This window comes from Pseudomonas sp. 9.1(2019), from assembly GCF_009910445.1.
GTDB lineage: Bacteria > Pseudomonadota > Gammaproteobacteria > Pseudomonadales > Pseudomonadaceae > Aquipseudomonas > Aquipseudomonas paraversuta.
On record NZ_VBWF01000008.1, the window covers coordinates 1 to 115,343 of the forward strand.

The following is a 115,343-nucleotide window of genomic DNA, read 5'->3' on the forward strand; positions in this document are numbered from 1 at the left end:
CCGTCCCCCGGGTCTTTGCGGGTCTGACTGACCACCGGCATCCGCGCAAACGGCGCCCCCGGCGGCAACGCCAGACCGTTGGCCTCGCTGTAGGTCACTTCCTCGGTGCTGCCGGTGGGCTGGGTGCATTTGCTCAGCAGCAACAGGCCTGAATCACTGCGGGTGTATTCAAACTGCCAGCCACTGTCGGGAAGTTCGTCCACTGTCACCCGGCGCAACTGCCCGGAGACCCGGTGAAAAGACATCACCACCTGTGCGGGGGTATCCGGCTGTAAGGTCAGACGGGTTGTCACGCCCTCGTAGGCCAGAGCCAGCACCGTGCGGCCTTGGGCATCACTGACTTTTTGCAGGTACGCCGCGTTGCCGACCGAACGCCAGTCAAAGGTCAAGGCGCTACCGTCGGCACCCACCAGGGTGCTGACCACCCACAGGCTGGCATGCCCCGGCAAAGGAATCAGGCGCTCACAGCTGCCGTCGTTATGCCTGACCCACATTTCCTGACGCTGAACGGTCACGGCGACTACCGGCAAACGCACATCCGGGAAGCGCATGCTCTGGCCGACAATCTCACCGCGAAAACGCTCGCCGGAATTGAGTTGCAACTGCTGGCTGGCGCCATCCCAGGAGGTGGTACCGAGCATCCAGCCCAGACCGAAGCCCTGGTCGTCAGCCATCAACGGACTATGGCTCAGATGCAATTGGCCGATGGGCCCGCGCAAATCATTGGCGGCGCCGGTGGGCAGGCTGATCGAGGCCGAGAACGCACCGGTGCGCGGATCGACGCCGGCACTGATGCTGCTCATAAAGTTGTAGGCCCCGGAATATACGTCGCCACTGCTGAGCAGGCTGGCGGCGGATCGGGGCACGGAGGTGTGCTCAGTCATGTGTCTTACTCCTTGTTTCGCTAGAAAGGGGTAGCAAAATAGGGCCCCTCGCAGAGGGCTAACAATGAGCAACTGTTGTAGAAAGCAACGGGACAAAAGCAGGCCCAGGAGTGAATCAAGCAAGAGAGGCTTTATCGGCCAGTCGGCTCAGGTCCACACTTGACTGGTAACAGCTGAAGGCATCATTCACAGGGGGGGTTGCAGGAGTTGTTTGTTTTTTAATGAGTGATTTTAACGTGCGCGGATTTATCTTTCGTCTTTGGCTTTGTTTGAACTTGCATGGAATGATGAAGTAAACATAAGCAATATTCGTCAAAACGAAATGGGTAACTGCCATTCAAGTATCGGCAGTTACCGTTTCGAGGTTATGTATTAAATATTACCGGTATATGTATTGCCATATATGCCATAAGTCCATGATCCGTGTTGTCATTGAGCGCGGGTGCCGGGATAACCATTGGTAATCTGCTGCCATGTATGCGGCCGGTACATAGTGGGGTGTGGAGACACTGGGTATCCCCCCATTAAGGTGGTATGTTTCAAATACCCCCCGGTCGATGATCCTTAATTGACGTGTATTCTGAATCCCGGCTTCTCCTATTTGCCAAGGGTAATACTGGGGGTGGTTGCCAGTTATGATCCGCCTTACTTCAGAGACGTAGTCAGGGTTTCGGGCGTAGATCTCGGGATGACTCACCGGCAGACTATGTTCTGCTGGAAGCTGCAGGGGGGCGGCGGGGACATTGTTATAGACGGCGGCTCTATTGGCCGCGTTGGTCTGCCCCAGATTTTGCAGATCACCACGGGACAAGTACGGTAACAAACTGTCCCGGATCGGTGTTTGTTCCAGCATGTGGGCCAAATTTATATGTTGGGGGGCGGTCAATATTTCTCGGTGAGCCCCGCCAGGAAAACCTCGACCTCTACCCCCGGCATGTTGCAGTTTGTACTGCCAGCTGCCCACGAACTTGCCGGCCTTTTTGACCCCCTTGGCCGCGGCCCCGGCCATCGACGGGGCCGCCGAAGCCAGCCCCGTTGCCATGCCCACCCAGCCCAGAATCCGCCCGGCGTTTTCATTGCCGCTGGCCAGCAAGGCTATCGAGGCCACGTCCGCTGCCAGTGACACCACGCTCAAGGTCGCGGTGGTGACGGCCGTTACATAGCTGGCGGTCAGCGCCGCCGTAGGCGCCGCCAACGCACCCAGGGAGGCCACGGTGCCGATCACGGCCAGGGCGATGCCGGCCGCCGGCAACAGCCAGTCCAGCCACGAATGACCCGACGGGTCGATGCGGTTGACCGGGTCGCCGGCGCAATAGGCATAGCCATTGAGGCCGCCTTCGCCGAAGGGGCTGAGGCTGTCACGGCTGTGGAAGCGCATCAGCACCGGGTTATAGATGCGGTAATCGCCGAGGAAGTACCAGCCGCTGTCCTGTTCGCGCAAGGTGCCGGCGTAGCCCAGTCGGCTGGTACCGGGCTGGCTCTGGCCGTAGGCGCCGTAGACCGGGGTGTTCAGGCTGTCGTTGGCCTCAGTGGTTATCGAACCCTGGGCGTCGGTGCCCAGCAGCATCACTTCGCGCACCGCCGAAGCGATACGGCTTTCAGCCACCGGGACGTCACCGGCCCGTACCCAGCGGGTCTGGGTGTTTTCACCCACCTCGCAACTGAGTTGACCGCCGGTGTGGTAGCGCCAGCGCGGGCCATTAGTGTCCTCGGTCTTGATGATGTTGCCCGCCGGGCCGTAGTGCCAGCGGCGTTCGCCTGTAGGCAGGGTGACGCCAATGAGTCGGCCCAGGGCATCGTAGTGCAGCGGATTACCCCGTTCATCCTTCAGTAAATTGCCCAGCGCGTCGTACTCCAGGGTTACCGGTGCCGGGTAATCGCTTCGGCTGTGGTTGACGCTAAGCAGTTGGGTGAGGTCGGCGGGGTCATAGGTAAATGTACTGATATTGTTGGCGCCGGCGTCGGCAAAGACCGTTTCCAGTCGACGAATATTGTCGAGGGCGTCGTATTGAAAGTGCTGCTCGTGGTAGGTTTTGCCGTGGGCATCTTCGGGCAACGACGGGCCTGCAAGGCGATGGGTAATCATCCGTCCGCGCAGGTCGTAGTCGAAGCTTTCACTACGCACCAAAACCCCGTCACGGGTCAGTTCACGCTGCGCAAGCTTGCCGTCTTTACGCCATTGCTGGGTCTGGATTTCAAGGGACTGTCGGGTGGGCGTACGGGTAGCCGTTTCTCGGCGGGCCGGGCGGCCAAGACTGTCGTAGCCCAGGGTTACGGTCATATCCCGCGAGCCATCGTTTGATTGGGTTCGCTGCTGATGAATCCGCGACGCTGCATCGTAAGTAATGCTGATGCTCACATCGGGACCTTGCTGCACGCTCAAACGCCCGAATTCATCGTACTGGCAGCGCTGTTCGGCGCCGTCGGCATCGGTCAGACGCGTGACTTTGCCCGACGGGGTGGTGCTTTGCTGTTGCGAGCGCGGCTGGTCGCCGTGCCAGGCGTAGTCGGCTTTGCTCAGTTGGCCGGACGGGGACCAGTGATCTTTCTGTTGCCCAAGGTTGCCCCGGGACTCCAGCAAACGGCCATTTTTTGGATCGTAGGTGTTGAACACGCTGACCCCGGGAGCTTGCATCGACAGCAACGCACCACCCAGTTCCGGTTGGCGTTCGGTATGGACTTGAGTACCGTCAGGCAAGGTTTGGGTATGGGCGTGAATTTCGCCTTCGGCATATTCCCATTCAGAGACACTCTGCCCGACCTTTTCCCACACCAGTCGGCCCAGACCGTCATATTTGCGCTCGCCCAGCAGGACTTCATTAGTGCCCAACGACGGATGAGTGATCGAGACCGTGGCCGGTAAATCACTGTCATGGCCTTGGGCATAGGTGCGCTTGATGACACTGCCGTCAGGCAAGGTGGTGGACAGCAGCCGGTCCCGTACATCCCACTCCTGTCGGGTCTCCAGGCCCATGGCATCGGACTGGCTGATACAGCGGCCCAACCCGTCATAGCTCCAGCTCAATTCGTGCTGAAGTACGCCGTCTGCGCAATACAATCTCTCGGTCAACGGCTTGCCATCCAGGGTGTGGGTGGTCACTGTTCTGGCCCCGGCCACACCCTTGGCATCGGTCTGCCAACTGCTGCCGGTCAGGGCTACCGGGTCGGCCAGGGTATGTTGGGTGACACCGTCTGCGCCGGTTTCGGTCAGCACATTGCCCCAGTCATCAAAGGTGCGTTCGGTGGTCAGGCTCAGGGCCGGGACGTCTTCGTTACCGGGATCGTAAGTCGTTTCACGGAACACCCGGCCCAGCACGTCATATTCGGCGGTCCAGGCGGTATAGGTCTCACCGCTGTCGGTTTGTTTTTCACGGCGGATTTCCCGGGCCATGCCATCGAGCCAGACAGTTTCCTTACGCCCGGAAGCGCCGATTCGGGTCTGGCAGCGCTCGCTGGCCGACAACGAATAGGCCCAGTTGACCTCTGCCTCGAACGCCGAATCCGGGGCCGCGACTTCCTGAGTCACACGCCCCAGGGCATCGTGGGCAAAGGCCATGCGCAGCTGCTCGTCGGTCTGCTCGGTGACCATCAGGCCCGAGTACAGATCCTGTGAGGATTGGGAGCTGGATTTATGTCCGTCGTGGCTGGTGATCGTGACCTTTTCCTGCAATACGGCACGTTCCAGCGAACGGGCGTTGCGCGCCTGAGTGAGGCTGTAGCTGTAGGCCCGGGTGGTGCTTTTACCCTCTACCGTCTGGGTTTCACTGAGCATACGGCCGTGATGGGGTGAGGCCGGATCGTTAATGAAATTTTGCGTCGAGCGGCCCAGCTCACTAAATTTTTCACCTTCGACCAGCAGTAGCTGTTCCTCGCTGCTTTGAACAAAGGTAGGCAAGGCAAACGCCGGAGCATCCTGACGCACCGGTAGCGCCTGATAACGGTAGCGGGTCTGTTTGACCGGGCCTTCGGTGCCGGGTGGCGGGCTGACCGTACGACTTTTCAGACGGGTGATGCGGCCCAGTGGGTCGGCCGGGCAGTTGTCGGTCTCGCCACTCACCGGGTAGTACTCTGACTCTTCTATTCCACCCAGGGCATTGCGGTGCCACACCGGGTTGCCCAGCGCGTCGTAGCGGGTTTCTTCTTCGGTAACAAGTTCTCGCAGCACCCGTTGGCCATCCAGCTGCGCCTTGCGGGTAATGACCTTGTGCGGGAACTGGAAATACGGCAGTTGCCGGGCAATGGGCAGCCAGGGCTCGTCGTAATAGGTGGTCTCGGTTTCCTGCAGCGTCTGGCCCTGTTGCGTGCGTTCACGGGTCAGCAGGTGGAAGCGGTTAAAGGTGCGGGACACTGTTTGTAAAACAGTACCCCGGGCATCCATCAGGGTTTCGGTGGAGCCATAAAGAAAATCGCCGGCACCGGTCAGGTGGTAGAGGTTGTCTTCGCGATTACGCCACTGACGTACCGCCGGCCAGCCAAAATAGTTATTGCTGCCGTACAGCCCATAGTCATAGCGAACCAGTTGCACCGGCTGGCCGTCCCCCGGGTCCTTGCGGGTCTGACTGACCACCGGCATCCGTGGGAACGGAGCACCGGCCGGCAAGTTCAAACCATTGCTCTCGCTGTAGGTCACTTCCTCGGTGCTGCCGGTGGGCTGGGTACATTTGCTCAGCAGCAACAGACCTGAATCACTGCGGGTGTATTCAAACTGCCAGCCACTGTCGGGAAGTTCGTCCACTGTCACCCGGCGCAACTGCCCGGAGACCCGGTGAAAAGACATCACCACCTGTGAGGGGGTATCCGGCTGTAAGGTCAGATGGGTTGTCACGCCCTCGTAGGCCAGAGCCAGCACCGTGCGGCCCTGGGCATCGCTGATTTTTTGCAGGTACGCCGCGTTGCCAACCGAACGCCAGTCAAAATTCAAGGCGCTGCCATCGGCCCCCACCAGGGTGCTGACCACCCACAGGCTGGCATGCCCCGGCAACGGCGCAAGTCGTTCACAAGTGCCGTCGTTATGCCTGACCCACATTTCCTGACGCTGAACGGTCACGGCGACTACCGGCAAGCGCACATCCGGGAAGCGCATGCTCTGGCCGACAATTTCACCGCGAAAGCGCTCGCCGGAATTGAGTTGCAACTGCTGGCTGGCCCCGTCCCAGGAGGTGGTGCCGAGCATCCAGCCCAGACCAAAGCCCTGGTCGGCAGTCATCAACGGACCATGGCTCAGGCGCAACTGGCTGACGGGCCCGCGCAAATCATTGGCGGCGCCGGTGGGCAGGCTGATCGAGGCCGAGAACGCACCGGTGCGCGGATCGACGCCGGCACTGATGCTGCTCATAAAGTTGTAGGCCCCGGAATACATATCGCCGCTGCTGAGCAGGCTGGCGGCTGACTGGATGTCGGGGGTATTTCCAGAGGGGTCAAACATGGTTGCTACTCCTTGGTTCGCTGAAACGGAGTGGCAACATAGAAGCGCAGACTTAAGGGAAACAATGAGCAAGGGCTGTAGGTGTCTTCGCGACAAGAAGCTGCACGATTGCAGCCAAGGTGCACCTGCAAAGCTGTCTGGATTTCGTTGCACGGGATGGGCGGGTCACAGGTTCTCGCTGGTAACGATCTGCAGCGGCACATGGATGCGGTGACGCAACGGATCAAACTGCGGCGCTGTTTGCAGTTCTACCAGCAGGTCCATCAGCGCCGTGGCGATCAGCCCGGGCTGGGAGTCCACCACTATGCGAATCAACCCCTGCTTGAGCGCCTGCTGCGACAGCTGCGTGGACTCCGGCAAGATACTGCACAGGCCCGGGCGAGCGGGCAACTGGGCCAGGGCGCGGATGATGCCGTCACCACCGCCGCCGACCACGCACAGGCCGCGTAAATCGGCATGCCGGGCCAGCAGGTCGAGGGCCGCTTCTTCGGTCACGTCATCGTTGTCCATATTGATCAGCGGATCGAGCAGTTTGAGCCCCGGTGCATGCTCTGTGAGGTAACTGCGCAAGCCATCGACCCGCGCCTGATGCCCCTGGAAGCGGTGGCCGCCCAGCAATACGCCGATGCTGCCCTTGCGCGCATTGCAGGTATGGGCCAGCAACCAGCCCATGGTGCGGCCCACCTGGAGATTGTCCACGCCGACATAGGCCTCCTGCGCCTGTTCGTGGATGTCTGACAGCAGGGCAATCACCGGCACTCCGGCTTCACGAATCTGGGCAATGCAGGCATTGATCTGCGGATGGGTGAAGCTGACCACCGCCAGGCCATCGTACTGCACTGCCATGTGCTCGATTTGCGCCACGATGGCGCCGGGGCTGCGGTCGATCACGTACTCGAAATGGCAGCTCAGGTTGGCCTCGAGCTGACGGCGGGCCGCTTCGCCAATGGCGGCCGCCAGATTGCCGTAGAACGCCTGGGCAGTACCCAGCAGCAGAATGCCGAAGCGATAAGTGGGGCGGCGCTCGCGGATGCGCTGGCCAATCAGGCGCGCGGCGAAATAACCGACTGCTTCGGCGGCCTGGAACACCTGTTCGGCAGTGTCCGGGTTGACCGGGGCCCGGGCATTGAGCACCCGGTCTACGGTGGCCACACTCAGCCCTGCCTGAGCGGCAACGGTGGCGATGGTGGGGCGTTTATTGTTGTCCATGGTCAGCCTTGAAGAAGGCCTTGATAGAAAACTATCAAGCTGCACTGGGCCACGATGATAGCTTGATAGTGAATCTATTCAAGGCATTGAGGGCCATGGCATGGCTGCTTATATTTTCTCCAGAACAATAATCAAGCCAGCGGAGAAACTGCCATGTCCCACTCCAGTTCAACCGAACACCGCGACTATCGATTGACCGGCCCTGAAGCCGCGAGGGCTGCCGAAAAAGGCCTGGTCTCGGCCAGCTGGTATCAATGCCCGATCTCCCGCAAGCGCCTCAAGGAATTGATGCAGCGTCGCGATGGCCCGGCCCTGCGTGACACCGCGTTGTGGATTCTGGCGCTGCTGGCAACCGGGTTCGGTGGCTACTGGTTCTGGGGCTCCTGGGCCTGTGTGCCATTTTTTATTGCCTACGGGGTGTTGTATGGCACCGCCTCCAATGCGCGCTGGCATGAAATGGGCCACGGCACGGCGTTCAAAACCCGCTGGATGAACGATGCGGTGTATCAGGTCGCCAGCTTCATGTGCCTGTTCGAGCCTCATGTCAGGCGCTGGAGCCATACCCGTCATCACACCGACACTATCGTGGTGGGGCGCGATCCGGAAATCGTCGAGCCGCGTCCACCAAGTCTGGTGCGCATGGCGCTGAGCCTGTTCAATCTGCCCCATGGGTTCAATACCCTGCGCTCGGTATTGCGCCATGCAGCCGGGCGTATGGATGACGAAGAGCAGAGCTTTATTCCGCAGTCTGAATGGCCGGCAGTGGTGCGCACGGCGCGGATCTGGCTGGTGATTTACGCCCTGGTGATCGGACTGGCGCTGTATCAGCACAGCTGGTTGCCACTGATGTTTATCGGCCTGCCAAGCCTGTATGGCGCGTGGCTGTCCTACCTGTTCGGGCTGTCGCAGCATGTGGGGCTGGCCGAGGATGTACTGGATCACCGCAGTAACTGCCGGACGATTTACATGAACCCGCTGCTGCGCTTTATCTACATGAACATGAACTATCACCTTGAGCACCACATGTACCCGATGGTGCCTTACCACGCCCTGGCACAGTTGCATGAGGAAATCCGCCACGACTGTCCGCCGCCGTATCCAGACCTGCTTGCTGCCTTCAAGGAAATCATCCCGACCGTTATGCAACAGCGTAAAGACCCCGGTTATTTCATTGATCGTCCCACAGGGCCGAGCACTGCTGCGCCAGGGCAAAACCAGGCTGTCCCCGGCTGATCGCGACCACAACTACAAGAGAGAAGATCATGAGCGAGCAATGGATCGACGTCTGCTGCGTGGACGACATAGATGAAGAAGATGTAATGCGTTTTGACCACGGCCAGCACACTTATGCCGTGTACCGGTCGGCCGATAGCGAGTTTTTCGCCACTGCCGGGCTGTGTACCCATGAGTCCATCCACCTGGCAGACGGGCTGGTGATGGACCACGTCATCGAGTGCCCCAAACATAACGGGCGTTTTGATTACCGTTCGGGCAAGGCGCTTGGGGCTCCGGTGTGCGTCAACCTCAAGACCTATCCGGTACGGGTCGAGGCCGGTCGTTTGTATCTTGGCGTACCGACTTGAGAGCGGGGAGCCAGACCATGGATACAGTCAATGCTCCACTGGTGATTATCGGCGCCGGCCATGCCGGCGGGCGTGCGGCCCTGACCTTGCGCAGCGAGGGATACAGCGGGCGGTTGATCCTGATCGGTGACGAAGCCCATGCACCTTATGAACGGCCACCACTGTCCAAGGGGTTGCTGCAGGGCACCACCGACCTGGCGGGTTGCAGCCTGTGCGACAGCACCCGGCTGGGTGAGCTGGACATTGAACACTGGACGGCCGTTCCGGTGCTGTCGCTGGCACCGGCGCAGCATGGGTTGCAACTGGCCGATGGCAGCTGGCTAGCCTACGGGCGGTTGTTGCTGGCAACGGGTGGACGGGCACGGCGCTTGCCCAACGTGCCGGAGCATATGGCCAATGTGCTGTATTTGCGCACCCATGATGAAGCTCTGACCCTGCGCAACGGATTGCGCCCCGGCTCGCGGCTGGTGGTTGTAGGCGGCGGCTTTATCGGCCTGGAAGTGGCCGCGACGGCGCGGTCCCTGGGCTGCAGTGTGACCTTGCTTGAAGCCGGGCCGCGTCTGGCCGGGCGGGTGTTGCCCGAGCGCTTGTCCGGGGTGTTGCTGGATTTGCATCGGGCCCGGGGTGTTGATGTGCGCTTGAACGTGGCCATTGAAACGGTGCTGGGCGGCGAGCGGGCCGAGGCGGTACAACTGGTGGACGGCCAGTGCCTGCCCTGTGATCTGCTGGTAGTGGGGATCGGCATGCAACCCAATGTCGAGCTGGCCAGGACCGCCGGGCTCGATGTGGGGCAGGGCATTCGGGTCGATGGGCAATTGCAGAGCAGCGCGGCGGATATTTTTGCTGCGGGTGATGTATGTGAATTTCGCCTGCACCCCAGCGGTGAGTTCCAGCGTCAGGAAACCTGGCGTAATGCCGAGCACCAGGGCCATCACGCCGCCCTCAATCTGTTGGGCGCCGGGCTGCCCTTCAACAGCATTCCGGGGTTCTGGTCCGACCACTATGACTGGGGTTTACAAACCACGGGGCAGATCAGCAGCGCTGAGCCCTCCGCCAGCCGGGCCACGGCAGACGGTGGCTTTGTACTGTTCTACCTCGATGCCGGGCAGCGTTTGCTGGGTGCTTGCGGCTGGGGCATGGGCAACAGCATTGCCAGGGATATCAAGCTCTGCGAACGCCTGATCGCCTGCGGTACACCGTTGCAGGTGCCTGCACTGATGGATGCCGGTGTGTCGCTCAAACAACTGTTGAGGAACTGATATGCGTGAATTTCTGGTGTTTCAGTCACTCTGGGCCATGCAGGATCACAACGGCCAATGCGACCAGCCCCTGGAAGCCCAGCTGGATAAAATAGCGGCCGCCGGGTTTGACGGGGTCACCGATCACTTTTGGCTGCCCCAGCCTGCTGCACGCCTGCACCGCGCCGCCAGTGCCCGGGGGCTGCAGATCGAAGGTCAGGTGTTTCCACAATCGGTGGATGATCTGGCGGCCGCACTGGACGTGGCCACCCAATACGGCTGCCATCACCTGACGCTACAGGCCGATGTTCGGCCGCGCAGCCTGTCTCAGGCGGTGAAACTGGCCGAAGGCTGGCAGCGGCTGGCCGAACAGGTGGACTTTGCGGTGCTGCTGGAAACCCATCGCTATCGACTGACCAATGACCTGTTTTTTACCCTGGATCTGCTGGCCGAGATGCCCGACCTCAAGTTGCTGGCTGACTTGTCCCACTACGTGGTCGGCCGTGAGTTGCCGCTGCAGGCCAGCGCCGAGGACGACGCCATGATCCACACCATTTTGCGAAACAGTTGGGGCTTTCACGGCCGTGTCGCCTGTAGCGAACAGGTGCAGGTGCCCATCAGCTTTGCCCGGCATCAGCCCTGGTTGCAGCGCTTTGTGGGCTGGTGGCAATACGGGATAGAGGACTGGCTGGCCCGTCCGGACACGCCCCCAAGCCTGTCCTTCACCTGTGAACTGGGCCCGCCGCCCTATGCCATCACCGGTGCAGACGGGCGTGACATCAGTGATCGCTGGGCCGAAGCCCTGATGCTCAAGGCGTTGATGCGCGAGGTTTGGCAGGACTGCCACAAGCGTTCCGAGACAGGCGCCGCCACAGCAACCGGCCCAGGGTAATCGACCAGTTGCACAGGGCGATCAGCAGAATGATCGACAGCAGGGCAGGGATGCCGTAGTTGACGATCACGTGCCCGGCCAGCCATGGAAACCCGAACACTCCGACAAAATAAGCCAGGCTGAACAGCACCAGTGACTGCGCCGTGTGCCCGGGGGGCGCTTCATTGGCAGCCTGGCCATTGATCACCGAGTAGGTCAGGCCGTAACCCACACCCAGGGTCATCGCGGCCAACAAATAAGTGCTGGCCGAATTGACGCAGAACATGAACATCAACACCGAGGCTACGATCATGGCCGTGAGGATGCAGGCCATCACGTAGGGGTCGCGCCTGACGATAAAGCCTGCGATCAACAGCCGGCAGGAAATGGCCGCGCCCATGAATCCCAGGAAAAACAGCGAATAGTCCAGCTGCATGAGACTGGCGTAAGAGGTTTGAAAACTCGAGAGCCCGCCGAAGATCGCACCGCCCAGGCCGACCATGACAATCGCCCATACAGCCTTTGAACGCAGTACCAGACGCGCGGCCGGCAGGGTGATTTTGCACACACTGACGGGGCCGACAGTGGCGCTCTGGCGTTTTATTTTCGGGCCGAGCAACACAAATACCAGGCCGCCCAGAAGGCTGGCGACGGTAGCCACCACAAACGCCGATTCCACCGGATAGCCCATTGCCTCGCCAGCGCGTCCGACCAGTGGACCGCTACCGATCCCGCTCATCATGCTGCCTGACAGCAGGGCGAAGTATTTAACCCGGCGCGCGGGTTCAATCATCATGGCCACGATGATCGGGCCCAGGGTGTAAAACACCCCCCAGCCAAAGCCCAGCAGCAAACCGGATACCAGCACCGCAGCGCCAAATGTCGGGACCGTGGCGAAGCCCAGGCACGCTGCGGCCAGCAGTAGTGCGCCGGCGGCAATGGCTTTGGGCGCGCCGAACAAATCAGTCAGGTGCCCGGAAAAAATCACCGCAGCAAAGGTGCTGAGCATGGCCACCGAAATGATCGTGCCGGCGTCGGACTCGCTGCCCCCGTGCGCGCTGAGCACCATGGCCAGCAAGAAGGTGGTGCCGTAAGACACCGACAACAGGTAACTGCCCAGGCAGAAAAGACCGAACACCCCCCGGGTTGGCGTTGCAGTGGCAGATGCAGTGGATGGCATTCAGGGGGTTCCTCGGGGGTTCGGTTTTTGTTGTACGTGAGCGTCGAAGCTTAATAGCAGGCAACAGCACCAGGTCGTGATGCAAACCTTTGGATCCTGACATCGCGAAGCATTAAACAAAGCGTGTTTCTTCAACCCTGAGAGCGTCTTTTGCGGCTGCGATGGAACCCGTGATTGAGGTTTAGTGGATCCAATGGCTCGGGACCGATAGCCGAATACCTGGAAATATCGCCCTCGGCCCCGGGGCGCAAGGAGATTGGTCGATAATCGCACGCTAATAGTGAAGACTTTGTATTTATGCAAAGTATTGATAAACAAAGAAAAAATTGATTCATGTATCGCATTAAGGCCACTCCCCTGAAGGATATCCGGTCCTTGCACTGTCCCCTCATATTGCCTGTGGATCCATTAACGGGTTGACTAGCGCCAGGTGATTGCAGGGCCCCTCCTGAACGTCACCCATCAAAACTACAAAAAAAGGGTCTCGTCATGAATGGCTTATCCAGGGCGCAGAACTGCCTGAGTTCTGCTGACTTTACGTCTGTGTGCACTACCGTTTTTTGCGTGGTTCCGGTCTTTGGCGACACGGAGGCACAGCCATGTCCATGGAGCTGAAAACCGCCGTGGATAACGGCCCTATGACTCGCTTTCAGTTGCTCGCGATCGGTATTTGCATTGTGTTGAACATGATTGACGGGTTCGACGTGCTGGTGATGGCGTTCACAGCGGCTTCGGTATCGGCCGAGTGGGCACTCAACGGTGCGCAGATCGGCTTGCTGCTCAGTGCCGGTTTGTTCGGTATGGCCGCAGGTTCCTTGTTTATCGCGCCCTGGGCTGACCGCATCGGTCGTCGACCTTTGATCCTGTTGTGCCTGGTGATCTCGGGCAGCGGCATGCTGCTTTCAGCCATGAGTCAGAGTCCGCTGCAACTGGCTTTGTTGCGCGGTCTCACCGGGCTCGGGATTGGCGGGATTCTGGCGAGCAGCAACGTGATTGCCAGTGAATATGCGAGCAAGCGCTGGCGCGGCCTGGCGGTCAGCCTGCAGTCCACCGGGTATGCCCTTGGGGCAACGCTGGGTGGCTTGCTGGCAGTCTGGTTACTGACCCATTGGGGCTGGCGCTCGGTGTTTGTATTCGGCGGGCTGGTCACCTTTGCAGTGATTCCGCTGGTGCTGTTGTGGCTGCCCGAGTCGCTGGATTTTCTGCTGGCGCGTCGTCCGGCAACCGCCTTGCAACGGATCAACCGTCTGGCCCGGCGTCTGGGGCAGCCGCCCCTGAGTCAAATGCCACCGCTGGTCGCAAGCCCGTCCGGCAACCGCAATGCCCTGGGTGCACTGCTGGCACCTGCAATGCGTCGCACCACGCTGGTGATCTGGCTGTTGTTCTTCCTGGTGATGTTCGGTTTCTACTTTGTGATGAGCTGGACCCCCAAGTTGCTGGTGTCGGCCGGGCTTTCCGCGCAACAGGGGATTACCGGGGGCGTACTGCTGAGTGTTGGCGGCATCTTCGGTGCGGCATTGATTGGCGGCTTGTCATCGCGCTGGCCGCTGGCCCGTGTACTGTCGCTGTTCATGCTGATTACCGCCGGTTTGCTGGTGCTGTTTGTCGGCTCGGCGTCTTCGGTGATGGCTGCCCTGGGGTTGGGCTTGCTGATCGGGATGTTTTCCAACGGCTGTGTGGCTGGCCTGTATGCACTGTCGCCGGTGGTGTATGACGCCTCCGTACGGGCGACGGGGGTGGGCTGGGGCATCGGGATCGGTCGTATCGGCGCCATTGTGTCGCCAATCGCTGCCGGGTTTTTGCTGGATGCCGGCTGGCAGCCGCTGCACTTGTATGGAGTGTTTGCCATCGTATTTGTGGTCGCGGCGGGCTGTCTGTTGCTGCTCAAGCCATCGTCGGCGCAGGCACAGCCGGTGCTGGCGTCGGCCTGATCATGTTCCGCCTGTAGGAGCGGGCTTGTCTCGCGAGCCCTGTGCGATTGAAAAGATCGCGAGGCAAGCTCGCTCCTGCAGATTCAAATAACAATTAAAACGGGCGGGCTGTATCAGCTGCAGGGAGCGACTGCGCCCGATAATCGGAGAACAATAATAATGAAGATGATGACCGGCTTGCTCTCGTTGAGCTTTTGCGCCTCGGCACTGGCGCAGCAAGAGGGTTTCTTTGAAGGGTCGAGCACCGACTTGCTGCTGCGCAATTACTATTTCAACCGTGACTTCCGTGATCCGGGCGCCACTAAAAGCAAGGTGGATGAGTGGGCGCAGGGTTTTATTCTCAAGTTCAACTCGGGCTACACCCCGGGGCCGGTGGGCTTTGGTCTGGAGGGGATAGCCATGTTCGGGGTCAAGCTGGACAGCAGCCGGCTGGCCAGCGGTTCGGAATTGCTGCCGGTACACGATGACGGTCGCGCCGCTGACCATTTCGGCCGTGCCGGGGTTGCGGCGAAAGCGCGCTTTTCCGCTACGGAGTTGAAGCTCGGTGAGCTGCTGCCGGATGTTCCGCTGTTGCGCTACGACGATGGCCGCCTGCTGCCGCAGACTTTCCGCGGTGCCATGCTGGTCTCCAAAGAGATCGAAGGGCTGGGGTTGCAGGCGGGTCAGTACCGATCTGTCAGCTTGCGCAACTCTTCGGATATGCAGGATCTTTCGGCCTGGGCTGCGCCGGGGGTAACCTCCGACCGCTTCAATTACGCGGGTGCCGAGTACCGTTTCAATCAGCAGCGCACCCAGGTGGGGCTGTGGCATTCGCAGCTGGAAGATATCTACCAGCAAAGCTATTTCAATCTGCTGCACAAGCAACCGGTCGGCGACTGGGTGCTGGGGGCCAATCTTGGTTACTTCATTGACAAGGATGATGGCAGTGCCCGCATCGGCAAGGTCAGCAGCCACACGGCCTATGGCCTGTTTTCGGCAGCAACCGGCGGCCATACCTTGTATCTGGGCTTGCAGCGGGTGAGTGGCGACACCGGCTGGATGTCGGTGTACGGCAGCAGTGGCCGTACCCTGGGCAACGATATGTTCAACGGTAACTTCAGTAATGCCGACGAACGTTCCTGGCAGGCGCGCTATGACTACAACTTTGCCGCACTGGGAGTGCCGGGGTTGCTGGCCATGGTTCGTTATGGACATGGTGACAACGCCACCACCAAGCAAGGCACCAACGGCAAGGAGTGGGAACGTGATACCGAGGTCAGTTACACCTTTCAGAGCGGTACCCTGAAAAACCTCGGCCTGCGCATCAACAATGCCACCAACCGGCGCAGCTTCAACAGCGACTTTGACCAGACCCGGGTGATCGTGAGTTATCCATTGTCGATATAGCCTCGACAGGCCCGTAGGAGCGAGCTTGCTCGCGAGCTCTTGATCACGCAAAGCTCGCGAGCAAGCTCGCTCCTACGGGTTTTTGGATGTGCCTGTTACTATGGCCGCCCCTGTTTTCTGGAAGTTGTCTGGATGAGCAAGCCCGGTCAATTAGTGCTGATCGCACTGCGCAAAATGATTGCCTCAGGCGAGCTTGCCGCGGGCGAGCGCCTGATGGAAATCCCTACCGCTGAATTGTTCGGTGTGTCCCGGATGCCGGTGCGCATGGCGTTTCGCACCCTGGAGCAGGAAGGCTTGCTGGTGCGTTTTGGCGGTCGCGGCTTTCAGGTGCGCTCGGTGAGTGCCGATGATATTGCCGGCGCGGTAGAGGTGCGCGGTGTGCTGGAAGGGTTGGCGGCCCGTCAGACTGCCGAGCGCGGGTTGTCGGCCGAAGGGCGCAAAGTCCTCGAGCTGTGCCTGATGCAAGGCGATGAGCTGTTCGACAAGGGCTTTGTGACCGAGGACGATCTTGAGATCTATCACGATCTGAACATGCGTTTTCATCAGGTGATCATCGAGGGTAGCCATAACCCGGCGATTGCCGATGCGCTGGCGCGCAATGATCACTTGCCATTTGCTTCGGTGACCGCGCTGGCGGTCGATCGCAAGGACATGGTGCGCGAGTACCGGCGTTTCAACTACGCGCACATGCAGCACCACTCGGTGTTCGATGCCCTGGTCAGTGGCCAGGGTGCCCGCGCCGAAGCCATCATGCGCGAGCACGCCAACGCAACTTTGCGCTATGCCGAAATATTTGGCTCGGCGGTGGCCAGTGAGCGGATGAAAGTGATTCACCGCCCGGACTGAGTTCAGATATCCAGCACCAGCAGCGGCGATTTCGAGCGTGAGCAGCAGGGTGTGAACTGATCGTTGCAGGCTTGCTCCTGCTCGGTGAGGAACATGTCGCGGTGATCCGGTACACCTTCAAGTACACGGGTCAGGCAGGTTCCGCAGACGCCCTGTTCGCAAGACATGGGGATGTCGATGCCATGGCTTTCCAGAACCTGGACCACGGTTTTGTCGGCCGGAATCTCGAATACCTGGCCGCTGCTGCCCAGCTTGACGGAAAAACTGCCGTCGTTGCTGCTGTCCATCGGTGCTGCAGCGAAGTACTCGCGGTGCAGCGCCGCTTCCTCCCAGCCCTGGGCCCGGGCGCTGTCCAGAATGTGCTGCATGAAGCCTCCCGGGCCGCATACATAGAGGTGGGTGTCGAGCTGTGGGTCGGCCAGTACCCGGACGGCGTTCAGGGCGGTTTCGGGCTGTTCGTCGAAGTGCAGAAACACCCGGTCAGCGAAAGGCGAATTGCGCAGGCGCTCAACAAAGGCGGCGCGAGTACTGGAGCGTGCGCAGTAATGCAGTTCGAAATCTGCACCGCTATGGGCCAGGCGCTCGGCCATGCACAGAATCGGGGTAATCCCGATCCCGCCGGCGAACAGCAGGCTGCGGCGGGCATCGTGGGTCAGTGCGAACAAATTGCGCGGCTCGCTGATGCGCAGGCGGTCGCCGGGCTTGATCTGTTCGTGCAGGCTTTGCGAACCGCCCCGTGAAGCCGGGTCCTTGAGCACGCCGATCACATAGCGATGGCGCTCGTCGGGATGGTTGCACAGGGAGTACTGACGGATCAGCCCGCCGGGCAGATGCACATCAATATGTGCGCCGGCGCTGAACCCGGGCAGGGCGCAGTCATCGATACTGGCCAGCTCATAGCTGCAGATGTCCTGCGCTTCGTTTTTGCGTGAAATCACCACCACATCAATCATGCCGGTTCCTTGCTCTTATGGGGGAGGCTGGCACGGCAGCGGCTGCCGTGCGCGGGTTTTACTGTGCGCTGGCGATCAGTTGCGGTTCGGGGGAGTGTTCGCTGGCGATGATGCGCTCCAGTACCCGGCGTGACTGCACACCGCCCGAGTCGATATTGAGTTTGAGCAGGGCGCGGTGTGGATGGTCCAGCAGGTTTTGTTGCTGGCGCTCGAGCATCTCCAGGTCTTCGCTGAAGATCTGCCCCTGACCTTCGCGGATCGTATCGGTGAGGGCCTGGTCCTGGGGGTTGAAATTGCGCGCCATGCCCCAGAAGTACCAGATCGAGGTTTCGGTTTCGGGGGTGATGAAGTCGACCACGATGCTCGACGCCTTGAACTCGGGGGCTGCGTGATAGCCGCCTTTGCCCGCATGGGCCACGCCCACTTCAATCAAGACATGGCTGGGCGGTGAAAAGCGGCAGATCTGCCAGCGATCAACCAGCACGTCGTCGGCCAGGTTATTACCGCGCAATGCCATGCGCCAGAAGGGCGGGGGCATGATGTTTTCCATGTGCCGCGCAGTGACCACCTCGTGGCCTTCGACGGTGGTGGTCGGGGCAACTTCGTCGATTTCTTTCTGGCCGATGCTGGAAGCGTGGACGTAGGTCTCGTGAGTCAGGTCCATCAGATTGTCGATCATCAGGCGATAATCGCAATTGATATGAAACAGCCCGCCGCCGTAGGCCCATTCATCGCTAACCGCCCATTCCAGATGATGGATCAGTGCGGGGTCGGCCAGGTCCTGGTCGCCGGGCCAGACCCAGATAAAGCCATAGCGCTCAACCGCGGCGTAGGTTTTGTTGCACGGAAAACCGCGAACCCGCTGCCCTGGCATCTCCACGGTCTTGCCGTCGCAGCCCATGACCAGGCCGTGATAGCCACATACCAGATTGCCGTTATCGACATAGCCCAAAGACAGCGGAGCGCCGCGATGGGGGCAAAAGTCCTCGACCGCGGCGACCCGGTTTTCCTGGGCGCGATAGAAGACGATTTTTTCACCGCAAATCTGCCGACCCAGGGGTTTGTCGGCAATTTCATCTGGGGTGCACGCGACGTACCAAGTGTTTTTTGGGTACATGACCAATCTCCAAATCAGGTGTTATTGATTTTATGGATCCATTAGTAATCGGCTGTGCCTATGTGGTCAATGTTGTTTGGCATTAATAGCCGATTATCGAACGGTTAATTGGAGTGTTGGGCTTTAATGGATCCATTGGACGATATTCAGGCCTTGGATACATTCTGTAAGCATTGCCGTTTGCACTGCTGCGACCGGGTTGTCAGGCTCGCGTGCAAATCGGTCTCTCCTGCGCCAGAGTGCGCGAGTCAGACGTACAGGCTTATGGCAGGGGGAAACATGTTTCATCTCATCACCGCGATCATTGCTCTTTATGTGATCTGGCGCTTTGTCCGGCTGCTCTCCGTGGGCCGGGCGGGCAAGATCGGGCTGGGTGTTCTGCTGCTGTTGATCGCCGAGCACCACCTTGTCACCCGTACCTTCTTTGGCAGCATGGCGTCCCCCGAGGTGCCGGGTCAGGTGCTTGTGGTGTTGGGGTGGGCATTTGCCAGCCTGATACTGCTGGCGCTGCTGCTGTTGATCCGGGATCTGGTGGGCATTGTGGTCTGGGCCCTGCGGGGTAGAACCGGGCGGGTCTTGCTGGGCGGCAGTCGCCTGGGGATTGCCCTTGGCCTGATCAGCACGGGTCTGTCGGCTGTGGGTGTGTGGCAGGCGATTCGTGTGCCGGACGTCAAAACCATGGAGATCGTTTTGCCACGTCTGCCTGCAGAGCTCGACGGGTTGCGTATTGTGCAGCTCACCGACCTGCATGCCAGCCGATTGTTGCAGGCTCCCTGGCTCCAGGCCGTGGTGGACAAAACCAATGCACTGAAACCGGACCTGATCCTGATCACCGGCGACCTGGTGGACGGTTCGCCCCGGGCCAGGGTCGACGACGTACAGCCGCTCAAGGATCTGCGGGCACGTTATGGTGTGTTTGCCATCCCGGGTAACCACGAGTACTACGTCGACTACGTGCACTGGCTGCCGGCCTTTGAGCATCTTGGTTTGCATATGCTGCTCAACGAGCATGTGCTGATCACCCATAACGGGCGCGATCTGGTACTGGCCGGGGTCACCGACAAAGCGGCGCAACCGTTCAAGTTGCCGGAGCCGGACATCATCAAGGCCCTCAAAGGCGCTCCGGCGGGTGATCCGGTCATATTGCTCAGCCATCGCCCGGGCGGTGCACTGGTCAACGCGGGGCAGGGCGTTGACCTGCAACTGTCGGGGCACACCCATGGCGGGCAAATACTGGGTCCGCATCTGATTGCGAAGTGGGCTAACGAAGGCTTCGTCTCGGGGCTGTATGCAGTGGCCGGCATGCAGTTGTATGTGAGTAACGGCACGGGTTTGTGGAATGGTTTCCCGGTTCGACTGGGGCGGCCATCGGAAATCACCGAGATCGTATTGCGTGCACCGAAGGTGCAGCCGGAGTGAGGGGATCTGAGCGCAGGGAAACTCGTAGAGAGCCGTGATACATCAAACGGATATGTACGCGGTGGGATCTATAGATCTACCGGGTACATATCCATTACAGGCGTTTAACTGAAATATAGATTTCGCCCTTACGGCGAGTCCCTTTTGGCAAACGCCCCAAAAGGAACCAAAAGGTCTGCGCCCTACCATACGGCCGAGCTCGCCTAGGCTCGCCCGGTGCCCTCACTCCGGCGCTGTTGTGGGGGCACGCCGTGACGGGCCATCCATGGCCCGGCACGGCTGGCTCGGCGTCCTGCCTCGCCACCCCCACAACAGCACCTGCGTTCGGCCTTCTGTGATGGGCATGCGCGTCGTTCCGACTATCCAGTGGCGGCAGGGGCCTCGTTTTTAAAAAGCAAAAAGCAAAACAGCGACTACAAGGTCGTTTTTGATCTGCTTTTGATCTGCTTTTGATCTGCTTTTGATCTGCTTTTGATTTGTTTTTGATTTGTTTTTGATCTTGATCTACTGGCCCCTTCGGGAGGCCGAGAGGAGGTTCTGCGTAGTGGTCCTCCCGGCATGGATGCCGGGAGAGCCGTGTTGGGCCATGGATGGCCCGTCACGGCGTGGCCACGGAGCGGGACCGGAGCGAGGGAACCTGAGCGCAGCGAAGGCCGTACGCTGGGGCAAGGCCTTTTTGGTTCCTTTTGTGGCTGTTTGACAAAAGGGACTCGCCGTAAGGGCGAAACCCGTAAAAAGCCGTGATACATAGAACGGATATGTACGCTCAGTTTTAACTGCAGTACCGCGTACATATCCGTTACAGGGGTTTAACTGAAATATCGGTTTCGCTCTTACAGCGAGTCCCTTTTGGCAAACGCCCCAAAAGGAACCAAAAAGTCTGCGCCCTACCATACGGCCGAGCTCGCCCAGGCTCGCCCGGTGCCCTCACTCCGGCGCTGTTGTGGGGGCACGCCGTGACGGGCCATCCATGGCCCGGCACGGCTGGCTCGGCGTCCTGCCTCGCCACCCCCACAACAGCACCTGCGTTCGGCCTCCTGTGATGGGCGTCTGCGTTGCACCGACTATCGAGTGGCGGCAGAGGCATCTGCTTTAAAAGCAAAAAGCAAAAAGCAAAAACTGGCCCCAGCACCTAACCTTGATCTTGAACGTGGCCGCACCCCTAGGGGTGCGGCCAAATGTCCCGGGGGGGTATTTCAATGTGCTCCAACCGGCATCACAGAAGTCTATAGAATGCCGCCCCGTTGGTTCAGCCCCGACGCTTTCAGATGGCACCTGTTGTGCATACAACAAGGAGCATCAGCAAGACCGGATCCTGAACCTGTCATACCATCGCTAGCGAGTAGTTCACCCCTTAAATGAGCAACCCCACTTCTGCATCCCGCGCAAACTGGCAACCTGTCATCGCACTGGCTCTGGCCGCGTTCGTGTTCAATACCACCGAATTTGTCCCGGTCGGGCTGCTGAGCGCAATTGGCGCCAGCTTCGACATGACCACCGCCAGCGTCGGGCTGATGCTCACCATTTATGCCTGGGTGGTGTCCCTGGCTTCGCTGCCGATCATGCTGCTGACCCGCAACGTGGAACGCCGCAAGTTGCTGCTGGTGCTGTTCGGGCTGTTTATCCTCAGTCATGTGCTGTCGAGCCTGGCCACCAACTTCGGCATTTTATTACTCAGCCGAATAGGGGTAGCGTTGTCTCACGCCCTGTTCTGGTCAATTACCGCCTCCCTGGCCGTGCGTCTGGCACCCGAGGGCAAGCAGGTTCAGGCCCTGGGTTTGCTGGCCACCGGTACCTCGCTGGCAATGGTGCTGGGTGTGCCCCTCGGTCGTTTACTGGGTGAGGCCATGGGCTGGCGCACCACGTTTATCGTGATTGCCGGGCTGGCCGGGTTGTTGGTGTTGTGGTTGACCCGCACATTGCCCCTGCTGCCAAGCCAGAACTCGGGCTCGCTCAGAAGCCTGCCGATTCTGTTCAAGCGTCCGGCGCTGGTGGCGATCTATGTGCTGACGGCAGTGGTGGTGACTGCGCAGTTCACGGCCTATAGCTACATCGAACCCTTTGTTCAGGGCGTAGCGGGCATGAGTGGCAGCATGGTGACGTTGGTCCTGTTGCTGTTCGGTGGCGCAGGGATCATTGGCTCCCTGTGTTTCAGCTGGTTCCACAAGCACAACCCGCAGCGATTCTTGCTCGGTGCTGTGGCTTTGCTGACGCTTTGCCTGTTGCTGCTGCTGCCTGCCAGCGGCTGGATTGAGTCCCTGGGAGTGCTGAGCATTTTCTGGGGCATGGCGATCATGGGCTTCGGCCTGGCGTTGCAGTCCAAGGTGCTGACCCTGGCGCCAGATGCGACAGACGTGGCGATGGCGATGTTTTCGGGAATTTACAACATCGGTATCGGTGGCGGTGCGCTGCTGGGCAGTTATGTCGGTGGCCATCTGGGCTTTGCCTGGATCGGCCTGGTGGGCGGTGCGCTGGCAGGCCTGGCGCTGGCGTTGTACAGCTGGTCACTGTATCGGATCAGCCGCTCGGTCACGCCGGGCTGAGCAATGCCGGTATCTGACGCAGCCCCTGCGTCAGATACCGGTGAGGATTTAAACGGCGCTCAGGTGTTCATAGAGGATCGTTGCACCCACGATAATCAGCACCACGCCACCGACGATTTCCGCACGCTTGCCCACCAGACTGCCGAGTGCTCGCCCCAACATGGTGCCGATGATCACCATGGTCATGGTGGCCAGACCAATGGCCGCGGCGGCCATCCAGATATTCACGTCGACAAATGCCAGGCCAACCCCGACCGCCAGCGCGTCAATGCTGGTGGCGATGGCGGTGATCACCAGAATCCAGAATGAGTGCTGCGACGGTTTCTCTTCGGCTTCTTCATCATCGGGCTTGACCCCGTTGTAGATCATGTACAGACCCAGACCCAGCAACAGGGTGAAGGCGATCCAGTGATCCCATTGGGTGACATAGCTACTGGCGGCGTTGCCGATGGCCCAGCCGATTACGGGGGTGATGGCTTCAATCACGCCGAAGATAAGGCCGGTGCGCAGGGCTTCTGTGAAACGCGGTTTGTGCAGACTGGAGCCTTTGCCGATGGCTGCCGCGAAGGCATCTGTCGACATGGCGAAAGCGAGGAGAATCAGGGCAATCGGGTTCATGTTTATTATCCAGTCGGGCTCAAGACAACGGCATAACACTGTGCGCCCGACTTCAGCACAGGTATGTCGTTGGTCTCGCAAATCCAGACGGATGCCATGGCCACGGCAGGTTGCCGAGAATGTTGACCAGAGCGCCGCCACAAGCGTGACGGCCAGCTACTCCCCAAAGAGGCGCGCAGGATAGCAGCTGCATGTGAAAAAAAGGTGAAATCCTTGATTGCCCTTGCCTACTGCAGGAGCGAGGTTGGGGGTCGCAGGAGGCATTTCTGTAATTTGATGCAGACCTGTTTCAGGACCGTGCGGTGCAGGATTTTGTGTGGTCGCGCCAGGCTGATTACCTCTGTAGGAGCGAGCTTGCTCGCGAGCTTTTTCAAGATCAAAAGCTCGCGAGACAAGCTCGCTCCTACAGGTTGGGGGTCGCAGGAGGCATTTCTGTAATTTGATGCAGACCTGTTTCAGGGCCGTGCGGTGCAGGATTTTGTGTGGCCGCGCCAAGCTGAGCACCTCCCTCTGTAGGAGCGAGCTTGTCTCGCGAGCTTTTCAAGATCTAAAGCTCGCTCCTACAGGTTGGTGTTCGCTGGAGGCATTTCTGTGGCTTGATCCAGGCCTGTTTCAATGCCGCAGGGGGTTGAAGCGCGGGTCTTTGAGCCATTCCTGCAATTCAAGTTCGGCCTGTTCCAGGGCTGTGCGGTTCAGCAGTTTGCGCAACAGTGCCACGTTGACCGCCCTCGAACGCAGGTTAAAGGCCGGGCTGCTGTCACTGTCGGTGCCGGGCTGGCGCACGCCGAGCTTTTCATACAGTTGTTGCAGGCGGTTTTGCACGCTGCGCAACGACAGGTTGCGACGTTGGGCGATGATCCGGTCTGTCAGGCCCAGGGCGATATCCTGCAATACTTCGTATTCGGTATCGGTCAGACCAAGCAGGTGATTCTGGCTCTTTTGCTGCACTCCGCGCACTTCACGATCGATCACGCACTGCTGCTCGATAAACAGGCTGCGCAGTGCCAGCCGCAGGCGATCCTCGGAGGCTGTCTTGAGGATATAACCATACGCCGCACCCTCGGGAACGATGCGTGAGATACCCCGCACATAGGCTTCGTCGGCGTAGTTGGACCAGAACATGATTGAGGTGTGGGGACGCTCGCGCCAGATCGCCCGTGCAGCTTCGACCCCGGTGCGTTTTGGCATCTGCAGATCCATGACCACCGAGGTAATGGCAAATTCATGGGCCAGCCGCTCGCCCACCAGGCCATCCTCGGCTTCATGCAGGCGCTCGCATTCTGGCAGCGCCCCCTCGATCACCTCCCTGAAAAAGGCACGGTGCACCGGGTCGTCTTCGATCAACAGGATTTGCATGGTGTTCTCTCTACCTATTGGGCCCGGTCCGGCAATGGCAGGCTGACCTGGACGCAGGTGCCTTTGTTGTCGGGACCTTTCTCGATCTGCACCTGCGCGCCAAGCAGTTGAGCGCGTATGCGCATGTTTTTGATACCGCCGGTTTCCAGTCGATTGAGGCTGTCCAGCCCGGGGCCGTCGTCGACAATGGTCAGTTGCAAGTGGCTGCCATAGACGGTGATCTCGACAATTATCACATTGGGTGCCGCGTGCTTTATCGCATTATTGACCGCTTCCTGAATGATGCGGAACAGCGCGATCTGCTGGGGTTCGGCCAGGTCGTTGGCCCGCCCGCCGGTGTTGTCCCGCAGGCGGGTGACAATCTCCAGACCACTGTTGCGCACGCTGCGCAGCAGCAGGTCCTCCAGCCCCTCGACAAACCCGAACAGCTGCAACACGGTGGGTTTGACCGCATCAATGATCAGTCTCAATTCCTGCATGCTTTCTTGCAGGGCCTGGCCGACCGGGGCCAGTTCTGCTGCCGGGATCTGGTCCAGCAGTTGCAGGCGGGCGATACGCCGGTGCAGACGGGTCATATCGGCCAGGGTCTGGTCGTGCAGGTCCATGCCGATGCGCTGGCGCTCGTTTTCCAGCTCTTCGGTCAGGCGCAGTGCCCCCAGGCGCAGGCCTTCTTCGCGGGCACGGATCTGCGCCTCGGCGATTGCCATATGTTTGGCCTGTTCGGTCTGGCGCAGGGCATACAGATAGGACGCCAGCAGATCAGCCACATGCTGGGTGTGGCGTACATCATCCAGGGTATAGAAGTTGGCGGCGTGGGTGGAGCAACTCAGGGCGCCGATCACTTCACCCCGGGCGCGCAGCGGGACGTGCAGGCGGCTGCGTAAATTGGCATCGAAAATCGGGTGATTGAGGGCGCCGGGGAACTGGAAGCGCTGGTCGTTCATCGCATCGTCGCTGAGGATATAGGGCTCCATCCCCAGCAACAGCGCGCGAATCGGACTTCGGGTAATGGCCAGCGGATGAAAGGCAAAATCGCTCCAGGAGGTGTGCAGACCCGTTTCATATGCCGACAGGTGACTGTCGTCATCCAGCAGCAGGCTGACGTCAAGATGATCGTGGGGCAGGATAAAACGGATCTCTTCGGATACCGCATCGATCATCGACTGAAAGTCCAGGCGCCCGGCCAGTGCGCGGGAAATCCCGAGAAAATGATGCAACACGTTTTCTGCCGCGATGGGGACTCTTTGGGTCATGGCCTGCAATCCGTCAGAGGCGCACCCGCTGGCGGCCCGATATCCGAGTATGACCCAAAGCGCTCAGCGGCCAGGGGCAAAAACCCTGCATATTTGCGCGTTTCTTTTGCGGGATCCCGCAGGTTATTTGCGCGCAAAGGGTATCAAGTGTGCATCAACGCCCCAGACAGAGCCCCGTGGCCCGATCAGACTGAGGGTGTCAATTAGCCCACAAAAATAATAAGGGTCATGTCATGGAACGTCACACGCTGCGTTGCGCCTTGCTGTCCACTGCATTGCTGATTACCCCCTTCATGCACGCCCAGGCCGACACGGCCGACAAAACCATCGCGCTGTCCAATAACTATGCCGGCAACTCCTGGCGCCAGAGCATGCTCAACAGTTGGCAACAGACCACTGAGCAGGCGGTCAAGGACGGGGTCATTGCCGGGGCGGACTCGTTCACCACAGCGGAGAACCAGGCCACTGAACAGGCGGCGCAGATCCAGAACCTGATCCTGCAGGGCTACAACGCCATCGTGATCAATGCGGCTTCGCCCACCGCACTGAACGGCGCAGTCAAGCAGGCCTGCGATGCGGGAATTGTCGTGGTGTCTTTCGACGGCATCGTCACTGAACCCTGTGCCTACAGAATTTCCATGGACTTCAAGCAAAGCGGTCTGGATGGCATGGACTATCTGGCCAAGCGCTTCCCGGACGGGGCTAATGTGCTGGAAGTGCGCGGCCTGGCCGGGGTCTCGGTGGACGGGATGATCCACTCCGGGGTCGTCGCCGGCGCGAGCAAGCATCCGCAGTTGAAGGTCGTAGGCTCGGTCAACGGCAACTGGTCGCAGACCGCGGCGCAAAAAGCCGTGGCGGGGATCTTGCCCAGCTTGCCGAAAATCGATGCGGTGGTGACCCAGGGCGATGACGGCTTCGGGGTGGCCCAGGCCTTTACCGCAGCGGGTCGGCCATTGCCGGTGATCATTTTCGGTAACCGCGAAGAAGAACTGGCGTGGTGGAAAAAACAGAAAGACGCCAACGGCTACCAGTCGTTCTCGATCTCCAGCGCGCCGAGCATCTCCAGCCTGTCGTTCTGGGTTGCCCAGCAGTTGCTCGATGGCAAACAGTTGCCCCATGACCTGCTGTCGCCCGCGATCAGCGTCACCCAGGACACCCTCGAAAGCTCGCTCAAAGGCCTGGAGAAGGGCGGGATCGTGAGTCAGGTGTACAGCGTCGACGACGTTGCCCAACTGAAGAGCCCTGCACCTCAATAAGCCTGGCCGGGGAAGGAGAGCGCAATGACAGTTACTCAAGCAGCGCTGGTTGACCTCAAGGGGGTCGGCAAGCGTTTTGGCGCCGTGCGCGCACTTAATGACGTAGATCTGACGTTTCGTCCCGGTGAGTGTCTGGGGCTGATCGGTCACAACGGCGCGGGCAAGTCGACCCTGATGCATATTCTGGCGGGGACCCTGAGTGCCGACAGCGGCACGGTGCTGATGGGCGGTGCCGATGTGCGCAACGGCTACTCGGTACAGGTGGCCCGGCAACACGGGATTCGCTGCGTGTTTCAGGAACTGTCGCTGTGCCCCAACCTGACCGTTGCCGAGAATACCCGGCTGACATGCCCCGGCCTGCGCGGTTTTGGCTGGCGGCGCAAGGCCGGCGCATTGATTGTGGCAACCCTGGACAGCATCTTCCCGGACCACAGGATCAGCCCCGGGGAGGTGGTGGCGGACTTGCCGATCGCCCAACGGCAGATGGTGGAAATCGCCCGTGCTTTTACCTGTGTGGATGAGCATCTGGCGCTGGTGATTCTCGATGAACCCACCTCGTCGCTGGACGCCCGGGTCGCCGGGCAATTGCTGCACCATGTGCGGCGCTATGTCGAAAGCGGCGGCTGCGTGGTGCTGATCAGCCACATTCTGGGGGAGATGCTCGCCACCTGTGACCGGATTGCGGTGATGAGCGATGGCTGTGTGGTGGAGGTACGGGGTGCCAGTGCTTTTACCCATGCTTCGCTGGTGGAGTGCATGGGCACGGTGAGCAAGCCCCAGGATCAGGACCGGGTGTTTGTGTCCAGGCGCGACGGGCAGCCACCGGTGGTCGAACAGTTGCCTGCACGCCAGCAGAACGGGCAGGCAGTGGCCGCCTGGCCGGGTGAAATCGTCGGTCTGGCGGGGCTGGCCGGGCAGGGCCAGAGCCAGTTGCTGGTGCAGTTGCTGCGCGAACGGATTGCCAGCGGGAAGCGAGTGGCCATGGTCGCCGGCGACCGGCAGACCGACGGGGTGTTCAGCCTGTGGTCGATTGCCGAGAACATCAGCATCAGCTCCCTGGCGGCACTCAGGCACGGCCTGTTGATTGATCCGCAGGCAGAGCAGGCCATGGCGGCCAAGTGGCAGCAGCGGATGAACATCCGCACCCCGGACATGAATAATCCGATTCTGTCGCTCTCCGGCGGTAACCAGCAAAAGGCCCTGTTTGCCCGGGCCCTGGCCAGTGACAGCGAGCTGATTCTGATGGATGACCCCATGCGCGGGGTCGATGTCGGCACCAAGCGCGAGGTCTACGCCATCATCAAGGAAGAGGCGGCCCGTGGCCGGACTTTTATCTGGTACTCCACCGAGCTTGAAGAGCTCAATCACTGCGATCACATCTACGTGTTCCGCAACGGCCAGGCGGTGGCGGATCTGCCGCGCAATGAACTGAGTGAAGCGCAAATCCTGCGCAGTTCCTTTCAGGAGGAGGTGGCATGAACGCGCCTCAACCCATGACATTAAAAAAACCGCCCGCGGCCAACACCGTGGACCGCGCAGCCGGGGGGGTGAACCGCGCCCGCTGGTTGCGTAACGCCTTGCCTGCGATTTCCCTGGTGGTGCTGCTGGCGACGATTTTTATCATGCAGCCGCGGGCCATGAGCTACATGGGCATGAATCTGATGCTCAACCTGGCGGTGCCCATCGCCCTGGCCACCATTGCGCAGATGCTGATCATCACGGTCAACGACCTTGATCTATCGCTGGGCAGCTTTATCAGCTTTGTGGCCTGTGTGGCAGCTACCTTGCTCAACGATCATCCGCTGCTGGGATGCCTGGTGCTGTTGGGCTGCATCGGTGTTTACGCGTTGCTCGGGGCGCTGATTCACAGTCGCCGGTTACCGGCGATTGTGGTGACCCTGGGCATGTCGTTCATCTGGGTCGGCGGCGCTGTGCTGTTGCTGCCCGCACCCGGCGGCAGTGCGCCGCAATGGTTGCAGGCGCTGGTCAAAATCAAGACCCCGGTGCTGCCGTTTGCCATTGTGGTGTGCGTGGTACTGGCCGTGGCGGTGCATCTGTTTTTGATGCGCTCCAGGTTTGGTGTGGTCTTGCGTGGCGCTGGCGGGAACCCGCTGGCGATGGCCAAGGCCGGCTGGTCGCTGTTGCGGATCAAGGTCACGCTGTATGCCCTGGCGGGTGGCTTCGGAGTGCTGTCCGGATTGTTTCTGGTGGGCCTGACCACCTCGGCCGACGCCAATATGGCGCTGCGTTACACCTTGCTGTCGATCGCTGGGGTGATTCTGGGCGGTGGTGAGTTTACCGGCGGCCGGGTGTCCCCCATCGGTGCGGTGCTGGGGGCTTTGACCCTGGTGCTGGCCGGCTCGCTACTGTCGTTTATCCGCATTTCCCCCGACTGGCAGATCGGTGCCCAGGGCGCGATCTTGATCCTGGTGCTGGCCCTGCGCACTGCCGTCAATCGTCTGGAGGTACGTCCGGTATGAATCTGCCCATTGCTCTGAACCGTATTCGCAGCAAACCCTGGTTGTGGTCGTTTCTGGCGGCGTTGCTGGTGTGGCTGGCGACCCTGGGGTTTACCGGCGGTGAGGGTGCCGCTGCGCTGACGTCCAGTGCGCTGTCGTTCTCGGCATTTTTTGTCATCGTCGGCGTGGGGCAGATGTTCGTCATCACCACCGGCCCCGGCAATATCGATCTGTCGATTCCGGCCAATATCGCCCTCAGCGCAGCGGTCGGCATGAAGTTGATGGACAGCCAGAACAGCCTGATCGCTTTGGGGCTGGCCGGGGTGCTGGGGATTGGCGTGCTGGTGGGGTGTGCCAACTATGGGCTGATCCGTCTGCTGCGCATCCCGCCGATTATCGCCACCTTGTCGGCGAGCTTTCTGTTGCAGTCCATGGCCATTGCCTACGGCCGCAGCGTGCGAATCGCGCCGCCGGAGCTGTTCTATCAGTTCTCTACCGGCAGGTGGCTGGGCATTCCTTACCTGGCGCTGGCGGTTGCCTTGTTTACGGTTCTGGCCGGCTACCTGTTGACGCGCACCCGCTATGGGCGCTGGACCCTGGCCATCGGCCAGAATATGCGTGCTGCCGAGCTTGCCGGAGTGCGGGTGGAGCGGGTGCGCTGGGCCACCTATGTGTTGAGTGCGGTGTTTGCCAGTGTCTGCGGGGTACTGCTGGCCGGGTTTTCCGGCGGCGCGTCCCTGAGCATGGGCGAGGAATACCTGCTGGCATCGATTGCGGTGGTGGTGATTGGCGGCACTTCGGTGGCGGGCGGGTTTTCCAATGTGCCGGGGCTGTGGGGGGCGGCACTGTTTCTTTACTTGCTGGTGAGCATGCTCAACACCTTTGGCGCCAGCGCCGGTGTGCGGCTGATTCTCACCGGCGTCATCATAATCGCGGTGATTGCCGCCGTCAGCGGGCGCAAGACGCTGCGCAGCCTTTAAAGGACAGAACCATGAACGATGATATTTACCAGTTTCACGACCAGCGTTTTCGTCGCCTGACCCTGCCCAATACCCAGCTGGAGCGTCTGTACGACAAGTGCCGCTGGGCAGAAGGCCCGGTGTGGTTCAACGACGGCGGCTACCTGTTGTGGAGTGATATTCCCAACCAGCGCATCCTGCGCTGGACTCCGGAGCAGGGGGTTTCGGTATTTCGTCCGGCGTCCAATTTCGCCAATGGCAACACCCGCGACCTGCAGGGGCGACTCGTCACTTGCCAACACGGCACGCGCAGCGTCACCCGCACCGAAGCAGATGGCAGCATCACCACCCTGGCCGATCAGTTTGAAGGCAAACGCCTGAACTCGCCCAACGACGTGGTGGTGCACCGCGATGGCAGTATCTGGTTCACCGATCCCACCTACGGCATCCTCAGCGATTATGAGGGCTACCAGGCCGAGCCCGAGCAGAGCGGGCGCAACGTGTTTCGCATCGACCCCGATACGCTGCACATCACCTGTGTTGCCGATGATTTTGAACAACCCAACGGCCTGGCCTTTGCCCCGGACGGCAAGACCCTTTACATCGCCGACTCCGCCCGCTCCCACGACCCGGATGCGGCCCACCACATCCGCGCCATGACCGTTATCGACAACTGCCGCCTGGGTGAATCAAGGGTGCTGACCCATATTGAACCGGGCATCCCGGACGGCTTGCGGGTTGATGTGCAGGGCAACATCTGGACCAGCGCCGGGGATGGCGTGCAATGCTTTGATGCCAACGGGGTGATGCTGGGCAAAATCCTGCTGCCGGAAACCGTGGCCAACCTGACCTTCGGCGGGCCACGGCGTAACCAGTTGTTCATCACCGCCAATACCTCGCTGTACATGATTCATGTCGCGGTGGCGGGGGCGCAGCGGCCTTGATGGCATCGGCTAGGGGTTTTGCCCGGGCCCGGTGCCCGGCACAGGCAGCGCAGGGTCGCTGATGCTCGCGGTTGATGCCTTGGCGCGGCCCGGTTCCCACGGGGAATCTGCCCTGCTGCAGTCTTGTCTCGGGTCGGGCTTATAACGGTAACTGTTGAGCCCCCCGGCCAGTTTGTCCGGGTCGGGGGTCAGGTAGCGCCCCGTATGGGGGTTGTAGTAGCGATGGCGGTGGTAATGCAGGCCGCTTTCCTCGTCGTGATACTGGCCCTGAACACGCAGGGGATTGCTGATGTCGGCGATGTCGAGTTGCTGCACCTTGCCGTAGGCACGGTAGTGCGCCGACCAGACGATATCAGCCTTGCGGCCGGTGAGCTCCATGGGCATACCCAGCGGGTCGAGCTGGTAGTAAAAAATTTCGCCGCGGGGGCCTTTGCCCTGGAGCATGGCCAGCGGTTTGCCGGTGCCTGGCTCGTAGAGGTAGCTGCGGTAGCGGGAGCTTTCTGCGGTGTCTGAGACCCGGGTGCATTCGGCGATCAGGCGCTGCCCTTGCCAGATAAATTCTGTGCTCTGGTGCTTGAGCTGCTTGGCGATGCGGCGGCCGAAGGGATCATAACGGTAGTTGATTTCATTGCCGTCAGGCAGGGTGAGGGCGCTCAGGCGGTGCTGGCAGTCGTAGCGGTATTGGCGCACCAGGCGCTGGCCCGCGCCGCGTCGTTCCTGGATCAGGTTGCCGTAGGCGTCGTACACGAAATGGCAGTCGCCCTGTATCAGGAGGCGGTTTGCCTTGACGTTGGCCAGGCTGCTGCGCCCTCTGCCACTGGCGCTCTGGCGTAGCAGGTTACCCGCCGGGTCGTGATCGAAATACTCTTCAGCATGACCCCTTATTGCGATCAGCCGGTTCAGCGGGTCGTAGGCAAAACTGTGCTGGCCTTTGCGGCTGTCGCTGAGCAGCCGCAGATTGCCGCCGGGGTCGTACTGGTAAGTGCGCCGGTAAAGCGCCAGGGCGGCGAAGCCATGGTGGTGGCTGATCGGGGTGACGACATGCTCTTGCATTCGTCCTTGTCGGTCGTATTGGTAGTGGCTGAGCAAGTCGCCCTGCTGACGGTCAGTTTCGCGGCCGTCGTCGAAGCAGTGGCTGGTAAGGCATTCACCGTTGAGGTCGATGGCTGTCAGGCCGGCCCCTTGCCGATAGTAGTAGGTCAGCCGGTTGCCGTCCGGTAGCTGGCAGGCCCTGAGCCGGCCCTGAGCGTCATATTGATAGCGCAGGGTGACCTGGCCCTGATGTTCGGTGATCAGGCGGTCCTGCAGGTCGTACTGGAAAATCAGTGGCCGGTCGCCGTCATGGACCCGGGTGAGGCGGCCCAGGCTGTCGTAGCTGTAGCGGATCTGGCTGCCGTCGGGCAGGGTTTTCAGAAGCAGGCGCCCGGCGCTGTCACGCTGATAAGCAGTGATCAGCCGTGGCTGGTCAGGGTAATCGGGTGTCGGGTACTGGGTTTTTTCCAGCAACTGGCCGTTGAGATCGTATTTATAGCCAGTCGTACCACCGTCAAAGCCGATTTCCAGACGGAGCAGGCCGTTGGGGTAATAGTCGAGCTGGTAGTGTTCGTTGCGCTGGTTTTCGATGCCGGTGAGCAACAGGCGGCCATTGTCATAGCGGTAATTGACCTGGCTGGCGTCGGGGTTGATACGGCGGCGGGGCAGGGGCAGGTTGTCGAGGTATTCGTAGCGGGTAATGTGCCCTCGCTCGTCGCGCACGGCGGTCACTTTGCCGTAGGCGTTATAGCTCCAGGCGCGGGTTTTGCCGTCGGGCTGGATGATCTGACTCATGCGCCCCACGGCGTCCCAGTGGTAGCGGGTGATGACGCCGCGAGCATTCTGGCGGGCTGTTTTTCGACCCCGCAGATCATAGCTGTAACGCTGTTGCGAGCCATCGGGCAGGGAGTGCTCCAGCAACTGGCCGAGGGCGTTCCAGATGAGCCGGTGAGCGCTGCCGTCCGCTTGCACAATGCTGCTGATTTGCCCCTTGGCGGTGTAGCTGCAGGTGGTGACGCAGCCGTCGGGGTCGGTTTGGCGGGTGATATCACCCTGGGCGTTGCGCTCGTATCTCCAGCTGGCCGGTCCCTGCCGGACTGAGTGCAGGTAGCCGTTGCAGTAACTGTAAAACGTAGGTTCGTCGTGGGGCGGGATCAGTGCCGAGAGCTGCCCGGCCGGGTTGTAGCGGTATTGGATGACGGCGCCCAGAGGGTCAATTTCGGCAATCAAACGGCCTTGCTCATCGTAGGATTTCTGATGTTGGGCACCGTCCGGGCCGGTTTGACTGACGAGGCGTCCGTTGTTGTCGTACACCCAGGTTTGTTGGCTGCCGTCCTGGCTTTTGGCCGTGACAGCGCCCTGGCCATCCCGTTCGTAGTGGATCTGCATATGCCCGAAATTGGTGCTGTGGCGGATGCAGCGCGAGTGTTTGCCACAGTGTTGCCACTCCCAGAACAACGCTGCGCCGCCGGCCAGTTGCCGCTCCTGGATCACGTGCCGGGCGTCGTAGCGATAGTGCTCGGTTTCTTGCAGGGCATTACTGGCGCTGATCAGTTGACCGCTGTCGTTGTACTGATAAGTCATGAGGGTGAACAGGGTGCTCCAGCGCTCGGGGCGGCAGCCGGCATTGTGTCCGGTCAGGGTGTCGCCGGGTTCACCACTGTCATCATATTGCTGATAGTCCACCGCGCAGAGCCGGCCATGTGCATGGCGCAGCAACAAGGCGCGTCCTGCGCCGTTGTCGATGCGCCGAAGGTTTGCGGTGTGCCAGGTAATGCTCAGACGATTGCCGTAGGCATCGCTGATGCCTGACAGTTCGAGGTCTTGAAAGTGATAGAAATGCCGGGGTCTGGCGGCCGGGGCGAGGATCAGTTCGCCGTCGCTGTCGCCGCGGTAAATGGCCGGGCCGGTCACACAGGCGCTGATGTCCGGGCGTTGCCCGACAGGCCGGGGAAAACGCGTCTCACGGTTTTCAGGATCGGTCCATAGCAGGCTTTGCCCGTCGCAGTGCAGGCGATGGCACAGGGCGTGGGTCCAGCCAAATCCCAGTTCACTGGCGGTTTCCACGACGCCACTGCAATACCGGCGTGTCCACTCAAAGGCCAGCGGGCCGTCGAGCACACCATCGCTGAGCCGCAGCAGAACTTCGCCGGTAGCCATCGATACCGAGGGCCAACCGGCCGGCTCCCGGTCGAACGCGCAGGGCGCACTGTTGAAAGGAGGGGCTTGAAGATCATCGCCGATGCCTGCGGATAACAGGTTGAAGCGATGTCGGGGCAGTGAACGTGACATCCGCGTTTCCTTGCGCTGCGGTCGTTCTGACGCAATTGAACGTCAGGGATTTTTGGTCACGCAAGTGTGCAAGGCGGTGTTCAAGTTAGCTGTAGTGCGTGTCTCTGAGATTTTAGGAATTGCGTGAAGCTTGTGTAGGCAATTGGATTTTTACCTATGGGATGTTCAGGTCCACCCCAGAGTCAGCGCAGCCAGTGCCAGATAACGTGCGCCTTTGGCCAATGTGACAATCAGCACAAAGCGCCACAGCGGTTCGCCCATCACGCCGGCGATCATGGTCAGTGGATCGCCGATGATCGGCACCCAGCTCAGCAGCAATGACCAGCGGCCGTAGCGCAGATAGAACTGCCGGGCCTTGTCGAGCTTTTGCTCACTGACCGGGAACCAGGGTTTATGCCGCAAGCGCTCGACCGAACGCCCCAGCAGCCAGTTCAGGACCGAGCCCAGTACATTGCCCAAAGTAGCAACGAGCAGCAGGGTGCTTGCCAGGTATTTTCCGGAAAGCAGCATGGCCACCAGTACGGCTTCAGATTGCATCGGCAGCAATGACGCGGCACCGAAGGCGGCCAGAAACAGCCCGAGATAGCTGGTGATTTCAAACACTGTGGGGTCCACGGGTGAGGGGAGCTGCACGCACTTATTGCAGCAATCCTTGCGAGGCTGCTGCGCCGGTTGGCTTTTTAACATCATCCTTGGGAGGGATGCCGGAGTTTGTTGCGGGATGGCAATATTTTGCAGCACATCGAGGCGGTTTATGCCGCTGTTTCAGGAGGGGCTTACCTGCTGCTGTCCACCTGAGTCGCCATGCTGGCACGAGTTTGAGCAAAGGCGTGATCCACCGTTTCGGGCAGAGCCAGAGCATGCCCACCCTGAAGGTGCAGCACCGCGAGCCGCGCTTTTTGCTTGCCGACAGAATTACCGTCAACCAGGAAAATATCGAATGGCAACTGCCGGGCTAACGCATAAGAGCCACCAGGGCCTGCTGCGCAGCCCATCGCAGCCTCGTCCCTGGTCAGCGACTACATCCCTTCCATAGGCAACAGGCAGGGAGCGCTGATCCGGCAGCGGGTATGACCAACTACAGGTCGGATTCACACAAAAAAGTCAGCTTTTTATCTGTTCGAATGATCCTCAACGACCCGCCTGCCGGCGGCTTCCGAAGATCGATCACAGAACAGGGTAACTGACATGCAAATGCCGAAAACCATCGAGATCAAGAACGGTGAGAAAGTCACTCCAACCTTCTCGGCCCGGGAATATGCCAATCGCCAGTCCAGGCTGCGCGCCTACATGGCACAGAACAATATTGATGCGGCGGTGTTTACCTCTTATCACAACATCAACTATTACAGTGATTTCCTGTACTGCTCGTTCGGCAGGCATTACGCGCTGGTCGTGACCCAGGACAGTGCAGTTACCATCAGTGCCAATATCGACGGTGGCCAGCCATGGCGCCGGACCATGGGTACCGACAATATTGTGTATACCGACTGGCAGCGCGATAACTACTTTGTTGCGATCCAGCAGGCGCTACCAAAAGCAGGGCGCATCGGCATCGAGTTCGACCATCTGAACCTGCTCAACCGCGACAAGCTCGCCAGCCGTTACCCCCAGGCCGAACTGGTGGATATTGCCGCGCCGTGCATGCGTATGCGCATGATCAAGTCAGCAGAGGAACACGCGATTATTCGTCATGGTGCGCGAATTGCAGACATCGGCGGCGCTGCTGTCATTGAAGCCTTGGGCGACCAGGTGCCGGAATACGAAGTGGCCCTGCATGCAACCCGGGCGATGGTGCGCGAAATTGCCCGCACCTTCCCGGACTCCGAGCTGATGGACACCTGGACCTGGTTCCAGTCGGGGATCAATACCGACGGCGCACACAACCCGGTGACCACGCGCAAAGTGAACAAGGGCGACATTCTGAGCCTCAATTGCTTCCCGATGATTGCCGGTTATTACACGGCGCTTGAACGTACGCTGTTTCTGGATCACTGCTCCGACGAGCACCTGCGCTTGTGGGAGGTCAACGTCAAGGTGCACGAGGCCGGGTTAAAGCTGATCAAGCCGGGCATGCGCTGCTCCGAGATTGCCCTGCAACTCAACGAGATTTTCCTGGAGCACGACTTGCTGCAGTACCGGACCTTTGGTTATGGCCATTCATTTGGCACCTTGAGTCACTACTATGGCCGCGAAGCCGGGCTGGAGTTGCGTGAAGACATCGACACCGTGCTGGAACCGGGCATGGTGATTTCCATCGAACCGATGATCATGATCCCCCAGGGCCGGCCGGGGGCGGGTGGATATCGTGAGCACGATATCTTGATCGTCAATGAACACGGCGGGGAAAACATCACCCGTTTCCCCTATGGCCCGGAGCACAACATCATCAAGAAATAGCCGCTCGCAGCCTTCGCCAGCGACTACAGATTGCCCCACGTGTAGTCGCTGACTCCTTTGCTACGAACCCACGCATGCGTACCCAGACACGCAGCGTTTTCTGACCCATTACCCCTGCCAAGAACAACACAATGAGGGTATTTGTCATGTCCCATGTCCCGGCTTTGCTGTCTGTTTTTCATCCCTGCACCTGTGCCTTCGGAGGTGTCCTGTGAGTACTCCGAGCGCAACTCTTACCCTGACGGCAGCACAACACACTGAGCGTCTGAGCGAGCGCAAGGCCCTGCGCCGCGCCGCCGTAGCCAGCTTCATGGGCAACTTTGTGGAGTGGTTTGACTACGCCGCCTATGGCTATCTGGCGACCGTGATCGCGCTGACGTTCTTCCCCCAGACCGATTCGGCAACCGGCCTGCTGGCAACTTTCGCGGTGTTCGCCCTGTCGTTTCTGGTGCGGCCGGTCGGTGGCCTGGTCTGGGGGCATTTCGGCGACAAATACGGGCGTCGCAGCGCTTTGTCGTGGTCGATCCTGATCATGACCGTCTCGACCTTTTGCATCGGCCTGCTGCCGGGCTACAACCATATCGGTCTGTGGGCCCCGGCGTTGTTGCTGTTGATTCGTCTGGTCCAGGGTTTTTCGGCCTCCGGTGAATATGCCGGGGCTTCGGCGTTTCTGGCGGAATATGCCCCCGACGGCAAGCGCGGGTTTTATACCAGCATCGTACCGGCGAGCACGGCTGCCGGGTTGCTGTTTGGCGCAGTGTTCGTTGCCGCCATGCACAGCCTGATGAGCGTCGAGAACCTGCATGACTGGGGCTGGCGCCTGCCGTTTTTACTGGCGGCACCCTTTGGTCTGGTGGGGCGCTATATCCGCATGAGCTTGCAGGATTCGCCCAAATTCCTGGAGATGGAACAACGCCTGGAGGCCAAGGAGTGCGCGACCCATGCACCGATTCGTGAATTGCTGACGGTGCACCGCCGGGCAGTGATGATCGGAATCGGCGTGACCTGTCTCAATGCCGTGGCCTTTTATCTGTTGCTCAGTTACATGCCCACCTACTTGTCGACGGAAATGGGCATGGATGAGAGCGATTCATTTATCGCGTCCACTGTGTCACTGGCGACCTATATCGGTCTGATTTTTTTGATGGGCAAGCTGTCTGACCGCTTTGGCCGCAAGACCATGCTGGTGAGCGCATCGGTGCTGTTTTTGCTGCTGACCTTTCCGCTGTTCGGCATGCTCGGTAACCCGTCGCTGGTGGTAATTCTGATGATCCAGATTGCCTTTGGCGCCATCCTGGCAATGAACGACGGTACCTTGCCGTGCTTCCTGGCCGAGATCTTCCCGACCCGGGTAAGGTTCAGCGGTTTTGCTTTCAGTTTTAACCTGGCCAATGCCTTGTTCGGCGGTACTGCCCCGTTCATTGCCACCTGGCTGATTCAGCTGACCGGCAACAAGATGGCACCGGCCTGGTACTTGCTGGCGGCGGCCGGGGTGGCGCTGGTGGCGATGCTGGCCAGCCGGGAGACTGCGCACAAGGCGCTGCCGGACTGACATCTGCGCGCTGTAACAGCGAGCTTGCGGCCATGGCCCGCAAGCTCGTTTTCGTTTTAATGCACCGCCACCTGCTTGCGTTCGCCAATGGGTGATACCCCGAACAGGCGGCTGTAGCACTTGGAAAAATGCGCCGCCGAGACAAAGCCGCAAGCCAGGGCAATATCCCTGACCTGGGATTCACTGCGCAGCAACAGGCTGCGGGCGCGGGCCAGACGCAGTTCGAGGTAGTACTGGCTCGGGGTGCGCTGCAGATGCTTGTGAAACAGGCGCTCCAGCTGGCGCACCGAGACTTCGTTCAAGCGCGCCAGGTCTTCAAGGCTCACCGGCTCTTCGAGATTGGCTTCCATGATGGCCACCACCTGGCTGAGCTTGGGCTGCGAGGTGCCGAGCTTTTGCCGCAGCGGTACACGCTGCTGCTCCTGGGCTCCGCGGGCGCGATCACACAGCAGCAGTTCGGCGGCATGGGCCGCAATCTCCCGGCCACCCGGTTCGCGGGCAATCAGCTGCAGGGTCATGTCCATGGACGCCACGCCGCCGGAGCAGGTGTAGCGATCACGATCCAGTTCGAACAGCTGGTTGGAAATGATGATCCCCGGAAAGTGGTCCTTGAGGGTTTCGATGTCTTCCCAGTGGATGGTGCAGCGATACCCCTTGAGCAGACCCGCACGGGCCAGCCAGTAACTGCCGGTGCAAATGCCCCCCAGTGCCACCTGTTCATGGGCCAGTTTGCGCAGCCAGTTGAGTACGGGCCGGCTGCTGAGGTGGGAGACGATGGGGTTGGAGCCCACCACCAGCAGAATATCCAGCTTTGGTGCATCGCCAACGGCATGGTCGGGGAGGATGCGCATACCGTTGCTGGCAATGACCGGGTCCATGTTGGGGGCAATGATCACGCTGCGAAACAGCTCGCGCCGGGCTGCCATATTGGCCATGCGCAGGGTCTCGATGGCCGAGGCAAAACCGATGGTGGTGAAGTTTGGTATCACCAAAAAGCCCACGGTTTTCACTGTGGGCTGATTGCTCGGTGACGCTGTTACTGGTGTTGCCATCTTCAGATTCCTCCTTATGATCCGGGACGTGTCTAGCTCAGGGCAAGCGCATTGAGCCCCTGCAATGACCCGTACTCTTGGAGGCTAAGGAAGCATTTGTTATGCCAGTGAGTCACTGCTTGCTATTGAGGCAGATATTTATCGCTGACATAGCCTGAATAGTCCGGCAGAACGCTTTCAATCTTGCCTTGCTCCTTGAGGAACAGGGCCGTCCGGGCGATGTCTTTGGCGGTGCCGCCGCCCAGCAGTTGCGGGGATTTCTGCTCGGCAGTCGAAGGGAAGTGCGCGCCCTGCAGCAGTTGCGGAATATCGGCTGCATTGGCCCCGGTGAGTTTGGCAATTTTCTGCACCTGCTGCGAATCTGCCGTCCAGGCGGCCTGATGGGCATTGTAATCGGCAATGGCATCCAGGCTGACTTTGGCGAATTCAGCGACGATTTCCGGGTGTTTTTCGGCAAAGTCCTTGCGTGCTACCCATACTTCAAAGGTTGGCGCGCCCCATTCGCTGACCTGGCCCGCGTCGGTCAGTATGGTTCCGGTTTTGCGGACTTCCCCCAGTGCAGGTGACCAGGTGAAGGCGCCGTCGATATCGCCACGTTTCCAGGCTGCGGTAATTTGTGCCGGACTGAGGTTGACCACTTTCACCTGTTGCGGCGTGAGCCCCCAGTGTTTCAGCGCCCCCAGCAGGCTGTAGTGGGAGGTGGAGACAAAGGGGGTGGCAATGGTTTTGCCGATCAGGTCCCTGGGCTCCTTGATCCCGCTGCCATCACGTACCACCAGGGCTTCTGAGCCTTTGATCCGGGCGGTGACGATAAAGGTCACCAGCGGTACGTTGCGCGAGGCGGCGGCTGCCAGCGGGCTTGAGCCCAGATTACCGATCTGCAGGTCGCCCGAGGCCAGCGCGGCGACCACCGAAGGGCCCGAGTCGAAGCGTCGCCAGTCGATTTTCTGGCCAATGGCTTTGTCGTAGCTGCCTTCCGCCTGGGCCAGTTTGGTCGGATCGATACCGGTGATGTAGCCGATGGTCAGGTCGGCGGCCTGGGCGCCAAGGCTCAGGCCTGCCAGTGAAAGGGCAACGAGAAAGGTGCGCAGGGACATGGACCGGACCTTGTTGTAATGGACTGAAAGAGAGGTTCAAGCAAAGGGCCGGTGGTCCGGTGGGCTGAATCTAAGTGCTTTAAATAAAAGGGGAAAATACCGTTTTGGAACTAGCTTAGAGCGTTGCTGCAAGGGGCAACGTGGCCCATGCCTGACCCGGGTCAAGCACTGTCTGTTTAAAACCGGCTACAACAGATTGTGAGGAGTCAATAACAAAAACAGCATGGCCGAGGGGATCACCCCAGGCCGTTGCTTTAAAGGAATAGCCCATGCTTTTTACCCTTCCACGTCTGGTGCTCGCAGGCCTGACGCTGTTTTGCACGGTTCAGGCCCAGGCCAGCGAGTCGATAACGGCAGCTGACGCCGATCCGTTGCATCAGAATGCCTTGATCGAACGCGGCCTGTATGTGGCCCGGCTCGGCGACTGCATTGCCTGTCATACCGCCAAAGGCGGGGCGGTGATGGCGGGCGGGCTGGAACTGAAAACACCCATGGGTACGATTTACTCCAGCAACATCACCCCTGAGCGCGATACCGGGATTGGTCAGTACAGCCTGGATGAGTTTGACCTGGTGATGCGTAAAGGCATTACGCGTACCGGCCAGAATCTATACCCGGCCATGCCGTATCCGTCCTACGCGAAGATGAGTGAAGAGGACATGCGCGCCCTGTACGTTTATCTGATGCAGGGTGTGACTCCAGTCAGGCAGGCAAACCTGGAAGCCGACATGGGATTTCCGTTCAACCAGCGCTGGGGGCTGGCGCTGTGGAATCTGCTGTTTGTCGATGACCAGCGGTTCGTTCCCGAGCCGGGCCGCAGCGAGCAGCTGAACCGCGGTGCTTATCTGGTACAGGGCCTGGGGCATTGCGGGTCGTGTCACACACCCCGCGGGATAGCCTTTCAGGAAAAGGCCATGAGCGATGCGGGCAGTAGCGGTAAATACTATCTGGCCGGGGAAACCGTGGAAGACTGGCGGGCAATTGGCCTGCGCAACCTGTGGACCGTCGAAGACACGGTGCAGTTGCTTAAAACCGGGCAAAACCGCTTTGCCACGGTCTCGGGCAACATGGCCGAAGTGATTCATCACAGTACCCAGCATTTCACCGATGGGGACCTGACGGCGATCGCCAGCTATCTGAAGTCGTTGCCGGCGGGCAAGGACGACTTGCCAATGCCGATGGTTGCCAGTGAGCCAGCCATTGCCCCGGACTCCCTGTTCAGCAGTCGTGGCGGTCTGGGCTACACCCAGTTCTGTGCCGATTGCCATCGCCCGGACGGTGGCGGAGTCAAAGGTATGTTCCCGCCATTGAATGGCAACCCGGGCATCATTGCTGCCAACCCGGCCTCTTTGCTGCATATCACCCTTACGGGCTGGGCAACCCCGCAGACCGAGGCTCATCCGCGGGTCTACAGAATGCCCGGCTTTGCCCGGTTGAGTGACGGGGAAATTGCCGAGATCCTCAGTTTTGTCCGTAGCAGCTGGGGCAACCAGGCGTCAGCGATCAGCCCTGCGCAAGTGGCGGCAATGCGTAAACAGCTCAACCCGCAAACCATCGACGCTACGGCGTTTGAGACGCCGCGCCTGGCCGGTCTGTTGTCCGCAGCCAATGCTGACCAGGTGCTGCGCGGCATGCGGTTGCACCTGCAAACCAAGGCTTTGCTGCCGGACAACGTCGGGAATGCGCTTAATTGCACCAGTTGCCACCTGAACGCGGGCACCGTGGCCGACGGTTCGCCGTTTGTGGGGGTGTCGGCGTTTTTCCCTGGCTATGCACCCCGGGCGGGCAAGGAAGTGACGCTGGAGGAACGGATCAACGGCTGTTTCCGGCGCTCGATGAATGGCCAGCCGTTGCCTGTGGCATCAGCTGACATGCAGGCGATGGTGGCGTATTTCGACTGGATGAAAATGAACACGGCCCCGGGCGATAAAGTGGCGGGTCGTGGTGTGGGCAAGGTGGACCCGGGCATCAAGCCCGATTCACAGAACGGCAAGGTGGTGTATGTGCAGCAATGTGCGGTGTGCCACGGTGATAACGGGCAAGGCTTGAAGCATGCCGATGGCAGCTTTGTGTTCCCGCCGTTGTGGGGCGATGAGTCGTTCAATATCGGGGCGGGCATGGCACGCACCTATACCGCGGCGGCATTCGTCAAACGCAATATGCCGATTGGCTTTCACCAGAAATTCCCGTTGGGGCAGGGCGGGTTGTCGGATCAGGATGCAGTGGACGTGGCCGAGTACTTCTCGCACCAGCCTCGTCCGGACTTTGCCGACAAGGCCGGGGACTGGCCAAAGGGCGGCAAACCGGCGGACGCCCGCTACTGAAGCCAATGATTATCTGCAGGAGCAAGCTGTTTAAAAGCTCGCTCCTGCAGATGAATCAATTACACATGCGGGTTTGGATGGGCCTTGACCTGCGGGCTGGCATACTGGGGTTTCAGCACGCCCTGATTATCAAGCAACCAGGCGTCCATCACCTTGCGCACCACCGGCCCTGCCACGCGGCCGCCGGCTTCGCCGTTTTCGATCATTACCGAGATGACGATCTGCGGGTCTTCGGCCGGGGCGAATCCGACAAACAAGGCGTTGTCGCGGTTGCGCTCGGCTGTCTTCAAGCGGTTGTAGCGCTCGCCCTGCTTGATCGCCACCACCTGTGCAGTACCGCTTTTGCCGGCAATCCGATACTGCGCACCCTGGGCAGCTGCCCGGGCAATGCCGCGCGGGTCGTGCATGACCAGCTGCATCGCATGGTTGACCTGCTCCCAGTCCCTGGGGTCGCGCAGCACGATATTGGCGATCGGGTTGTCGTCAGCCGGCGGCGTGCCGTCGATGGTTTTGGCCAGGTGCGGACGGTTCCACACGCCCTTGTTGGCAATCAGTGCAGTGGCTTGCGCCAGTTGCAACGGCGTGACCTGCATGTAGCCCTGGCCAATCCCCAAAATCACCGTTTCGCCGGGGAACCATGCCTGGCGACGGGTGCTGCGCTTCCATTCGCGGGAGGGCATCAGGCCCGAGGACTCTTCAAACATGTCCAGCGAGACCTTCTGTCCCAGCCCGAACATCGCCATGTAGTCGTGCATGCGGTCGATGCCCAGCTTGGATGCCAGGTCATAAAAATAGGTGTCGTTGGAGCGCATGATTGCCGCGTTCAAGTCCACCCAGCCATCACCGCTGTGGTTCCAGTTGCGGTACTTGTGGTCGACGTTGGGCAACTGGAAATAGCCGGGGTCGAACACCCGGGTCGAGGCCGAGATGACGCCGCTGTCGAGCCCGGCAATCGCCACTTCAGGCTTGATGGTCGAGCCCGGCGCATACAGGCCACGCAAGGCCCGGTTGAACAGCGGCTTGTCGATGGAATCGCGCAGGGCCGAGTAGTCTCTGGAGCTGATACCGGTCACGAACAGGTTCGGATCGAAGCTGGGTTTGCTGACCATCGCCAGCACTTCGCCGGTTTTCGGGTCCAGGGCAATGATTGAGCCACGACGGTCACCCAGGGCTTCTTCAGCGGCTTCCTGGAGTTTGATATCGAGGCTCAACACGATGTTTTTGCCTGCCACCGCGTCGGTGTGGCGCAGCACCCGCATCACCCGGCCCTGGGCGTTGGTCTCGACCTCTTCAAAGCCGACCTTGCCGTGCAGTTCGGGCTCGTAGAAGCGTTCGATACCGGTTTTACCGATCGATTGCGTGCCCCGGTACTGAGTGGGGTCCAGCTGTTTGGCTTCTTTCTCGTTGATGCGGCCAACGTATCCCACCGAGTGGGCGAAATGATCGCCCTGGGGATAGTGGCGTACAAACTGGGCTTCTACATCGATTCCCGGCAGGCGGAACTGATTGACCGCCAGCAGCGCGATCTGCTCTTCGCTCAGCTCATACAGCAGGGTCGAGGGGTCAAACGGGTGGCGGGCCTGCTTCATTGATTTGGCGAAGACGGCGCGGTCTTCTTCCGGCAAGTGCAGGATGCTCATGACCGAGTCCAGCACTTTGGCGGTATCGCCGGCACGTTCGCGGGTGATGGTCATGTTGAAGCTGGGCTGGTTGTCGGCCAGCAGCACGCCGTTGCGGTCGTAAATGAAGCCGCGTTCCGGCGGGATCGGCAACACATGCACCCGGTTGTTCTCCGACACCGTCGAGTTGTAGTCAAATTCGGTGACTTGCAAAAAGTACATTCGGCCGATCAGGGTGCAACTGACCGTCAGCACCAGCAGGGCGCAGGCAATCAGGCGTTTATTGACCAGACGCTTCTCGGTTTCGTGATCTTTAAGAGGGATCGGCTCGGGCATTTCTGGGGCGTCTCACGTCAGTAAACACAAAGCAGCGGCCAGCAGGTCGTTAGCTGGCTACGAAAGTCGGCGCACACCTTACCAAGAAGCCGGTGATCGAGTCGGTTTATTGGTCGACTGGCGTGTGAAAACCGACAGGCTGCGCCTGTTGTCGGGTGCGCTAAACTGGCTTCCTTTTAAATGGAAGCCGCCATGATGTTGCCCTTGATTGACTGGCATCCCCGAGCCACGTTGCAGCCGCTGCACTTTGCCTGGCTGCAGCGGGCCGGGGTTGAAGTGGCGGTGCTGCGCCTGGACCGGATTGACCCGCTGATCAGCGGCAACAAGTGGTTCAAGCTCACAGGGTATTTGCAGGCGGCGCACGCTGCCGGGGCCCATGGACTGATCAGTCTGGGCGGCGCCCACTCCAACCATTTGCATGCCCTGGCGGCGGCCGGCAAGCGCTTTGGCTTTGCGACAGTGGGCCTGCTGCGCGGGCACCCACAGCAAACCCCGACCACCCTCGATCTGGAGCGGTTCGGCATGCAGTTGCACTGGCTGGGTTTTGCCGGGTATCGGGCGCGCCATGCTCCGGGTTTCTGGGAGCCCTGGCAGGAGCGCTATCCACTGTTGCATAACGTACCTGAAGGCGGCGGCGGGCTGGTGGGCGCTGCAGGTTGCATGCCGCTGGTGGTTCAGGTACGTGAGCAGTTGAGCACCCTGGGCTGGGACGATTACCACGGCTGGTGGCTGGCAGCCGGCACCGGGACTACGCTGGCCGGGCTGATACTGGGCGAAGACCCGCAGCAAAGGGTTTATGGCGCGCTGGCGGTGCCGGATGACCATGGCGTGGCGGCCCAGGTGGAGCGGATTTTGCTGGAGGCAGGGTGGGGGCCGGGCAATCATGAACTGATTGATGCCAGTCGCGGTGGTTTTGCCAAAGTCGACGGGGCGTTGCTGGACTTTATTCGCGACAGTGAAGCGGCCAGCGACTTGCCGCTGGAACCCTTGTACACCGGCAAGGCGTTAATGGCGCTCAAACAGGCGGTCGAGGCGGGGCGGTTTACCGCCGGTCAGCGCCTGGTGTTTGTGCACACCGGCGGTTTGCAGGGCCGCCGGGGGTTTGAGGCCCTGCTGTAGGAGCGAGCTTGTCTCGCGAGCTCTTCGTCATTAATAGATCGCGAGAATAGATCGCGAGGCAAGCTCGCTCCTACATTTCACATTTCACCGCTGGTTTATCGGCGGCGGGGCAGCATGCGCAACAGGGTGTTGTCCTTGATCAGGTAGTGATGCGCCAGGCCCGCCACGGCGTGCAAACCTATCAGCCAGTAACCGATGGTGCCCCCCAGTTCGTGCCAGCCTTTGATCTGCTTGGCGAAGTCCACGTCCTTGGCGGTGAGCGGCGGCAGGTCGAAACCATAGAAAAACACCGATTTGTCATTGTTGCTGAGGATCAGGTAGCCCAGCACCGGCATGGCGATCATGAACAGGTACAGCGCCCAGTGCATCAAGGTGGCGAGGGCTGTTTGCCAGGCCGGCGGGGTCGGGGTGATTTTTGGTGCCGCGCCCAGGGTTCGCGCCAGCAACCGCAGCCAGACCAGCACAAACACCGTCAGGCCGAGCATGAAGTGCGCGTCTTTCATCAGATTGCGCCCATCGCTGTCCTTCGGGAATATCCCGCGAAACTCGATGGCCGCATAAATCAGTACAAACAACAGCACCATGAGCCAGTGCAGGGCGATGGACATTCGACTGTATTGATCGGCGGTGCTTTTCCAGGACATGCTGTTTCCTCTCGATTCAGGTCTAAAACCTCCGCTCTTGTTCGACGGAGTAGCTTCACTTTAAACGGGTTGTGTCAGGTTGCACCTGAGATGTGTCAGTTTTCAGGGGTTCCGGGCAAATTTGGCCATAGATCGGCCACCAGAAACAGCCGCTCAGCTTCTTCCCAGTCACCTTGGGGGCTTTCTGTGAGGCGTACCAGCAGCTGGGCCGGGGCTTGGGGGTGCAGTTCGTCGAGCCAGACCTGCAGCTGTTGCCCGCTCCAGATGCCCTCCGGGCCATAGTGCGCCGGGGCGAGCCAGGCATGCCGGGGCAAGGGCTGCCAGCAACCGGCTGCGCTTTGCCCGATAAACGCAGGCCAGTCACTTTGATGCAGCCACCTGCCACGCAAGTGCTGCGGGTTGGCGCCCAGTGGCGGCCGAGACTGGCCCGGCCACGGGTACAGCAGGTAGCCCCCCAGCCACATGTGGGCGCTGAAGGTCTGTATATCCAGCCCGGCGAGAATTTCGCGGCTTTCAGGGCGCTGTGACATGGGTAATTGATGCTGGCTGAAATGCCTGAGCTTGCGGTCCAGCCGGTCATTGCTGCCGGGGCCCAGCCACTGGGCAGGATCACTGCCATCACCTTGCTGTGGACCGAGGTAGAGCTTGATCGCCAGTTCCAGGTGATGTACGCCGTCGCGATCACGCAGCACCATGTCCAGCTCGCCCAGGGTATGCCCACCCAGGCGGATCGGCAGGTTGGCGGCGATCAGTTCGACTCCCGGCGCGTGCTGTACGGCAAACTGCCACAGCCGCTCATAATAACGGCCAAGTCGGCGGGTGGTGGCCAGTGCCAGCCATTGCTGCAAGGGCTCGCTGTTGCTGTCCAGAGCCCGCAGCCAGCGTTCCAGCTGCTCGGGGGCCTGGACCCAGTCGCTGCCGGCCAGGGGGTGGCGCTGTGGCCAGGGGGTCTGTTCAAGCATGGGCGGAGCGAGAATCACCCACGCCAGATCACGCACCTCGGGGTGACGCAATTGGCGGGGCAGGTTGAGCAAGTCGGGGAAGAGGATCATTGTGCGAGCATAGCTGTTTGCACACTGACTGAAAGGGTTTTGTCTATCGTCCCGTTTCGCCCATAATCGCTGTTTTCGCACGCCTAGAACCTTGCAGGAGCCTCATGGAGCAATTTCGTAATATCGGCATCATTGGTCGTTTGGGCAGTTCACAGGTGCTCGATACGGTTCGCCGACTGAAAAAATTCCTGCTTGAGCGGCACATGCACGTGATCCTCGAAGACACCATTGGTGAGGTTTTACCCGGCCATGGCCTGCAAACCTCGTCGCGCAAAATGCTCGGTGAAGTGTGCGACATGGTGATAGTGGTCGGTGGTGATGGCAGTTTGCTGGGCGCGGCCCGGGCGCTGGCCCGGCACAATGTCCCGGTACTGGGGATCAACCGTGGCAGCCTGGGCTTCCTGACCGACATCCGTCCCGACGAGCTGGAAATCAAGGTCGCCGAAGTGCTCGATGGCCACTATCTGGTTGAAAACCGTTTTCTGCTGCAAGCTGAAGTCCGCCGCCACGGCGAAGCCATTGGCCAGGGCGATGCCCTGAACGACGTGGTACTGCACCCCGGCAAATCAACGCGCATGATCGAATTCGAACTGCATATCGACGGCCAGTTCGTCTGCAGCCAGAAGGCCGACGGCCTGATTGTGGCCACTCCCACCGGTTCAACCGCCTACGCCATGTCGGCCGGTGGCCCGATCATGCATCCCAAGCTGGATGCCATCGTCATAGTTCCGATGTACCCGCACACCCTCAGCAGCCGTCCGATTGTGGTGGACGGCAACAGCGAGTTGAAAATCGTGGTGGCCAAGGACATGCAGATCTACCCGCAAGTGTCCTGCGACGGCCAGAACCATTTCACCTGCGCGCCGGGTGACACCATCACCGTCAGTAAAAAAGCGCAGAAACTGCGCCTGATTCATCCGCTGGACCACAACTACTACGAAGTGTGCAGGACCAAACTCGGCTGGGGCAGCCGTTTGGGCGGCAGGGCTGACTGATGCTAGATCCAGCGCGCAGTTACGATTTGATCGGTGACGTGCATGGCTGTGCTCATACCCTTGAGCACCTGCTGGAGCGTCTGGGCTATCGCAAACTCGCCGGTATCTGGCGACACCCGCAACGGATGGCGGTGTTTCTCGGTGACATCATTGACCGCGGCCCGCGCATTCGCGAGTCGCTGCATATTGTGCATGACATGGTCAGGACCGGTCAGGCGCTGTGCCTGATGGGCAACCATGAATTCAACGCGCTGGGCTGGTGTACCCCGGCACCTGCGGGCAGTGGCAAGCTGTATGTGCGCGAACATACCCCGCGCCATGCCCGGTTAATTCACGAAACCCTCGAACAATTCGCCCCGTATCCAGACGAGTGGCGCGAGTTCGTGCAGTGGTTTTACGACATGCCGCTGTTTGTCGACGCCGGTCGTTTCCGGGTAGTGCATGCCTGTTGGGATGCCCGGGTGATTGCAACCCTGCGCGGGGAATTTCCCGATGGCTGCATTGACCAGCCGTTTCTGCAGGCCGCAGCCATGCCTGAAAGTTTCGCCAACCTGAGTTTCAACCGGCTGTTGCGCGGTACCGACATGCGCTTGCCGGACGGCATGACGCTGACTGGCGGCGATGGTCTGACGCGGGCGTTCTTTCGCACCAAGTTCTGGGAAGACGACCCTAAAACCTACGGAGACATTGTGTTCCAGCCTGATGCACTGCCCGAGCGCGTGGCGCAAAAGCCGCTGTCCAGCATTGAGAAGGATACGTTGTTGCGTTACGGCAGCGATGAACCGCTGTTGTTTGTCGGTCATTACTGGCGCAGTGGTAATCCGGCACCGATCCGCCCCAACCTGGCCTGCCTGGATTACAGCGCGGTGCTATACGGCAAGCTGGTGGCTTATCGCCTTGATCAGGAAACCCGGCTCGATCCGAACAAGTTCGTGTGGGTAGATGTGGAACGCCCGGAGGCGATTCAATGAGTGCTGTTGCTGTTTTACGTTTGCCGCTGTCTACCGATCTCAGCGGTTTTGTGCATTTGCTCAAGCGCATGCAAGTGCCGCATAGGGTCAGTGAGGAGGCGGGGGAACTGGTGTTGTGGGCCCCCGAAACCATTGCCGATGATGTGCGCAGCCTGTATCAGCGTTTTCCGGCAGGTGACCCCGAGCATGAACTGCCCATAGTCGAGCGTCCGCCGGCCATGGCCCGCCCGGGGTTCGTCCAGCAGGTGCGCGACAGCCCGGCAACGGCCATCGTTCTCTTGCTGTGCGTGATAGTGGCTGCCGTGACGCAACTGGGGGACAACCTGTCGACCCTGAGCGCGCTGACGTTTGTCGATTTCAGCATTCACGGGCAGTACATCCAGTTCACACCTTTGTCCGATAGCCTGGCAGAGGGGCAGTGGTGGAGATTGTTCACGCCGATGCTGATCCACTTCGGTTTTCTGCACATTGCCATGAACGGCATGTGGTACTGGGAGCTGGGGCGACGGATTGAAATGCGCCAGGGCAGCATCAACCTGATCGGCCTGAGCCTGCTGTTCAGCCTGGTCTCCAACTTCGCCCAATACCTGTTTGGCGGCCCGAGCCTGTTTGGCGGGTTGTCGGGGGTGTTGTACGGCCTGCTGGGGCATGTCTGGATTTACCAGTTGATGGCGCCCAACCCGATGTATCACCTGCCTCGCGGAGTGCTGGTAATGATGCTGGTGTGGCTGGCGCTGTGCATGTCGGGGCTGGTGTCGATGATAGGTTTTGGCCAGATCGCCAACGCGGCCCATGTCGGCGGCCTGTTGATCGGTTGCCTGACCGGCCTGCTGGGCGGCCTTTGGGCCCGGCGCAAAGCTGTTCAAACCCTGTAGGAGCCAGCTTGCTCGCGAGCAAGCTGGCCCTGCGGCTAAAAGTTAATTTTCAAAGAGCGGAAACAGAACCATGTCCTCTTTCAACGAAATGATTCAAAACATCACTCCCGAGATCTATCAGAGCCTGAAACTGGCCGTTGAAATCGGTAAATGGGCCGACGGTAACAAGCTCACTGCCGAGCAGCGCGAGCTGTCGCTGCAGGCGATGATCGCCTGGGAAGTCAACAACCTGCCCGAAGAGCAGCGCACCGGCTACATGGGCCCGCAAGAGTGCAGCTCGAAATCGGCACCCGTACCCAACATCCTGTTCAAGTCGGATGCTATCCATTGATTGAAATTGGTCGCGGTGCAATCAGCAAGATGTCGGCACGTTTAGAGACGCCGACCGTTCAATATGCGTTTCGTCTGGGCGATACCGAGCTGCCGGTCAATCCTTTGATCGGCACCCGGTTGCGTCTGGAATACCTGGGTGAGATCAACTGCACTCACTGCGGGCGCAAAACCAAGAAGAGCTTCAGCCAGGGCTATTGCTACCCGTGCATGACCAAGCTGGCGCAGTGCGACATGTGCATCATGAGCCCGGAGCGTTGCCATTATGATGCAGGCACCTGCCGTGATCCGTCGTGGGGCGAGCAGTTCTGCATGACCGACCACGTGGTGTATCTGGCCAATTCTTCGGGGATCAAGGTCGGCATCACCCGTGCCACCCAGTTGCCGACCCGCTGGCTCGATCAGGGCGCCAGCCAAGCGCTGCCGATTGTGCGAGTGGCCACCCGTCAGCAATCGGGTTTTGTCGAGGACCTGTTTCGCTCGCAAGTGGGCGACCGTACCAACTGGCGCGCACTGCTCAAGGGCGATGCCGAGCCGGTGGACCTGGTGGCGGTGCGCGAACAGTTATTCGAGAGTTGCGCCGAAGGCATACAGGCCTTGCAGGAGCGTTTCGGGTTACAGGCGGTCCAACCCCTGGCGACTGCAGAACCCGTTGAGATCCGTTACCCGGTGGAGCAGTATCCGAGCAAGATCGTCAGTTTCAACCTGGACAAAGATCCGATCGTTGAAGGCACGCTGATGGGGATCAAGGGTCAGTACCTGATCTTCGACACCGGCGTTATCAATATTCGCAAATACACGGCCTATCAGCTGGCCGTGCATCAGTAAAAGGACTCCAGCATGCGCACCGAACAACCGCAGATGATCTACCTGAAGGACTATCAGGCGCCCGAGTATCTGATCGACGAGACGCACCTGACCTTCGAGTTGTTCGAGGACCACAGCCTGGTCCATGCGCAACTGGTGATGCGCCGCAACCCTGCACGTGGTGCGGGTTTCCCGGCACTGGAGCTGGACGGTCAGCAACTGCAGCTGTTGTCGGTCAAGCTCGACGACGCCGAGCTGACGGCGGCTGATTACCAGCTCACCGACAGCCACCTGATTTTGCACCCGAGCACCGAACATTTCGTAGTCGATACCAGCGTCAAGATCCACCCCGAATCCAATACCGCGCTGGAAGGCCTGTACAAGTCCGGCACGATGTTCTGCACCCAGTGCGAGGCCGAAGGCTTTCGCAAAATCACCTACTACCTCGACCGCCCGGATGTGATGAGCAAGTTCACCACCACCGTGGTGGCCGAGCAGCACAGCTACCCGGTTCTGCTGTCCAACGGCAACCCGATTGCCAGCGGTCCCGACGAAGACGGCCGGCACTGGGCAACCTGGGAAGACCCGTTCATGAAACCGGCCTACCTGTTTGCTCTGGTGGCCGGAGATCTGTGGTGCGTTGAAGACAACTTCATCACCATGACCGACCGCACTGTGGCGCTGCGTATCTATGTCGAGCCGGAAAACATCGACAAATGCCAGCACGCCATGACCAGCCTCAAGAAGTCCATGCTGTGGGACGAAAAAACCTACGGCCGCGAATACGATCTGGATATTTTCATGATCGTGGCCGTCAATGATTTCAACATGGGCGCGATGGAGAACAAGGGCCTCAACATCTTTAACTCCAGCGCCGTGCTGGCCCGCGCCGAAACCGCCACTGACGCCGCGCATCAGCGGGTCGAGGCGATTGTTGCCCACGAATACTTCCACAACTGGTCGGGCAACCGCGTGACCTGCCGTGACTGGTTCCAGCTGTCGCTCAAGGAAGGCTTCACGGTATTCCGTGACTCCGAGTTCTCGGCGGACATGAACTCGCGGGTGGTCAAACGCATTCAGGACGTGGCGTATCTGCGCACCCACCAGTTTGCCGAAGACGCCGGCCCCATGGCCCACGCCGTGCGCCCCGAGAGCTTTATCGAAATCTCCAACTTCTACACCCTGACCGTGTATGAGAAGGGTTCGGAAGTGGTGCGCATGATCCATACCCTGCTCGGCGAAGCAGGCTTTCGCAAAGGCAGCGACCTGTACTTCGAACGCCATGATGGCCAGGCCGTGACCTGCGATGACTTTATCAAGGCCATGGAAGACGCCAACGGCGCCGACCTGAGCCAGTTCAAGCGCTGGTACAGCCAGGCAGGCACCCCGCGCCTGGCGGTCAGCGAGCACTATGACGCAGCACAGAAAACCTACAGCCTGACGTTCGCCCAAAGCTGCCCGGCGACTCCGGACAAGGTTGAGAAACTGCCGTTTGTGATTCCGGTGCAGTTGGGCCTGCTGGATGCCCGGGGCGCAGAAATCGCGCTGCAACTCAAGGGTGAACCGGCGGCTTGCGGCACCAGCCGCGTGCTATGCGTTACCGAGGCTGAGCAAAGCTTCACCTTCGTTGGCATCAATGAGCAGCCATTGCCTTCGCTGCTGCGCGAGTTTTCGGCGCCGGTCAAACTGCAATTTCCATACAGCCGTGACCAGTTGATGTTCCTGATGCAGCATGACAGCGATGGTTTTAACCGTTGGGATGCCGGTCAGCAACTGGCCGTGCTGGTACTCCAGGAATTGATTGGCCAGCATCAGCGTGGCGCAGCGCTGGTCATGGATCAGCGTCTGGTTGAAGCCTTGCGCACCGTGCTGGGCAACCAGCAACTGGATCAGGCGATGATTGGCGAAATGCTGTCGCTGCCGGGCGAAGCCTATCTCACCGAAATCAGCGAAGTGGCCGATGTAGAAGCCATCCACGTGGCCCGTGAGTTTGCCCGCAAGCAACTGGCCGATAGCCTGTTTGACGGCCTGTGGGCGCGCTATCAGAGCAACCGTGAAGTGTCGAAAGTCACGCCGTATGTGGCCGAAGCCGAACATTTTGCCCGTCGCGCGTTGCAAAACATCGCGCTGTCGTACCTGATGCTCAGCGGTAAACCGCAGGTGCTGGCCGCGGCACAGGAGCAGTTCGAACACAGCGACAACATGACCGAGCGCCTGACGGCTTTGGCAGTACTGGTCAATTCGCCGTTCGAGGCTGAAAAGGCCGCGGCGCTGGCCAGCTTTGCCGATCAGTTCAAGGACAATCCGCTGGTCATGGACCAATGGTTCAGTGTGCAGGCGGGCAGCGGTTTGCCAGGTGGTCTGCAGCGGGTTGAACAGTTGATGGAGCACCCGGCCTTCAACATCAAGAACCCGAACAAGGTACGGGCTCTGGTCGGTACCTTTGCCGGGCAGAACCTGATCAACTTCCATGCGGCGGATGGTTCGGGGTATCGCTTCCTGGCGGACCTGGTGATTGAGCTCAATGGCTTCAATCCGCAGATTGCTTCGCGGCAACTGGCGCCACTGACCCGCTGGCGCAAATACGACAGCGCCCGTCAGGCGTTGATGAAAGCCGAACTGGAGCGCATCCGCAGCTCGGGCGAGCTTTCCAGCGACGTGTTTGAAGTGGTCAGCAAAAGCCTGGCCTGATCCGGCCTTCGGTTGTAGGAGCGAGCTTTTTAAACAGCTCGCTCCTACAGGTTCAAAGATGCGTCAGTGCGTCTGTCCCAACACCACATCCAGCGCGGTGCGCGCATCGTCCAGCTGCACCAGGGTGGCATGCCGGGCGCCGAGGGCGTCGTGGTTTTCTATCGCGGTCAGAATCGCCTTGTGCCTGGGCAACGCCAGTTCGTGCAGGTTAGGCCGGCGATTGGAGTGCTTCAACGCTTCACGCAAGGCCAGCGACAGCATGTTGCACAGGTTGGACAACAGGTCGTTATGGGTCGCGTCGGCGATCCGGCTGTGAAAATCCAGATCAGGTTGCAGCAAGGCTTCGGGGGTTTGAGCATGCTCCATGCGCTCATAAGCCTCGCGGATCGAGGCTATCTCATCTTCGGTGGCATGCTGGGCGGCGAGGGCGGCAACAGCGGGCTCGATAATGCTGCGCACACTGGTCAGCAAGGCAAAAAACTCGTTTTGCGGTGAGCTTTGCATCAGCCAGTGCAGCACATCGGGGTCGAGCATATGCCATTCACGGCGCGGCTTGACCACGGTGCCCACCCGCGGCCTGGAATACACCAGGCCCTTGGCCACCAGCACCCGCGTGGCTTCACGCAATACCGGGCGGCTGACGGCATATTCTTCGCACAGCAAGGCTTCGGCGGGCAGCTTGTCATCGGGTTTCAATCGGCCGGAAACAATCTGCATGCCGAGTTCCTGAACGATGCGCGCGTGCATGCTTTTGCGCTCGGAGGGCTGACGATAATCCATTGGGCGCGGGTCGGTCCTGTGGCTGAAAAGCGCCGATCATAGCAGGCGCCGGTTTTACAGGTGGCACAAAACCTGATGGGCAAAGGTCGAACAAGCTGCAGGAGCGAGCTCTTCAGCTGGCTGGAGAAAAGCTCGCGAGCAAGCTCGCTCCTGCAGGGCCGGGGTTAGTGGGAGTGGCGCGGCACTTCGGAGCCGCGGCAACCCACCAGGAAGTCAAAATCACAACCTTGATCGGCTTGCATCACGTGGTCGATATAGAGCTGGCGGTAACCACCGATCAGCAGTTTCTGTGGCGGTGGAATATCGGCCAGACGGGCCGCCAGTTCTGCATCCGGGATATCCAGATGCAGGCGCCCGCCGGCGCAGTCCAGTTCGATCCAGTCACCTTCCTGAACCGCCGCCAGAGGCCCTCCGGCTGCCGCTTCCGGCGCCACATGCAAGACCACGGTGCCGTAGGCGGTGCCGCTCATGCGGGCATCGGAGATGCGCACCATATCGGTCACTCCCTGGGCCAGCAGCTTGGCAGGCAAGCCCATGTTGCCGACTTCGGCCATGCCCGGATAACCCTTGGGTCCGCAGTTTTTCATCACCAGGATCGAGTCGGCAGTGACTTGCAGATCCGGATCGTTGATGCGCTGCTTGTACATGTCGAAGTTCTCGAACACCACGGCCTGACCACGATGCTTCATCAGCGCCGGGGTCGCCGCCGATGGTTTGAGCACGGCCCCCAGTGGTGCCAGATTGCCGCGCAGCACGCAGATACCGCCATCGGCCACCAGCGGGTTTTCGATGGCACGGATGACTTCGTCGTCACCATAAATCGGCGAGTTCTTGACGTTTTCCCACAGACTCTTGCCATTGACGGTCAGGGCGTCCGGGTGCGGGATCAGGTTGTTTTCCCCCAGTCGGCGCAGTACCGCAGGCAGGCCGCCGGCATAGTAGAACTCTTCCATCAAGAAGCGCCCGGAAGGCTGCAGATCAACCAGGGTCGGGGTGCCGCGGCCGATGCGGGTCCAGTCGTCCAGCTCCAGATCGACGCCGATGCGTCCGGCGATGGCTTTAAGGTGGATCACCGCGTTAGTCGAGCCGCCAATGGCGGCGTTGACCCGAATCGCATTCTCAAAGGCTTCTCTGGTCAGCACCTTGGACAGGCGCAAGTCCTCGCGAACCATTGCCACGGCGCGCATGCCGGACATGTGCGCCAGGACATAGCGCCGTGAATCCACCGCAGGGATCGCCGCGTTGTGCGGTAACGAAGTGCCCAGGGCTTCGGCCATGCAGGCCATGGTGGAGGCGGTGCCCATGGTGTTGCAGGTGCCTGCCGAGCGTGACATGCCGGCTTCAGCGGAAAGGAACTCGTCAAGGCTGATATTGCCGGCCTTATAGGACTCGTGCATTTGCCAGACGATGGTGCCGGCGCCGATATCTTTGCCCTTGTGCTTGCCATTGAGCATCGGCCCGCCGGTGACCACGATGGCCGGCACATCGCAACTGGCTGCGCCCATCAACAGGGCCGGGGTGGTTTTGTCGCAGCCGGTCAGCAGCACTACGCCATCAATCGGATTGCCGCGAATCGCTTCTTCCACGTCCATGCTGGCCAGGTTGCGGGTGAGCATGGCAGTAGGGCGCAGGTTCGACTCACCGTTGGAAAACACCGGAAACTCCACCGGAAACCCTCCGGCTTCGATCACACCGCGTTTTACGTGTTCGGCAATGGTGCGGAAGTGGGCGTTGCACGGGGTCAGCTCTGACCAGGTGTTACAGATGCCGATGATCGGCTTGCCCTGGAACTGATGGTCGGCAATGCCCTGGTTCTTCATCCAGCTGCGGTACATGAAACCGTTTTTATCTGCGCTGCCAAACCATTGGGCGGAACGCAGTGGAGGGGTTTTGTCAGACATTGCGGCCTCTCTTATTGTATGACTAATTTATTTTCTGTGTCAGAAGTTAGCGCTAAATGGCTCTGTTTGGAAGTGTTGTTGGGTAAATAGTATTACTATATAGTCCGATTCAACTGAGAGCTGATCCTGGCATTTTCCCGCCTGAGGCCACTCCAGAGGTGCCATAACAAAAACAATGGGAGACCGTCACATGAGCCAGGAATCCGGGCTTATCCGCCGCATCACGCTAAAACTCATTCCGTTTCTGATCCTGCTGTACCTGATTGCCTATGTGGACCGCTCTGCCGTGGGCTTCGCCAAGCTGCATATGGGCGCGGACATCGGCATTGGCGATGCGGCCTACGGCCTGGGTGCCGGGCTGTTCTTTATCGGTTACTTCTTGATGGAGATCCCCAGCAACCTGATGCTGGAGCGCTTTGGCGCCCGGCGCTGGTTCGCCCGGATCATGCTGACCTGGGGCGCGATCACCATCGGCATGGCCTTTGTCCAGGGGCCGCAGAGTTTCTACGTGATGCGCTTTTTGCTCGGTGTCGCCGAGGCAGGCTTCTTTCCTGGCGTGCTGTACTACATCACCCAGTGGTTCCCGGTGCGCCATCGCGGCAAGATCCTGGGCCTGTTCATCCTCTCGCAACCCATCGCCATGATGATCACCGGCCCGGTGTCCGGCGGCCTGCTGGGCATGGACGGGGTGCTGGGGCTGCATGGCTGGCAATGGTTGTTCATTGTCATCGGCATGCCGGCCATCCTGTTGACCTGGCCGGTACTGCGCTACCTGCCGGACGGCCCGCAACAGGTCAACTGGATGACCCGGGACGAGAAGAGCTGGCTGCTGGGGGAGCTGGAAAAAGACCTGCAGCAATACGGCCAGACCCGCCACGGTAATCCGCTGCATGCTTTGAAAGACAAGCGGGTGTTGCTGCTGGCGCTGTTCTATCTACCCGTCACCCTGAGCATCTACGGCCTGGGCCTGTGGCTGCCGACGCTGATCAAGCAGTTTGGTGGCAGCGATCTGACAACCGGCTTCGTGTCCTCGGTGCCCTACATCTTCGGCATCATCGGCTTGCTGATCATTCCCCGCAGTTCGGATCGCCTGAATGACCGTTACGGTCACCTGGGCGGCCTGTATGTGCTGGGGGCGATCGGTCTGTTCCTGAGTGCATGGCTGACGGTTCCGGCACTGCAACTGGGGGCTCTGTGCCTGGTGGCTTTCTCGTTGTTCTCCTGCACGGCGATTTTCTGGACCTTGCCCGGGCGCTTTTTTGCCGGTGCCAGTGCTGCCGCCGGGATAGCCCTGATCAACTCGGTGGGCAACCTGGGCGGCTATATAGGACCGTTCGTGATAGGTGCGCTCAAGGAACACACCGGCAACCTGGCGTCGGGCCTGTACTTCCTTTCGGGGGTGATGGTGTTCGGGCTGTTGCTGACGGTGGTGGTGTATCGCACCCTGGAGCGCAAACATGCACTCAAGCCCGATGAGTTTGCCGCCAGTGCCCGTCCGGCTAGCGATCATTAATCAGCCGCCAGAGCTATTCATCCATGGGTTAGTACGCAGGTTTGACCTATCATTACGCCTTTCCAACAGGTGATAGATTAATGAGCGATTCAAACCAGACCTTGCGTGCAGCCCTTGAAACCAGTGACATGCTGGAAATTGACGGGCTGCATGCCTGGGATTTTTCTCTGGACGATGTGCAGTTGCTCATCAAGTGCATGGATGGTCGTGCCGAAAAGCGTTGGAGCTTCACCCTCGCACAGCTGGATGCAGCCGTGTTTGACGAAGCATTGAAAAGCTGGACCCTGACCGGCGACTCGGGTGAGCACCGCCTGGTTTGCCTCAGCGCATTTAGCGCGAGCAATGACGACGATGACACTGAGGTGGTTGATGAAGTTTAAATGGTTACCCTTGTTGATGGCTTCAGGCATTGGCGCCATGTCGGCGCAGGCGGCCTTCGGGTCTGAGGTCGAGCTGCTGGTAGGGTCCTATACCCAGGGCAAGAGCCAGGGGATTTACCGTTTACAGTTCGACAGTCAGAGCGGGCGGCTCACCCCCGAGCCGCTGCAAGTGTTCAAGGCCACCAACCCTTCGTGGCTGACTTTATCTCGCGATCAAAGCCGCCTGTTTGTGGTCAATGAAAACGGGCAGGGCCAGGCCGATGTGGTGGGGCGTGTCAGCAGTTTGTCGATCGATCCGAAAACCAATGAGCTGAACCTGATCAACCAGGTCAAGACCCTGGGCGAAGAGCCGACCCATTCCAGCCTTAGCGGCGACGAGCGCTACCTGTTTGTTGCCAACTACGGTGTGCACGCCGATCCGGGCGGCAGCCTGGCGGTGGTGCCGATAAACGCCCGGGGCGAGTTGCAGCCTGTGACCCAGATGAGCAGCCATCCGGCCAGCCGGGTAAACCCCGAGCGCCAGATGTCGGCACACGTGCATTCGGTGGTGTCTTCACCGGACGGCAAGTTTGTATTCGCCAGTGACCTGGGGGCCGACAAGGTTTTTGTCTACAAGTACGATCCGGCGGCCAACCCCGAGCATCCTTTGGTGGCTGCCGATCCGGCCTATGTCGAGTTGCCGGCGGGTAGCGGTCCGCGTCACTTGTTGTTCTCCAAGGACGGCAAGCACGCGTACCTGACCACTGAAATGAGTGCCCAGGTGTTTGTGTTCGACTATGCCGACGGTCAGCTCAAGCAGCGTCAGGCACTGGAACTGGCCCACGGCCAGCCAGCGCAAAATCGTGCCGCAGGTGCGGTGCATGCGTCGCCGGATGGCAAGTTTCTTTACGTGAGCAACCGCGGCAAGGCCAATGAAATTCTGGTATTTGCAATCAATCCGGCGAACGGTGAGCTGAGCGAGATTCAACGCCGTTCGGTTGAGGGAGACCATCCCCGGGAGTTTGCCCTGAGCCCCAACGGCAAGTTCCTGTTGATCGCCAATCAGATGAGCAATGCCATCGTGGTGCTGGAGCGCGACCCGCAGACCGGCAAGCTGGGTAAAACCCTGCAAACCCTGGCCATGGATGCGCCTTCAGATCTGAAATTCATCAAGCGCCCGTAATCAGGGGCTTGCAGCCCTCTATTAATCCTGCTGATAGAGGCTAGTGCTGCAATGAATTTCTGCGGGATGACCCTTGGCGTTAAGTTGGTTCCACGGCCTGAAAAGGCAAGCAAGCCAACTGAATCGTCGAGGGTTACCGCCATGAATTTCAATCTTTTCTCCGTGATTGCTGCCTCCGCCATCTCTGCCACCGTGGCCCTGCCTGCCAGTGCCAGCGTGCTCATCAGCGACAAAAAATCCCCCAGCTATACCCAGAAGTACCTGCAGCAAAGCGCTAACTTCTACGCCGCCCTGGACCATAAAACCCAATCCTGAAATGACCTGCCCCCCCTGTAGGAGCGAGCTTGCCTCGCGAGCTTTTCAGCTTTGTCGGGAAGAGCTCGCGAGGCAAGCTCGCTCCTGCAGGGGCTCAATAAATATTGAGCTTTTATTCGCGGCTACAGGTTGTGTCCTGTCTCGAGCAATTCTGTGGTTGGGCCGTCTGCCGGGCCGACCATGGCGTAGTTGTAGCCGGGCCCGGACCAGTAGTCCGCCTGCAAATCGCCATCGCGCCGGCTGCCCCGTGGTAACAGGTTGTTTTGCGGGCCGGGCGGGCGGATGTAGAAGCTGATGTGCTGGCCCTGGCCATTCTCGTACAACACCATCGCCGCACCGCCCTGATCGGTGGTCAGCAATCGCCCGCTGACCGGTCGGAAGCCCGCACCGCTCAGGTCCGGCAAGCGTTCGGCCTGATTGAAATAACCATCTATCCAGCCCTGCATGTCATTGCTTTGCTGCACCTTGTAGTCGGCCGGCAGAAAGCCCTGCAGCGCAAACATGCGATGGGCTGCCAGTGCGTCGGTCATGGGCAAGCCAGCGGAGCCCTGAGTGATTTGCCGGGCTTGCCAGCCGCCGACGCCGCCGATGCTCACGGCGATTAACAGCACTGCCGCTGTTGCCCACTGGCGACGTGACTGGCGGTGCAATCGCTGGCGTATGGCTACGGGGTCGAGTGCCGGATTTTCCGGCTGCTGCAGGCTCTGCTGCAACGCAGTACGCAACACCTGAGCGTCCCGCTGCCAGGCTTGCACCCGGGCAGCGACTTCAGGGTTGGCCTGCAGATACTGCTCAACCTGGTGGCGTTCAGCCTCGCTGAGCGCGTAATCGACATAAGCGTGCAGGTCACGCTCACTGGGTGGGGTGGTGATCATTTCAGTCTCCGCAGGGCAGGGCGGGTGATTTCGCCTTCGCTGAGTTGGCGCAAGGCCTGGCGTGCGCGTGACAGACGCGACATCACGGTGCCAATTGGCACCTCCAGAATGTCGGCCACTTGCTGGTAACTCATGCCCTCCACCGATACCCACAGCAGTAAGGCCCGTTGCTCGGTGCTCAGGCGTTCGAATGCCTGCAACGTCGACTGCGCGATGACTGTGCGTTCGGTTGAGGGCTGAGTGTCATCGCGCCCGGTAAAAAATTCGAGCATGCGGGCATAGCGCCGCGAGCGCCGATGGTTGTCGACAAACTGGCGATACAAAATAGTGAATAGCCAGGCCCGCAAATCGCCTTCGGGACGTTTGCTCGCCACGCTGGCCAGTGCCCGTTCCAGGCAGGTTTGCACCAGATCGTCGGCATTGCTGGAGTGGCGTGTCAGCGACAGGGCAAATCGCCTGAGGCGCGGGATCAGTTCGCGCAGTTGCTCGTCAAAGGGTGACATGGGGACCTGCAAGGCGTTGGTCTGTTAGTCGGGGTCATCAGCATGCAGACGACCAGGATTGATGGTTATTCCCGAGGGGCAAAAATAAATGCCTGAAAAACATTCCTCTACTGCGGGAATAAGCCGGTCCGGCCTTCGTCTCATAGGCAATCCACCTGACGGCCCCATGGCCCTGGAGTTTTTTATGGTAGATCAATTGCCGCCCGTGCGGCCTGCCAAGCCACCGTTGAGCCCGGCCAGTGTGATGCTGCGTCTGGCCGGGATCGGTGTTGTTGTGGTGGTCATGGCCGGGGCGTTTTATTACGTCAACGGTACGCTGGATTCCCAGCGCCTGCGCCCTAAAACCCTGGTCAATGCGCTGGAGCACAACAACGGTGTGTATCCGGGGTACCGACGCAACCATGCCAAGGGTATCTGCGTGGTGGGGTATTTCCAGAGCAACGGCAATGCCCAGGGTTTGTCCCGGGCCCAGGTTTTCGAGGACGGGCGCACCCCGGTGGTGGGGCGCTTTGCCTTGCCCAGCGGCAATCCGTACGCGCCCGATAGCAGTGTGCCGATACGCAGCCTGGCGCTGCGCTTCACCGAGGCCAACGGCCAGCAATGGCGCACGGGCATGAACAGCATGCCGGTGTTTGCAGTGGGCACCCCCGAGGCGTTCTACCAGATGCTGCAAGCCGGCGCGCCGGATCCGGCAACCGGTAAACCCCGGCCCGGGGCCATGCCCGGTTTTTTTGCGGCGCACCCTGAATCAGCCCCGTTCCTGCAGTGGGTCAAAACCGCGAAGCCATCAGCCAGCTTCGCCACCGAAAGCTATAACGGGATCAATGCGTTTTATCTGGTCAATGCTGCCGGGCAACGTCAGGCCGTGCGCTGGGGCGTAGTACCTGAAGGCCAGGATGCCCCGGGCGCCACGGCGCCCGATGATGCTGACTATCTGGAACAGGACCTGACCCGGCGCCTGGCCGCAGGGCCGCTGAAATGGCAGCTCAACCTGACCCTGGCCGAGGCCGGTGACCCGGTCAATGACGCCAGCAAGGCCTGGCCTGCCGGGCGCAAGGTGATCAACGCCGGCACCCTGGTGTTGCAACAGGCCGAGCAACAGAACTCGGGAGAATGTCGCGATATCAACTATGACCCGCTGATCCTGCCAAGGGGCATTGAACCTTCGGATGACCCGTTGCTGGCGGCACGTTCGGCGGCCTATGCCAGTTCGTATCTGCGGCGCACCAGTGAAGTCGATCAGCTTTCCCAGGAGAAACGGCCATGAGCGCTCCAGTCTCACATTTCGCCCCGGTGGCGCGTTTTCTGCACTGGTTGATGGCGGTGATGGTTATCGCCATGTTGTTTATTGGTGCGGGCATGGCGGCATCGGTGTCCGAGCGCCATGAATGGCTGTTGAATCTGCACAAGCCTCTGGGCATTGCGATACTGCTGCTGGTAGTCGTACGCCTGTTTGTGCGCTTTTCAACCCGCCAGCCAGGGTTGCCGGCGGATCTGCCGGCGGTCCAGGTATTGGCGGCCAGGATGTCTCACCTGTTGCTGTACGGGTTGATGTTCTGCTTGCCGATTGTGGGCTGGGCGATGATTTCGGCAGCGGGTGATCCGGTGATGCTCAGCAGTTCCTTGCAGCTGCCCGGGATAGTGCCGGCCAGTCCCGGCACCTTTGCCTTTTTGCGCAAGGCCCATACCTATTTGGCGTATTTGCTGTTTTTTACCGTATTGCTGCATTTGGCCGCGGCGTTGTTCCATGGCTGGATTCGCCGGGACGGGGTGCTGCAAAGCATGGCGCGCGGTAAGGACTGACGTTGCCCTGGAAGCCCCTGTAGGAGCGAGCTTGCCTCGCGAGCTTTTGATCCAGGAAAAGCTCGCTCCTGCAGGTTTGGGTTCAGGACCTGGCCATGATTGAGGTGAATAACTCGCTTGCCAGAAACCGCTCCAGCCACGCTCTCAGGCGCGGGTAGGGTGCTTGCTCGAACCAGTCTCGATCGACGTGGGCAAACTGCCGCACAAATGGCGCAAGGGCCACATCAGCCAGGCTCAATCGCGGCCCGGCGAGATACGGCGTCTGTTCAAGCAAATCTTCCAGGCGTTGTAAAAAGGCTTCCCCCTGGCCCCGGTAATACTCCATCGGGTATTCGGGATATCGGTTGGCGTATTTGTAACGATCCAGACTGGCCTTGAAGCGGCTGTCGTTTTCTTCAATCAGCTCCCCCCAGGCCCCTTGTCGCCAATGCTCCGGATCATGCTGCTCAAGTGCCCAGTGCATGATGTCCAGGCTTTGTTCGATGACCCTGCCATCGGCGCACACCAGTACCGGTACTGTGCCTTTTGGCGAGGCTGCCAGCATTTCGGCAGGTTTGGCCTTGAGGCTGACTTCCACAATCGACACCGGTACGCCGCTGTAGTGCAAGGCCATGCGCGCCCGCATGGCATAGGGGCAGCGACGGAAGGAATAGAGCAGGGTCATTTGACCTCCACGGTGCTCAGGCCGTTGCCTTGACGGCGCACTTGAATTTGCACGGGGATGCGCTCGTGCATTTCCTGGACATGGGAAATTACTCCGACTTTGCGGCCCTGGGCCTGCAGCCCATCGAGGGCATCCATTGCCAGTTGCAGCGACTCGGGATCGAGACTGCCGAAGCCTTCGTCGATAAACAGTGATTCGATTTTCAGCGTGCTGGACGCCATTGACGCCAGACCCAGGGCCAGAGCCAGTGACACCAGGAAGGTCTCACCGCCGGACAACGAGTGGACTGAACGCAGTTCGTCGCCCATTTCGGTATCCATTACCAGCAGGCCGAGCATGCTGCCGCCGCGTTTGAGGCGATAGCGGCGCACCAGTTGGCGCAGCTGTGCATTGGCGTGGTGCACCAGCAAATCGAGGTTGTAGGCCTGAGCGATTTTGCGGAAGGTGTCGCCGGTGGCGGAACCGATCAGGGCATTGAGCCGTGCCCAGCGCTGCCATTCGTCATAGGCCTGGCTGATGCGTTGCGCCAGTGCCTGGTTGGCCTCCTGGCGGCGCTGGTCTTCGGCTTGCCGGGCACGTAACTCCGCAGATTGCTGTTCGCTGGTGTTGATCAGGCCGTGCAGCTCATTCAGGGCGCTGTCCAGTGCCTGGGCGTCAAGGTTGCCGTTGGCCTGGGCCTGATGCTGATTCAGACGTTGGTCGCGCTCCTGCAACAGAACGCGGGCTTGCTCTACGGCCTTCTCGCTGTTTTGCAGTTGCAGGCGCAACTGACGCAATTGCGCTTCGTCAATGCTCAGCAACTGTTGCAAACGGCTGTCATCCAGTTCGCTGTGCTGCGCACGCCATTGCGCAACCTGAGCACTGAGGGTGCTGTGTTCCTGTTGCAGTGCGTGCTGGTGTTGCTGTTGCGCCTTGAGCTCGGCGGTCAGTTGCAGCAACTGGTTGGCGCAGGTCTGCACGGCCTGCTCTGCTTCGGTCTGGGCCACACGGGCCTGTTCCACTGCCTGTTCCAGGCTGTGTTGCCATAGTTGCGCACTGCTGTAATCGCCCAGTAGCTCATGGAGGGCCTGCTGGCCCGACTGCTGTTGCGCGGTCAGTTCGAGCACGCTGCGTTGCAGGGTTTCGAGCTCTTTAGTGATATTGGCTTGCTGATACTGCGCCCGCTCGATTTGGCTCGCCCGTTGCGCCTGCTCCGATTGTTCATCGCGCAGTTGCTCGAGTTGCGCCAGTCGATCGGCCACTTGCTGGTCAAGCGCCATAAAACAGGCTGACGGATTATCGCGCAGCGCTGCGAGAGTCGCCTCGGGCAACAGGCCGGCGAATTCCGCCAGCTCATCGCCAAGGCGCTGCTTGTCGGCTTGCAGGTGCAGGCGTTGCTCGGCCAGCTGTTGCGCGGCCATCTGGCTGGCCTCGGTACTGCGCTGCACTTGCTGCTGTAATTGTGCGGCTTCTTTTTGCAGGGCCAGCAGGGTGTTCTGGCGCTGTTGATCCTGGTTGATGCTGTGTTGCAACTGGCCCAGGCGCTGGGTCAGCCACTGCTCACGCCTGGCCGGATCTTGTGCCAGCCATTGCGGATACAGCGGATGCGCCTCAAGGCCGGGAGCCAGGGCCTGTTGTTCGTCGAGGATGTGCTGATGTTGCTGGAGGAACTCGCGGTGCTGGGCGTTCACCCCGCCGACTTTTTCGCGCAACTGAATCAAGGTTTCTTTAAGGCCGTCGACCACCTTGCGGGCGCTGGCCTCTTCTTCCTCGTCAAAGCGTGAAAGGCTCTGCAACAGTACTTCTGGCTGGTGATAGGGGTGCTCATGACTGCCGCAAACCGGACACGGCTGGTCATCCTGCAGCCGGGCGCGCAGTTCTTCGACGCTGGCGCTGCGAGCCAGTCGCTGGCGTTCCAGTAGCTGTTGGGTGACCAGCAGGGCCTGCTCGGCCGACTCGAATTGTTTCTTGGTCGCGGTGCCTTGTTCGATCAGCTGTTCGCGTTCGGTCTGCAGGGTCTGCAGCTTGAGTTGTAACCCCTGCAAGCGGGCCTCCAGTGCAAGCTGGCTGCTGCACAGGCGCTGCAAGTCTTCGAACGCGCGTTGTTGCTGATGGTTGTCGGAGAGCAGGCTGCCCAGGGTCTGGATTTGCTCATTGACGGCCTGCGGCTCGGCTTCGGCCTCCTGGAACAGTATTTCCAGAGTGTTGCGCAATTCGTTGAGTTGTTGCGCCGCCAGCTGCGCCCGTTGTTCAAGGGCGGGCAGTTCTTTATTACCGGTGCCGAGGTTGTTGCTCAGGCGAACCAGTTGCTGCAGGCGCGGGCGATAGGCGTCCCAGGCATTGGCCAATGGCGTCAGTTCAGCACTTTGCTCCAGTTGCCGGGTGATGTGCTCAATGCGCCCGGCACCTTGTTGCTGGTGCTCGACCATCCGGGCCAGCCCTTGCTGGCCCTCGTCACAGGCCTGTTGCGCTTGTTGCATGAGGACTTGCTGGGCGTCGAGGGCTTGCGTCAGGCGACTGAGGTTGGCCTGGGCCAAATGTGCCTGCTGCACCCGGGGTGCGCACTCGCGTTGTCGGGCCTGAGCCTGGGTGGCCTCCAGTTGCGCTGTTTGTAGCGCTTGTTGCAGTTGCCCCTGGCGCTGGTTGAGTGCGGTTTGTTGCTGCAGATGAGCAGCAATGTGTGCGGCCAGCGGGCTGAGCTGTGCCTCAAGCTCGGCCAGTCGGGCAAATTGATGGCGTTGCGGTGCCAATTGCTCCAGCAGGTTGAGGGTCTGGCGCTGGTCGGCCTGGCTCTGCCACAGGGTTTGCGCCTGTTGCAGTTGCTCGGCGGCACTGTGTTGTTGCTCTTGCAGCTCGCGCAGGGTTTTAAGCCAGCTGTGCTGTTGCTCCAGCTGCTTGAGCTGGCTCTGCCGGTTTTTCAGCTGTTGCCGGGCTTCGTCGTACTGCTGGTCCAATTCGACGCGGGCTTCAGGGGTCAAGGGGGTCACACCAACGGCCTGGTCCAGCAACTGCTTGTGGTTGTCCCGGGCTTCTTTGGCCTTGTCGAAGGCCCGTTTACCCAGCCGGGTGTAGAGCGCGGTGTCGGTGAGTTTTTCCAGCAGTTCGCTGCGCTCGTTGTCATCGGCTTTGAGAAAGGCGCTGAACTCGCTCTGGGCCAGCATCACGGCGCGGGTGAACTGCTCGAAGTTGAGCCCCAGACGCGCTTCGAGCTGCACTTTGTAATCGCCTTTCTGGCTGGCCAGCAGTTGGTCGCTGTCGAGGTCGCGCAGGCTTTGGCGGCTGGCCTGCAGTTTGCCGGCGGCTTTCTCCCGGGCGCGGTTGGCTTCCCAGCGGGCCCGGTAACGGCGGCCGTCGATGCCGACAAAGTCGACTTCGGCATAGCCTTCACCGGTGCCGCGACGCAGCAGGGTACGAGGGTCGCCGGTGGCCACTTCGCCATCGGCATCCGGCACCTTGGCATCGCGCCCGGTGTTGCTCAGGCGCGGAACGGCACCAAACAGTGCCAGGCACAATGCGTCGAGCAAGGTACTTTTGCCGGCCCCGGTGGGGCCGGTTATGGCAAACAGTCCGGCACTGGCCAGGGGCTCGGCGGTGAAGTCCAGCTCAAAGGGGCCGGCCAGCGAGGCGAGGTTCTTCAGGCGAATGGCCAGGATTTTCATGGTTGTTCACCTTCCAGCTGTACTTCTTGCAGCAACAGCGCGAAGTCGTTGAGGGTTTGCTCGTCGGCTTCACTGCCGTAATTTTCCTGCCAGGCGCGGCTGAACAGTTCCCGGGGAGTCAGTTGATCGAGTTCGATCAGGCCATTGGCGTCATCCTCGTCGGCGCGCCGACCACTGCCGGCGTACTCGGCAGCGATGCGCACCAGGCGAACCGATTTTCCCTGCAGCGCGGTTTCAATTTGCTGGCGCAGATCGGGTTGCGGCTCGTCAAGTTTGACCCGTACTTCGAGCCAGGGCTGACGCTGGGGATCGGCCAGCAAGTCGATGTCTGGCAGTTCGGCCAGTTGCTCAAGGACTTGCGCCAAGGGGGCCGGGCCAATGCGCTGCAGGTTGACGGCCCGCGGGATCAGGCGCGGTTCGACACTGACCAGGGTTTCGCCATCCAGTTGCACATCGAGGATTTGATGTTGGTAGCCGATTTCCGAGAATGACAACGGAATTGGAGATCCGCAGTAGCGAATGCGTTCTTCACCATTCACTCGCTGGGGTTTATGCAAATGCCCCAGGGCGACATAGCTGATGCTGGGGCCGAACAGGCTGGCGGGCAGGGCTTCGGCGTTGCCGATGATCAGGCTGCGCTCGGAGTCTTGCGAGACCGAACCGCCGGCCATGTGCGCATGGCTGATGGCGATCAGGGCCTGGCCTGGCTTGCGCCGGGCGTTGGCGGCGGCGATCAGCCATTCATGGACCTGGCCGATGCCGCGCAGGTAGTCATCCCCCAGATGGGCGCCGGTGACTTCGGCGGGCCGCAGAAACGGCAGCGCCAGGCACCAGCCGGCAATTTCGCCAGAGGCATCGGGGAGCGGGATCAGCAGGCGTTCTGCGTCCAGCCGCCCGTCGTCGAGCCACAGCACCCGGCCCAGGGCATGGGCCCGCAGGCGGCGCATCAAGGGAGCCGGCAGCTCAATCCGGGATCCGGAGTCGTGGTTGCCGGCAATCATCACGATGGTCAGGCCGGGCTGTTGCTCATGGGCGCTGACGATAAAGTCGTAGAGCCGTTCCTGGGCTTTGACCGGCGGGTTGACGGTGTCGAAGATGTCACCGGCAATCAGCAGCACGTCCGGTTGCTGGTCGGCCAGTTGGCTCAATAGCCAGCTCAGAAAGCAAGCGTGTTCGAAGTCGCGTTCCTGGCCATGGAGGTTTTGCCCCAGGTGCCAGTCGGAAGTGTGAAACAGGCGCATGACAGAGTCCGTAAAAAATGGGCTTCGTCCAGCGCAGGCTGGACGCAAAACCGGCCCCGGTACACACACGGGCGCGGGGCCGGCTGGAAATTATTTGGGGTAGAGCGGTGGCAGGCTGCTCGGCTCGCTGCCCGCATCGTGCTCACGTTCGGCGGCAGGAATGCTGCGAATGGCCTTCCACAGTTCTTCACCCTGCCAGTGCTGACCGGTTTCGCTGTAGAGCGCGCCATTGAGACCATCCAGGGCATCGGACAGCAGTACAAACCGCGCGGCCATTTCGGCCAGGGTTTCCGGCTGTTGCCGGGCCCAGGCATCGAGTGCCTGGCGGGTGGCCTGCGGGTCGTTGGCAAGGCAGGCACGCTTGAGATCATCGAGCAGGGTGCGGGGGCTGGGACCGGTTTGCGCGGCCCGTAAAATGGCCGGCTGCCAGCGCGCGCGCCACCACAGGCCGAAACCTGCGAGGGTGGTGCAGGCGAGGATAAAGGTGCTCAGTTGCCAGCGCCACAATGTGGAGTCGTCATTCATTGCCGCAGGCAGGGTGCTGACCGGTGTATCCAGCGCCAGATTCGGGTTGGCGGCTACCTGTAAGGTCCGTGCAGGCAGGTAACTACGTTCCAGGCTGTCTTCATGGGTGTTCCACCAGACCACTTCGACGGCAGGCAATTCAACCTGGCCGACCCGGGAGGGGACCAGAGCCTCGCGTTCTTCACGGCTGCCCACCAGGCCGTTTTCGGTGATCTGATTGCTTAGTTGCGGCAGGTCCGGGTAGCGGCGCAATCCGTTTACATCGGTGGCGGGCAGGGGCGGCAGCTGGGCGCTGGACAGACCTTCAGCCTTGAGGGTGAGGGTACGGGTCAATGATTCGCCGACCTGGCAGTGATCCGGCTCGGGGTTCCACGACTCACTGACGCTAAGGCTGCGTGCTGGCAGCCAGGGCGAGTTGGCCGGATAGTCCGCAGGTTTGGGTTTGACCGTCAGCGGGATGTCGGCTGTGCTCACATGCACCATTTTTCCAGGCTTGGGGCCCAGCGGGGCAGGGGCGGCGGCTTGCTGGCTGTCAACCTGGGTAGCGCTGAACGTCTGGGCCGGGATGATCAGCTCGCCGCTTTTCTGCGGGTAAATGCCGTAGCGCAGTTCAATCACGCCGTGGCGTACCCCATTGATCAATTTCTCGTAGGTCCGCGACTCGCCCAGTTGTTCGACAATGGCGTCTGTCAGGTGCAAGGGGGTCAGGCTGCTGTCGTCGTACAGGGCAACCGAGTGGTAGATGCGCAGGGTCAGTATTGCCTGGGCCTGAACGTAGACGCTTGGCTGGTCGAGGACGGCTTCGATAAATACCGGCGCCAGCTCGTTGTCGCTGCGGATGCTTTGAGTGACCGTCAGGCTGATGGGCAGGCTGTGGTAGGCACCGACCTGCAGCGGCGGAATAATCACGGTGCCGGTGCTTTTGGGCTGCAAGGTGATGATCCAGCGGGTGTTGGCCTTGTTGTCTTCGCTGAGGTCGGTCAGTTGGTTGACCTGGCGCGTACCCCGGACATCGAACAGGGCCTGGAGCGGTGTCAGATCCGGTTTGCCGAACAGGGTGGCGTCGTTTGATTGAAGGGTCAGCTCGACGGTTTCGCCGGAGTTGAGTTGATTGCGATCAACACTGGCAACCAGCCCGAGCGCATGGGCCGGCACGGTCCAGCAGCAGAGCAGGAGAAGCAAGGCGCAAATGCGGTTCATTGGGGCGAGTCCTGATGTTGCTGCTGTTCGTACCAAAATTTCCGTCGCAACAATTCGCTGGGGTTGTCGGGAATCTGTCTGAGCCATTGTTCCAGTGCCTGGCGATGCTCCTCGTCCAGGTGGTCTGACGTCGGCGCCGGGGGGCGGGTGGTCGTATCGTCGGTGGATTCGCTGCCGGGCTCTGGATTGCTGGCTGGCGGAGGCGGTTCCGGGGAATCGTTGTTGTTTGCCGCAGCATCCGGCTCGGTGGCCGAACTGTTTTCCTGCTGCTGCGCGCTGTCACCCGAGGCGCTGCTGTTACGGGTGCTGATGGCAGGCGCCGGTTCCGGTTCTGAGTCAGTCTCGGGTTTGTTGTCGGCCGGCGGAGTGGCCTCGGCGTTTTTTTGTTCGAGCACTTTTTCGATCAGGGCTTTGTTCTGTGCCGCTACCTGCAAGTCCGGTTGCAACTCCAGAGCTTGTTCATAGGCGTCGATGGCCGCTTCCAGTTGACCGCCCTTGGCCAGCGCATTGCCGCGATTATAGTGGGCGCTGGCGGTGTTGGACTCGGCAAAGCGCTGAGCCGCAGCGGCGTAATCGCCCGCTTGATACAGGGCAACGCCTTGCCATTGCGCGTCCTCGAAGTGCTCGACGGCTTGCAACGGTTTCTTCTGCTCCAGTAAACGCTGACCTTGCTGGTCGGGGCGCAGCCACAGGTCGGTGAAGCTCATGGCGTAACCGGGCTGGGGCAGCATCAATAACAACGGCAGGCACAGCAGCCAGCCGCGGCGGCCTGCGCAGGCTGCCAACAGCAACAGTGGCAGCAGCAACCAGTAGCCCTGGTCGGCCCAGGTGTCCAGTTGCAGGGTCTGGCCGTTATTGCGTAACTGCCGGGGCCCGTCGAGCAGGCCCAGGCCGCGCAAGTCGTTGTCGTCCAGGCGCGCCTGGCGGTAGCGGCCGTCAACTTCGAGGGCGAAGGCCCGCAGGGCCGCGCTGTCGAGACGGGGCATGAGGATGGCGCCCTGGTCGTCCTTGAGAAACTGGCCGTTTTCATCAACCACCGGCGCACCCTCACGACTGCCGATGCCGAGCATCAGTAACTGCGGGGTATGGCCCTTCAAGACCTGGCTGATGCCCTCGCGCTCCTGTTCGCTGAGCGATGAGGTGATAAGCAGCAAGCGGCCCTGGCCCAGGGCCCCCTGATCCAGCAGCTTGAGGGCTTTGGCCACCGCCAGATCGGCGCGATGGCCCGGCTGCGGCATGATGGAGGGCTTGAGCGCTTCGAGCAGGTTGCGGCTGGTGGACAGGTCATCGGACAGCGGCACCAGGGTATGGGCGCTGCCGGCGTAGACAATGACGGCCGTTTGCGCATCGCTGCGGCTTTGCAACAGGTCGTAGAGTTTGCGTCGCGCCTGCTCCAGCCGGTTTGGATTTTTGTCCGTGGCCAGCATCTCCGGAGTGAGCTGCAACATCACCACCAACGGATCGGCAGGCTTTTGGGTGGATTGCTCAACCCGCTCCCAGCTTGGGCCCAGCAGTGCCAGCAGGGCTAGCAGCCAGGCCAGTCCCAGGGCGATCCAGGGCAGTTTGCTGTTACGCCCGCTGCCGCCACTGAGCAGTACGCGATGGAAGGCCACCGGCAGAATCATCTGCCAGCGCCCCGCACGTTTTTGTCGGTGCCAGAGTTTCCACAGCAACCAGCACAGCAGCGGCAAGAGCAACAGCCATTCGGGACGGAACCAGTGGGGCCAGAGCGTGCTCATCGGCGCCTCCGCAGACGCAGACGTTTGAGCTGCGAACGCCAGTGAGGATGTTGTTGCAGAAAATGTTCCTTGCTCAGCCAGCGTTGCAGTGGATTGTTTGGCCACAGTTCCCGTATCACCAGCAGCACGCTCAGCAGCAGGGCACCGGCCAATGGCCAGCTGTAAAGTGCCTGTACCGGACGGGCCTGGGTCGGCTGCTGGGCGACGGGCTCCAGTCGGTCGAGGGTGTCTTTGATGGCGGCCAGCTCCTGACCATCGCGGGCCCGGAAGTACTGACCGCCGGTGACTTTGGCAATTTCCTGCAGGGCCGGTTCGTCCAGATCCACCCCGGGATTGATGCTGAACATGCCCTTGGCACTGCTTTGGGCAGGGTCGGCGCCGATGCCGATCGGATAAATTCTGACCCCTTCCTCGGCGGCAAGGCGGGCGGCAGTCAGCGGGTCGATCTGCCCGCCGTTGTTGGCCCCGTCGGTCACCAGAATCAACACTCGACTCTGTGCCGGGCGCTGGCGCAAGCGCTTGAGGGCCAGGCCAATGGCGTCGCCGATGGCGGTGTTTTTACCGGCAATGCCGATTCGCGCTTCATCCAGCCAGGTGTGGACGGTGTGGCGGTCGAAGGTCAAAGGCGCTTGCAGATAGGCCTGACTGCCGAACAGGATCAGGCCTACGCGGTCGCCTTCGCGGTTTTCCAGGAAGTCCCCGAGCAGGCTTTTGACCAGATCGAGACGACTGATGTCTTCGTTGTGCCATTGCATGTCGGGGAAGTCCATGGAGCCGGAAACATCCACCGCCACCAGCAAATCCCGGCCGCTGGCGGCAATGGGCAGTGGCTCACCCAGCCACTGTGGCCGCGCGGCAGCGGTCAGCAGCAGCAGCCATAAGAGCAAAAACGGAATTTGCTGGCGCAATGAAGGCATTGTTGCGCGGGCTTTGCGCCGGGCCAGCTCTTCCAGGTCAGACAGAAAACTGACTTTGAGTGCGGCCTCGCCGCTGTCGGCGGCCGGCAGCACCAGGCGCATCAGCCAGGGCAGCGGCAACAGGGCGAACAGCCAGGGCCAGGCGAACTCAAACATGTTTGCGAATCCAGGTTTCAACCGCTTGATTGAGGCCGGCAATCGCCTTGTCATCAAGCTTGCATTCGGGCTTGTAGGCCCCTTCAACCAGCACCATCCAGCGCGTCAGACCGGCCGCCGGACAGCGGTTGTCGAGGAATGCCAGCCATTTTCGGCCATTGAGCGTGTGGCTCTGGCTGTAGGGGTAGTGGTTGCGGCACAGGCGTTTGAGCAGGCCGTTGAGTTGTTGCAGCCAGGCTCCGGCCGGTGCGCCGTCGTAGGGTTTGGGGAAACCTGCAAGCTCTTCAAGCGCCGCCAGCCGCACCGGGTCCAGAGGCTGCTCGGCCCTGCGCGGCTGGCGCTTGACCGGCAGATACCGGCGTAGCCACCACAGGCCCCAGGCCAGGGCCGCAAGGAGGATCAGCAGCAGCCACCAGCCGGGCGCAGGCGGCCAGAAGCCGATCACGGGCGGCTGGATCAGGGGCTGCAACTGTTCCAGGTCTTTCATAATGGTTTGCCGGGGCGTTTGGCGTTCAGGTATTCACGCAATTGCTCGATCATTTCACTTTGTGTGCTCAACGGCATCAGCATCACGCTCAATTTTTGTGCCAGCAACGCCCAGCGCGCAATACGTGCTTCGCCCTGGGCGCGATAGGCCTGACGCAAGTCGTAGTTGAGGGTGTCCAGCTCCAGCTGTGCTCCGCGTTCGGCAAAGCGCAGCAGGCCGGCAGCGGGCAGGGCGTGGTCCAGCGGGTCGGACAGCGGCAGCAGCATCAAGTCGCAATGGCGGGCCAGCAGGCTCAGTTGCTGCTCGGCGGCGTCGGTGAGCGCGCGCTCATCGCAAATCACAATCACCAGGCTGCCGGGGCGCAGCACTTCCCGCGCCCGGATCAGCGCCATGCCCAGGGCATCGCGGTCGGACTGCACTTCGGTGTGCAGCGACTGGTTGACCCGTACCAGACGGTTAAGCAGTTGCAGCAGGCTCTGCTTGCTGCGCCGGGGTTTGATTTCGTAATGTTCGTGGTCGCCGAATACCAGTCCGCCCACCCGGTCGTTGTGCCCCAGTGCCGCCCAGCCGATCAGACTGGCAGCCTGGGCTGCAAGCACCGACTTGAACATCAGACCCGAGCCAAAGAACAGCCGCCGGCTTTGTTCAGCGAGAATGAAGATCGGCCGTTCGCGCTCTTCATGGAACATTTTGGTGTGCGGCTCCTGGGTGCGAGCCGTGACGCGCCAGTCGATGGTGCGCACATCGTCACCGGCCTGATAGACCCGTACCTGATCGAAATCCACACCGCGGCCGCGCAATTTTGAATGGTGCAGGCCCGCCATCGGGCTGCGCTGGCCAGGGGAGGCGAACAGTTGTACTTCGCGCACCCGGTGCCGCATCTCGATCAGTTCGGCAAGGGTGACGCGAATGCCGGGCTCGGCGGGCAGGGGGTTGTTCATGGGTCAGGCGACGGCAACGACGTCAAGGATGCGCTGCACCACACGGTCCTGGTCGATACCGGCGGCTTCAGCTTCGAACGACAAAATGATCCGGTGACGCAGAACGTCAAACAACACGGCCTGAATGTCTTCGGGGCTGACGAAGTCGCGTCCGGCCAGCCAGGCATGCGCCCGGGCACAGCGGTCCAGGGCAATCGAGCCGCGGGGGCTTGCGCCATAGGCGATCCAGTCGGCCATTTCCGGGTCGAACTTGCCCGGAGTACGGGTGGCCATGACCAGTTGCACCAGGTATTCCTCTACTGCATCGGCCATGTACAGGCCGAGGATTTCCTTGCGTGCAGCAAAAATGGCTTGCTGGCTGACCCGGCGCTCGGGTTTGGTTTCACCGTTGAGCGCTTCGCCGCGGGCCTGCTGCAGGATGCGCCGTTCTACAGCCGCATCGGGGAAGCCGATTTTGACGTGCATCAGGAAGCGGTCGAGCTGGGCTTCGGGCAACGGATAGGTGCCTTCCTGCTCGATCGGGTTTTGCGTGGCCATCACCAGGAACAGCGGCGACAGTTCGTAGGTGCTGCGCCCGACACTGACCTGGCGCTCGGCCATGGCTTCGAGCAATGCCGACTGAACCTTGGCCGGCGCGCGATTGATTTCATCCGCCAGCACCAGATTGTGGAAAATCGGCCCTTGCTGGAAGACGAAACTGCCGGTCTCCGGACGATAGATTTCAGTCCCGGTGATGTCGGCGGGGAGCAGGTCGGGGGTGAACTGAATTCGATGGAACTGCGCTTCAATCCCTTCCGCCAATTCTTTGATGGCCTTGGTTTTTGCAAGGCCGGGCGCACCCTCGACCAGCATGTGGCCGTCAGCCAGCAGCGCGATCAGCAGGCGGTCGATGAGTTTTTCCTGACCGAGAATCTGCGTTGAGAGAAAGGTTCGCAGCGCAAGCAGCGCTTCACGATGTTCCATCGTTGACTGTTCCTGAAAAGGACACCGACGGCGCAAGAGTTACGCCGGGGCTGGGGCCGTTACTTTAATCCATTGGAGGGGTCGCGGACTAATCGCAGGGGGAGCTTTTTAAGGAAAAATCCGATATTTAAGGAAAAATCCGAAATCCAGGGAGTTGTTGAGAACAGTGCTCATCTGTGCCTCGCCATTACCGGCGTCTGGCCAGTGTCACCAGGGTGGCGCCGATCAAGGCGGTCAAACCGGTCAGCCACAGGATGACCGTCTGGGTGCCCAAGGGAGCTGCCAGCAGGGCAATCAGTAGTCCGGCCAAGGGTTGGGACAGGTTGTTGAGCAAACTGACCACACCCACGGTTTTGCCAAAATCCTGTGGCGGGATGACTTTCTGGCGAACACTGCGAAAGTAGATGTTGAACATCTTGTCGAAGCCGGTAATCAGCAAGAAGCCCAGGGTGTAGGCCCAGATATTCGGGCTCAGGGCGGTGATCAGCGCGCCACAGGCGATCATGGAGTAGGACAGGCTGCCCAGCACTTTCAAAGACAGGGTCGAGCGCGCCAGGTAAAACAGAATGGCAATGGTCGTCAGCGCGCCTGCGGCCTGCAAGCCGGCATAGGTCTGCTTGCCGGCCGCATATTGGCCGATGACCATGGCCGCGGAGGTGGCCAGGGTGACACCGATCAGCAGATTGACGCCGACTGCCAGGACGATGATTTTTTGCAACTCTGCCAATTGGCGGATATGCCTGAAGGCGATGCGCAATGGCTGTAGCCAGAGGTCTTGGTGTTGCTCGAAGGTTGGCAGGTTGACCCTGGTATTGCGTTGCCAGAACAGCATCGCCAGATCGGCCAGAACAAAGAGTCCGGCTACGGCCATGACCACCCAGTGCCAGGCCCAGATTTCGAGCAGCAATGCAGCTACCAGCGGCCCCAGAACCAATCCGCTCTGATCGGCGATCTGCGAGTAGGACAGGGTTTTGCCGTAGGTGTAGTGCTTGAAGATGTGCGGCATCAGCACCTCCCGGGCCATGACGCCCTGGGTGGTCAGTACCCCGCACAGTGCTGACAGGATGACCACCCAGTGAATCCCGTCGAACAGTGCGTAAAGCCCTACGGCGATGACGCAGGCAACCGCGCGATAGACCTGGCTGATGTGCAGGATGCGTACCGGGGGGTATTTGTCACAGAGTGCCCCGCAGACCGGGAACGCCAGATAGCGCGGCAAAGACTCGACAAAAAATGCCAGTCCGGCCCACGACACGCTATTGGTGGTCTGGAACACAATCAGCGGCACGATAAATAACAGGATCTGGTCGGCAAGCCGCGACACAAACAGCGAAATGAAAAAAGCCAGGTAATCCTTACGCATGCCGTTCTCGTGTCAGTGGCTAAACACCCTGTTTAGCTCAAGCGATAAAACTCCCGGGCGTTATGCCACAGGGCCCGCGCGGCGCCGTCCTCACCCAGGGCATCGCTCAACAGGACTATGTCGCTGTCTGCAAAGGGGCGGGGCGCGCGGGTCGACGGCAAGTCGCTGCCAAACATCAGTGCATGGGGGTTGGCGCTGTGAATCTGTCGCAGTACGCCGGGCAGCGCGAAATCTACCCGGCCAAAACCGCAGGCTTTGACCCGAACCCCGTGCCCGGCCAGGCGCAGCAGGCTGGGCAAGCCTTCATGGCTCAGCCCCAGGTGATCGATGCTCAGGGCTGGCAAGCGCAGCAGCCGGGTTTCAATGGCTGGCAGTTCCCGCGAGTCGATATACAACTCCGAATGCCAGCCCACGCAGTCATGCACCCTTTTGGCCAGGGATTCGAGCTGGTCCAGTTGCTCGGAACCGCCGCGCTTGAGATTGAAGCGCAAGGCGCGAACACCATGCCGGTCCAGGGTTTGCAACTGGGTATCGGTGACGCTGGCGGGCAGTTGCGTTACCCCCACGAAGCCCGGGCCCAGGCGGTTCAGTGCAGCGATCAGGTAAGTCTGATCGAAACCCTGAAAAGATCCCGAGACCACGGCCCCGCCGACGATGCCCAGGGGGCGGGTACGTTCCTGGTAATCATCGACACTGAAAAACTCGGGCATATAGCCGTTGTTCGGGATCAGCGGATAGGCGCTGTCGATGATATGGCAGTGAGCATCGAAGATCGGGCGCATGGCGGCATTACCTGCGTTTCAGGGGTAAGCAGTTGTTGTGGTCAGGTGGTTCAGCCCAGTTCGCTGACGTAGGTGCCGGTGCCTTTGAGGATGTTGTGCAGGGTTTGTTCGATTTCGGCCAGCTCGCTTGGGTCTGCGCTGTGAAGGATCTCGATATGATCGTCGCCATTGAGGGCGTCAGCGTCAGACGGACTGATTTCAATCAGCAGGCGGGTAGGGCTCAGGGTGGCTTTTACCCCTTCCAGAACCGAAGGTCCGTCAACGTCGCCGAAGGTGATTTCCAGTTCGTCTTCGTCCGGATAGCGGGTCATCAGGAACATTTCGCCCTGTTCGCTGTGGCAACACAGCATGGCCATGTTGTCTTCTTCGTCGTCGCACGGGTTGGCCATGAGGAGCGGGGTGGTGATTTGCATGGGGGGAATCCTGGCGCTGCGGGCGCATGTATCGGCTGAATAAAAGTTGATTTTGCCAGCCTGCACAGATTTATGCTGGCCTGATTGAAAATGTGTCGAAGAGTCCGGATTGCGTCGTACGAGTCATTTTTGTGACTGGCAAGGGATTTACAGGTGCTTTTCGGAATGTTTTCCCCATTGGAATGCTAGGGTTGTTCATTATCAGGCCGCAAGGTTGCGTCCCAATGACCGAATATGTCGCCGCATCGCAAGCAGGCCGGGCGGCTCAATCGTTAAGCTTCGCGGGTGATAGCTATCTTTAAAAACACAGCCTGTTCAACCGGCAGTCGTTTTTGCAGATACCCATCCTGGAACGTGAATGTGACCCCTGGGTCGCGGCCAGCTTCACCACCCTGTCATGCTGTGCTTTCAAGGTAAACTGCCAAGATATGCCCTTGCACAGTATTGGCAGCTCCCCACGCGGGAACAGCACGCGACGCTTCTCTCAATAACAAGCCCAAGCGGAGTACCACAGATGGCGTTCTTCACCGCAGCCAGCAAAGCCGACTTCCAGCATCAACTGCAAGCAGCTCTGGCCCAGCACATCAGTGAACAGGCATTGCCACAAGTAGCCCTGTTTGCCGAGCAATTCTTCGGCATCATTTCCCTGGACGAACTCACGCAACGTCGAATGTCCGACCTGGCCGGCTGTACGCTGTCGGCCTGGCGTCTGCTGGAACGCTTCGATCCGGCGCAGCCGCAAGTGCGGGTCTATAACCCTGATTACGAGCGCCATGGCTGGCAGTCGACCCACACCGCCGTAGAAGTACTGCATCACGATTTGCCGTTTCTGGTGGATTCGGTACGTACCGAGCTGAACCGCCGCGGTTACAGCATCCACACCCTGCAGACCACGGTGTTGAGCGTTCGCCGCGGCAGCAAAGGCGAGTTGCTGGAAATTCTGCCCAAGGGCACCAGTGGCGAAGGCGTCTCGCAAGAGTCGCTGATGTACCTGGAAATCGATCGCTGCTCCAATGCCGCTGAATTGAATGTGCTGAGCAAGGAACTGGAACAGGTTCTGGGTGAAGTGCGCGTCGCCGTGGCTGATTTCGAGCCAATGAAAGACAAGGTCCAGGAGTTGCTGGCAGGTATCGACAGCTGCCAGTACGTCGTCGATGCCGACGAGAAAGCCGAAATCAAGAGCTTCCTGGAGTGGCTGGTGGGCAACCACTTCACTTTCCTGGGCTATGAAGAGTTTGTGGTACGTGACGAGGCGGATGGCGGTCATATCGAATATGACCCGCAGTCGTTCCTCGGTCTGACCAAGCTGCTGCGGGCCGGCCTGACTGCCGAAGACCTGCGCATCGAAGATTACGCCGTCAGCTACCTGCGCGAGCCGACCCTGCTGTCGTTTGCCAAGGCTGCGCACCCAAGTCGCGTACATCGCCCGGCTTACCCTGACTATGTCTCGATTCGTCAAATCGATGCCGACGGCAAGGTGATCAAGGAATGCCGCTTCATGGGCCTGTATACCTCGTCGGTATACGGCGAGAGCGTGCGGGTGATTCCTTATATCCGGCGCAAGGTTGCCGAGATCGAACGCCGTTCCGGCTTCCAGCCCAAGGCTCACCTGGGCAAGGAACTGGCTCAGGTGGTCGAAGTCCTGCCCCGTGACGATCTGTTCCAGACCCCGGTCGACGAACTGTTCACCACGGTGATGTCGATTGTACAAATCCAGGAGCGCAACAAGATTCGCGTGTTCCTGCGCAAAGACCCGTATGGCCGTTTCTGCTACTGCCTGGCCTATGTGCCACGGGACGTGTACTCCACCGAAGTGCGGCAGAAAATCCAGCAAGTGCTGATGGAGCGTCTGCAAGCTTCGGACTGCGAGTTCTGGACCTTCTTCTCCGAGTCGGTACTGGCCCGCGTGCAACTGATCCTGCGGGTCGATCCAAAAAACCGGATCGATATCGACCCGCTGATGCTGGAAAAAGAAGTGGTCCAGGCTTGCCGCAGCTGGCAGGACGATTACGCAAGCCTGGTGGTTGAAAGCTTCGGCGAAGCCAATGGCACCAAGGTGCTGTCGGACTTCCCGAAAGGCTTCCCGGCCGGCTACCGCGAGCGCTTTGCCGCGCACTCGGCCGTGGTCGACATGCAGCACCTGATGAGCCTGAGCGAGAAAAACCCGCTGGTGATGAGCTTCTACCAGCCGTTGGGTCAAAGCGCCGGCCAGGAACTGCATTGCAAGCTGTATCACGCAGATACGCCACTGGCGTTGTCTGATGTGTTGCCGATCCTGGAGAACCTGGGCTTGCGCGTACTGGGCGAGTTCCCGTACCGCCTGCGGCATGCCAATGGTCGTGAGTTCTGGATCCATGATTTTGCCTTCACCGCGGGCGAAGGCCTGAATCTGGATATCCAGCAACTCAACGACACCCTGCAGGATGCATTCGTGCATATCGTCAAGGGTGACGCCGAGAACGATGCCTTCAACCGCCTGGTACTGACCGCCGGTTTGCCGTGGCGTGATGTGGCATTGCTGCGTGCTTACGCCCGCTACCTGAAGCAGATTCGCCTGGGCTTCGACCTTGGCTATATCGCCAGCACCCTGAACAACCATACCGACATCGCCCGCGAGTTGACCCGGTTGTTCAAAACCCGCTTCTATCTGGCGCGCAAGCTGACCGCAGAAGATCTGGATGACAAGCAGCTGCGTCTGGAGCAAGCGATCCTGACTGCTCTGGATGACGTTCAGGTACTCAACGAAGACCGCATCCTGCGGCGCTATCTGGACCTGATCAAAGCAACCCTGCGGACCAACTTCTACCAGCCGGATGCCAATGGCCAGAACCGTTCGTACTTCAGCTTCAAGTTCAATCCGCACCTGATTCCCGAGCTGCCAAAGCCGGTGCCGAAGTTTGAAATCTTCGTCTACTCGCCACGGGTTGAAGGGGTTCACCTGCGTTTCGGCAACGTTGCTCGCGGTGGCTTGCGCTGGTCCGACCGTGAAGAAGACTTCCGTACCGAAGTACTGGGCCTGGTAAAGGCTCAACAGGTGAAGAACTCGGTCATTGTGCCGGTGGGCGCCAAGGGCGGTTTCGTGCCACGTCGTCTGCCACTGGGCGGCGGACGCGACGAAATCCAGGCCGAGGCGATTGCCTGCTACCGGATCTTCATTTCCGGCCTACTGGACATCACTGACAACCTCAAGGACGGCGCGTTGGTACCGCCATTGAACGTGGTCCGTCACGATGACGATGACCCGTACCTGGTGGTAGCAGCCGACAAAGGGACCGCGACCTTCTCCGACATTGCCAACGGCATTGCCATTGATTACGGCTTCTGGCTGGGTGATGCGTTTGCTTCGGGCGGTTCGGCCGGTTATGACCATAAAAAAATGGGCATTACCGCCAAAGGCGCCTGGGTGGGCGTGCAGCGCCACTTTAAAGAGCGTGGCATCAACGTTCAGCAAGACAGCATCAGCGTGGTTGGCGTCGGTGACATGGCCGGCGACGTGTTCGGCAACGGCCTGTTGATGTCCGACAAGCTGCAACTGGTCGCGGCATTCAACCACCTGCACATTTTCATCGATCCGAACCCGGAGCCGGCCAATAGCTTCGTCGAGCGTCAGCGCCTGTTTGACCTGCCGCGTTCGGCCTGGTCGGATTACGACACCAGCATCATGTCGGCAGGCGGCGGGATCTTCTCGCGCAGTGCGAAAAGCATCGCCATCTCCCCTGAGATGAAAGAGCGTTTCGCAATTACCGCCGACAAGCTGACCCCGACCGAACTGCTGAATGCCTTGCTCAAGGCGCCGGTAGATCTGTTGTGGAACGGCGGTATCGGTACTTATGTCAAAGCCAGCAGCGAAAGCCACGCCGATGTAGGCGACAAGGCCAACGACGCGTTGCGGGTAAACGGCAACGAGTTGCGCTGCAAGGTTGTGGGCGAGGGCGGCAACCTGGGCATGACCCAGTTGGGCCGTGTCGAATTCAACCTCAATGGCGGCGGTTCCAATACCGACTTCATCGACAACGCCGGTGGCGTGGACTGCTCTGACCACGAAGTGAATATCAAGATCCTGCTCAACGAAGTGGTGCAGGCTGGCGATATGACCGAGAAGCAGCGTAATCAGCTGCTGGGCAGCATGACTGATGAAGTCGGCGGCCTGGTGTTGGGCAACAACTACAAGCAGACCCAGGCCATTTCTTTGGCGGCGCGCCGTGCATACGAGCGCATTGCTGAATACAAGCGTCTGATGAGCGATCTGGAAGCCCGTGGCAAGCTGGACCGTGCCATTGAGTTCCTGCCGTCCGAAGAGCAACTCAACGAGCGCGTAGCGGCGGGCCATGGCCTGACCCGTGCCGAGCTGTCGGTGTTGATCTCGTACAGCAAGATCGACCTCAAGGAAGCCTTGCTCAACTCCCAGGTACCGGATGACGACTACCTGACCCGTGACATGGAAACCGCGTTCCCGCCGATGCTGGTCAGCAAGTTTGCCGCTGCCATGCGTCGTCACCGCCTCAAGCGTGAAATCGTCAGCACCCAGATCGCCAACGATCTGGTCAACCACATGGGCATTACCTTTGTCGAGCGGCTGAAAGAGTCGACCGGCATGAGTGCTGCCAATGTGGCGGGTGCTTATGTGATCGTGCGCGACATCTTCCATCTCCCGCACTGGTTCCGTCAGATCGAAGCTCTGGATTACCAGGTTCCGGCCGAAATCCAGCTGGCGCTGATGGACGAGTTGATGCGTCTGGGTCGTCGTGCCACCCGCTGGTTCCTGCGCAGTCGTCGCAACGAACTGGATGCGGCACGTGATGTGGCGCATTTCGGCCCGCATCTGGCGGCGTTGGGGCTCAAGCTCGACGAACTGCTGGAAGGTGCAACCCGCGAGGGCTGGCAGACCCGCTACCAGGCTTACGTCGCAGCCGGTGTACCGGAGTTGCTGGCGCGGATGGTGGCTGGTACTACGCACCTGTACACCTTGCTGCCGATCATCGAGGCTTCGGATGTGACCGGCCAGAATGCTGCGGATGTGGCCAAGGCGTACTTCGCCGTCGGCAGTGCGCTGGATCTGACCTGGTACCTGCAGCAAATCAGCAACCTGCCGGTAGAGAACAACTGGCAGGCGCTGGCCCGTGAAGCGTTCCGTGATGATATCGACTGGCAGCAGCGTGCAATTACCGTCTCGGTACTGCAAATGGCTGATGCCCCGACTGAAATCGAAGCGCGTCTGGCATTGTGGCTTGAGCAGAACAACTCGATGGTTGAGCGCTGGCGCTCGATGCTGGTGGATCTGCGTGCCGCCACCGGCAATGACTACGCAATGTATGCGGTAGCCAACCGTGAGCTGCTCGACCTGGCGTTGAGTGGTCAATCAGGGCTCTGACAGCCTGAGCAATAAAAAAAGCCCCGACTCGATTGAGTCGGGGCTTTTTTGTGTCCGGGGTGTTACGGGAAATCAGATCCCGATATTACCCAGGGTTTGTACGATATTGCGCAAGGTGCCAGCCAGGGTAGGGTGCTCGACCTCAAAGCGTTCTACCGCCAGATTAACGTTGTCGACCAGGCTGGTGTCCTGAGTTGCGTTTTCGACTTTGATCTGGGCATCGATCTGTTCAGCGAGTTTGTTGAGGTCGTCCCGCTCATCAAGGGAAAGTGGCGGGTTTTTATCAAGTTGCTCGCGCAGGGAGTCGAGTTGTTTTTGCAGATCGCCGGCAGGCATAGCATTCATCCTTTATTGATAGGCTCTGTATAGACCTTCGCCGTGAACAAAAGGTCTGTAAGCGGGCCTCTAGATTAATCCACTCGGGCCAAGCATGCATGATCTCTATCAAAATCCCTATAGCGGCTTTTGCCGGCAGAGAGGGGCGAGATGCGGAAACTTATAACAAATGTAATTATTTTCGGAACGACTGCTGCATGGGTCAGTCTGTTGCAGGTGTTTCTTTGGGCGCCGAAAATCCAATTACCGTTATACTCTGCGCCTGACCCAGGGCGTAGCGCCCAAGTATTATGTATTTTTTAGGAGCTTTGCTATGCGCTGGACCGATCGTCTTGCTCAAATATGTGTCTGTGCCGGTGTTGCGATGGTCCCATTCACCGCCAACGCCGCCACCGAAGATGACCCGTGGGAAGGAGTTAACCGGGTCATTTTCAAATTCAACGAAAAGCTCGATACCTATGCCTTGAAGCCCCTTGCCCAGGGCTACCAGTTCATCACTCCGCAGTTTCTGGAGGATGGCATCCATAACATGTATCGAAATATTGGCGACGTGCGCAACTTGGCCAACGATGTATTGCAAGCCAAGCCCCAGGCTGCGGGTGTAGACACGGCCCGTCTGTTGATGAATACCACCCTCGGTGTTGCCGGTTTCTTCGATGTCGGCACCAAAATGGGTCTGCAGCGCAACGCTGAAGACTTCGGGCAAACCCTGGGGTACTGGGGTGTACCTAGTGGTCCTTACGTGATGTTGCCGGTACTGGGTCCGAGCACCGTGCGTGACGCAGTCGCCATTTATCCGGACACCTTCACCGAACCGTACCGTTACATGAATGATATCCCGGCCCGTAACATGGCAATCGGCATGGATGTTATTGATACCCGCGCCAGCTTGCTGTCTGCTGAAAAGCTCATTACGGGTGACAGGTACGTCTTTATCCGCAATGCGTATCTGCAGAACCGCGAGTTCAAGATCAAAGACGGGCAGGTTGAAGACGACTTTTGATTCTTGCGCTGTTGCTGCAAAAAAAACGGCCCTGAGGGCCGTTTTTTGCATTGTCGGGGTGGGGTGAAGGTTGCTTTTGGCGGAGCTCGAACCTTGGTTTTAGTTGCCGTTCACGAGGTTCTTATAACCCGCAGGAATTTAACTTGACGAAGACCTGCGGCCACCATCGGCCTGAGCTTGAAACCCCCCGCGGATGGGAGTACCGTCTGCGCCTTACACGGGCACCTTTGTAGGATCGAGCAATACCATCGATTTGAATCAGGGATGTTCATAAGCCAATTCAGTCGTTGAGCCCGACCCGTTCGAGCTCCTACGCCAACCCAATTCTGGCGCCATTTGCCCACATGCAAAAAACCAGTGCCACGCTGCTGATCATTGATGACGACGAAGTAGTACGCGCCAGTTTGGCAGCCTACTTGGAAGACAGCGGCTTCAGCGTCCTCCAGGCCAGCAATGGCATGCAGGGTCTTCAGGTGTTCGAGCAAGAGCAGCCAGACTTAGTGATCTGTGACTTGCGCATGCCCCAAATGAGTGGCCTGGAGCTGATCCGGCAGGTAGCGCAGCGCTCGTCGCAAACCCCGGTGATCGTGATTTCCGGTGCGGGCGTGATGAGCGATGTGGTCGAGGCGCTGCGCTTGGGTGCTGCCGACTACCTGATCAAGCCGCTTGAAGATCTGGCCGTTCTGGAGCACTCAGTACATCGGGCGCTGGATCGCGCGCGGCTGCTGGTGGAAAACCAGCGCTACCGCGACAAGCTGGAGTCGGCCAACCGCGAGCTCGAAGCCAGTCTGCATCTTTTGCAGGAAGACCAGAATGCCGGGCGCCAGGTGCAGATGAACATGCTGCCCATCAGCCCCTGGTCCATTGATGATTTCAACTTTGCTCATCAAATTATTCCTTCCCTGTATTTGTCCGGCGATTTCGTGGATTACTTCAGGGTCGATGAGCGACGGGTAGCCTTCTATCTGGCTGACGTTTCCGGTCACGGTGCGTCATCCGCGTTTGTAACCGTGCTGCTCAAGTTCATGACCACGCGCTTGCTGTTCGAGTCCAAACGCAACGGTACCCTGCCCGAGTTCAAGCCTTCAGAGGTGCTTGGGCACATCAACCGCGGCCTGATCAACTGCAAGCTGGGCAAACACGTGACCATGGTCGGCGGAGTCATTGATGAAGAAACCGGCGTGCTGACTTACAGCATTGGCGGCCACCTGCCATTGCCGGTGCTTTACACGCCTGACAGCGTGGGCTACCTGGAAGGGCGAGGGCTGCCGGTTGGCCTGTTTAACGAAGCGACCTATGAAGATCATGTTCTGAAGTTGCCGGAAGCTTTCAGTCTTACACTGATGTCGGACGGAATTTTGGACCTTTTGACCGAGCAGACGCTCAAAGAGAAAGAGGCAGCTTTGCCACAACTGGTAAAAGCAGCTGGCGGCAGCCTGGATGGCCTGCGCCAAGAGTTTGGATTAGCTACGCTCGGGGAGATGCCGGATGATATCGCCTTGTTGGTGTTAAGCAGGAATCTTAAATGAGTACCGGTAGAATTCAGTTCGCCGAACAGGACGGTACATTTGTCCTGAAATTTGTGGGTGAAGTGCGCCTGACACTGTGTTCGGCACTGGATGCGACAATCGAGAGGATTTTCACGGCGCTGAATTTCAACGCCATCGTCATTGACCTCACCGAAACCCGCAGCATCGACAGCACCACCCTGGGTTTGCTGGCGAAACTGTCGATTTTGTCACGCCAGAAAATCGGTCTGTTGCCGACAGTTGTCACCACCCACGAAGACATCACGCGACTTCTGCAGTCGATGGGCTTCGATCAGGTGTTCAACATCATCGGCAAGCCAATTCCGTGCCCTGAGTGCCTGACAGACCTGCCATCCCAGGACCAGTCTGAAGAAGTGGTCCGGGTCAAAGTGCTTGAAGCCCACAAAATTCTGATGGGGCTCAACGACTCCAACCGTGAAGCGTTCCATGATCTGGTGAATGCACTCGAGCGTCACTGATCCTTGAGCGGCAACCGATAAAAAAGGGCCGTCCTGTACAGGACGGCCCTTTTTAATTGCCTGCGATTCAGCGGCCTTCCAGCAGCTCTGCGGCTTGATCCAGCAAGGCCAGTGGGTCCTTGGCCTTGTGGATGTCCACAGACAGCAACTGACGGAAGCGCCGTGCCCCGGGAAAGCCCTGGCCCAGCCCCAGGATATGCCGGGTGATATGGTGCATTGCCCCGCCCGCAGCAATGTGCGCCGCGATATAAGGGCGCAACAGCGCCAGGGCCCGGGCCCGTGAAATCACCGGTTCGGTACTGCCAAAAAGCTGCTGATCGACTTCAGCCAGAATGTACGGGTTGTGATAAGCCTCACGCCCTAGCATCACCCCGTCAAACACCTGCAAATGCTCCTGGCATTGTTCAAGCGTCTTGATCCCGCCGTTGAGAATAATCTCCAGCTCAGGGAAATCAGCTTTCAGCTGCGCGGCAATGTCATAACGCAAAGGTGGAATATCGCGATTTTCTTTCGGCGACAGCCCTTCAAGAATCGCAATACGCGCATGCACGGTAAAACTGGTACAACCCGCATCCTTAACGGTGCCAACAAAGTCACACAGCTGCTCGTAACTATCGCGTCCGTTAATACCAATGCGGTGCTTGACCGTGACCGGAATGGAAACGCTGTCACGCATGGCCTTCACACAATCGGCAACCAGCGCCGGATGAGCCATCAGGCATGCGCCAATCATATTGTTCTGCACCCGATCGCTCGGACAGCCGACATTCAGATTCACCTCGTCATACCCGGCGGCCTGGGCCATGCGCGCGCAGCCTGCCAGATCGGCGGGAACACTGCCGCCCAACTGCAGAGCCAGCGGATGCTCAGCCTCGTCGTGACGTAAAAAGCGCTCGGCATCACCGTTAAGCAGCGCGCCAGTGGTCACCATCTCGGTGTAGAGCAGGGTGTTTTTCGATAACAGGCGCAGGAAGAAACGGCAATGACGATCGGTCCAATCCATCATTGGGGCCACGCTAAAGCGTCTGGACACCGCAGAGCCTGTATTTACGTGGGGTGTAGCTGAATTCTGTACCATTTTGCTCTACGTGTTTTAGGGGGTGAGTGGTACAAAGTACCAACCCGATTTCGAATTGTACCAGTTGACCATGGCCACGATCAGAGCACGGAAACGCACCGACGGCAGCATTAGTAACACGGCACCGATACGCCTGATTCATGAAGGGGCGCAAGTCTACCAAGAGAGCCAGACCTTCGCCCGAAAACAGGCCGCCCAGGCATGGGTTTGCAAGCGTGAAGCCGATCTGGGTCAACCCGGCGCGATCGAGCGGGCAAACCGTGTAGGCGCCATGGTTAAGGAAATGGCACTGGCCCGACGAAAAACCCGGCTTGCTGGTGTTCAGCGTGGGCGGTGAGGTTGGCCCATGAGCCTCGTCCTTTCCGAGCACGACCGCATGATCGCGGGCATGGTCAAGGAGTGCTATGTAGTCGCCCTGGACCTGACTGCCCGGCCGCCGGTGTGCCGGGCTTGTTTGGCGATGCCGGGCCCGCCCCGGATAACCGGGATCACGTCGAGCGCTGGCTGTTCGACGATGGAGGGTCGTTGACTTACTACTGGCTGGCTCACAGTTACAGTATTGTGCTGCCGACTGGCCTGGTGGATATCAAGGTCGTCGGCGACCGTTACGGATAGCGCTGTGGCGGTGACGTCCGGGGCGATCGCGCTCGATGATGTGACCATTTACGGCGAAGTGATGATCAACCGCGGGCTGCGCGTCACGGGGGATATCAACGGTGGCGGAGCAATTATCGACACCAGTGGCAACACGGCTAACCACAAGCATTGAGGGAGTTCGAGTCAGCTTTATGAATCAACTGTGTTCGCATGATAGTCCTTGGCAAATCTAACAGCAGTGGTAATAGCTGCCCGGGCTTGGGGACTGTTCTTCCAGCAAGTCGATCCAACTGCTGCTGATGCCTGAGCCAGGATGTCGTCGACACTCGCCTTGCTGAGTAAATTAAGCGAGTCAATGCCCATCTGCTCTAGGCGAGCGATAACGGTCGGTCCTACGCCTTTTAGGGCCAGCAAAGCATTATGTTCCGTCTGTGGAAATGGCATCCGTAAACTCCTGTTATCGGGTAATGAGGACTACGGAGTGTGCCCGACAGGAAAGGGCAGCTCAATAGATGGGCAGCATTACTACAGCGATAGCTTTCAACTCAACTAACCCGCCAGGCGCGGGTATTTTTTTTGCCTGGAAAAAACAATGGCTAGCCAATCAACCCCGCCCGACTAAAAATGTAAAGTCTGAGCTGGCGTCATTTTTCGAGTGCTGTTTTTTTCACTGTTATCGTAGTTATTAAAGAAGTCGATGTTGATTGTGAGAGGTTGGAAGTTGTTTTTGGTTGTCGTCTTGCTCGATTAGCCTGCAGAGAATCGTATATTAATTATCCTTTTTCGATACAAGTTTCCCGGTGAATGAAGTCGTAGCTAGGCATGCCTGGTGCTTATGCTGTAGGTGATGTGGGGTTGTGATACTGCATCTGTAAGGCTGCATCCCCGTGCAGTGAATCGCCTCGTACCATCCATCACTGACAAGGCTGAGGATTTCGCGTGATTGGCAGCAACCTACCCGAAGTGGCAGCTGGTCCACCCGAGGCATTAATGAGCCTCATTTTAGGCTTTTCTGCATCAGTGCATTCTGAAGTGTTACGCCCCGACGGATCGGAAATCCTCGGCGCACGACATGAAAACCGTACAATTCAAAGAACCTTTCAGCCGTCTTGCTGACATCTGAAGTCAGTTCGTCAATGCCAAGTAACCTGGCTTCTTCATGGATACGGTTCATGAATAAAGTGCCTATTCCTTGCCGAGGATGAGTACCCGACACAAAAAAATGGTCGATGTAACCGTTCGGTTGAATATCCGCATAGCCCACAATTTCCCCGTCTACCTCAGCCACGAATGGGCGGAGATTTCGAAGATGTTCCGCCCATAGCGTCTGATCAAGATCAGCAGGAGCCCAGGCCTCGACTTGATCGCGAGTGTAATCGCGTGACGCGACTTTATGAATGGCAGAGTAAAAGACGTCGAACAACGCAATCTCATCCCCGATTCTGAACCGTCGAATCTCCATGGTTTTCTCACAAAGCGTCCGCAAAAAAGAAGAGTCTGTCATACCTGATAAAAATCAGGAATGAACGACCTCGAGTTCCATAAGTACAACTGGGTGCCTATTTTTGGTCGTTCGCTGCCGCTTATGTAAACGGTCTTTCTTTCGCGAATGGTAGTTCAAGGATGGGATGGTGGTACAAAATTTATACAGGGATTAGATTGGAGCCAGATAATGTTTACAGGTGCTCTGAGTTTTAAAACCTTCGCGCAGCAAAATCATGGGCACTGTCACCGTTCGCAAGCGCAAGGATGGATCGACGGGTTACACCGCGCAGATCCGCATCATGCAAAAGGGTGTGACAGTTTATAAGGAAAGCCAGACGTTCTACCGCAAGGCGACCGCGCAGGCCTGGATCAAAGGTGTCAAAACTGAAATGTCAGTTTGGCTGGACGAGGTAAACATTTTGCTGCCGGGTTATGAACACGCAGCACGGATTATTCCTCGGCCGTGATCAACCTCTCTGATCTAGAATGTTTGCTGCGGCGGATTATCGAAACTTCTCAGGCGAGGCTGAGTCCGACGTATTGAGTTCCGCATCGCGTGATGCGCTCACCAAGTTGCTTACAGGGAGTTATTGAAATGAAAAAAACACGCCTCTCAATCCTGACTGGATCTTGCATGATGTTGATCGCGGCTGGAGCTTCAGCGGAGCAGTATCTGCCCGAGTTAGCCAGCAAGAGTCCGTACAAAAAAGCCTATGCCGAGATGCTTAGCTTTCCGAGCTGGGTCAGCAAAGCTCAGGGCGTCGCGTCGCCGGTTGAGAAGGTTTCGGCTGAAGGAAAAAGCTTCACCGTGGGGCATATGTGCAAGCCACACGACTGTGCAGACAATCAGCTCAGTGTTGTTTTTAGTGCCGATGGAACAAAGTCCTGGGGGCTTCTCGCTACGCGTTCAGAGGATGGGAAGGCCTTCAACAAACAGCTGCTGGGCAACCCTGACAGCGTGATCGAGGGACTTCTGAACAAATCCTTCTCTGATAACAATCCAGAAGACTAACCCGTGGAGCAAGATTTGGCGGTGTTCTAATACTGGCATGAGCTTCTAGGCGGCTTAATTGGCGACTTCTTTACTGACTTGGCCATGACCTATCCTTTCTTTACTTCTGCTGGCGGGCAATGTTTGTCGTTTGCATTGCTGGACGCGGGCTATGCGGTGCATGTAGTGCTGCTTTAGCTCGCTTTGGGTAGTGGATGCTGTGGACGGCGATGATCCGTTCGAAGGCCCCTGGCGCCGATTGCGAGCTTGCCGCAGCACTGCCGCCGGCTGCCGCATTATCCGCGCCCATATTGGTACGACCCCGGTGCTTGAGCTTGCAGGTAATGGATCGGGCAATTGTTTAGCGAGACTTTGAATCCCGTGGGGTAACTAACCCGTCTTCGACAGTGATACGCAAAACGTAGCGGTTTATACCGTTGCGCTGGTATTACCCAATGTCCCCATTATTGGTTTTGAGCGACTTATGGTTTTTGGTCACTTCTATCCGCGCTTGAGAGAAATCATCGCATCCACGAAACGCTCAGCTTTCTTCTGCGTATCTACAAGTGAGCTGTTCATGACGTTCCCGCCAGTACTCCGGGTTTGCACAACCCATCGACCGCGTTTCGAGTAGAGGGCCACGCTGCCGATTGAGTTGTAGTAAATACGAGTCTGAACGGCTTTTGATGATGTTCTTGAATTGCCTGCGGCTATCGCTCCGCCACCCAGAGGGACTGCGCTGGCAAAGCCGCTGGTGGTCGAGAGTATGCCGCTGCCATAACCAATGTACTCATCAGTAAACACGACCTGCTCCGGCCTGGTCTTGAGAGGTTGCTCCATAAGTACCTGCTCAATTACCGAACGCGCCTGTTCCGGGCTGATCCTGGACGGAGTGTACTCAACGATTTTTGACACGCACCCTGTAAGAAGAAGTACTAGTGCAGCTATTGCGAAGGTTCTCATCACAGGCTCCGTTATTGTTGGCGGGGCATTCTGCCATGACCGCGTTGCTGATGCTAAAGACCCGCCAAATATTTAAGGGAGCGACATGGGGATTTTGACAGGTGCAGTGGTCAACTAACTCCGGGCACGACTTTAGTTTTTCTCGGCCTCCGCGGGCGTTAGCCCGCCATTGAATTGATGAGGCCGTATCCAGTTGTAGCGATGCATCAAGTAATGGCTGATGCCCCGTTGAGCCTGCTGAACCGACATATGACCTACTGGAGGTATCCACTCGGTTTTCAAGCTACGAAATACTCGCTCCATCGGCGAGTTGTCTTAGCAATTGCCCCTGCGACTCATGCTCTGGCTGATGCGGCACCGCCAAAGGTGCTGGCAAAAGTGGCGACTTGCTCAAGAGCGCGGTAGCCTTTTTTAGTATCGATTTTTAGCGTTTGAAAGCAGGCCCCCGGAAGGGCTGCTTTCGATCAGCTTCAGCAGGCTGCCTTCACCTGTGCTTTGTCGCTCGATCGGGAGCGGGCGATCACGGTGAGGATCGACAGGGCAGCGATCACCAGCCCGGGTGAGGTTGCCAGTAGCACGCCGCTGGTGCCGGCTCCGGCGGCAAGGATCTGCCCGGCGGCCAGGGGGCCCGCCACTGAGCCCAGGCGACCGATTGCCACTGCCGCGCCGACGCCGGTGGCGCGCACTGCGGTCGGGTAGGACTGTGGCGCCAGGGCGTAGAGCACCAGTTGAGCAGCCATGACAAACAGCCCGGCGGCAAACCCGGCAATCGACATGGGTACGATACCGATCGACAAGCCGACCCCGGCCAGCGCCACCAGTAACCCGGCATACACTAACAGCACCACTTTGAATTTGTTGCAACGATCCAGCAGCAAGCCACCGAGCAGCGAACCGAGGGCGCCGCCAATGTTGAACAGCATCTGCACCATGCCTGCCTGAGATTTACTGAAGCCTTGTTCCAGCAGTAATGACGGCAGCCAGTTGAGCAGCATGTACATCACAGTCAGGGTGAAGAAGTAGCTCAGCCACAAGGCCAGGGTGTTGCGTGCGCGGCCTTCACCGAACAGTGCCTGGGTAGTGGATGGTCGCAGGTTGTCCGTTGCTGAGTGTTGTTTGCGGAAGGCAGTGGATTCGGGCAGCAGCAGGGCCATCAGCGGCACGACCAACAAGGGCGCCAGGCCGCCGATGATAAAGGTGGTTTGCCAGTGCTCACTGGAGAACATTGCCACCGCCGCCGCAAGTGCCCCGCCCAAAGGCACGCCGCAGTACATGAAGCTGATGGCGGTGCCGCGATTGCGTTCACTCACGGCCTCGGCGCACAGGGCGATCAGGTTAGGCAGGGCGGCGCCCAGGCCCAGGCCGGTCATGAAGCGCACCAGCAACAGGCTGGAGTAGCTCTCCACATAGGCTGTGCACAGGGAAAACAGGCCAAACAGCAGCACGGCAGTGATGAGGATTTTCTTGCGCCCGATGCGATCGGCGATCCAGCCGCCAAAAAATGCCCCGGGCAACAGGCCGAGGATCCCGGCGCTGAACACCCACCCCAGCATTTTCGGGTCCAGGGCAAAACTCTGACGCAGCCCGGCGGCAGCAGTGCCGGCAGCTTGCAGATCGAAACCCTCGATCAGCGCAACGATAAAGCACAAAGCGATTGTCAGCGTCGAATGACGTGATGGAGTGTCCATGGGTGAACCTCATTGTTGTTTTTATTGTGGAGTCGAGCCGTTCCGTCGTGGTGGGCACGCTGAAGAGGGCGGCTGCGATTAAGATAACAAATATAACTAAAAAATGAAGCTGGCCCTTGGTAACGCAAAAAATCAAAAATAAGCCATATAAAACAATAACTAAGTGTCTAGTTTCATATATGCCAGAGAAATAGATAATAATATTAATGTTCGATTATCGGTCACTGGTGATTGACGATTGCCTTCGACTGTTTCCATTCTCTGTCCGCGAATCCGGTTGTACTGCGCGCACCGGTAGAAAAAACAACAATAAAAAATGGACATCGAACATGCCAAAAATCCCTACGAACGCCGTTGCGGCGGCGTCAGCCGCTTGTGTGTCCAGCATCTACCCAAGGTTATTGCTGATGCTGCTAGGCTTGAGCGTTGTGCCCACCCAGCTTCGGGCCGAGGGCTTTATTGACGACGCCCATGGCATCTTGACCCTGCGCAATTACTACCTGGACCGTGAATACCAGGATGGCGGGGCCAAGACCGCTGCCAAGGAGTGGGCTCAGGGTTTCATCATGAATATGGAGTCGGGGTTTACCGAGGGCCCGCTGGGTTTTGGACTGGACGTCCGGGGGCTATTGGGCGTCAAGCTCGATTCCGCGCCGGATCGCAGCGGCACCGAACTGTTGCCGGTGTCGGCCGGCGACAAGCGTGCGGCGGATGATTACTCGCGCCTGGCACCGACGGCCAAATTGCGATTTGCCAAAACCACACTGAAATCCGGGGATGTGTCGATTTTCCTGCCGTTCGCCTTTGCCAGCCCCTCGCGACTGCTACCCCAAACCTTTCGCGGCAGCACCATCAGTTCCAGAGACATCGACGGCCTGACCCTGAACACTGGCTACATCGATCGCATCAACAAGCGCGATTCCACGGACTATCAGGCCATGACCATCGCCTCGCCGAACGGGCGTTTCAACGGCGCCGCCACCACTTCACACATGGCCTACCTGGGAGGCGATTACCAGGTCAACCAGGATCTCAGTCTGCGTGCTTACCATGCCGAGGTGGCCGACCTGTACCAACAGGACACCCTGGCGCTGCTGCATAACCTGCCGCTGGGTGACGGTGTGCTCACCAGCGACCTGCGCAGTTTTTTCAGCCGCGAAGCTGGCAGTGCCAAGGCCGGCGCAGTGGACAACCGCAACCTCTCGGCACTGTTCAGCTACCGTTTCGGCGGGCACCGCCTGGGCCTGGGTTACATGCATTCCAGTGGAGACACGGCAACCCCTTATATCAGCGGCACCGAATTGATGGGCATGAGCGAGCTAACCATGAGTTCAGACTTTCTCAGTGCCAAGGAGCGCACCTGGCAAGCCATCTATGACTATGACTTCGTGGCGTCCGGGGTGCCCGGTCTGAAGGGGCGGTTGCGTTATGTGCGCGGCGACAATATCGAGCTGGCAGCCTTCAACGCTGAAGACCGCAAAGAGCGTGAGTTCCAGATGGAGCTGGGCTATGTGGTGCAGAGCGGCCCGCTGAAAGACGTCGGGCTGTTGGCGCGCAAGTCGATCTACCGCAATGACTTCCCGGGCGGCGCGGCATTTCGCGATGAAAACCAGACCCGGTTTCTGGTGGTCTATACCTTGCAGATCTGGTAACCCCGAGTCCCTCAGCATTTTCCGCCGGCCGCCCTTTTGCGGCGTGCCGGCGTCTGTGTTCAGTCCTGATAGACCTTCTTCAACAAGCGCAGCAGCTCTTCGCGTTCCTCGCCATCGAGCGCCGCGGTGGCGTCAAGGTCGCTTTGCACGGCGATCTGCTTGAGTTCCTTGAGCAGGGTCTCGCCGGTCTTGCTGAGGAAGATCCCGTAAGAGCGTTTATCCGGTTTGCAGCGCACCCGTACCGCCAGCGCGCGACTTTCCAGTTTGTTGAGCAGGGGCACCACCTGGGGCGGCTCGATGGCCAGTGCCCGAGCCAGGTCGGCCTGCATCAATCCGGGGTTCTGGTCGATGATCGCCAGGGCCGAGAATTGCGCGGGTCGCAGGTCATGGGCCGAAAGGCGACCAATCAGGTTCTGGAATAATTTCAGCTGGGCGCGGCGCATGGCGTAGCCGATCAGGTCGTCCAGTGCCGAGTCCAGTGCGGTTTGCATCTGGGGCGGCGGCAGGGACTCGCTTGGGGCTGCGGGGGGTGAAGGCTTGGCCATTGCGGGTGAGTCCTGAAAAAGTGGAGGTTAACAAGGCTATCTATTTTGCCGGGGTTGGCCAGTGATAGCTATGGTCAATGTTGTTTTAAGGTGCTACGGCAGGTTCTTTCAGCGGGATAGAAAAATGGTTAATTTTATTAATGGTTAATTGACATAACTAAATTGCTGCTTTAATTTCTAGCTATCTTCAAGCCAAGAACAAGAGTGCATCATCATGAGCAACTACGAAGGTCGCTGGACAACGGTCAAAGTCGAGATTGAGGAGGGCATTGCCTGGGTCATCCTCAATCGCCCTGAAAAACGCAACGCGATGAGCCCGACCCTGAACCGGGAAATGATCGATGTGCTGGAAACCCTGGAACAGGACCCGGCCGCTGGCGTGCTGGTGCTGACCGGCGCCGGCGAGGCCTGGACTGCGGGCATGGACCTCAAGGAGTACTTCCGCGAAGTGGACGCCGGCCCGGAGATACTTCAGGAAAAAATCCGTCGCGAAGCGTCGCAATGGCAATGGAAACTGCTGCGCATGTACGCCAAGCCGACCATTGCCATGGTCAACGGCTGGTGCTTTGGTGGTGGCTTCAGTCCGTTGGTGGCCTGCGACCTGGCGATCTGCGCCGACGAAGCGACCTTCGGCCTTTCGGAAATCAACTGGGGCATCCCGCCGGGCAACCTGGTGAGCAAAGCCATGGCCGACACCGTGGGCCATCGTCAATCGCTGTACTACATCATGACCGGCAAGACCTTTGGTGGGCAGAAAGCCGCCGAGATGGGGCTGGTCAACGAAAGCGTGCCCCTGGCGCAACTGCGTGAAGTCACGGTAGAGCTGGCGCGTAACCTGCTGGAGAAAAACCCGGTGGTTCTGCGTGCGGCCAAGCATGGCTTCAAACGCTGTCGCGAACTGACGTGGGAGCAGAACGAAGATTACCTCTACGCCAAGCTCGATCAGTCACGTCTGCTTGACACCGAAGGCGGCCGTGAGCAGGGCATGAAACAATTCCTCGACGACAAGAGCATCAAGCCTGGCCTGCAAACCTACAAACGCTGAGACACGGCGGCGAGTTACCGGGCGCATCCCGCTGCTGGCGGTTGCGCCCGGGTGCTGGGTCTAGATCGCTCAAATGCATTCCCGATAAAGACAATAAAGAGGAATCACCATGCTGGACGTGCCCCTGTTGATTGGCGGCCAGTCGTGCCCCGCCCGCGACGGTCGAACCTTCGAACGCCGTAACCCGGTTACTGGCGAGCTGGTGTCGCGGGTTGCTGCCGCCACCCTGGAAGATGCCGACGCCGCAGTGGCCGCGGCCCAGAAGGCGTTCCCCGAGTGGGCTGCACTGGCGCCCAATGAGCGTCGCTCCCGTTTGCTCAAGGCGGCCGAGCAATTGCAGGCGTGCAGCGCCGAGTTCATCGCGGCTGCCGGCGAGACCGGGGCCATGGCCAACTGGTACGGATTCAACGTGAAGCTGGCGGCCAATATGCTGCGCGAGGCGGCGTCGATGACCACCCAGATCACCGGCGAAGTCATCCCCTCGGATGTGCCTGGCAGTTTCGCCATGGCCCTGCGCCAGCCTTGCGGCGTAGTGCTGGGCATCGCTCCCTGGAACGCCCCGGTCATTCTTGGCACCCGCGCCATCGCCATGCCATTGGCCTGTGGCAACACCGTGGTGCTCAAGGCCTCAGAACTGAGCCCGGCAGCACACCGCTTGATCGGTCAGGTATTGCAAGACGCAGGCTTGGGCGATGGCGTGGTCAATGTCATCAGCAACGCTCCGGCGGATGCGGCGGCGATTGTCGAGCGGTTGATCGCCAACCCGGCTGTGCGACGGGTCAACTTCACCGGCTCGACCCATGTCGGGCGCATTGTCGGTGAACTCGCGGCGCGCCACCTCAAACCCGCTTTGCTGGAACTGGGCGGCAAGGCGCCGTTTTTGGTGCTCGATGACGCTGACCTGGATGCGGCGGTGGAGGCAGCTGCCTTTGGCGCCTACTTCAATCAGGGGCAGATCTGCATGTCCACCGAGCGTCTGATCGTCGACGCCAAAGTCGCTGATGCGTTCGTCGCCAAGCTGGCGGCCAAGGTTGCAACCCTGCGGGCCGGTGATCCAGCGGCCACGGATTCAGTACTCGGCTCACTGGTGGATGCCGGTGCCGGGACGCGCATCAAGGCGTTGATCGATGATGCCGTGGCCAAGGGCGCGCGGCTGGTGGTCGGCGGGCAACTGGACGGCAGCATTTTGCAGCCGACCCTGCTCGACGGCGTCAATGAGAGCATGCGTCTGTACCGCGAGGAATCCTTCGGCCCAGTGGCCGTGTTGCTGCGCGGTGACGGCGATGAAGCGCTGCTGCGCCTGGCCAACGACTCCGAGTTCGGTTTGTCGGCGGCGATATTCAGTCGCGACACCGGGCGTGCCCTGGCGCTGGCGCAACGGGTCGAGTCGGGCATCTGTCATATCAATGGCCCGACCGTGCACGACGAGGCGCATATGCCCTTCGGCGGGGTCAAGTCGAGCGGTTACGGCAGTTTTGGCGGCAAAGCGTCGATCGAGCATTTTACCCAACTGCGTTGGGTTACCTTGCAGAATGGACCGCGGCACTACCCGATCTGAACAGGCGTCGCCACGTCGGGCGTCGACTTCCCTGGAAGCGCAGCGCCCGCGTGCAAGGCAGAAATAACAATAACAAGGTTGCGGCCAACGGCTGCCACGCTATCCGCGAGTCATCTGTGTGTGGCTTGGTTTCAGCGTGCCTTGATGGAGAGCAAGCACGTGAGTTCCGAATTCAGATCGCAATCCAATGACCAAGCCGGTGCACCGCGCTATCGCCATGTGTCCATTGGCTGTTCGGCGGTCGAGGTCACAGAACAGCAGGGCGTATTGCACATGCGCTCCCTGGAACCGTTGGCCGAGTTGCCCAAGCGGCTGCTCGATCGGCTGGTGCACTGGGCCCAAGAGCGTCCCGAGCAGACCTTTATCGCCGCCCGTCAGGCCAGCGGTGATTGGCGCCGGATCAGTTACGCCCAGATGCTCGACAGTGTCCGGGCCATCGCTCAAAGCCTGTTGAGCTACGGCCTGTCGGCAGACAAGCCTCTGGTGCTGCTCTCGGGCAATGACCTCGAACATTTGCAGGTCGCCTTCGGCGCCATGTACGCGGGCATCCCTTACTGCCCGGTGTCGCCGGCCTATTCGCTGCTATCCCAGGACTTTGCCAAGCTGCGCCACGTTTGCGACCTGCTGCAACCGGGCCTGGTGTTCGTCAGTGATGCCGCCGCCTACCAGCGCGCCATCGATGCCGTGATACCAACCGATACGCCAATGATTTCGGTGCGTGGCCAGGTTGCGGGGCGCCGCCAGGCGAGCTTCGCCAGCCTGCTTGAGCAGCCGGGTGGTGCCGAGGCCGAAGCCGCGTTTGCCAGCACGGGCCCGGACAGCGTTGCCAAGTTTCTTTTCACCTCCGGTTCCACTCGTTTACCCAAAGCTGTGATCACGACCCAACGCATGCTCTGCGCCAACCAGCAGATGCTGTTGCAGACCTTCCCGGTGTTCGGCGAAGAGCCGCCCGTGCTGGTGGACTGGTTGCCGTGGAACCACACCTTTGGTGGCAGCCACAACATTGGCATCGTGCTCTACAACGGCGGCAGTTTTTACCTGGACGACGGCAAACCCACGGCGCAGGGTTTCGCGCAAACGCTGCGTAACCTCAAGGAATTGTCGCCCACCGCTTACCTGACGGTGCCCAAGGGCTGGGAAGAACTGGTCACGGCGCTGGAACAGGATGCGCAACTGCGGAAATGTTTTTTCAAACGCATCAGTCTGTTTTTCTTCGCCGCCGCTGGTTTGTCGCAAAGCGTCTGGGACCGTCTGGACCGGGTTGCCGAACAGCACTGCGGCGAACGTATCCGGATGATGGCCGGGCTGGGCATGACCGAGGCCGCGCCATCCTGCACCTTTACCACCGGGCCGTTGTCCATGGCCGGTTACATAGGCCTGCCGGCGCCGGGTTGCGAGGTGCGTCTGGTGCCTGCGGACGGCAAACTGGAAGGGCGCTTCCGTGGCCCGCACATCATGCCCGGTTACTGGCGCTCACCGCAGCAGACTGCCGAGGTGTTCGATGATCAGGGCTATTACTGTTCCGGTGATGCACTCAAACTCGCCGACCCCCGCGATCCGCAATTGGGGCTGATGTTTGACGGGCGCATCGCCGAAGATTTCAAACTGTCCTCCGGGGTCTTTGTCAGCGTCGGGCCTCTGCGCAGTCGCGCCGTGCTCGAAGGTTCGCCCTATGTCCAGGACTTGGTAGTGACCGCGCCGGATCGTGAATGCCTGGGGGCGCTGGTATTCCCGAGAATGTATGAATGCCGACAGCTGTCGGGGCTTTCGGCCAGTGCCAGCGACACCGAGGTGCTGGCCAGCGCGCCAGTGCGCGAATGGTTCGCCGACTGGTTGCAGCGACTCAATCGCGAAGCCAGCGGCAATGCCAGTCGCCTTGAATGGATCGCATTGCTCGACGAACCGGCGTCCATCGACCGCGGTGAAATTACGGACAAAGGTTCGATCAATCAGCGAGCGGTGTTGCAGTGGCGTGCCGATCAGGTCGAGGCCCTGTATCGCGGGCTCGATCCGGCGATTCTACGCGCGGGGGCCAGGCTGTGAGCGCTGGCGGTCAGTACTCGGTTTTCACCGACGCTGCCATCATCGATGCGCTGCGTACACCCTGGGTCGACTTCAATGGTGCGCTGGCCGAGGTGTCGCCGATCGACCTGGGAATCAAGGTCGGGCGCGAAGTGTTGGCCCGCGCAGGGGTCGATCCGCAAGGGGTGGACAGCGTACTGGCGGGCTCCATGGCCCAGGCCAGTTTCGATGCTTACCTGCTGCCACGGCATATCGGCCTCTACAGCGGCGTGCCTCAATCGGTACCGGCATTGGGGGTGCAGCGCATCTGCGCCACCGGTTTCGAACTTCTGCACCAGGCTGCCAGGCAGTTGGATGACGGCGTGCAACTGGCGCTGTGCGTAGCGGCCGAATCCATGTCGCGCAATCCGATTGCGGCCTACACCCATCGTGGCGGTTTTCGCCTCGGTGCCAGCGTGCAGTTCAAGGATTTTCTCTGGGAAGCACTGTTTGATCCGGCCCCCGGGCTGGACATGATCGCCACGGCCGACAATCTGGCGCGACGTTATGGCCTGAGCCGTGAAACTGTGGATGCTTACGCCTGCGACAGCCATCGGCGGGCGCTGGCGGCGCAGCAAACGGGCTGGCTGGCGCCGGAGATCGTGGCCGTAGGTCATCAGACTTTCGACCTGGACGGTTACCAGCCGCGCGGCATCACCCTGCCACGTGGGGTCGATACTGTGAGTGAAGACAGCCATCCACGGCCTGCTGAGCTGGCGGCCTTGGCCCGACTGCGTGCGGTGCACCAAGGCGGGGTGCAGACCGCCGGCAACAGCTGTGCGGTGGTCGATGGTGCGGCGGCGGCGCTGGTCGCCCGCACTTCGGCCTGCCGGGATACGCCACTGGCCCTGCTGCGGGCCAGCGCCGTGGTCGGGGTGGCGCCTGAGTTCATGGGTATAGGTCCGGCACCGGCGATCCGCCTGCTGTTGCAACGCAGCGGCCTGGAGCTGAATCAAATTGGCCGTTACGAAATCAACGAAGCCCAGGCTGCCCAAGTGCTGGCCGTGGCACAGGAATTGGAACTGGACCATTCGCGTCTCAACGTTCAGGGCGGTTCGCTGGCTCTGGGTCACCCGCTGGCTGCCAGTGGTTTGCGCCTGGTGCTGACCTTGGCCCGTCAGCTGCGCGAGCACAACCTGCGCTACGGGATTGCAGCGGCCTGTGTCGGCGGCGGGCAGGGCATGGCCTTGTTGATCGAGAACCCGGGCTGGTGCGCCTGAGGTTTTAGCGACCCGCCCGCAGCGGCGGGTGTGACTTGTTTTCTACCGGATGAGGTTTGCCATGTGGAGTTATCAGGCGCCCTTGCGCGATATGCAATTTGTTCTTGAACACTGGCTGCAGGCGCCCGAGGCCTGGCGTCGCAGCCCGGTGTTCGAGGCGCTGGATTTACCGCTGGCCGTACAGGTACTCAAAGAAGCCGGGCGCTTCAGCAGTGGCGTATTGGTGCCGTTGAACAGCCGTGGCGATCGCCAGGGTTGCCACTTGAGCGAAGGCCGGGTCACCACCCCGGACGGATTTTGCGACGCGTATCGGACCTATGTTGAGGGTGGTTGGCCGGCCTTGGCTTGCGCCGAAACGCTGGGCGGGCAGGGTTTGCCGCAAGTGCTCGACGCGGCGCTGCAAGAGATGCTTTACGCCAGTAACCACGCTTGGGCCATGTATACCGGCATCGCCCACGGCGCCTATCTGTGTTTGAAAACCCACGGTGCCCCGTGGTTGCAGGAGCGCTATCTGCGCGCAATCATCAGCGGCGAAAGCTTGCCCACCATGTGCCTGACCGAGCCCCAGGCGGGGAGTGATGTCGGCCTGCTACGCTGTCGCGCAGAGCCTCAGGACGACGGGAGTTACCGGCTTGATGGCAACAAGTTGTTTATCTCGGGCGGCGAGCACGACCTCACCAGCAACATCCTGCATCTGGTGCTGGCTCGCGTACCGGGAGCACCAGCCGGCAGCCACGGAATTTCGTTGTTCCTGGTGCCGAAGTTGCTGGATGGCGGCCAGGCCAACGGCGTGTTCTGCGATGGCATCGAGCACAAGATGGGGATCAAGGGCAGCGCTACTTGTTCACTGGTGTTCGATGCCGCCCAGGGTTGGTTGATTGGTGAGGTCAATCGCGGGCTGAAGGCGATGTTCGTGATGATGAATTCGGCACGTCTGCATGTTGGCCTGCAAGGCCTGGGGCACTGCGAAGCGGCTTGGCAGAACGCCCGCAGCTATGGCGCCGAACGCCAGCAGATGCGCGCACCGTCAAGGCCGGCCGGGGTGGTGGCGCAGGCTGTCGACCCGATCAATTACCATCCGGCAATACGTCGCATCCTGCTTGAATTGCGCGCCACCAGCGAAGGCCTGCGCGCTATCGGTTATTGGGTCGCGCATCTGTTGGACCAGGCGGAACATGAGCCTGAGCCAAGGGCGCGACAACAAGCCGGACAACTGGCGCAGTTGCTGACGCCGATCATCAAGGCGTTTTTCACCGAGCAGGGGTTTCGCCAGGCCAGCAACGCCTTGCAGGTGTTTGGCGGGTACGGCTACATCGCCGAATTTGCCATCGAACAAACCCTGCGCGACAGTCGCATCGCCATGATCTATGAAGGCAGTAACGAGATACAGGCCAACGACCTGCTCCTGCGTAAGGTGCTGGGGGATCAGGGTCAGGCTTTTGAGCTGTTGTTGGCGCAGTTGCGCGAAGAGTCCAGGCTTGGCGCCGATATACCGGAGTGCGCAGACTTTGCTGAACAGCTGGCGAGCCTGTGCAGCACCCTTGAAGTGCTGGTAAGCGAGGTGCGTGAGCTGTCACTCGAGGATGCAGAGTACCCGTATCGAGCTGCCGGGGACTTCCTCCAGCTTTGCGGCCTGATCCTGCTTGCGCTGGCCTGGGGCCGGGCGGCACGGGTCTCGCGACAACTTGCCGAAGATGACCCGCTCCGCGCCGCCAAGCTGGAAACCGCCGGGTTCTTTTTCAGCTACCTGTTGCCCCAGGCCGAGCAGCGTGTGGCCGCAGTGCGTGGGGCGCGGGCAGCGTTGGCGTTTATCTGAGGTTCAGTCAAAGTCGCGGATGACAAAGTCCTCACCGGTGCGAGGACGGTGAAGGGGCCGCCTGGCCGGCCCCGGTCATTCACTGTTGGTTGGACACACCGTAGAAGCTGCTGAGTCCGAAGGGGCTGATCAGGAAGTCCTTCACACTGGTGCGCATCGGCTGGTAGACCGTGGAGTGGGCGATCGGGGTGATAGGCACCTGTGATTTCAGGAGATGCTGTGCTTCTTTGTACAGCGCGGTGCGCTTTTCCACATCGGAGGTGGCCTCGGCGGCCTTCACCAGTTTTTCGTAGTCCTCATTGCACCACTTGGAGAAGTTGTTGCCGTTGACCGAGTTGCAGCTGTACAGGGTGCCCAGCCAGTTGTCCGGGTCACCGTTGTCGCCAGTAAAGCCGATCAGCATGACGTCGTGCTCGCCGGCGTGGGCGCGCTTGATGTATTCGCCCCATTCGTAGCTGACGATGTTGGCCTTGATGCCAATTCTGGCCCAGTCGGCCTGCAGCATTTCGGCCATCAGCTTGGCGTTGGGGTTGTAGGGGCGTTGCACCGGCATGGCCCAGAGGGTGATTTCTGTGCCTTCTTTCACACCTGCCGCCTGCAGCAGCTCCCTGGCCTTCTGCGGGTTGTGGGCGACGTCCTTGATGGTCTCGTCGTAGGACCACTGGGTCGGCGGCAGCCCGTTGACGGCCAGTTGGCCGGCACCCTGGTAAACAGCGTCGATGATGGCTTGCTTGTTTACCGCCATGTCCAGCGCCTGGCGTACTTCGAGTTTGTCGAACGGCTTGCGGGTGAAGTTGTAGGCGATATAGCCAAGGTTGAAGCCTGGTTGACTGGGCATCTGCAGGTTCTGGTCTTGCTGCAGCGGCTTGATATCGGCCGGGCGCGGGTAGGCAGTGATCTGGCATTCGTTCTTTTTCAGTTTTTGCATGCGCACCGAGGGGTCGGTGGTGATGGCGAAGATCAGATTGTCGATCTTCACGTCTTCAGGCTTCCAGTAATTCTGGTTGCCCTTGTAGCGAATCTGCGCGTCTTTCTGGTACTTGCTGAACACGAACGGGCCAGTGCCGATCGGCTTTTGGTTGATGTCCTTGGCCTTGCCTTGCTTGAGCAACTGGTCGGCGTATTCGGCCGACTGGATCGAGGCGAAACTCATGGCCATGTTCTGAATGAAGGCTGCGTTCACAGTACTGAGGGTGAACTTGACGGTATGGTCGTCGACTTTTTCGACCCCGGTGATGTATTCGTTCATCCCCATGTCCGTGAAGTAGGGGAATTCGGTGGGGTAGGCCTTGCGGAAAGGCATGTCCTTGTCGAGCATGCGGTTGAAGGTGAACAGCACGTCGTCGGCGTTGAAGTCGCGGGTCGGCTTGAAGTAGTCGGTGGTGTGGAACTTGACCCCGTCCCGCAGGTGGAAGGTGTAGGTCAGGCCATCGGGAGAAACGTCCCAGCGGGTTGCCAGGCCGGGGACGACCTTGGTGCCGCCACGCTCGAACTGCGCCAGCCGGTTGAAGACGGTTTCGGCTGAGGCGTCGAAGTCGGTCCCCGTGGTGTATTGGCCCGGGTCGAACCCGGCCGGGCTGCCTTCGGAGCAGAACACCAGGTTGCTGGCGGCATGGGTCAAGCCGCAGCCGAGGATCAGGCCGGCGGCGATCATGGTCTTGAGCGTGGTTTTTTTGCGCATGCGAACCTCATTGTTGTTATTTTGAGGGCGGCAGATCAGGTAGCCCGTTTCTGGGGGATGCACCTGATCCTGCGGCTTTACGGGCTGTGGGCTGCCCGTCATTTTTGAACAGGCAGCCGAAGGCAGGTGTCCTGGCTCGGGCGGTAGCGCTGAAGGGGGGGGAGGGATACTCGCGCCGCCAGCGGCCGAGAAAAAATTTAAGTTAATCTAAAATTAATTTCAACTTAAATTAAGTGGTACTTACTTTTTGTAAGTGTGCCCTATCAGGCTGCGGGGTGATCGTCCAGTAACCCGCCCATGGTGGTGACGACCAGCACTTCGGCAACATCGTCGCCCGCATTGGCAATGGAATGCGGCCTGGTGGAGTCGAAATGTATCGACCCGCCCGGGCCAAGCGGGTATTTGTGGCCATCTATGGCGTAGACGATTTGCCCGCAGAGCACATAGGTAAACTCTGCGCCTTCGTGGCAAATGAGCTCGGACTGGTAGCCCACTGCCATAGTCATCTTCATCGCGTTGATCAGGTTGCCGGGGAAGTTGCTGGACAGGCGCTCGTAGACCAGCGGCTGGCTACCGATGCTATAGCGTACGCGCTGGCCCTGGTGGGAGTCGGGCTGGGGCTGGGCGGGCTGGTCGAACAGGGTGTTGAGCGCAACGCCCAGGGATTTTGCGATTCGCGCCAGCGAGGAGATGGACACGCCAGTGAGGTTACGTTCCGCCTGGGACAAGAAGCTGGCTGTCAGGCCTGACTCAGTGGCCACTTGTTTCAGGGTCTTGTTGGCGGCGCGGCGGTAGCGGCGCAGCCGTTCACCGATCTGTTCTACGGTCATTGGCGTGGCTCGTATTTTGAAAGGCGCCAGTATAACGGGCGGGGCACTGGAAAAACGTTTTTCGCCTTACTGGAATTAAGCGCCACTAAAAATATGGATTGACGGTTTTTTAAGTCAGGCTTAAATTTCGCCCACTGCAGCATAATTCGGGAGAACGAGATGACAGTGGGTGTAGGTGGCAAAACTCCGGAACAGGCGCTGGCTGGCCTGGCGCAGATGACCGAGGGCATGAAGCCTGTCGGCCTCGACGAATACCAGTCGCGCATTGCCAAGGCCCAGGGCCTGATGCGAGAGCAGGGTATCGCCGCCCTCTACCTGAACGCTGGCAGTAACCTGTACTACTTCACCGGGGTGAAGTGGAGCCCGAGCGAGCGCATGGTCGGTGCCGTGCTGCCCGCCAACGGAGCGCTGGCCTATATCGCTCCGGCATTCGAGGAGGGCACCATTCGCGACTTCCGCGAGGTGGACGGGTTTATTCATGGCTGGCAGGAGCACGAGAGTCCCTACCGCCTGCTGCTCGATATGCTCGCTGCAATGGGGGTCGCCGCCGATGCAGTGGTGGGCCTGTGCCCGTCCCTGGCATTTTTCATGTTCGATGGCATCCGCCGCCTCGGATCGGACTTAAAGTTCGTCGACGCTTCTTGCGTGACGAACCTGTGTCGCTATCACAAGTCCGCTACCGAGCTGGCGCTGATGCAGCGTGCCAAAGACATGACCCTGGAAGTGCAAAAGGCTGCCGCCAGCATCCTGCGCGCAGGCATCAGTACCACCGAGGTTGCCGAGTTCATCCGTGAGGCGCACCGCAAGGTGGGCGCACCGGGTTCGACCTTCTGCATCGTGCTGTTCGGCGAGGCCAGTGCTTTCCCCCACGGCGTAAAGCACGCGCAGGTGCTCAAGGACGGCGACATGGTGCTGATCGACACGGGTTGCCTGCTCCACGGCTATCAGTCGGATATCACTCGCAGTTACGTGTTCGGCACCCCGAGCGACCGCCAGCGCGCCCTGTGGAACCTGGAAAAAACCGCCCAGCTGGCCGCCTTCGACGCTGCACGCCTGGGTGAACCCTGCCAGGTGGTGGATGCCGCCGCGCGTCTCGCCCTGGAAGCCGCCGGTCTCGGCCCGGACTACCAGTTACCCGGCTTGCCGCACCGCACCGGACATGGCATCGGCCTGGACATTCACGAAGGGCCTTACCTGGTGCGTGGTGACCTGACGCCGCTGGCCGAGGGCATGTGCTTCTCCAATGAACCAATGATTTGCATCCCGGGCGAGTTCGGCATTCGCCTGGAAGATCATTTCTACATGACAGCCACTGGCCCGCGCTGGTTTACCCGGCCGAGCCATTCTGTAGACGACCCGTTCGGGCTTCAGGCCTGAGGGCAGGCCTTGCACCGGGGGGGGCTTTGGTTGGAAATGGGCGCTGTCATGAAGCGTGTCTGGCAAACCAGCCAGGCCCCCTGAATCCCGACAACAAGGAGTAGCGGGCATGCAAAAGCAATTTACCCTTCGGGCTGCACAACCTGGAGATGGCCAGGCTATTTTCCATGTCACCTGGCAGTCGATAGCCGAGCTGTCGAACGGACTCTATACCCCGGAGCAACTCAATGGCTGGATGGGCGAAAGAACCCCGGAATTTTATGAGCAACTGATAAAACAAGGGCGGATGGTCGTGGCCCTGCAACTGGGAAGGATCGTTGGCTTTGTCGATTCAGAGCCAGGAGAGGTGACGCGGCTATTCCTGCTTCGCGAGGCATCCAGCCAGGGGCTTGGTGCGCATTTGCTCAAGACAGGTATTGATAATGCACGTGGGCCTGGCATCCGCTTTATAAAGGTGGAGTCGACCTTGAATGCGCAAGGCTTCTACAAAAAGCATGGCTTTGTGACACAAAAGCACGGTGTTTTCAGTCACGGTGTGGGTGGGCAACCCATAGAAATCATTCACATGGAGCTTGAATTGCAGGGCAATCAGTAGCAATTAAAAGATCTGGCGATCTCCCCAGAAAGCAAGCATGTCTGGCCAGCGGAAGGTAGCGAGGAGGCCGGGCATGCGACATGCCCGGCTACAAACCTGAGCGCAGCCCGGTCGCTTCTTTCCGGTTCAGGGCTGCAAGGAAGTGCGCCGGTTTCTCTCCGGCAATATCAATTCACCCCCTCAAGCAATCTTGATCACTACCTTGCCGAAAGCGCCCCTCGCCAAGTGTTCGTACGCCTGGCGTGCCTCTTCAAAGGGGTAGACCTTATCGATGACTGGCCGGATTTGGTTTTCGTTGAGGAAGGCGTTCATACGGTCGAAGGACGAGCGCGGGGCGACTGCGATGCCGCGTATGGTGGTCTGCCGGAAAATCAACGGCATCAGGCCAAGCTCGGTGGTCTGCCCTGTCAGGAAGCCGATTTGTGCGATCTTGCCTGCGGCCTTGGTCGCTGCGATGGACTGATTCAAGCCATTGCCGCCGGCAACGTCCAGAAGCAGATCGACCCCCTTGCCGTCGGTGAGCTTGAGCACTTGCTCATGCCATTGCGGGTGGGTCCTGTAGTTCACCCCGCTGACTGCACCCAGTTGCATGGCAGCCTGCAGATTGGCGTCATTGCTCGACGTGACAATCACTTTGGCACCCAGCGCAGCAGCCAGTTGAACGGCGAAGATCGACACGCCGCCAGTACCCTGCACGAGTACGGTTTCTCCGGGTTTGATCTGGCCGTAGTCCACCAGTGAATACCAGGCAGTAAGCGCGGCGATAGGCAGTGTCGAGGCTTCTTCGTCCGACATGTTGTCGGGTGCGCGCACAGCGCTATCCTCGTGAATGATCATGTACTCGGCCAGGCCCCCAGGCAGGGGCGAGCCAAAGCAGTAATCGGGTTCGTCCGAAGCAGGGGCGCCATCAATCCAGCGTGAATACAAATGCGAGTTTACCCGGTCGCCAAGTTTGAATCGGCTGACACCTTCACCCACAGCGACTACGGTTCCTGCTGCATCGCTCACGGGAATCAGCGGTTTGGGCACTTTATGTGGTTCGTAAATGCCATCGACGATGGCTTTGTCGCGGAAGTTGAGGGAAACGGCGCCAACCTTGACCAGCAACTCTCCGGCCTTGGGTTCCGGCGTGGGGGTGTCACCAAGGACTAAATTGTCGAGACCAAAATCATTCAGAAGCCAGGCTTTCATATTGTTTCTCCTTAAAGGCCACCAGTCAGATCTGGTGGAGTGCGGCCATTGTTACCCCTGAGTCAGTGGCAATAAATGCTTCAGCCAGGACAAGACTGTTGTCTCTAACGGCAACAATGGCCTAGGGTTGATACCTTAAGCAGCAACAAAATCTGAGCGAGGGTGTATGGAACTGCTGCAATCAATGCAAGTTTTTGTGCGTGTTGCCGAGCTTGGAAGCTTCACCAAAGCCGCTGATGCCACACAATTGGGACGCCCTCAGGTCACCCGGGCCATACAGGAACTGGAAGCATCTCTTGGCGTGAGACTTTTTCAGCGCACAACCCGACAAGTGCGACTGACGACAGAGGGGGAGCAGTTTTACGAACGGGTCATGGATATTCTCGGTCGCCTCGCTCAGGCAACGTCGATGTTCGATGTTGCCGGGGCATCCCTTCGAGGAAAACTGCGGGTTGATATTCCATCGGCGCTTTCCCAGCCTGCATTCATCACAAGTCTGAGAGAGTTCAGCAACCGTCATCCGCAAATCGAAATGGCATTGGGGGTTACCGACCGTACCGTGGATTTGGTCGCCGAAGGGGTGGATTGCGCGCTCAGGATCGGAGAGTTACCGGACTCCAGTCTGGTGGCCCGGCGTATCGGCATGGCAACCATGGTGACGTGCGCGGCGCCTGGATATATCCAGGAGTTCGGCGCGCCGCATACTCTGCAGGAGCTGGATTCTCACCGTTGCATCAGTTTTCTGTCCGGTCAGAACCAGCGACCGCTCCCCTGGCAGTTCTCCAATGGCGGCATCGACAGGGGCTACGTCAGCCACCGTGGCATCGTCGTCAATGAGTCCAGCACCTATGTGCAATGTGGCGTGGCCGGTTTTGGCATTCTTCAGGCACCGGGGATCGCGCTGGAGCGGTATCTGGCTGATGGTTCTTTGGTGGAAGTACTCGAGAACTATCGGCCAAGACCGCGCCCGGTGTCCGTGTTGTACCCCAGCAGAACGTACCTTGCCCCGCAGGTGCATGCATTTGTCGACTGGGTGAGCCAGAGGTTTGCGCTGCTTTATCCTTTATGGCTTGAGCAAAAGACCAGCGGGGCTTAGGCGCGCAAAGGGCAGCTATTGGTCAGCAAAGCAGTCATGCAGCAGCGCCCTGGCTTTCAATGGTTAACGCAGGGCATAGACATAAGCACTCACTTGAGCACCATTATCCAGAGTCACGCTGGTCAGGACACGTTGATATTCGGCGCCTTCAAAATCGTCCAGTGCCGGCCAGTGGCGGGCGAAATTTTCAGAGCAGAAGAGATGGCCATGAATATCATCGCCATCCTCGGCAATAACCAGACCAGGGAATCCCAGGTCTGCTCCCCAGCCTGCCTGTACCAAGCGTCCCTTGAGCGAGGCGGACTCCCATACGCCGCCAATGTTTGACATCACGTGCTCATTTGGCCTTCCTGGCCCCAAGGTCCCATAGACGAATAGACGCTCCATATGTGTTCCCCGCTCAATCAAAAGGGCGGAATCCTGACTTATGGGCAGGGGACAAATCAATCAGAAACTCAGTGGCTCGATAATATCTGCGCCAATCTGTCAAATCGTCTGGACACTGGTGATGTATGGGCGCTGGCAAACTTGTTTCAGACAGGCTGGAAGTGAAATGACAAAAGATACGCCACGTTACATCCTGATTACAGGCGCGGCTGGTAGCGGCACCACGACCCTGGCAGATGCTTTGGCAAAGGAACTGAATACGACCCACTTGGAAGCGGATGATTTTTTGTGGCTGCCCGGTAATCCGCCCTATCAGCAGTTGGCAGACAAGACGCAACGAGCAGAGCGCTTGTTACAACAAATGCACTGCCATGGCCGTGCAGTCGTTGCGGGATCAGTCATGGGTTGGGGTCAACCCCTTGAGAGCGAATTTGATCTTGTGGTGTTCCTTTATGTTCCAGTTGAACTCAGATTAGAGAGGCTGAAACGTCGCGAGGTAAAGCGCTTCGGTGAGGCGAAGCCGGAGTTTCTGGCCTGGGCAGCTCAGTATGATCAAGGAAGTGTTCCGGGGCGTAGCCTGGCCAGGCATCGGCAATGGCTGTCCGGGCTTGCCTGTACTGTGTTGAAGCTTGAGGGGGACATATCGGTTACAGATCGGCTACGACATATACGGGATGCAATCAACGGATTGAACCCTGCACCGTCAATCATATGAATCCAGCGCTACGACCCTCTGAGCAACCAGGATTGCCCGGGGTTTGCCAGCAGGGTTGCAGTACCGCTCGGGCGGGCGACATTTGGAACTGGGCTTTTGCTCTTTCGATATCCGGTTAGTGAAGGCACAATGCGCATCCTTTTTTGGCTGGCCTTGCTGGAGTCGCCTCGAAATGATCAAAACGCCGTACTACCTGATCGATAAACAGAAACTGCTCAAGAACATGCAGAAGATCGCCTATGTGCGCGAGCAGTCCGGGGCCAAGGCCCTGCTGGCACTCAAGTGCTTTGCCACCTGGTCGGTGTTCGACTTGATGCAGCAATACATGGACGGCACCACATCGTCGTCGCTGTACGAGTTGAAGCTCGGTCGCCAGAAGTTCGAAGGCGAAGCCCACGCCTATAGCGTGGCCTGGGCCGATGATGAAATTGAAGAGATGCTCGCCAACTGCGACAAGATCATCTTCAACTCCATTGGTCAGCTGCAGCGTTTTGCCGAGCGCTCCGAAGGCAAGATCCGCGGCCTGCGGGTCAACCCGCAAGTCAGCAGCTCCGACTACCTGCTGGCCGATCCGGCGCGCCCGTTCAGCCGCCTGGGTGAATGGGACCCGGTGAAGATCGAAGGCGTCATCGACCAGATTTCCGGTTTCATGTTCCACAACAACTGCGAGAACGGTGACTTTGAGCTGTTCGACCAGATGCTGTGCACCATCGAAGAACGCTTCGGCGAGCTGCTGCACAAGGTCACGTGGGTCAGCCTCGGTGGCGGCATTCACTTTACCGGTGAAGGCTATGCCCTGGACGCGTTCTGCGCCCGCCTCAAAGCGTTCTCGCACAAGTATGGCGTGCAGGTTTACCTGGAGCCGGGCGAAGCCGCTATCACCAACAGCGCCTCGCTGGAAGTCACAGTGCTCGACACCCTTTACAACGGCAAGCACCTGGCCGTGGTAGACAGCTCCATCGAAGCCCACCTGCTGGACCTGCTGATCTATCGCCTCAACGCCAAGCTGGCGCCAAGCGACGGCGAACACACCTACATGGTGTGCGGAAAATCCTGCCTGGCCGGGGACATTTTTGGCGAATACCAATTTGATCGTCCGTTGACCATCGGCGATCGGCTGTCGTTCATCGACACCGCGGGCTACACCATGGTCAAGAAAAACTGGTTCAACGGCCTGAAAATGCCGTCCATCGTAGTGAAACAACTCGACGGTACAGTCGAAGTGGTTCGTGAATTTGGTTACGAAGACTACCTGTCCAGCCTTTCGTAAGCTGGCGGATAAAGGAGAGATAAAGCAATTGAAAAAGAACGTTCTTATCATTGGTGCAGGAGGTGTCGCCAAGGTGGTGGCCCACAAATGCGCGCAGCACAACGACGAACTCGGTCGGATTGCTATCGCGTCGCGCAACATCTCCAAATGCCAGGCCATCATCGATAGCGTCAAGGCCAAGGGCAGCCTCAAACTGCCTGCCGAAATCAAGGCTTTCACGCTAAACGCCCTGGACGTGGAAGCGACCAAGGCTCTTATTCTCGAAACCGAATCGCAGATCGTGATCAACGTCGGTTCCGCGTTTCTCAACATGTCGGTGCTGCGTGCCTGCATCGATACCGGCGTGGCTTACCTGGACACCGCCATCCATGAAGAGCCGGGCAAAGTCTGCGAGACGCCGCCCTGGTATGGCAACTACGAGTGGAACCATCTCGAGGAATGCAAAGAGAAAAACATCACCGCCATCCTCGGTGTAGGTTTCGATCCGGGCGTGGTCAACGCCTATGCAGCACTGGCCAAGCAACAGTATTTCGACCGCATTGATTCAATCGATATTCTTGATGTCAATGCCGGTTCACATGGCAAGTATTTCGCTACCAATTTCGACCCTGAAATCAACTTCCGTGAATTTACCGGACAGGTGTGGAGCTGGCAGAACAGCCAGTGGACAAGCAACACCATGTTCGAAGTCAAGCGCACCGACGACCTGCCGGTTGTCGGAGAGCAGAACCTGTACCTGACCGGCCATGACGAAGTTCATTCCCTGTCGAAGAATCTTGACGTGCCCAACGTAAGGTTCTGGATGAGCTTTGGCGAACACTACATCAACGTGTTCACCGTGCTGAAAAACCTCGGCCTGCTCTCCGAGCAGCCGGTCAAGACCGCCGAGGGCCTGGAAGTGGTGCCGTTGAAGCTGGTCAAGGCCGTACTGCCTGACCCGAGCTCGCTGGCTCCCGGATACACCGGCAAGACCTGCATCGGTGATCTGGTCAAGGGTACCAAGGATGGTCAGGCGCGCGAGGTGTTCATCTACAACGTCGCCGATCATGAAGACGCCTACGCAGAAACTGACAGCCAGGGCATCTCCTATACGGCTGGCGTGCCGCCCGTGGCCGCGGCGCTTCTGGTCGCCCGTGGCGAGTGGGACGTGCAGCGTATGGTCAACGTCGAAGAACTGCCGGCCGAGCCGTTCCTCAACGCGCTGGACGTGATGGGTCTGCCGACCCGGATCAAGGACGAGAATGGTGATCGTCCCTGGAATCGCAATGCCTGAGACTCCTGAATAACAGGTGATCCTCACGCCCGCGTTCCACGATACGCAAAACGCCGCTTTTCAAGCGGCGTTTTGATTGGTGCAGTTTGCCGGATCCCGCTGGCACCCATGGGTGTGATGAGCGGTGGCACACCCCCCTCCGAGAAGTTGACCTTCTGTTCTGTAACTGGCTTCTGGCGCCCCGGCTCGAACAGGCTGGAGCCCTTTGTCAGCCGCCGCCTGCAGTGAGATGAAATGGATACCGAAGCAGGGCAGACATGCCCGGTTTGGCGGGATACCGACCGGGCTCGAGCATGATCCAGTGCTGATCAGGATGGGGCGGGGGAATTTGCCGGGGGGTGTATGGATCAGCTTTCAGAGGTGGTGACGTCGTCCTGGGCGGACTCTGCAGCCAGCTTCAAACGGTCAGCTTTACAAATGTATTTGCTCTTGTTTTGCGGGGCCAGTTTGGCACTGGCCTTTTTTGCGTGGGCCTTGAGCAACTGCTTGATCTTTTTACGACGGTTCATGCTTTTCTACTCAGCTTGTACATTCCTCAATGATATCAGTTTAAAACACCGGGCCCGATGGCGGTGCCACGTTTAGTACCGCCGGTTCGGCTCTTTGCAGGGGCTCAACCTGTCATTGGGTGG

General features: G+C 59.7%; 92 protein-coding genes and 4 pseudogenes. 51 read left to right on the forward strand and 45 right to left on the reverse strand.

What is annotated here, in order from left to right; all coding sequences use genetic code 11:
• From FEZ21_RS12800 to FEZ21_RS12810, 3 genes are all read right to left on the reverse strand, one after another.
• Positions 1 to 884, reverse strand: an 884-nt coding sequence (locus tag FEZ21_RS12800) for a hypothetical protein (RefSeq protein WP_160627342.1), incomplete at its 3' end; no start/stop codon positions are given.
• Between the two features lie 379 nt (positions 885 to 1,263).
• On the reverse strand, positions 1,264 to 6,309 hold the full coding sequence (locus FEZ21_RS12805) for an RHS repeat-associated core domain-containing protein (protein ID WP_160627344.1): 5,046 nt from the start codon (positions 6,307 to 6,309) through the stop codon (positions 1,264 to 1,266).
• 165 nt (positions 6,310 to 6,474) lie between these two features.
• Positions 6,475 to 7,518 (reverse strand): LacI family DNA-binding transcriptional regulator, encoded by a 1,044-nt coding sequence (locus FEZ21_RS12810; protein WP_003444854.1) that lies wholly within the window; start codon positions 7,516 to 7,518, stop codon positions 6,475 to 6,477.
• Positions 7,519 to 7,671: 153 nt separating this feature from the next.
• Between FEZ21_RS12810 and FEZ21_RS12815 the strand changes: the two genes are divergently transcribed.
• From FEZ21_RS12815 to FEZ21_RS12830, 4 genes are read left to right on the forward strand one after another with little or no spacing between them, the layout of a single operon-like run.
• Positions 7,672 to 8,751: a fatty acid desaturase family protein gene (locus FEZ21_RS12815; protein WP_160627346.1), complete on the forward strand. Its 1,080-nt coding sequence runs from the start codon at positions 7,672 to 7,674 to the stop codon at positions 8,749 to 8,751.
• Positions 8,752 to 8,780: 29 nt separating this feature from the next.
• Entirely contained in the window at positions 8,781 to 9,101 is a 321-nt protein-coding gene (locus FEZ21_RS12820) for a MocE family 2Fe-2S type ferredoxin (protein WP_003444856.1), read from the forward strand.
• Between the two features lie 17 nt (positions 9,102 to 9,118).
• Positions 9,119 to 10,360, forward strand: coding sequence for an NAD(P)/FAD-dependent oxidoreductase (locus FEZ21_RS12825; RefSeq protein WP_160627348.1), 1,242 nt, complete (start codon positions 9,119 to 9,121; stop codon positions 10,358 to 10,360).
• Position 10,361: 1 nt separating this feature from the next.
• On the forward strand, positions 10,362 to 11,231 hold the full coding sequence (locus FEZ21_RS12830; protein WP_010657243.1) for a sugar phosphate isomerase/epimerase: 870 nt from the start codon (positions 10,362 to 10,364) through the stop codon (positions 11,229 to 11,231).
• On the opposite strand, the gene FEZ21_RS12835 is transcribed toward FEZ21_RS12830, so the two are convergent.
• On the reverse strand, positions 11,149 to 12,390 hold the full coding sequence (locus FEZ21_RS12835) for an MFS transporter (RefSeq protein ID WP_160627350.1): 1,242 nt from the start codon (positions 12,388 to 12,390) through the stop codon (positions 11,149 to 11,151). The two genes, FEZ21_RS12830 and FEZ21_RS12835, sit on opposite strands and share 83 nt — an antisense overlap.
• 599 nt (positions 12,391 to 12,989) lie before the next feature.
• Between FEZ21_RS12835 and FEZ21_RS12840 the strand changes: the two genes are divergently transcribed.
• The 3 genes from FEZ21_RS12840 (at position 12,990) to FEZ21_RS12850 (ending at position 16,553) form a co-directional block, all read left to right on the forward strand.
• A complete protein-coding gene (locus tag FEZ21_RS12840; protein ID WP_160627352.1) occupies positions 12,990 to 14,321 on the forward strand; it encodes an MFS transporter in 1,332 nt (443 codons plus the stop codon).
• Between the two features lie 159 nt (positions 14,322 to 14,480).
• Complete coding sequence (locus tag FEZ21_RS12845) at positions 14,481 to 15,707, forward strand: OprD family porin (protein ID WP_160627354.1); 1,227 nt, start codon at positions 14,481 to 14,483, stop codon at positions 15,705 to 15,707.
• 132 nt (positions 15,708 to 15,839) lie between these two features.
• Positions 15,840 to 16,553, forward strand: a complete 714-nt coding sequence (locus tag FEZ21_RS12850) for a GntR family transcriptional regulator (RefSeq protein ID WP_003444865.1) — start codon at positions 15,840 to 15,842, stop codon at positions 16,551 to 16,553.
• A gap of 2 nt (positions 16,554 to 16,555) precedes the next feature.
• Here the strand turns inward: FEZ21_RS12850 and FEZ21_RS12855 are convergent, their stop codons facing one another.
• The gene (locus FEZ21_RS12855; RefSeq protein WP_127197084.1) at positions 16,556 to 17,506 is read right to left on the reverse strand and encodes a PDR/VanB family oxidoreductase; all 951 of its coding nucleotides are present in this window, start codon (positions 17,504 to 17,506) and stop codon (positions 16,556 to 16,558) included.
• A gap of 58 nt (positions 17,507 to 17,564) precedes the next feature.
• Complete coding sequence (locus tag FEZ21_RS12860; RefSeq protein WP_160627356.1) at positions 17,565 to 18,623, reverse strand: aromatic ring-hydroxylating dioxygenase subunit alpha; 1,059 nt, start codon at positions 18,621 to 18,623, stop codon at positions 17,565 to 17,567.
• Positions 18,624 to 18,902: 279 nt separating this feature from the next.
• Here FEZ21_RS12860 and FEZ21_RS12865 point away from each other — a divergent pair, with 279 nt between their 5' ends.
• Positions 18,903 to 20,042 carry a metallophosphoesterase gene (locus FEZ21_RS12865; RefSeq protein ID WP_160627358.1) on the forward strand — a complete coding sequence of 380 codons (1,140 nt, stop codon included), beginning with the start codon at positions 18,903 to 18,905 and terminating at the stop codon, positions 20,040 to 20,042.
• Between the two features lie 1,358 nt (positions 20,043 to 21,400).
• On the forward strand, positions 21,401 to 22,585 hold the full coding sequence (locus FEZ21_RS12870; RefSeq protein ID WP_003444849.1) for a sugar transporter: 1,185 nt from the start codon (positions 21,401 to 21,403) through the stop codon (positions 22,583 to 22,585).
• A 48-nt stretch (positions 22,586 to 22,633) separates the two neighbouring features.
• Here FEZ21_RS12870 and mntP read toward each other — a convergent pair whose 3' ends face one another.
• The 3 genes from mntP to FEZ21_RS12885 all read right to left on the reverse strand — a co-directional run bounded on the left by mntP (position 22,634) and on the right by FEZ21_RS12885 (position 25,812).
• Positions 22,634 to 23,203, reverse strand: coding sequence for a manganese efflux pump MntP (gene mntP / locus FEZ21_RS12875; protein WP_010657246.1), 570 nt, complete (start codon positions 23,201 to 23,203; stop codon positions 22,634 to 22,636).
• Between the two features lie 612 nt (positions 23,204 to 23,815).
• Positions 23,816 to 24,559: a response regulator transcription factor gene (locus FEZ21_RS12880; RefSeq protein ID WP_003444841.1), complete on the reverse strand. Its 744-nt coding sequence runs from the start codon at positions 24,557 to 24,559 to the stop codon at positions 23,816 to 23,818.
• Between the two features lie 14 nt (positions 24,560 to 24,573).
• The gene (locus tag FEZ21_RS12885; protein WP_160627360.1) at positions 24,574 to 25,812 is read right to left on the reverse strand and encodes a GAF domain-containing sensor histidine kinase; all 1,239 of its coding nucleotides are present in this window, start codon (positions 25,810 to 25,812) and stop codon (positions 24,574 to 24,576) included.
• A gap of 233 nt (positions 25,813 to 26,045) precedes the next feature.
• On the opposite strand from FEZ21_RS12885, the gene FEZ21_RS12890 reads away from it, so the two are divergent.
• The 5 genes from FEZ21_RS12890 to FEZ21_RS12910 are packed head-to-tail and all read left to right on the forward strand — an operon-like array spanning position 26,046 to position 31,430.
• A complete protein-coding gene (locus tag FEZ21_RS12890; RefSeq protein WP_160627362.1) occupies positions 26,046 to 27,068 on the forward strand; it encodes an ABC transporter substrate-binding protein in 1,023 nt (340 codons plus the stop codon).
• Positions 27,069 to 27,092: 24 nt separating this feature from the next.
• Positions 27,093 to 28,547 carry a sugar ABC transporter ATP-binding protein gene (locus FEZ21_RS12895; protein WP_003444825.1) on the forward strand — a complete coding sequence of 485 codons (1,455 nt, stop codon included), beginning with the start codon at positions 27,093 to 27,095 and terminating at the stop codon, positions 28,545 to 28,547.
• Entirely contained in the window at positions 28,544 to 29,548 is a 1,005-nt protein-coding gene (locus FEZ21_RS12900) for an ABC transporter permease (RefSeq protein ID WP_160627364.1), read from the forward strand. The genes FEZ21_RS12895 and FEZ21_RS12900 overlap by 4 nt, the downstream gene beginning before the upstream one ends.
• A complete protein-coding gene (locus tag FEZ21_RS12905; RefSeq protein WP_003444822.1) occupies positions 29,545 to 30,507 on the forward strand; it encodes an ABC transporter permease in 963 nt (320 codons plus the stop codon). The genes FEZ21_RS12900 and FEZ21_RS12905 overlap by 4 nt, the downstream gene beginning before the upstream one ends.
• 11 nt (positions 30,508 to 30,518) lie before the next feature.
• Positions 30,519 to 31,430, forward strand: a complete 912-nt coding sequence (locus tag FEZ21_RS12910) for an SMP-30/gluconolactonase/LRE family protein (protein ID WP_003444819.1) — start codon at positions 30,519 to 30,521, stop codon at positions 31,428 to 31,430.
• Between the two features lie 9 nt (positions 31,431 to 31,439).
• On the opposite strand, the gene FEZ21_RS12915 is transcribed toward FEZ21_RS12910, so the two are convergent.
• Together FEZ21_RS12915 and FEZ21_RS12920 are read right to left on the reverse strand one after the other, a co-directional pair.
• A complete protein-coding gene (locus tag FEZ21_RS12915) occupies positions 31,440 to 34,754 on the reverse strand; it encodes an RHS repeat-associated core domain-containing protein (protein WP_160627365.1) in 3,315 nt (1,104 codons plus the stop codon).
• Positions 34,755 to 34,919: 165 nt separating this feature from the next.
• Positions 34,920 to 35,357, reverse strand: coding sequence for a YqaA family protein (locus FEZ21_RS12920; protein WP_010657252.1), 438 nt, complete (start codon positions 35,355 to 35,357; stop codon positions 34,920 to 34,922).
• Positions 35,358 to 35,584: 227 nt separating this feature from the next.
• Here FEZ21_RS12920 and FEZ21_RS22755 point away from each other — a divergent pair, with 227 nt between their 5' ends.
• From FEZ21_RS22755 to FEZ21_RS12930, 3 genes are all read left to right on the forward strand, one after another.
• Complete coding sequence (locus tag FEZ21_RS22755; protein WP_274597067.1) at positions 35,585 to 35,713, forward strand: hypothetical protein; 129 nt, start codon at positions 35,585 to 35,587, stop codon at positions 35,711 to 35,713.
• A 229-nt stretch (positions 35,714 to 35,942) separates the two neighbouring features.
• Positions 35,943 to 37,154, forward strand: a complete 1,212-nt coding sequence (locus FEZ21_RS12925) for a M24 family metallopeptidase (protein WP_010657253.1) — start codon at positions 35,943 to 35,945, stop codon at positions 37,152 to 37,154.
• A 211-nt stretch (positions 37,155 to 37,365) separates the two neighbouring features.
• The gene (locus FEZ21_RS12930; RefSeq protein ID WP_127196914.1) at positions 37,366 to 38,706 is read left to right on the forward strand and encodes an MFS transporter; all 1,341 of its coding nucleotides are present in this window, start codon (positions 37,366 to 37,368) and stop codon (positions 38,704 to 38,706) included.
• Positions 38,707 to 38,762: 56 nt separating this feature from the next.
• Here the strand turns inward: FEZ21_RS12930 and FEZ21_RS12935 are convergent, their stop codons facing one another.
• Together FEZ21_RS12935 and tauA are read right to left on the reverse strand one after the other, a co-directional pair.
• The gene (locus tag FEZ21_RS12935; RefSeq protein ID WP_003444796.1) at positions 38,763 to 39,758 is read right to left on the reverse strand and encodes a GlxA family transcriptional regulator; all 996 of its coding nucleotides are present in this window, start codon (positions 39,756 to 39,758) and stop codon (positions 38,763 to 38,765) included.
• Positions 39,759 to 39,880: 122 nt separating this feature from the next.
• Positions 39,881 to 40,855: a taurine ABC transporter substrate-binding protein gene (gene tauA, locus FEZ21_RS12940; RefSeq protein WP_160627367.1), complete on the reverse strand. Its 975-nt coding sequence runs from the start codon at positions 40,853 to 40,855 to the stop codon at positions 39,881 to 39,883.
• Positions 40,856 to 41,124: 269 nt separating this feature from the next.
• Here tauA and FEZ21_RS12945 point away from each other — a divergent pair, with 269 nt between their 5' ends.
• Positions 41,125 to 43,179 (forward strand): c-type cytochrome, encoded by a 2,055-nt coding sequence (locus FEZ21_RS12945; RefSeq protein ID WP_003444794.1) that lies wholly within the window; start codon positions 41,125 to 41,127, stop codon positions 43,177 to 43,179.
• Between the two features lie 59 nt (positions 43,180 to 43,238).
• On the opposite strand, the gene mrdA is transcribed toward FEZ21_RS12945, so the two are convergent.
• Positions 43,239 to 45,134 carry a penicillin-binding protein 2 gene (mrdA, locus tag FEZ21_RS12950; RefSeq protein WP_003444793.1) on the reverse strand — a complete coding sequence of 632 codons (1,896 nt, stop codon included), beginning with the start codon at positions 45,132 to 45,134 and terminating at the stop codon, positions 43,239 to 43,241.
• Positions 45,135 to 45,326: 192 nt separating this feature from the next.
• On the opposite strand from mrdA, the gene FEZ21_RS12955 reads away from it, so the two are divergent.
• On the forward strand, positions 45,327 to 46,253 hold the full coding sequence (locus FEZ21_RS12955) for a 1-aminocyclopropane-1-carboxylate deaminase/D-cysteine desulfhydrase (RefSeq protein ID WP_160627369.1): 927 nt from the start codon (positions 45,327 to 45,329) through the stop codon (positions 46,251 to 46,253).
• Positions 46,254 to 46,348: 95 nt separating this feature from the next.
• Here the strand turns inward: FEZ21_RS12955 and FEZ21_RS12960 are convergent, their stop codons facing one another.
• Complete coding sequence (locus FEZ21_RS12960; protein ID WP_003444790.1) at positions 46,349 to 46,897, reverse strand: cytochrome b; 549 nt, start codon at positions 46,895 to 46,897, stop codon at positions 46,349 to 46,351.
• 95 nt (positions 46,898 to 46,992) lie between these two features.
• Entirely contained in the window at positions 46,993 to 47,949 is a 957-nt protein-coding gene (locus FEZ21_RS12965; protein WP_160627371.1) for a DUF1853 family protein, read from the reverse strand.
• Positions 47,950 to 48,053: 104 nt separating this feature from the next.
• Between FEZ21_RS12965 and FEZ21_RS12970 the strand changes: the two genes are divergently transcribed.
• From FEZ21_RS12970 to pepN, 6 genes are all read left to right on the forward strand, one after another.
• A complete protein-coding gene (locus FEZ21_RS12970; protein ID WP_003444785.1) occupies positions 48,054 to 48,944 on the forward strand; it encodes an NAD(+) kinase in 891 nt (296 codons plus the stop codon).
• Positions 48,944 to 49,915 (forward strand): metallophosphoesterase, encoded by a 972-nt coding sequence (locus FEZ21_RS12975; protein ID WP_003444783.1) that lies wholly within the window; start codon positions 48,944 to 48,946, stop codon positions 49,913 to 49,915. Before FEZ21_RS12970 ends, FEZ21_RS12975 begins: the two co-directional genes overlap by 1 nt.
• The gene (locus FEZ21_RS12980) at positions 49,912 to 50,790 is read left to right on the forward strand and encodes a rhomboid family intramembrane serine protease (RefSeq protein WP_160627374.1); all 879 of its coding nucleotides are present in this window, start codon (positions 49,912 to 49,914) and stop codon (positions 50,788 to 50,790) included. Before FEZ21_RS12975 ends, FEZ21_RS12980 begins: the two co-directional genes overlap by 4 nt.
• A gap of 70 nt (positions 50,791 to 50,860) precedes the next feature.
• Complete coding sequence (locus FEZ21_RS12985) at positions 50,861 to 51,121, forward strand: YeaC family protein (protein WP_003444780.1); 261 nt, start codon at positions 50,861 to 50,863, stop codon at positions 51,119 to 51,121.
• The gene (locus FEZ21_RS12990; protein ID WP_160627376.1) at positions 51,118 to 51,948 is read left to right on the forward strand and encodes a DUF2797 domain-containing protein; all 831 of its coding nucleotides are present in this window, start codon (positions 51,118 to 51,120) and stop codon (positions 51,946 to 51,948) included. The genes FEZ21_RS12985 and FEZ21_RS12990 overlap by 4 nt, the downstream gene beginning before the upstream one ends.
• 12 nt (positions 51,949 to 51,960) lie before the next feature.
• Positions 51,961 to 54,618 carry an aminopeptidase N gene (gene pepN / locus FEZ21_RS12995; protein WP_160627378.1) on the forward strand — a complete coding sequence of 886 codons (2,658 nt, stop codon included), beginning with the start codon at positions 51,961 to 51,963 and terminating at the stop codon, positions 54,616 to 54,618.
• Between the two features lie 63 nt (positions 54,619 to 54,681).
• On the opposite strand, the gene FEZ21_RS13000 is transcribed toward pepN, so the two are convergent.
• Both FEZ21_RS13000 and FEZ21_RS13005 read right to left on the reverse strand, forming a co-directional pair.
• Positions 54,682 to 55,398 (reverse strand): FadR/GntR family transcriptional regulator, encoded by a 717-nt coding sequence (locus tag FEZ21_RS13000; protein WP_003444772.1) that lies wholly within the window; start codon positions 55,396 to 55,398, stop codon positions 54,682 to 54,684.
• Positions 55,399 to 55,562: 164 nt separating this feature from the next.
• Complete coding sequence (locus FEZ21_RS13005; protein WP_003444770.1) at positions 55,563 to 57,299, reverse strand: IlvD/Edd family dehydratase; 1,737 nt, start codon at positions 57,297 to 57,299, stop codon at positions 55,563 to 55,565.
• Positions 57,300 to 57,489: 190 nt separating this feature from the next.
• Between FEZ21_RS13005 and FEZ21_RS13010 the strand changes: the two genes are divergently transcribed.
• The 4 genes from FEZ21_RS13010 (at position 57,490) to FEZ21_RS22490 (ending at position 60,669) form a co-directional block, all read left to right on the forward strand.
• Positions 57,490 to 58,812, forward strand: a complete 1,323-nt coding sequence (locus tag FEZ21_RS13010; protein ID WP_003444769.1) for an MFS transporter — start codon at positions 57,490 to 57,492, stop codon at positions 58,810 to 58,812.
• A gap of 80 nt (positions 58,813 to 58,892) precedes the next feature.
• A complete protein-coding gene (locus FEZ21_RS13015) occupies positions 58,893 to 59,192 on the forward strand; it encodes a DUF5629 family protein (RefSeq protein WP_003444766.1) in 300 nt (99 codons plus the stop codon).
• Positions 59,182 to 60,354 carry a lactonase family protein gene (locus FEZ21_RS13020; protein WP_160627380.1) on the forward strand — a complete coding sequence of 391 codons (1,173 nt, stop codon included), beginning with the start codon at positions 59,182 to 59,184 and terminating at the stop codon, positions 60,352 to 60,354. Before FEZ21_RS13015 ends, FEZ21_RS13020 begins: the two co-directional genes overlap by 11 nt.
• A gap of 141 nt (positions 60,355 to 60,495) precedes the next feature.
• A complete protein-coding gene (locus tag FEZ21_RS22490; protein ID WP_003444762.1) occupies positions 60,496 to 60,669 on the forward strand; it encodes a hypothetical protein in 174 nt (57 codons plus the stop codon).
• Between the two features lie 122 nt (positions 60,670 to 60,791).
• Here FEZ21_RS22490 and FEZ21_RS13025 read toward each other — a convergent pair whose 3' ends face one another.
• Both FEZ21_RS13025 and FEZ21_RS13030 read right to left on the reverse strand, forming a co-directional pair.
• Entirely contained in the window at positions 60,792 to 61,544 is a 753-nt protein-coding gene (locus FEZ21_RS13025) for an anti-sigma factor (protein ID WP_127196907.1), read from the reverse strand.
• Positions 61,541 to 62,047 carry a sigma-70 family RNA polymerase sigma factor gene (locus tag FEZ21_RS13030; RefSeq protein WP_160627382.1) on the reverse strand — a complete coding sequence of 169 codons (507 nt, stop codon included), beginning with the start codon at positions 62,045 to 62,047 and terminating at the stop codon, positions 61,541 to 61,543. Before FEZ21_RS13030 ends, FEZ21_RS13025 begins: the two co-directional genes overlap by 4 nt.
• A gap of 184 nt (positions 62,048 to 62,231) precedes the next feature.
• On the opposite strand from FEZ21_RS13030, the gene FEZ21_RS13035 reads away from it, so the two are divergent.
• Both FEZ21_RS13035 and FEZ21_RS13040 read left to right on the forward strand, forming a co-directional pair.
• The gene (locus FEZ21_RS13035) at positions 62,232 to 63,314 is read left to right on the forward strand and encodes a catalase family peroxidase (protein ID WP_127196906.1); all 1,083 of its coding nucleotides are present in this window, start codon (positions 62,232 to 62,234) and stop codon (positions 63,312 to 63,314) included.
• Positions 63,311 to 63,850, forward strand: coding sequence for a cytochrome b (locus tag FEZ21_RS13040; protein WP_160627384.1), 540 nt, complete (start codon positions 63,311 to 63,313; stop codon positions 63,848 to 63,850). Before FEZ21_RS13035 ends, FEZ21_RS13040 begins: the two co-directional genes overlap by 4 nt.
• Positions 63,851 to 63,932: 82 nt before the next feature.
• Here FEZ21_RS13040 and FEZ21_RS13045 read toward each other — a convergent pair whose 3' ends face one another.
• From FEZ21_RS13045 to FEZ21_RS13100, 12 genes are all read right to left on the reverse strand, one after another.
• A complete protein-coding gene (locus FEZ21_RS13045) occupies positions 63,933 to 64,514 on the reverse strand; it encodes a glutathione S-transferase (RefSeq protein ID WP_003444738.1) in 582 nt (193 codons plus the stop codon).
• Entirely contained in the window at positions 64,511 to 68,152 is a 3,642-nt protein-coding gene (locus FEZ21_RS13050; protein WP_160627386.1) for an AAA family ATPase, read from the reverse strand. Before FEZ21_RS13050 ends, FEZ21_RS13045 begins: the two co-directional genes overlap by 4 nt.
• The gene (locus tag FEZ21_RS13055) at positions 68,149 to 69,393 is read right to left on the reverse strand and encodes an exonuclease SbcCD subunit D C-terminal domain-containing protein (protein ID WP_003444736.1); all 1,245 of its coding nucleotides are present in this window, start codon (positions 69,391 to 69,393) and stop codon (positions 68,149 to 68,151) included. Before FEZ21_RS13055 ends, FEZ21_RS13050 begins: the two co-directional genes overlap by 4 nt.
• Positions 69,394 to 69,483: 90 nt before the next feature.
• Complete coding sequence (locus FEZ21_RS13060; RefSeq protein WP_160627388.1) at positions 69,484 to 71,118, reverse strand: BatD family protein; 1,635 nt, start codon at positions 71,116 to 71,118, stop codon at positions 69,484 to 69,486.
• Positions 71,115 to 72,857, reverse strand: a complete 1,743-nt coding sequence (locus FEZ21_RS13065) for a VWA domain-containing protein (protein ID WP_160627390.1) — start codon at positions 72,855 to 72,857, stop codon at positions 71,115 to 71,117. Before FEZ21_RS13065 ends, FEZ21_RS13060 begins: the two co-directional genes overlap by 4 nt.
• Entirely contained in the window at positions 72,854 to 73,930 is a 1,077-nt protein-coding gene (locus FEZ21_RS13070; RefSeq protein WP_010657353.1) for a VWA domain-containing protein, read from the reverse strand. The genes FEZ21_RS13065 and FEZ21_RS13070 overlap by 4 nt, the downstream gene beginning before the upstream one ends.
• On the reverse strand, positions 73,923 to 74,417 hold the full coding sequence (locus FEZ21_RS13075; RefSeq protein ID WP_003444728.1) for a DUF4381 domain-containing protein: 495 nt from the start codon (positions 74,415 to 74,417) through the stop codon (positions 73,923 to 73,925). The genes FEZ21_RS13070 and FEZ21_RS13075 overlap by 8 nt, the downstream gene beginning before the upstream one ends.
• The gene (locus FEZ21_RS13080; protein WP_003444727.1) at positions 74,414 to 75,358 is read right to left on the reverse strand and encodes a DUF58 domain-containing protein; all 945 of its coding nucleotides are present in this window, start codon (positions 75,356 to 75,358) and stop codon (positions 74,414 to 74,416) included. Before FEZ21_RS13080 ends, FEZ21_RS13075 begins: the two co-directional genes overlap by 4 nt.
• 3 nt (positions 75,359 to 75,361) lie before the next feature.
• A complete protein-coding gene (locus FEZ21_RS13085) occupies positions 75,362 to 76,321 on the reverse strand; it encodes a MoxR family ATPase (RefSeq protein ID WP_003444726.1) in 960 nt (319 codons plus the stop codon).
• 187 nt (positions 76,322 to 76,508) lie between these two features.
• Complete coding sequence (locus FEZ21_RS13090; protein ID WP_160627392.1) at positions 76,509 to 77,684, reverse strand: MFS transporter; 1,176 nt, start codon at positions 77,682 to 77,684, stop codon at positions 76,509 to 76,511.
• A gap of 32 nt (positions 77,685 to 77,716) precedes the next feature.
• A complete protein-coding gene (locus tag FEZ21_RS13095) occupies positions 77,717 to 78,466 on the reverse strand; it encodes an amidohydrolase (protein WP_160627394.1) in 750 nt (249 codons plus the stop codon).
• 50 nt (positions 78,467 to 78,516) lie between these two features.
• Positions 78,517 to 78,879: a hypothetical protein gene (locus tag FEZ21_RS13100; RefSeq protein WP_003444723.1), complete on the reverse strand. Its 363-nt coding sequence runs from the start codon at positions 78,877 to 78,879 to the stop codon at positions 78,517 to 78,519.
• A 514-nt stretch (positions 78,880 to 79,393) separates the two neighbouring features.
• Between FEZ21_RS13100 and FEZ21_RS13105 the strand changes: the two genes are divergently transcribed.
• Entirely contained in the window at positions 79,394 to 84,250 is a 4,857-nt protein-coding gene (locus FEZ21_RS13105; protein WP_003444722.1) for an NAD-glutamate dehydrogenase, read from the forward strand.
• A gap of 72 nt (positions 84,251 to 84,322) precedes the next feature.
• Here FEZ21_RS13105 and FEZ21_RS13110 read toward each other — a convergent pair whose 3' ends face one another.
• On the reverse strand, positions 84,323 to 84,586 hold the full coding sequence (locus FEZ21_RS13110) for a DUF4404 family protein (RefSeq protein WP_003444719.1): 264 nt from the start codon (positions 84,584 to 84,586) through the stop codon (positions 84,323 to 84,325).
• 313 nt (positions 84,587 to 84,899) lie between these two features.
• Here FEZ21_RS13110 and FEZ21_RS13115 point away from each other — a divergent pair, with 313 nt between their 5' ends.
• From FEZ21_RS13115 to rssC, 3 genes are all read left to right on the forward strand, one after another.
• Positions 84,900 to 85,589: a VacJ family lipoprotein gene (locus tag FEZ21_RS13115; RefSeq protein WP_160627396.1), complete on the forward strand. Its 690-nt coding sequence runs from the start codon at positions 84,900 to 84,902 to the stop codon at positions 85,587 to 85,589.
• Between the two features lie 344 nt (positions 85,590 to 85,933).
• On the forward strand, positions 85,934 to 87,118 hold the full coding sequence (gene rssB, locus FEZ21_RS13120) for a two-component system response regulator RssB (protein WP_003444715.1): 1,185 nt from the start codon (positions 85,934 to 85,936) through the stop codon (positions 87,116 to 87,118).
• Positions 87,115 to 87,597 (forward strand): anti-sigma factor antagonist RssC, encoded by a 483-nt coding sequence (gene rssC / locus FEZ21_RS13125; protein WP_010657349.1) that lies wholly within the window; start codon positions 87,115 to 87,117, stop codon positions 87,595 to 87,597. The genes rssB and rssC overlap by 4 nt, the downstream gene beginning before the upstream one ends.
• Positions 87,598 to 87,664: 67 nt before the next feature.
• Here rssC and dusA read toward each other — a convergent pair whose 3' ends face one another.
• Entirely contained in the window at positions 87,665 to 88,675 is a 1,011-nt protein-coding gene (gene dusA / locus FEZ21_RS13130) for a tRNA dihydrouridine(20/20a) synthase DusA (RefSeq protein ID WP_160627398.1), read from the reverse strand.
• A 70-nt stretch (positions 88,676 to 88,745) separates the two neighbouring features.
• Between dusA and FEZ21_RS13135 the strand changes: the two are divergent.
• Positions 88,746 to 88,961: pseudogene (locus tag FEZ21_RS13135) on the forward strand (integrase); the annotation flags it as partial.
• A 60-nt stretch (positions 88,962 to 89,021) separates the two neighbouring features.
• A pseudogene (locus FEZ21_RS13140) lies at positions 89,022 to 89,444 on the forward strand (phage baseplate assembly protein V).
• 17 nt (positions 89,445 to 89,461) lie between these two features.
• On the opposite strand, the gene FEZ21_RS13145 reads toward FEZ21_RS13140, so the two are convergent.
• Together FEZ21_RS13145 and FEZ21_RS13150 are read right to left on the reverse strand one after the other, a co-directional pair.
• Positions 89,462 to 89,716 carry a hypothetical protein gene (locus FEZ21_RS13145; RefSeq protein WP_003444708.1) on the reverse strand — a complete coding sequence of 85 codons (255 nt, stop codon included), beginning with the start codon at positions 89,714 to 89,716 and terminating at the stop codon, positions 89,462 to 89,464.
• A gap of 553 nt (positions 89,717 to 90,269) precedes the next feature.
• Positions 90,270 to 90,776 (reverse strand): GNAT family N-acetyltransferase, encoded by a 507-nt coding sequence (locus FEZ21_RS13150; protein ID WP_238839947.1) that lies wholly within the window; start codon positions 90,774 to 90,776, stop codon positions 90,270 to 90,272.
• Between the two features lie 214 nt (positions 90,777 to 90,990).
• Here FEZ21_RS13150 and FEZ21_RS13155 point away from each other — a divergent pair.
• Positions 90,991 to 91,152: pseudogene (locus tag FEZ21_RS13155) on the forward strand (site-specific integrase); the annotation flags it as partial.
• A 200-nt stretch (positions 91,153 to 91,352) separates the two neighbouring features.
• A complete protein-coding gene (locus tag FEZ21_RS13160) occupies positions 91,353 to 91,769 on the forward strand; it encodes an Ivy family c-type lysozyme inhibitor (RefSeq protein WP_003444702.1) in 417 nt (138 codons plus the stop codon).
• A gap of 480 nt (positions 91,770 to 92,249) precedes the next feature.
• Here FEZ21_RS13160 and FEZ21_RS13165 read toward each other — a convergent pair whose 3' ends face one another.
• The 3 genes and pseudogenes from FEZ21_RS13165 to mhpT all read right to left on the reverse strand — a co-directional run bounded on the left by FEZ21_RS13165 (position 92,250) and on the right by mhpT (position 94,399).
• On the reverse strand, positions 92,250 to 92,711 hold the full coding sequence (locus tag FEZ21_RS13165; protein WP_003444700.1) for a hypothetical protein: 462 nt from the start codon (positions 92,709 to 92,711) through the stop codon (positions 92,250 to 92,252).
• Positions 92,712 to 92,821: 110 nt separating this feature from the next.
• Positions 92,822 to 93,098, reverse strand: a pseudogene (locus tag FEZ21_RS13170) (integrase core domain-containing protein); the annotation flags it as partial.
• Between the two features lie 83 nt (positions 93,099 to 93,181).
• Positions 93,182 to 94,399, reverse strand: a complete 1,218-nt coding sequence (gene mhpT, locus FEZ21_RS13175; protein ID WP_160627404.1) for a 3-(3-hydroxy-phenyl)propionate transporter MhpT — start codon at positions 94,397 to 94,399, stop codon at positions 93,182 to 93,184.
• Positions 94,400 to 94,728: 329 nt separating this feature from the next.
• Here mhpT and FEZ21_RS13180 point away from each other — a divergent pair, with 329 nt between their 5' ends.
• Positions 94,729 to 96,051: an OprD family porin gene (locus FEZ21_RS13180; RefSeq protein WP_165439693.1), complete on the forward strand. Its 1,323-nt coding sequence runs from the start codon at positions 94,729 to 94,731 to the stop codon at positions 96,049 to 96,051.
• Between the two features lie 59 nt (positions 96,052 to 96,110).
• Here the strand turns inward: FEZ21_RS13180 and FEZ21_RS13185 are convergent, their stop codons facing one another.
• Positions 96,111 to 96,596: a MarR family winged helix-turn-helix transcriptional regulator gene (locus tag FEZ21_RS13185; RefSeq protein WP_003444695.1), complete on the reverse strand. Its 486-nt coding sequence runs from the start codon at positions 96,594 to 96,596 to the stop codon at positions 96,111 to 96,113.
• Between the two features lie 214 nt (positions 96,597 to 96,810).
• Here FEZ21_RS13185 and FEZ21_RS13190 point away from each other — a divergent pair, with 214 nt between their 5' ends.
• The 5 genes from FEZ21_RS13190 to FEZ21_RS13210 all read left to right on the forward strand — a co-directional run bounded on the left by FEZ21_RS13190 (position 96,811) and on the right by FEZ21_RS13210 (position 104,296).
• Positions 96,811 to 97,641, forward strand: coding sequence for a p-hydroxycinnamoyl CoA hydratase/lyase (locus FEZ21_RS13190; protein WP_003444693.1), 831 nt, complete (start codon positions 96,811 to 96,813; stop codon positions 97,639 to 97,641).
• A gap of 109 nt (positions 97,642 to 97,750) precedes the next feature.
• Positions 97,751 to 99,199 carry an aldehyde dehydrogenase gene (locus FEZ21_RS13195; protein ID WP_003444691.1) on the forward strand — a complete coding sequence of 483 codons (1,449 nt, stop codon included), beginning with the start codon at positions 97,751 to 97,753 and terminating at the stop codon, positions 99,197 to 99,199.
• Positions 99,200 to 99,358: 159 nt separating this feature from the next.
• On the forward strand, positions 99,359 to 101,242 hold the full coding sequence (locus FEZ21_RS13200) for a feruloyl-CoA synthase (RefSeq protein ID WP_160627405.1): 1,884 nt from the start codon (positions 99,359 to 99,361) through the stop codon (positions 101,240 to 101,242).
• Complete coding sequence (locus FEZ21_RS13205) at positions 101,239 to 102,480, forward strand: thiolase family protein (protein ID WP_003444688.1); 1,242 nt, start codon at positions 101,239 to 101,241, stop codon at positions 102,478 to 102,480. The genes FEZ21_RS13200 and FEZ21_RS13205 overlap by 4 nt, the downstream gene beginning before the upstream one ends.
• A 61-nt stretch (positions 102,481 to 102,541) precedes the next feature.
• Positions 102,542 to 104,296 carry an acyl-CoA dehydrogenase gene (locus FEZ21_RS13210; RefSeq protein ID WP_160627407.1) on the forward strand — a complete coding sequence of 585 codons (1,755 nt, stop codon included), beginning with the start codon at positions 102,542 to 102,544 and terminating at the stop codon, positions 104,294 to 104,296.
• A gap of 79 nt (positions 104,297 to 104,375) precedes the next feature.
• On the opposite strand, the gene FEZ21_RS13215 is transcribed toward FEZ21_RS13210, so the two are convergent.
• The gene (locus FEZ21_RS13215; RefSeq protein WP_160627409.1) at positions 104,376 to 105,977 is read right to left on the reverse strand and encodes an ABC transporter substrate-binding protein; all 1,602 of its coding nucleotides are present in this window, start codon (positions 105,975 to 105,977) and stop codon (positions 104,376 to 104,378) included.
• Positions 105,978 to 106,240: 263 nt separating this feature from the next.
• The gene (locus FEZ21_RS13220) at positions 106,241 to 106,807 is read right to left on the reverse strand and encodes a helix-turn-helix domain-containing protein (protein ID WP_003444682.1); all 567 of its coding nucleotides are present in this window, start codon (positions 106,805 to 106,807) and stop codon (positions 106,241 to 106,243) included.
• Between the two features lie 159 nt (positions 106,808 to 106,966).
• Between FEZ21_RS13220 and FEZ21_RS13225 the strand changes: the two genes are divergently transcribed.
• On the forward strand, positions 106,967 to 108,184 hold the full coding sequence (locus tag FEZ21_RS13225) for a Xaa-Pro peptidase family protein (protein WP_127196895.1): 1,218 nt from the start codon (positions 106,967 to 106,969) through the stop codon (positions 108,182 to 108,184).
• A gap of 109 nt (positions 108,185 to 108,293) precedes the next feature.
• Positions 108,294 to 108,779: a GNAT family N-acetyltransferase gene (locus tag FEZ21_RS13230; RefSeq protein WP_160627411.1), complete on the forward strand. Its 486-nt coding sequence runs from the start codon at positions 108,294 to 108,296 to the stop codon at positions 108,777 to 108,779.
• Between the two features lie 180 nt (positions 108,780 to 108,959).
• Here the strand turns inward: FEZ21_RS13230 and FEZ21_RS13235 are convergent, their stop codons facing one another.
• Positions 108,960 to 109,970, reverse strand: a complete 1,011-nt coding sequence (locus FEZ21_RS13235; RefSeq protein WP_003444674.1) for an NAD(P)-dependent alcohol dehydrogenase — start codon at positions 109,968 to 109,970, stop codon at positions 108,960 to 108,962.
• Positions 109,971 to 110,136: 166 nt separating this feature from the next.
• Between FEZ21_RS13235 and FEZ21_RS13240 the strand changes: the two genes are divergently transcribed.
• The gene (locus tag FEZ21_RS13240; RefSeq protein ID WP_178092376.1) at positions 110,137 to 111,066 is read left to right on the forward strand and encodes a LysR family transcriptional regulator; all 930 of its coding nucleotides are present in this window, start codon (positions 110,137 to 110,139) and stop codon (positions 111,064 to 111,066) included.
• 63 nt (positions 111,067 to 111,129) lie between these two features.
• On the opposite strand, the gene FEZ21_RS13245 is transcribed toward FEZ21_RS13240, so the two are convergent.
• Positions 111,130 to 111,453, reverse strand: coding sequence for a gamma-glutamylcyclotransferase (locus FEZ21_RS13245; RefSeq protein WP_029613027.1), 324 nt, complete (start codon positions 111,451 to 111,453; stop codon positions 111,130 to 111,132).
• Between the two features lie 166 nt (positions 111,454 to 111,619).
• On the opposite strand from FEZ21_RS13245, the gene FEZ21_RS13250 reads away from it, so the two are divergent.
• The 3 genes from FEZ21_RS13250 (at position 111,620) to FEZ21_RS13260 (ending at position 114,711) form a co-directional block, all read left to right on the forward strand.
• Complete coding sequence (locus FEZ21_RS13250; protein ID WP_029613025.1) at positions 111,620 to 112,168, forward strand: AAA family ATPase; 549 nt, start codon at positions 111,620 to 111,622, stop codon at positions 112,166 to 112,168.
• 172 nt (positions 112,169 to 112,340) lie between these two features.
• A complete protein-coding gene (locus FEZ21_RS13255) occupies positions 112,341 to 113,438 on the forward strand; it encodes a carboxynorspermidine decarboxylase (protein WP_003444661.1) in 1,098 nt (365 codons plus the stop codon).
• A 28-nt stretch (positions 113,439 to 113,466) separates the two neighbouring features.
• Complete coding sequence (locus FEZ21_RS13260; protein WP_003444659.1) at positions 113,467 to 114,711, forward strand: saccharopine dehydrogenase family protein; 1,245 nt, start codon at positions 113,467 to 113,469, stop codon at positions 114,709 to 114,711.
• Between the two features lie 347 nt (positions 114,712 to 115,058).
• Here FEZ21_RS13260 and FEZ21_RS13265 read toward each other — a convergent pair whose 3' ends face one another.
• Positions 115,059 to 115,220, reverse strand: coding sequence for a DUF2986 domain-containing protein (locus FEZ21_RS13265; RefSeq protein WP_003444657.1), 162 nt, complete (start codon positions 115,218 to 115,220; stop codon positions 115,059 to 115,061).
• Positions 115,221 to 115,343 lie beyond the last annotated feature (123 nt).

Excerpts from the sequence above, each read along its gene's own strand:
- FEZ21_RS12805 (WP_160627344.1), bottom strand. The coding sequence starts at position 6,309 with ATGTTTGACCCCTCTGGAAATACCCCCGACATCCAGTCAGCCGCCAGC.
- FEZ21_RS12810 (WP_003444854.1), bottom strand. The coding sequence starts at position 7,518 with ATGGACAACAATAAACGCCCCACCATCGCCACCGTTGCCGCTCAGGCA.
- FEZ21_RS12815 (WP_160627346.1), top strand. The coding sequence starts at position 7,672 with ATGTCCCACTCCAGTTCAACCGAACACCGCGACTATCGATTGACCGGC.
- FEZ21_RS12820 (WP_003444856.1), top strand. The coding sequence starts at position 8,781 with ATGAGCGAGCAATGGATCGACGTCTGCTGCGTGGACGACATAGATGAA.
- FEZ21_RS12825 (WP_160627348.1), top strand. The coding sequence starts at position 9,119 with ATGGATACAGTCAATGCTCCACTGGTGATTATCGGCGCCGGCCATGCC.
- FEZ21_RS12830 (WP_010657243.1), top strand. The coding sequence starts at position 10,362 with ATGCGTGAATTTCTGGTGTTTCAGTCACTCTGGGCCATGCAGGATCAC.
- FEZ21_RS12835 (WP_160627350.1), bottom strand. The coding sequence starts at position 12,390 with ATGCCATCCACTGCATCTGCCACTGCAACGCCAACCCGGGGGGTGTTC.
- FEZ21_RS12840 (WP_160627352.1), top strand. The coding sequence starts at position 12,990 with ATGTCCATGGAGCTGAAAACCGCCGTGGATAACGGCCCTATGACTCGC.
- FEZ21_RS12845 (WP_160627354.1), top strand. The coding sequence starts at position 14,481 with ATGAAGATGATGACCGGCTTGCTCTCGTTGAGCTTTTGCGCCTCGGCA.
- FEZ21_RS12850 (WP_003444865.1), top strand. The coding sequence starts at position 15,840 with ATGAGCAAGCCCGGTCAATTAGTGCTGATCGCACTGCGCAAAATGATT.
- FEZ21_RS12855 (WP_127197084.1), bottom strand. The coding sequence starts at position 17,506 with ATGATTGATGTGGTGGTGATTTCACGCAAAAACGAAGCGCAGGACATC.
- FEZ21_RS12860 (WP_160627356.1), bottom strand. The coding sequence starts at position 18,623 with ATGTACCCAAAAAACACTTGGTACGTCGCGTGCACCCCAGATGAAATT.
- FEZ21_RS12865 (WP_160627358.1), top strand. The coding sequence starts at position 18,903 with ATGTTTCATCTCATCACCGCGATCATTGCTCTTTATGTGATCTGGCGC.
- FEZ21_RS12870 (WP_003444849.1), top strand. The coding sequence starts at position 21,401 with ATGAGCAACCCCACTTCTGCATCCCGCGCAAACTGGCAACCTGTCATC.
- mntP (WP_010657246.1), bottom strand. The coding sequence starts at position 23,203 with ATGAACCCGATTGCCCTGATTCTCCTCGCTTTCGCCATGTCGACAGAT.
- FEZ21_RS12880 (WP_003444841.1), bottom strand. The coding sequence starts at position 24,559 with ATGCAAATCCTGTTGATCGAAGACGACCCGGTGCACCGTGCCTTTTTC.
- FEZ21_RS12885 (WP_160627360.1), bottom strand. The coding sequence starts at position 25,812 with ATGACCCAAAGAGTCCCCATCGCGGCAGAAAACGTGTTGCATCATTTT.
- FEZ21_RS12890 (WP_160627362.1), top strand. The coding sequence starts at position 26,046 with ATGGAACGTCACACGCTGCGTTGCGCCTTGCTGTCCACTGCATTGCTG.
- FEZ21_RS12895 (WP_003444825.1), top strand. The coding sequence starts at position 27,093 with ATGACAGTTACTCAAGCAGCGCTGGTTGACCTCAAGGGGGTCGGCAAG.
- FEZ21_RS12900 (WP_160627364.1), top strand. The coding sequence starts at position 28,544 with ATGAACGCGCCTCAACCCATGACATTAAAAAAACCGCCCGCGGCCAAC.
- FEZ21_RS12905 (WP_003444822.1), top strand. The coding sequence starts at position 29,545 with ATGAATCTGCCCATTGCTCTGAACCGTATTCGCAGCAAACCCTGGTTG.
- FEZ21_RS12910 (WP_003444819.1), top strand. The coding sequence starts at position 30,519 with ATGAACGATGATATTTACCAGTTTCACGACCAGCGTTTTCGTCGCCTG.
- FEZ21_RS12915 (WP_160627365.1), bottom strand. The coding sequence starts at position 34,754 with ATGTCACGTTCACTGCCCCGACATCGCTTCAACCTGTTATCCGCAGGC.
- FEZ21_RS12925 (WP_010657253.1), top strand. The coding sequence starts at position 35,943 with ATGCAAATGCCGAAAACCATCGAGATCAAGAACGGTGAGAAAGTCACT.
- FEZ21_RS12935 (WP_003444796.1), bottom strand. The coding sequence starts at position 39,758 with ATGGCAACACCAGTAACAGCGTCACCGAGCAATCAGCCCACAGTGAAA.
- tauA (WP_160627367.1), bottom strand. The coding sequence starts at position 40,855 with ATGTCCCTGCGCACCTTTCTCGTTGCCCTTTCACTGGCAGGCCTGAGC.
- FEZ21_RS12945 (WP_003444794.1), top strand. The coding sequence starts at position 41,125 with ATGCTTTTTACCCTTCCACGTCTGGTGCTCGCAGGCCTGACGCTGTTT.
- mrdA (WP_003444793.1), bottom strand. The coding sequence starts at position 45,134 with ATGCCCGAGCCGATCCCTCTTAAAGATCACGAAACCGAGAAGCGTCTG.
- FEZ21_RS12955 (WP_160627369.1), top strand. The coding sequence starts at position 45,327 with ATGATGTTGCCCTTGATTGACTGGCATCCCCGAGCCACGTTGCAGCCG.
- FEZ21_RS12960 (WP_003444790.1), bottom strand. The coding sequence starts at position 46,897 with ATGTCCTGGAAAAGCACCGCCGATCAATACAGTCGAATGTCCATCGCC.
- FEZ21_RS12965 (WP_160627371.1), bottom strand. The coding sequence starts at position 47,949 with ATGATCCTCTTCCCCGACTTGCTCAACCTGCCCCGCCAATTGCGTCAC.
- FEZ21_RS12970 (WP_003444785.1), top strand. The coding sequence starts at position 48,054 with ATGGAGCAATTTCGTAATATCGGCATCATTGGTCGTTTGGGCAGTTCA.
- FEZ21_RS12975 (WP_003444783.1), top strand. The coding sequence starts at position 48,944 with ATGCTAGATCCAGCGCGCAGTTACGATTTGATCGGTGACGTGCATGGC.
- FEZ21_RS12980 (WP_160627374.1), top strand. The coding sequence starts at position 49,912 with ATGAGTGCTGTTGCTGTTTTACGTTTGCCGCTGTCTACCGATCTCAGC.
- FEZ21_RS12985 (WP_003444780.1), top strand. The coding sequence starts at position 50,861 with ATGTCCTCTTTCAACGAAATGATTCAAAACATCACTCCCGAGATCTAT.
- pepN (WP_160627378.1), top strand. The coding sequence starts at position 51,961 with ATGCGCACCGAACAACCGCAGATGATCTACCTGAAGGACTATCAGGCG.
- FEZ21_RS13000 (WP_003444772.1), bottom strand. The coding sequence starts at position 55,398 with ATGGATTATCGTCAGCCCTCCGAGCGCAAAAGCATGCACGCGCGCATC.
- FEZ21_RS13005 (WP_003444770.1), bottom strand. The coding sequence starts at position 57,299 with ATGTCTGACAAAACCCCTCCACTGCGTTCCGCCCAATGGTTTGGCAGC.
- FEZ21_RS13010 (WP_003444769.1), top strand. The coding sequence starts at position 57,490 with ATGAGCCAGGAATCCGGGCTTATCCGCCGCATCACGCTAAAACTCATT.
- FEZ21_RS13015 (WP_003444766.1), top strand. The coding sequence starts at position 58,893 with ATGAGCGATTCAAACCAGACCTTGCGTGCAGCCCTTGAAACCAGTGAC.
- FEZ21_RS13020 (WP_160627380.1), top strand. The coding sequence starts at position 59,182 with ATGAAGTTTAAATGGTTACCCTTGTTGATGGCTTCAGGCATTGGCGCC.
- FEZ21_RS22490 (WP_003444762.1), top strand. The coding sequence starts at position 60,496 with ATGAATTTCAATCTTTTCTCCGTGATTGCTGCCTCCGCCATCTCTGCC.
- FEZ21_RS13025 (WP_127196907.1), bottom strand. The coding sequence starts at position 61,544 with ATGATCACCACCCCACCCAGTGAGCGTGACCTGCACGCTTATGTCGAT.
- FEZ21_RS13030 (WP_160627382.1), bottom strand. The coding sequence starts at position 62,047 with ATGTCACCCTTTGACGAGCAACTGCGCGAACTGATCCCGCGCCTCAGG.
- FEZ21_RS13035 (WP_127196906.1), top strand. The coding sequence starts at position 62,232 with ATGGTAGATCAATTGCCGCCCGTGCGGCCTGCCAAGCCACCGTTGAGC.
- FEZ21_RS13040 (WP_160627384.1), top strand. The coding sequence starts at position 63,311 with ATGAGCGCTCCAGTCTCACATTTCGCCCCGGTGGCGCGTTTTCTGCAC.
- FEZ21_RS13045 (WP_003444738.1), bottom strand. The coding sequence starts at position 64,514 with ATGACCCTGCTCTATTCCTTCCGTCGCTGCCCCTATGCCATGCGGGCG.
- FEZ21_RS13050 (WP_160627386.1), bottom strand. The coding sequence starts at position 68,152 with ATGAAAATCCTGGCCATTCGCCTGAAGAACCTCGCCTCGCTGGCCGGC.
- FEZ21_RS13055 (WP_003444736.1), bottom strand. The coding sequence starts at position 69,393 with ATGCGCCTGTTTCACACTTCCGACTGGCACCTGGGGCAAAACCTCCAT.
- FEZ21_RS13060 (WP_160627388.1), bottom strand. The coding sequence starts at position 71,118 with ATGAACCGCATTTGCGCCTTGCTTCTCCTGCTCTGCTGCTGGACCGTG.
- FEZ21_RS13065 (WP_160627390.1), bottom strand. The coding sequence starts at position 72,857 with ATGAGCACGCTCTGGCCCCACTGGTTCCGTCCCGAATGGCTGTTGCTC.
- FEZ21_RS13070 (WP_010657353.1), bottom strand. The coding sequence starts at position 73,930 with ATGTTTGAGTTCGCCTGGCCCTGGCTGTTCGCCCTGTTGCCGCTGCCC.
- FEZ21_RS13075 (WP_003444728.1), bottom strand. The coding sequence starts at position 74,417 with ATGAAAGACCTGGAACAGTTGCAGCCCCTGATCCAGCCGCCCGTGATC.
- FEZ21_RS13080 (WP_003444727.1), bottom strand. The coding sequence starts at position 75,358 with ATGAACAACCCCCTGCCCGCCGAGCCCGGCATTCGCGTCACCCTTGCC.
- FEZ21_RS13085 (WP_003444726.1), bottom strand. The coding sequence starts at position 76,321 with ATGGAACATCGTGAAGCGCTGCTTGCGCTGCGAACCTTTCTCTCAACG.
- FEZ21_RS13090 (WP_160627392.1), bottom strand. The coding sequence starts at position 77,684 with ATGCGTAAGGATTACCTGGCTTTTTTCATTTCGCTGTTTGTGTCGCGG.
- FEZ21_RS13095 (WP_160627394.1), bottom strand. The coding sequence starts at position 78,466 with ATGCGCCCGATCTTCGATGCTCACTGCCATATCATCGACAGCGCCTAT.
- FEZ21_RS13100 (WP_003444723.1), bottom strand. The coding sequence starts at position 78,879 with ATGCAAATCACCACCCCGCTCCTCATGGCCAACCCGTGCGACGACGAA.
- FEZ21_RS13105 (WP_003444722.1), top strand. The coding sequence starts at position 79,394 with ATGGCGTTCTTCACCGCAGCCAGCAAAGCCGACTTCCAGCATCAACTG.
- FEZ21_RS13110 (WP_003444719.1), bottom strand. The coding sequence starts at position 84,586 with ATGCCTGCCGGCGATCTGCAAAAACAACTCGACTCCCTGCGCGAGCAA.
- FEZ21_RS13115 (WP_160627396.1), top strand. The coding sequence starts at position 84,900 with ATGCGCTGGACCGATCGTCTTGCTCAAATATGTGTCTGTGCCGGTGTT.
- rssB (WP_003444715.1), top strand. The coding sequence starts at position 85,934 with ATGCAAAAAACCAGTGCCACGCTGCTGATCATTGATGACGACGAAGTA.
- rssC (WP_010657349.1), top strand. The coding sequence starts at position 87,115 with ATGAGTACCGGTAGAATTCAGTTCGCCGAACAGGACGGTACATTTGTC.
- dusA (WP_160627398.1), bottom strand. The coding sequence starts at position 88,675 with ATGGTACAGAATTCAGCTACACCCCACGTAAATACAGGCTCTGCGGTG.
- FEZ21_RS13145 (WP_003444708.1), bottom strand. The coding sequence starts at position 89,716 with ATGCCATTTCCACAGACGGAACATAATGCTTTGCTGGCCCTAAAAGGC.
- FEZ21_RS13150 (WP_238839947.1), bottom strand. The coding sequence starts at position 90,776 with ATGACAGACTCTTCTTTTTTGCGGACGCTTTGTGAGAAAACCATGGAG.
- FEZ21_RS13160 (WP_003444702.1), top strand. The coding sequence starts at position 91,353 with ATGAAAAAAACACGCCTCTCAATCCTGACTGGATCTTGCATGATGTTG.
- FEZ21_RS13165 (WP_003444700.1), bottom strand. The coding sequence starts at position 92,711 with ATGAGAACCTTCGCAATAGCTGCACTAGTACTTCTTCTTACAGGGTGC.
- mhpT (WP_160627404.1), bottom strand. The coding sequence starts at position 94,399 with ATGGACACTCCATCACGTCATTCGACGCTGACAATCGCTTTGTGCTTT.
- FEZ21_RS13180 (WP_165439693.1), top strand. The coding sequence starts at position 94,729 with ATGCCAAAAATCCCTACGAACGCCGTTGCGGCGGCGTCAGCCGCTTGT.
- FEZ21_RS13185 (WP_003444695.1), bottom strand. The coding sequence starts at position 96,596 with ATGGCCAAGCCTTCACCCCCCGCAGCCCCAAGCGAGTCCCTGCCGCCG.
- FEZ21_RS13190 (WP_003444693.1), top strand. The coding sequence starts at position 96,811 with ATGAGCAACTACGAAGGTCGCTGGACAACGGTCAAAGTCGAGATTGAG.
- FEZ21_RS13195 (WP_003444691.1), top strand. The coding sequence starts at position 97,751 with ATGCTGGACGTGCCCCTGTTGATTGGCGGCCAGTCGTGCCCCGCCCGC.
- FEZ21_RS13210 (WP_160627407.1), top strand. The coding sequence starts at position 102,542 with ATGTGGAGTTATCAGGCGCCCTTGCGCGATATGCAATTTGTTCTTGAA.
- FEZ21_RS13215 (WP_160627409.1), bottom strand. The coding sequence starts at position 105,977 with ATGCGCAAAAAAACCACGCTCAAGACCATGATCGCCGCCGGCCTGATC.
- FEZ21_RS13220 (WP_003444682.1), bottom strand. The coding sequence starts at position 106,807 with ATGACCGTAGAACAGATCGGTGAACGGCTGCGCCGCTACCGCCGCGCC.
- FEZ21_RS13225 (WP_127196895.1), top strand. The coding sequence starts at position 106,967 with ATGACAGTGGGTGTAGGTGGCAAAACTCCGGAACAGGCGCTGGCTGGC.
- FEZ21_RS13230 (WP_160627411.1), top strand. The coding sequence starts at position 108,294 with ATGCAAAAGCAATTTACCCTTCGGGCTGCACAACCTGGAGATGGCCAG.
- FEZ21_RS13235 (WP_003444674.1), bottom strand. The coding sequence starts at position 109,970 with ATGAAAGCCTGGCTTCTGAATGATTTTGGTCTCGACAATTTAGTCCTT.
- FEZ21_RS13240 (WP_178092376.1), top strand. The coding sequence starts at position 110,137 with ATGGAACTGCTGCAATCAATGCAAGTTTTTGTGCGTGTTGCCGAGCTT.
- FEZ21_RS13245 (WP_029613027.1), bottom strand. The coding sequence starts at position 111,453 with ATGGAGCGTCTATTCGTCTATGGGACCTTGGGGCCAGGAAGGCCAAAT.
- FEZ21_RS13250 (WP_029613025.1), top strand. The coding sequence starts at position 111,620 with ATGACAAAAGATACGCCACGTTACATCCTGATTACAGGCGCGGCTGGT.
- FEZ21_RS13255 (WP_003444661.1), top strand. The coding sequence starts at position 112,341 with ATGATCAAAACGCCGTACTACCTGATCGATAAACAGAAACTGCTCAAG.
- FEZ21_RS13265 (WP_003444657.1), bottom strand. The coding sequence starts at position 115,220 with ATGAACCGTCGTAAAAAGATCAAGCAGTTGCTCAAGGCCCACGCAAAA.